Genomic DNA, 110079 nt, shown 5'->3' with positions numbered 1-110079 from the left:
GCCTCGCGCGCGCAGCGCTCCGCGAAGAGCGCAGAATGCGCCGAGCCGAGATGCAGCCTCCCCGTCGGGCTTGGGGCGAAGCGGGTGACCACGGTTGCGCCGTCCATCGTCTCAGGCTATCGCGCGGGGCACACGGAAGGGAGAGAGCCATGGCACCGATCGCGCTCGACGGCCCGCGGCACGCGCCGAAATCGGGCCGCGCAGCCAAGCAGCTCGTCGTGCTGCTGCACGGCCTCGGCTCGGACGGCGAGGACATCGACATGCTCGCGCCCCTTCTCGCCCCTGCCCTGCCGCATGCCGCCTTCGTCGCCCCCACCGCGCCCTTCTTCCCGAGGAACGCGCCCGACCAGAGGCAGTGGTTCGAGATCGGCGACATTCCCGTCTCGCAGCTCCACGCAGGCATCGAAGAGGCCGTCGCTGTTCTCGATGCCTTCGTCGATGCCGAGCGCGCACGGCTCAAGCTTCGCGCGCGCGACGTCGCCCTCGTCGGCTTCAGCCAGGGCGCGATGATGGCGCTCTGGAGCGGGCTCAGGCGCGACCCGGGGCCCGGGGCGATCGTCGCCTATTCCGGCGCGCTCGTCGGCGACACGCGCCTTCCGGCCGAGCTTCGCTGGAAGCCGCCGGTGCTGCTGGTACACGGCTCGGACGACCAGGTCATCCACCCAGGCTATTCCGACACCGCCCAGCGCGTGCTCAAGGACCTCTCCGTTCCGGTGCGCGCTCTGTTCCGGCGCGGGCTCGGCCATGCGCTCGATGCCGAATCCGTCGGCGCGGGTGCCGCCTTCCTCGCCGACTGGGCGGATGGCAAGGTGCCGGCCGCCGCACCGCATGCGACCACGGTGAACTGACGTCCCCTGTGCACAGACCGCCCGTGAAGCTTCGGTGATCGGCCACGCCGGTCGCTGGACTTCGCCACGCCTTCTGTGCATAACGCTCGCAGTCGAACGGCTGCGCCACATCATGTGGTAGCGCCCCGGGAGACGGGGCCAGGCATGTTGTGGGAGCAGCCCGTAAGGGGAGTGCTTCTTGCCTGATGGCGGAACCAGTCTCGCGCGTTCCCACTACCCGGCGCTCGTCCTGAACGCCGATTTCCGCCCGTTGTCCTACTTTCCGTTGTCGGTCTGGTCCTGGCAGGACGCGGTGAAGGCCGTGTTCATGGATCGCGTCTCCGTGCTGTCGGAGTATGAGACGCTGGTGCACTCGCCCTCGATGGCGATGCGCCTGCCTTCGGTGATCGCGCTGAAGGAGTATATCCCCGCCGCGCGGCGCCCGGCCTTCACGCGGTTCAACGTGTTCCTTCGCGACCGCTTCGAGTGCCAGTACTGCGGCGACGGCCACCCCACCCAGGACCTCACCTTCGACCATGTGATCCCGCGCTCGAAGGGCGGGCGCACGACGTGGGAGAACGTCGTCACCGCCTGTTCCTGCTGCAACCTGCGCAAGGGCTCGCGCCTGCCGCGCGAGTGCCAGATGTGGCCGATGAACCCGCCGCGCCAGCCGACGAGCTGGGAGCTGCAGGACAATGGCCGCGCCTTCCCGCCCAACTACCTGCACGAGAGCTGGCGGGACTATCTCTACTGGGATACCGAGCTGGAGAGCTGACGCTTCACGGCTTGCCGGACAGCACCGAGCCGGCGTCTGGCCTCAGCCGGGCGACAACCGGAACCGAGGCCGCCATCGCTGCGGAGACGACGAGGAAGCCGGTCGAGAAATCCGCAATCGCCGGCGTCGCGCGCCCGCCGAGATGCATCGAGGCCTCGAGCGTCGCTGCCGCGGCGACGACGCCGAGCGTGAGGCTCACCTGCTGCATCGTCGAGTAGAAGCCTGTCGCGTCCGCCATGCGGTGCTGGCGGATATCGGCGAAGGCGATCGTGTTGAAGGAGGTGAACTGCAGGCTTCGGAAGAAGCCGCCAGCGATCAGCACGCCATGCAGCATCCACCACGGCGTGTCGGGACGGAACAGGGCGCAGGCGGCGAGCGTCAGCGTGCTCACGATGCCGTTCCACAGGAGCAGCGTTCTGAACCCGAACCGTCTGAGCAGCGGCCCGGCGGCGGGCTTCATCGCGATCGCGCCGACGGAGGCGGAGAAGGTGACGAGCCCTGCCTCGGCCGCGCTCATCCCGAACCCGACCTGGAGCATCGTCGGCAGCAGGAACGGAACCGCGCCGACGCCGAGCCGGAACAGCGAGCCGGCCAGGACGGAGACGCCGAAGCTCGGCACACCGAGCAGCCTGAGGTCGAGCACGGGCCGGGGCATGCCGAGCGCGTGGCGCACATAGAGCACGCCCGCGCCGAGGCCGAAGGCGAGGATCGCGAGGCCGAGCTCGGGCCCGAAGATCGGCCGCGAGGCAAGCTCCGCCCCGAAGATCAGCCCGGTGAGCGCGAGCCCCGACAGGACGAGACCGGGCGCGTCGAGCGCACGCCGGCCTGATGGCTTGCCGCCCGGGATGAGCCGCGAGACGAGGACGATGCCGAGCAGCCCGACCGGGAGGTTTAGGAAGAACACCCAACGCCATGAGGCATGCGTGACGATCAGCCCCCCGAGAGGCGGGCCGATGATGGGCCCGATCAGCGCAGGCATGGTGAGCCAGGCCATGGCTGAGACGAGCTCGGATTTCGGCACCGAGCGCAGCAGCACGAGCCGCCCGACCGGCACCATCAGCGCACCGCCGATGCCCTGCACCACGCGCCCGAGAACGAGAACGGGCAGGCTCGGCGCGAGGCCCGACAGGGCGGAGCCAGCGCAGAACACGACGATCGCCGAGCGGAACACCTCGCGCGGGCCGAACCGGTCTGCGATCCAGCCCGAGGCGGGGATGAACACCGCGAGGCTGAGCATGTAGGCGGTGAGCGCGAGGGAGAGGCGAAGCACGTCCGACCCGAAGCTCGCCGCCATCGCGGGCAGCGCGGTGGCGATCACCGTGCTGTCGACGTTCTGCATGAAGAGCGCGCTCGCGACGACGAGGGCGGTCAGGCGCGGGCTTCGTTGCGGCGATGGGGCGACGTCTGGCACGCGCGCGATCATGCTGCGCCTGGCAGGGACGGCAAGGCGTCAACTGGGCAGGACTGCCCCTCGTTCCCGGCGCTCGCGTGGCAATGCCTTGCGGTTCCTACTTCGGAGCCAGGGGCCGCCCATTCGCGCCGGTCACGACAATCTTCTGGACCTGCGATCGCCTACTCCATATATTTGCCAATGTTCGAAGAATAAGAACGTTGCTCCCTGCCTCTCGGCCCCGACAGAACCAGACGAATGACCAAGGGCCCTGCGGAGCGGGAAGGACCGGAGGGACCCATGAGGCGATCAACAATCACTGCTGCTGCTTGCGCCCTGTCGCTGTTCGCGCTTGCCGGGTGCGGCAACACGACGGGCGACCGCGCGATAAGCGGCGGTGGGATCGGCGCGGGCGTAGGCGCGCTCGGAGGATGGGCGGTCGGCTCGCCGATCGAGGGCGCACTGATCGGCGGCGCAGTCGGCGCCGGCGCCGGCGCACTCACCGGGCCAGACCAGATTAACCTCGGCAAGCCGATCTGGCGCTAGCATCGGCCTGCGCGGTGAGCACAAGAAGAAACAAGGAGGAAGGAATGTTCCGCTCTCGTGATATTATGCCGATATTGGCCGCCGCATTCCTCGTGTCCGGGCTGGCGGCGTGCACCGAGACGACGCAGCAGGCATCGGCGCCGCGCCACGATGCAGCGACAAGCGGCCCGGAACTCGCCGGCGTCTGGTACCAGGTCTACTTCGATACCGGCAGCGCCGAGGTGAACGAACGCGGCAGGATGATCGCCCGCAACGTCGCCTACGTCACGACCAACAGCGCAGCGACACGCGTGACGGTGATCGGCAGGACCGACCGTATCGGCGCCGCGCCGTCGAACATGGCGCTCTCCGAGCGCCGCGCAACCGCCGTGCGCGATGCGCTGATCTCCGCCGGGGTGCCTGCTGCGCGGATCGATACGAGCTGGACGGGGGAGGTCAGGCAGGCGGCAAGCCAGGCCGACACCGATCCTGCGCACAGCCGCGTGGTGGATGTGACCGTCGTCAGGACGCCATAGGAGCGCAACCTCAACTCAGCCGAACGGCTTGCGAAGGAGATTGTCATGCGGGGGAAATCCTGGCTGGGCGCTGCGCTGGCGGTCGCGGTGCTGAGCGCGACGCTCGGCTGCGCCTCGACGCCAACCAGCCAGAGCACCGGCGAGTACATCGACGATTCGGCGATAACCACCAAGGTGAAGGCCGAACTGCTTGGCGACTCAGGGCTCAGTTCGTTCGATATCGGCGTGGAAACCCAGAACCGCGTCGTGCAGCTCAGCGGCTTCGTCGACAGCCAGGCCGTGAAGGCGCGTGCAGGGCAGATCGCCGCTGGTGTCGCGGGCGTACGGTCTGTCCGGAACGATCTGGTGGTGAAGTGAACACGCTCCTCTCTCGGAACGAGGCCAACCCAGGAGGCAGATCATGACCCCGGCACGAATCGCCGGCGCTCTCTGCGTGGTGGCGGGGATCGTCCTGCTCATCCTCGGCTATCGCGCATCGACCGCACCGCTCGAGCAGGTGTCGGAAGCGGTCACTGGCCGGTTCACGGACCGCACGACCTGGCTCTTCATCCTCGGCGGGGCTGGCGTTCTGGGCGGGCTGTTCCTGGCCCTGTTCGCCCAGCGGAAATGACAGCACTGCGGCGGTGGGCGTCGCTGCATCCGAGCCCGCCGGCGCGACGACGGAAGGCATAGGTGTCAGATGATCGGCACGATCCTCATCATCATCCTCATCCTGCTCGTTCTGGGCGCCATTCCGACATGGCCCCATAGCCGCGAGTGGGGCTACCTGCCGAGCGGGGGCCTCGGCCTCGTCCTGCTAATCGTGCTCGTGCTGCTTCTGATGGGACGGATCTGAAATGGGACGGGTCTGAATAGGACGATCTGACAGGGGCGACCCTGCAGTCATCGGCGTCCGCGCAATCGCCCAAGGGTGCGCGAAACCAGGTCGGATCGGCGGCGTTACATGTCCGGCGACCGCGATCGGCTCCGTGCTCGATGGTCGCCGCTCGTCGCATCCAGGCACGCCGCGTTTGGCGGGCCAGAACCACGAAGGTGCCCGATGCTCGGAACCATCCTGCTGATCATCCTCGTCCTGCTCGTCCTCGGCGCACTGCCGACCTGGCCGCACAGCCGCGCCTGGGGCTACGGGCCGAGCGGCGGCCTCGGCCTCGTGCTGATCGTCGTGCTGGTGCTGCTCCTGATGGGGCGAATCTAGCCCTAGACCCGCTCACTGAGGCGGATCGCGACCTTGCAGCCTGCCTTGATCAGCGTCGTCAGGATGCGATAGCCCGGCGCCTTCTCGGCCTCGTGCGCGAGCCCGATGTCACGGTGCTCGATCTCCTCGGCGCGGAACTTCTCGATCGTGTCGCGCAAAGGCTTCTCGTCCTCGCCGAGGGCGGAGGCCTGCTCGGCGTAGTGCTCGTCGATCACCTCCTCGATCGCGACCGTGCAGGCCATCGCCGCGCGCGAGCCCATCAGCGCGGTGCCGGCGCCAAGCACGAAGCCGGCGACGTGCCAGAACGGCAGGAGCGCCGTCGGCCGCACCCCGCGCTCGGCAACGAGATCGGAGAAGGTGTCGAGATGCACCTGCTCCTGGTCCTTCATGTGCTGCAGGATCGGCCCCTTGTCCGTGTGGCCGAGCACGGCGATCTGGCCGGCATAGATCCGCGCCGCGCCGTACTCGCCCGCATGGTCAACGCGGATCATCCGCGCGAGAAGCTGCTTGGGCGACAGGTCGCCCGGCGCGCGGGGAACGGCGGTCTCCGCCGGGGGCTCGGCAAAAGGGGCATCGAGAGCGGTCATGCGGTTCTCCTCGAACGCCTGAGGGAGATGATCAGGAACGCGGCCACGGCAAGGGCGAACACCGCATTCCACCCTGCCATGGACAGCCCAGCGACGACGATGGCGGGCTGATCGCAGCGGACGATCGGGGCGGCCTGGAGCCGCGCCATCAGCTCCTCCACCGTCGCAGCACCGCCGGAACTGCCCGCGCCGCAGCCGGGCAGAGGACTCGGCCAGAACCCCCACTCGACGCCGGCATGGAACGCCGCGAGCGTGGCATTGCCAAGGAACAGGGCGATCACGAGCAGCGCGAGCGGCACCGCGGCGCGGGGCATGACGAGCGCGAGCACGCCGGCCGCGATCGCTGCCCAATAGGGCCAGCGTTGCCAGAGGCAGAGCTCGCACGGCGCGAGCCCGCCCCAATGCTCCGAGGCGAGCGCGACGGCAAGCGCGGCCGCGGCCGCGAGGGCACCGGCGGCGGCGATGCGCCAGGCCGCCATCTCGGCGGCGGGGCGGGCAGGAACGATCATGGGCCGGACGCTAGCACGGGCCCGCCCTTGCTGGACGCGACGTTCCGCCGCTGGCACCATCCGAGCCCACAAGAACGGGGGAGGCACCGCGACGATGCGCCGTATCCTTGGCCGCGCGAACTCGATCAATGTCATGAAGGTCGTCTGGGCCTGCGAGGAGCTCGGGCTGGACTATGCGCGGGAGGATCTCGGCGGCCCCTTCGGCGGGCTCGATACGCCCGCCTACCGCGCGATGAACCCAAACGCGCTCGTTCCCGTGCTCGTCGAGCCGGATGGCTGGACACTCTGGGAAAGCAACGCGATCCTCCGCTATCTCGGCGCTACGTATGCCAAGGGCTCGGCCCTCTGGCCGGACGATGCCCGCGCCCGCGCCCTCGCCGACCAGTGGATGGACTGGCAGCAGACCGTCGCCAACGCCTCGCTCGGCCCCGCCTTCGTGCAGATGTACCGTACCGCGCCGGAGAAGCGCGACGAAGGCGTCATCCGCAAGAGCATCGCGCGCGCGGCCGAGACCTTCCGCGTGGCGGAGGCGCATCTCGCCGAGCAGCCCTACGCTGCGGGAGATGCGTTCACGCTCGGCGACATCCCGCTCGCCTGCCATGTCTACCGCTACCTGCACATGCCGATCGAGCGGCCGGACTTTCCCGCGCTCACCGCCTATCACGAGCGCATGCTCTCGCGCCCCTCCTACGCTCGGCTTGTCGCCGTGCCGATCACCTGAGGAGGACGTGCGATGACCACGTCGCGCCACCCCGTCGTCGTCAGCCATGACGACCCAGCATCGTTCACGACAGGGCTTCGCAGCTTCTTCGCCTATCGCGACCTCGGCATTCGCCATGTCACCGGCGGCAAGGTCGGCGCGCATGTCATCCGCGCGGTGCCGGGAGAGGGCCCGAAGCCGGCCTGGCACACGCACGACCTCACCTTCCAGATGGTCTATGTGCTGAAGGGCTGGGTGCGCTTCGAGTACGAGGGGGCCGGAGAGGTCCTGCTGAAGGCGGGCTCGTCCGTCTACCAGCCACCGGGGGTACGACACCGGGAGATCGCGCACAGCGACGATCTCGAGCTTCTCGAGATCACGCTGCCGGGCGAGTTCGAAACCGCACAGGCCGAAGAGCCGGGCAAGGGAGGAAAGCCATCACGATGAGACGGAGCATTCTCGCCGCCGCGCTCGCCGTCGCCGCAGGCGGCGCGTGGGCACAGGATTCGACGACGCGCACCATCACGATGATCGTGCCCTACCCTCCCGGCGGCAACACCGACCTGATGGCCCGCGCGCTTCAGCCGGAACTCTCCGCCGCCCTGGGCCAGACCATCGTCGTGCAGAACAAGGGCGGTGCCGCCGGCACGCTTGGCACGATCGAGCTCTCGCGGTCGCGGCCCGACGGGCTGACTATCGCGATGGTGCCGAACAACCCCGTCACCGCGCAGCCGCACATCCAGCGCCTGCCCTACGCGGCGGAGGGCCTGCGTTATCTCTGCCTCGTCTACGACAACCCGCAGGTGATCGTCCTCGGCCGCGATGCGCCGTTCAAGGATTTCGCGGGCATGGTGGCGCACGCGAAATCGGGCAACGAGGCGCTGATCTACGGCACGCCCGGCCAGGGCAGCACGCAGCACCTGCTGATCGCGGGGCTGCTCGCCAAGCTCGACGTGAACGGGCTGCACGTTCCCTTCACCGGTGCGGGGCCGATGGCACAGGCGGCGCTCGGCGGGCAGATCCAGGTCTTCGTCGAGAGCGCGACCATTCCCTCCTCGACCGGGCTTCCGGTGCTCGGCGTGTTCTCGCGCGAGCGCCTGTCCGCCTTCCCCGAGGCGCCGACGCTCGCCGAGCTCGGCCATCCGATGGAGGGCGCCTCGCATGGCGGGCTGGTGGCGCCCGCCGACACCCCTGACGCATTGGCCGAGCGCATCGAGAAGGCCTGCGAGACGGCGGTGAACAGCGCGAGCTTCCGCGCCGCGGCCGAGCGCCTTGCCGCAGTGCCCCGCTTCCTGCCCGGCGCGCAGTTCCGCGAGCGCTTCCTGGCGGAGAGCGCGCAGAACAAGGAGGTCATCGCCGCGCTCGGCCTGGGCCGGTAAGCGTGGGCTGGCACGCCGCCGCAGGCTTTGTATAGTCGCGCCGACCCGACCTGACGGTCCGGGGCCCCCGTGGCGGAATGGTAGACGCGGACGACTCAAAATCGTCTGCCCTCACGGGCATGCTGGTTCGAGTCCGGCCGGGGGCACCATCGCCGCATGCACATTCCCTGGAATGAGGACACGCCATGGCCGGAACCCGTGAAGGCGCGATCGCGCGCGCGCAGGCGAGCTTCGATGCGGGGCGCTTCCTCGAGCGGCTGAGAACGCTGGTCGCTGTGCCCACGGAGAGCCATCCGCTCGGGCGCAAGGCAGAGCTCCAGCACTATGCCCGCGACGTGCTTCCCGCGCTGATCAGCTCTCTCGGCTTCACCGCGCAGCTTCTCGAGAACCCGCTTCCCGAACATGGCCCGGTGATGCTGGCGACGCGGATCGAGGATCCCGCGCTTCCGACCATCCTTCTCTACGGCCATGGCGACGTGGTGCGCGGCATGCCCGAGCACTGGCGCAAAGGGCTCGACCCCTGGACCGTCACGGTGGAGGGAGACCGCATCTACGGCCGCGGCGTCGTCGACAACAAGGGCCAGCATCTCGCAGCGATCGAGGCGCTCGAAGCCGTGCTCGCAGAGCGCGGGCGCCTCGGCTTCAACGTGAAGCTCTTCGTCGAGACGGGCGAGGAGGCAGGCTCGCCCGGCCTCGCCGAGATCCTCGCGCGCGACAGGGCGCTGTGCGCGGCGGATGTCTTCATCGCCTTCGACGGGCTCAGGCAATCGACGAAGATGCCGGAGGTGACGCTTGGTACGCGCGGCAGCGTCGCGATCGACCTCGTCGTCGATCTCCGGGAGGGCGGGTTCCACTCGGGCCACTGGGGCGGGCTGCTCGCTGATCCTGGCGTGCTGCTGTCGCACGCCATCGCCTCCATCCTCTCGCAGGAGGGGCGCATCCTCGTTCCCGGCTGGACGCCCGCGCACATCCCGCCAGCCGTGCGCGAGGCCTGCGCGGCGATCGTGACGGAGGACCTCGACGGCGCGCCGGCGGCAGACCCGGGCTGGGGCGAGCCTGGCATGAGCAGGGCGGAGCGCATCTTCATGTGGACAAGCGTGATCGTGCTCGCAGCGATCACGGGCGAGCCCGCCTCGCCGGTGAATGCTGTCGCGGGCTCGGCGCGAGCACGGCTTCAGGTGCGCCACACGGTCGACGTCGCGGCCGACGGGCTGATCCCCGCTCTGCGGAAGCATCTCAATGCCCGGGGCCTCGCGATGGTGAAAGTCGTCCCGGGCGAGGAGCGGCACAGCTACCCCGCCTCGCGCACCGACCCGGAGCACCCGTGGGTTCGACGCACCGTGCGCTCGATGGAGCGCACCACCGGGCAGCGCGCCAACATCGTACCGAATATCGGCGCCTCAGGCCCGTCCGAACTGTTCAAGCAGGCGCTCGGCACCCCGGTGATGTGGATCCCGCTCTCCTATGGCGGGTGCAGCCAGCACGGGCCGAACGAGCATGGGCTCGGCTCGCTGTTCCGCGAGGGGCTCGGGCTGGCCGCGGGGATGTGGTGGGATTTCGGCGAGGAGCGCCTGTCGGGAGGCGCCTGTCGGGAGGCGCCTGACCGCTCAGACCATCCCGGCAAGCGCGACGAGGCCGACCGCGCAGGTAGCAGCACCGGCGAGCCGCGGCGCGAGCGCATCCGCCCGCCAGTGCGCCTTGCGCGCCACGAGCGCGGCGCCGACGGCGATCGCGGCCTGGACGAGCGCAAGCCCGACCAGATAGGCGCCGATGGCGCTCGCCTCCGCGCCGACCACCGCCTCGCCATAGGCGTGGCCGTGAAATGCTCCGGCAGCGACGAACGCCACACCCCACGCGGCCACCGGCAGCAGGCGGCGGCCGAACGCGAGCATGCCGCCGAGGCCGAGCACGCTGAGCGCGATGGCGAGCTCGACGAGCGGCAGGTCGAACCCGGCCACATGGAGAAGCACACCGCCGAACGAGCCGGCGACGAAAAGCGCAGGCAGCCAGAGCGGCAATCCGAACACCGCGGCCGCGAGCCCGGCGGCCACCACGAAGGCAAGATGATCGATGCCGATCACCGGATGGCCGAGCCCGGAGAGAAATCCCTCGCCGAATGTCGAGGGCATCGCGCCGCCCATCGGGTGATGCGCGAGCGCCGGCCCGGCGGCCAGAAGCGTCGCTGCGAAAGCACTCCACCTTGCCCGAAGCCGCATGCCGCCTGCACTCCTGCTCTTGCGCCGGCAACCTGCCCGCCCGGCGTTCCAGGCCCGATCATCGCGGCAATCGCGGCCGCGGCATAGGGGCTCAGGCGAGGAGGGCGTCGGCGCGACGGAAACAGCCAGCGAGGATGTCTCGGTCGATCGGCGCGCGCAGGTGGCGGATATGCGGCGCGGCAAGCGTGGGCGTGATGATGGCGTCGAGATCCGACTCGGAGGGCTCGGCCAGGCCGAGTGAGGCGAGCGTCACCGGAAGCCCAAGGCCGGATGCGAAGCGCGCAAGCTCCGCGCACTCGACCTCTGCCCTGCCCTCATGCACGAGCTGGACGATCGTTCCGTAGGCGACCATCTCGCCATGCATCGCGCCGGCAGTGGCGGCATGGGCGGTGAAGCCGCGTGTGAGAGCATGCGCGAGGCTCAAGCCGCCTGCCTCGAAGCCGAGGCCGGAGAGCAGCACGGCAGCCTCGACGACGTTCTCGAGCGCAACATTGGGCTGCCCCGTTCCTGCGGCCTCCATCGCTGCTGCCGCATCGCGCCGCAGAGTCGCGAGGCAGGCATCGGCGAGCGCGAGCGCGGCGATGGGGGGCGAGCCGCCGAAGAAGTTCATGCCGCCCGCATCGGCGCAGGCATGCGCCTCGAACGCCTTGCTCATCGCATCGCCGATGCCGGCGGCGAGAAGCCGCTTCGGCGCCGCGGCGATGATCGCGGTATCGACCAGGACGAGATCGGGGTTTGCGGGAAGCCTGCGCAGCTCGGCAATGCGATGGGCCTCGTCGTAGACGACGATCACCCGGCTCGTCGGCGCATCGTTCGAGGCGGCCGTCGGCATGATGGCGATGGGCAGGCCGAGGGCGAGCGAAACACCCTTTGCGGTATCGATCGCCTTGCCGCCGCCGATGCCGACGATGACGCCCGGCTTCGCCTTGGCTGCTTCAGCCGCGAGCCGCTCGATCTCCGCAGCCGTGATCTCGCCCGAGAAGCGCGCGAGCGTCGCGCCCGGCAGGGCGGCGGCGACGCGGTTTCCCATCCGTTCGAGCACAACGGGATCGACCACCGCGAAGGGCCGTTCGCCGATCGCGGCCAGCGCCTCCGCCGCACGGTCGAGCAGGCCGGGCCCCTGGAGATAGAGGCGCGGCGAACCGAAGGCGCGCATCGTCATCATGTCACCCCTTCATCGCCCCTGCGCTGAGCCCCTGGATGAAGTAGCGCGAGAGGAACATGAACATCAGGAAGAGCGGCGCCGCGATCAGGCTCGCACCGGCCATGATCTCGCCCCAGCGCATGTCGAAGGCGCCGATCATCGAGGCGATGCCGACGGGGAGCGTCTTCTGCGTGTCCGACGAGATCATCACCAGCGCATAGGCATAGTCGGTCCACGACAGCAGGAAGGCGAACACGGCGACGGTGACGATGCCCGGAAGCGAGAGCGGAAGCACGACGCGGAGGAAGCTGCCCAAGCGCGTGCAGCCATCGACCATCGCGGCCTCCTCGAGCTCGAACGGCATCGCCTTGAAGAACCCCCAGAGCAGCCACACGCCCAGCGGGAGCGTCAGCGTGCAGTGCGCGATGACAAGAGCAATCAGGCTGTCGGCGATGCCGAGCGTGACGAAGATGCCATAGAGCGGGATGGCCAGAAGCATCGGCGGGAACATGTAGGCGTAGAGCATCGTGCCGATGATCAGCGTCTTGCCCGGAACCCGGAAGCGCGTGACCGCGTAGGCGATCATCACCGACAGGACGATGGTGATGGCGACGACCGACGAGGCGACGATGAGCGAGTTGCGGAACTGCACCGGATAGTCGGTCACCTGCAGGAGCGTCTCGTAGCTCTCGAGCGAGAACGGACCGGGGATCATGCTCGGCCGGGTGAACAGGGCGTTCGGCGCCCGGAACGAGGAGACCACCATCCAGTAGATCGGAAAGAGCGACCAGGCGGCGATGACAAGGGCCGCGAACCCGATGCCGGCGCGGCCGAGCAGCCGTGTCGAGCGCACCCCGCTCATCGCTTCTCCTCCAGGGGGAAGAGGCGGAAGTAGAGCATCACGAGTGCAGTCAGGATCAGGAAGGAAAGCGTCGCCACGGCAGCGCCGCCACCGACGTCGAACTGGCTGAAGGCGCGCTTGTAGGCGAGGATCGGCAGGTGCTCCGTCGCCCCGAGCGGCCCGCCCTTGGTCAGCAGCCAGATGATGTCAAACTTGTTGAACATCCAGATGGCGCGCAGCAGCACGACGACGGTCAGCACGGGGCGGAGCTGCGGCAGCGTGATGTGCCAGAACCGTGCGAACGCGCCGGCACCATCCACGCGCGCGGCCTCGTAGAGCGAAAGCGGGATGCCCTGCAGCCCCGCGAGGACGCAGATCGTCACGAACGGCGTCCAAAGCCAGACGGAGGCAAGCACCACGGAGGCCATCGCCGTGTCGGGCCGCTCGAACCAGGGGATCGGCCCGAGGCCGAGCTCGGCGAGGAGCACGGTGACGATGCCGAAGGAACCATCGGTCATCCATTGGAAGGTGAGCGCGACGACAACGGTGGGCAGGAGATAGGGAAGCACGGCGAGGCCGCGCACCAGGCGCTGCCCGGGGAAGGCCTCGTTCAGCACCATCGCGAAGCCGAGGCCGAGCAGAACCTGCAGGACGATCGAGAGCCCGGAATAGATCAGCCCATTGCCGGCCGCGCGCCAGAACGCCTCCTCGCCAAGGACGCGTGCGTAGTTGGCGAGCCCGACGAAGCGCGGCGTCGAGATGAAGCTGTCAGCCTGCTGCAGCGACAGGACGATCGCGTGGCCGACGGGTACGAGGACGAACGCCACCGTCACGGCAAGGCCTGCCGCGAGGAAGGCCCAGATCACCCAGTCGTTGCGCGAGCGCATGTTGCCCCGGTCGCCTCGGGGGCGGGATCGCTCCCGCCCCCTTCCCGCGTCAGGTCGCGATGGCGCGGCGCATCGACTGCACCGCCTGCTCGACGCAGGCATCGGACGGCATGTTCCGAAGCACCTTGTTCTGGATCATCTCCGGAACCGACCAGGCCTCGAAGATCTTCGCGGGCCTGAGGTCGGGCGCCGGGCCATCGGTGTCGATCGAGCGGATGATGATGTTCGGATCCTCGAGGAAGCCCTGCATCACCTTCACCGCCTCGGCGTGCTTCTCGATGAGCGGGTGCGCACGCCAACGCGCGTCGTCGTACACGTCGAGCCGCGGCGGCTGCATGTGCAGCGGCGCGGAGTGCAGGAAGTTGATGTAGTGCGCATCGGAGAACCACTCGAGGAAGCGCACCGCCTCCTCCGCCATCGGTGTCTTGCCGACGACCCAGCCGTCATAGCCGTGATTCACCGCCGCGCGCGCGCCCGACGAGTCGGGATAGGGCATCATGCCGTACTTGTCGGCGAGCTGCGGAGCGCGCTGCTCCAGGAACTCGATCATCCGCCCGGCATAGGGCGCGTGCACGGCCTGCTCGGCGGCGAACTGCGCGAGGATATTGCCGAACGTCACCTGGGTCAGGCCTGGCGGCATCGTCTTGTAGAGCTCGCCGAAGAAGTCGAGCCAGGCGGCCGTCTTGCGGCGCATCTCGGGGGTGTCGAACACGAGGGTCCAGTTGTCGTCGAACAGCTTCACGTCCTCGGCCCACAGATGGCCGATGCTCATCCAGTTCGTCGCGTCGTTCGAGCCGATGGGCGTGGTGTAGCCGAAGCGGCGCGTCGCCCCCTCGGTCATCGTCTTGCGGCTGTTCTCGAGAAGCTGCGCCCACGTCTTCGGCGGCTCGAGCTTCAGCTGGTCGTAGATGTCCTTGCGGTAGAACAGCCAGCAGAGATTGTAGTCGTACATGTACCAGTACTGCTGCCCGTTGATCGGGAACAGGATGCGCTTGCCCCACTGGTGCTTGTTGACGAGCTCGGTGATCGGCGTGAGCTGCCCCTCGTTCGCGAGGGTCAGCACATGTGCGACGAAGATGAGCGTGCCGATGTCGTAGGGCCGGCCGCCGCGTATGGCCGAGACCATGCGCGTATACGCATCGCCGGGCGGGACGGTGTCGATCACCACCTTCACGCGGCGCTCGCGCTCGTACTGCGCGGCGGCCACGCGCAGCGCGCGCACGCTGTCGATGCCCGGCTCGGCGTTGAGGAAGCGAAGCTCGCGCACCTGCGCGTGCACCGCGGGCATCGGCAGCCCGGCATAGGCGGCGGCAGCCGTGCCGCCGGCGATGAGCGTGCGCCGGCCGACGCCCGGCCGTCGTGTTCCCTGTGTCATGCTCGCGTCTCCTCCGTTTCGTGTCATGGGACGGCAAGGCTCGCGCCCGTCTCGCCGTCGAAGAAGTGCAGGCGTCCCGGCATGGGCGCCAGCGCGATGGAATGTCCAACTGCAAGCGCGTCGTCGCGCGGCAGCAATGCCTTCAGCCCAATGCCGGCGGCATCGAGGCCGATCAGTGTCCTGTCGCCGAGCCGCTCGACCATGGCGATGTCGCCGCTGATGCGCGGCCCCGCGGCGTCGGCGATCGCAAGATGCTCGGGCCGGATGCCCAGGGTGATGCGGCTGCCCGGCCCGGGCAGGCGGAAGCCGCTCGCCGGCACAGGCAGCACCGCACCGCCGATGCGCACCACTGGCCCCGGCGCGATCTCGGTCTCGATCAGGTTCATCTCGGGCGAGCCGATGAAAGCAGCGACGAAGCGGTTCGCCGGCCGGTCATAGAGTGCGAGGGGCGGTCCGACCTGCTGGATGCGTCCGTCGCGCATCGCGCACACCCGGTCGCCCAGCGTCATCGCCTCCACCTGGTCATGCGTGACATACACCATGGAGGTGCCGACCTCGCGGTGAAGCTTGGCGATCTCCTCGCGCGTCTGCACGCGCATCCGCGCGTCAAGGTTCGACAGAGGCTCATCGAGAAGGAACGCCTCCGGCTCGCGCACGAGCGCGCGGCCGAGCGCGACGCGCTGCATCTGGCCGCCGGAGAGCTGCCGCGGCTTGCGCGCGAGCAGGCCCTCGATGCCGAGCATCGCCGCGGCACGGCGCACGCGCCGCTCCACCTCCGCCTTGTCGAACTTCCGCATGCGCAGGCCGAAGGCGAGGTTCTCGTACACCGATTTGTGGGGATAGAGCGCGTAGTTCTGGAACACCATCGCGACATTCCGGTCACGCGGTTCCAGTTTCGTCACGTCGCGCGCGCCGATGCGAATGCTTCCCTCGCTGCTCTCCTCGAGGCCGGCAATCATGCGCAGCGTCGTCGACTTGCCGCACCCAGATGGGCCGACGAGCACCATGAACTCGCCGTCGGCGATGTCGAGCGAGACGGCATCGACCACCGTGAGGTTGCCGAACCGCTTGCTGACCCGCTCGAGGGTGATCGAGGCCATGGTCAGCGCGCCGCCTCGACGAGCGCGTGGTTGATGGGCGCGAGCGCCGCCTGGGCCTGGCGGTAGAGCCTGAACCCCTTGTCGTAGGCTGCCACGGCCTCGGCGTCGGGCTGCTGCCGGGCGACGATCCGCACCGCCTGCTTCGCCGCCGTAACCGGATCGGGCCACACGCCGATGCCGACGCCGGCGAGGAGGGCCGCGCCGAAGCTTGCATCCGCCGTCGCGGGCAGTTCGATCGTGGCGTCGAGCACATCGGCGACGATCTGCCGCCAGGTTGCGCTTCGCGCGCCGCCGCCTGTGATCCGCGCTGTGGTGAAGTTCAAGCCCCTGCCCCGCAGAACCTCAGTGCAGTCGCGCAGTGAATAGGCGATGCCTTCGTAGAGCGCGCGCACGATCTCGCCGCGGCCATGGGCGAAGGACAGGCCGACGAAATCGGCCCTCAGCTTCGGGTCCCAGTAGGGCGAGCGTTCGCCGTTGAGGTAGGGGTGGAAGAGCAGGCCCTTGCTGCCGCGCGGCGCCTCGGTCGCGAGCGCATCGAGCGCGGCGAAGCTCTCGCCAGGGAACAGCGTGTCGCGCAGCCAGCGATGCGCCGAGGCGCAGGAATTCGTGGCCGTGATCACGTACCAGTGGTCGGGCACCACGTGGTAGTAGTTGATCAGTTCGCGGTCGACGCGCGGCTCGCGCGAAAGGACGCTCACCGTCGCCGCGGTGGCGAGCTTCACGCAGCCGAGACCCGTCTCGACCATTCCCGCGCCGAAGGTCTCGATCGCGGTATCGGAAGTGCCGCAGATCACCGGCGTTCCGGCGACGAGGCCCGTCACCTTCGCCGCAGCTTCCGTCACCGCGCCTGCGCGCGCCGTCGGCTCGACGATCGGTGGAAGCGTGCTCATGTCCCAGCCGATCAGGCCGCACAGCTCGGGGGACCATGTCTTGGTCGCGGCATCGACCATCAGCGCGCCGAGCGCATCGATCGTGTCGGTCTCGAACCCCCCGGTCAGCCGTGTGCGGAGCCAGTCCTTCGCGAGGTACATGCGCCTCACGCGTGCGAAGGCCTCCGGCTCCCGGCGGCGGAGCCAGAGCATCTGCGGCAGCGTCCAGGTCGGGTTGGCACGGTTGGCGCCGTGCTCGAGGATGCGCGCATCATGGCCGGCGCGAAGCTCGGCCGTCTCGACCGCACTCCTCTGGTCGTTCCAGAGGATGGCCGGGCGGATCACGCGGCCATCCGCGTCCTCGAGAACCTGGGTATGCGCGCCTGCGGAGAACGAGATCGCGAGGATCGCCCCGGCCTGCTCGCCCGATGCCGCGATCGCGCGCGGCACCGCATCGGTGAGCGCCGCCCACCAGCCTGCAGGGTCCTGCTCGCTCCAGCCAGGATGGGGCGAGAGCGTCGTCACCGCGGCGGAGGCTTCTCCGGCGACGGTGCCGTCGGTGCGGATGAGCGTCGCCTTCAGCGACCCTGCGCCGAGGTCGATGCCGAGGAGAAGCTCAGCCGGCATGGTCTGCTCCCGCCACGGCGGCAACGGCGGCGGGGATGTCGTAGCCATAGGGGCAGGCGGGCCGGCAGGCCTCGGCCATCGCCGTGTCGCCGAGCGCCGCGGAGACGGACGCGTCGGGCCTGACGCGCTTCTCGGCAAGCATCAGCGCGAGCGCAGAGAGCGCCGACGGCGTCGCGGCCTCGCGCTGCGCGCCGCTCTCGGGCCATGCGCTACGGCAGAGATTGGGGCACCATGCGCAGAAGCGAAGCGCGGCGATCGGTTCGGCCATCGCTCAGCCCTCCCCCATCACCCGCGCCGCACTGGCACGCGGGCGAAGCCCAAGCTTGCCCGGATTGAGGATGTTGCCAGGGTCGAGCGCGTCCTTAATCCGCTGCAGCATAGCAGCCCCGCCGGCGCCGAGCTCGGCCGCCATCCATGGCCCGCGCAGGAGCCCGGCCCCATGATGATGCGCGATCGAGCCACCCATCACGACCGTCAGCGTCTGCAGCAGGTCCCAGGCGCGGGCATGCAGGGCGAGGCCTTCCGCACGCGGCATCGGCGGCAGGCGTACGGTCATGTACTGGCAGGCCCCTTCCGGATAGGCGTGCGACCAGTGCGCGCCGAAATGCGCTGCCGGGCAGAGGTCGAGGATCGCCTCGCGCATCCTCGAATACATCTCGACCAGCGCGCTCCACGCGCCGGTCACTTCGCACGTGTCCATGAAGTGGCCGGAGGCCTGCCAGGGCGGCGAGTAGCTTTCGAAGCGATGCGCGAGCCAATGCCGGTACGGCGCATCGCCCTCCGCGCGCGCGCCCAGCGCCGCGGCGATCTCGCCCGCGAGGTCGCGCTCCAGCGCGGCAAGCCGCTCGATGCCGCTGAACACAAGGATGGCGAGCACGCGGCCCTTGCCGAAATCGGCAAGCTCCTTCACGCGCGGTACCGTTTCGGTCTCGTCATAGAGGCGGAACACCGAGGGGCGAAGCTCGGCTTGCAGGATGCGGCGCCCCGCCTCGAGCCCGGCGGCGATGTCGGGGAAGGACAGAACGAGCGGCAGCTCGGCCTCAGGGCGCTTCCAGATCCGGAGAGTCGCCTCGGTGATCACGCCGAGCGTGCCCTCGCAGCCAACGAACACGTCGCGCAACGAAGGCCCGGTCGAACGCCGCGCGGCGGGGCGGACCTCGACCTCCGTGCCATCGGCGAGGACCGCGCAGAGGCCCACCACCATGTCCTCGATCTTGCCGTAGCGCGTGCTGTTCTGCCCGGCGCCGCGGCAGGCGAGCCAGCCGCCGACGGTGGACATGTGCAGGCTCTGCGGCAGGTGGCCGCAGGTGAAGCCCTCGGCCTCGACCGCCGCCTCGAACCGCCCGCCATTCATGCCGGCCTCGACGGTGGCGAGCCCGTCCGTTGCGTTGATCGCGACGAGGCGGTTGAGACGCTTGAGATCGAGCGCGATCTCGCCGCCGAGCGGGATGGCCCCGCCGAGAACGCCCGACCCCGCGCCATAGGGGATGACGGGAACGTCGTTCGCGTTGGCCCAGGCCAGCACGCGCGCCACCTCCTCGCGCGAGCCGGGCCGCACGACGGCGCGCGGCAGGACACCCGGAACCAGGCCGTCGCGGAAGGCGAAGGTGGCGATCGGCGCACGGTCGCGCGACGCGGCGAGGCGGTCGGGGAAATCGGCGAGCACGTTCCCGGCGCCGACCATGCCGGCGAGCGCCGAGACGAGGGCCTGATCAGCGCCGGGCGCGGCCTGAGCCGCCAACATCGGCAACATCGCTTCCTCCAGGCGCTGTTTGCGCAATCGTTTGTTCTGTCGGGATGCTGGCGTGCCGGCCCGCGCTTGTCAACGCCCGCGTGCCGCACCGGTCGAGGCGCGGCGGACGAGGCCGCCCGGCGGCAGGAGCGTGGTCGCGTCGCTCACCTGCCCGCCCTCGATCATCGCGATCAGCGCCTCTGCCCCTGCCGCGCCCATCGCCTCGGCAGGCAGCGCGACGGTGGTGAGTTGCGGTTCGACGAGTTCCGCGACAGGTCCGTCATGCAGCGCCGCAACGGATACGTCGCCCGGCACCGCGAGCCCCGCCTGGCGAAGCGTGCGCAGCGCGCCCGCGGCAGAGACGAGGGTGGCCGCGAGCACTGCCGTCGGCGGAGTACGGACCCGCGCCAGCAACGCAGCCATTGCCGCCGCGCCGCCGGACGCTGTGTAGCCCGCATGCTCGACCAGCTCGGGATCGGGGCGAATGCCTTGCGCGCGCAGCGCGGCGCGCCAGCCCGCCAGACGAAGCCTGCCATTCCAGCCGCTCGCCCGCCCGGCAAGGTGCGCGATCCGCCTGTGCCCGAGGGAAACGAGATGGTCCACCGCCACGCGCATCGCGGCGATGTTGTCGAGTGCGACCGAGCATGCACCGGGCAGGACGCGGTTGAGCGCAACGAAGGGAACGCCCGCCCGCGCCAGCGCCTCGGCGAGCGGCGCATCCTCCTCGAGCGTTGCGGCAAGCAGCCCATCGACACGGTTGAGCTGTGCGAGGCGCGCATAGGCGTCCTTCGCGGGAAGGGCATCCTCGAGATGCGAGATCAGAAGCGCATAGCCGCGTGCAGCGGCCACCCGCTCGGCACCGGCGATCGCCGCGGCAAACACGGGGTTGTCGAGCTGCGGCACTGCCATGCCGAGCGTGTGCGTCCGCGCAGTGCGCAGCGCCCGCGCGACAGGGTTGGCGCGATAGCCGAGCGCATCGGCCGCGGCGAGGATGCGCGCCCGCGTCTCCTCCCGTACGCGCTGCCCTTCCTCGCCCCGCAGGACGCGGCTTGCGGTCGACACATCCACTGCCGCCCTTGCCGCGACGTCGGACAGCGTCGCGACAGCCACGCGCTGCGCGCGCCTCGTGGCGCGGCTCGGGGAGTGTGCGGTGGTCCTGCTCATCGTTTCGCGCCGGACGATGCCGTGTCTCCCCCCCGCCCGGCAAGCGGAGGGCGCGACGGGGCGGGATTGAGCATCGCGGCGGTTCGACGCAGGATGGCGCCGGCCGCGCCGAGCGCGGCCCAGGAAAAGGGGTGGGGAGAGACGACATGACTGATGGTATCCGGCAACGCTGGTCACCCAGCCGGCGTGCGGTTCTCGGCGCCGGCCTCGCACTCGGCACCGCCGGGCTTGCGATGCCCGCGATCGCGCAGGGCGCGCCCAAGGTGCGCGTCGGCGTTCCCACGCGCGCCTACTGGCCGACCATCATCACGCTGGCCACGATCCGCCAGAAGCTCTTCGAGAAGGAGGGCGCGAGCGCGGAGATGACGATCTACCGCAGCGGCGCGGAATGCTTCGAGGCGCTCGCTGCCGGCGCCGCAGACATCATCCTCGACCCGCCCGCCCTCGTCGCCGCAGGGCTCCGGCGCGGCGTCGCCTCCAAGATGGTGGCCGGCGCGCAGGATGCCTACTACGGCTGGCACCTGATGGTGCGGCAGGATTCGCCGATCAAGGAGGTGGCCGAGCTTGCCGGCAAGAAGGTCGGCATCACTGCTGCAGGCTCCGGCTCCGACCTGCTCGCACGCTGGACGGCGCAGGACCGGAAGATCGAGTTCACCCGTACCCCCGTCGGCGGCGGCGGCCTCGTGCCGAACCTGCGCTCGCGCAACCTCGACGCCGCTGTGATCTACTCGCCGCTGAGCTTCCAGCAGATGCGCGCGAACCAGGCGCGAAGCCTGATCGATTATGGGACCGCCATGCCGCGCCACTGCGTCGCGGGCTGGATCGTTCCCGACAAGATGATCGAGGAGCGGCCGCAGCTCGTGCAGGCGTCGGTGAACGCGCTCTACGGCGGTCTCGCCTGGCTTCGTGCCAACCGCGACGCGGCGATCGCGTTGATCGCGGAGAACAACGAGATCCCGAGCGAGATCGCGGCGATCGAGTACGACGAGACGATCCTGAAGCTGCAGACCGATGGCAGCCTCAGCCTCGAGGAGATCCGCATCGCGCTGCAGCTTTCCGAGCTCGGCGGGATGACCGATCTCGCCCCGGCCGAAGAGACCTTCGTCACCCGCTTCAAGCCGGTGCCGACCTCCGCCTGATGAACCACGCCGCCGTCCTCGCCGGACGGGCGGTGCTCGCGGCAGCGCTTCTCGGCATCTGGGAAGCGCTGCCGCGCCTGGGCATCGCCGACCCCGAACTGCTGCCGCCCTTCACGGTCGCCGCCGCGACCGCGCTGGAGATGTTCGCCCGCCCGAGCCTTCGGGCCGATCTCTGGGTGACGACGCTCGAGCTTCTCGCAGCCGTCGCGATCGCTCTACCTGCCGGAACGCTTCTCGGCCTGTTGCTGGCCGAGAGCGAGCGGCTCGCGCGCATCTTCGACCCGCTGATCTTCTTCCTCTTCTCCATTCCGAAATCGATCTTCCTGCCGATGTTCATCCTGACGATGGGCATCGGCTTCTGGCAGAAGGTCGCGTTCGGGGTGTTCTCGACGGTGTTCATCGTGCTGATGAGCGCGGCCGCCGCGGTGCGCTCCGTGCGGCCCGACCATGTGTTCGTCGCCCGCGCCTTCGGGGCGAGCCCGGTGCAGATCGCCTGGCGGGTGTACCTGCCGAGCATGCTGCCCATCCTGCTGGAAGGCCTGCGGCTCGCGGTCATCTTCGGCTTCACCGCCGTGCTGCTCGCCGAGATGTACGCCTCGCGCACGGGCATGGGCCATCAGATCGCGAGCTGGGGAGAGAACTTCATGATGGACCGGCTGTTCGCCGGCGTGCTCCTGCTCAGCGTGATCGCGATCGTGGTGAACGAGACGATCCGCGCCGTCGAGGCACGCTGCGGGCACTGGCGTCAATGAGCCAGACGCTTGCCCCCGATGCCGCCGCCGCCGCGGCCGATGCCGCGCCCATCGTGTCCGTCACCGGGCTCGGGCACGTCTACCCCTCGCGCGAGGGGCCGGTGCATGCGCTCGCCGACATCTCGCTCGAGGTCGGGCAGGGAAAGTTCGTCGTCATCGTCGGCCCGTCCGGCTGCGGCAAGTCGTCTCTCCTGATGATGCTCGCGGGGCTTCGCCACCAGAGCGAGGGCGCGATCCTCTGCGACGGCCGGCCGATGTCCGACCCCGACCCCGATCGCGTCGGCGTCGTGTTCCAGGAGGCGAACCTCTTCCCCTGGCTCACCGCGATCGAGAACGTCGCCTTCCCGCTCGCGCTCAGGAAGGTTCCGCGCGCCGAACGGCAGGCGCGCGCGGCGGCGATGCTCGAGCTCGTCGGGCTTGCCGATGCGCGCGGCCGCTATCCGCATGAGCTTTCGGGGGGAATGAAGCAGCGCGTCTCGATCGCCCGCGGCCTCGTGCAGAACCCCAAAGTGCTGCTGATGGACGAGCCCTTCGCGGCGCTCGACGAGCAGACGCGCATGGCGATGGGCGAGGAGCTCCTGCGCATCTGGTCGGAGACGGGCAAGACCGTGGTGTTCGTCACGCACAGCCTGACCGAGGCCGTCTATCTCGCGGACGAGGTTCTCGTGATGTCTGCACGGCCCGGCCGGATCATCGACCGGGTGGCCGTGCCGCTGCCGCGCCCGCGCACCTACGCGATGATGGCGAGCCCCGTGTTCGGCGCGCTGCGCGAGCGCATCTGGCAGCAGATCAGGGCCTCGGCGCGATGAGCCCACGCGCGATCCGTTGGACGATCATCGCCGGCGTGCTCGTTCTGTGGGAGGTGCTGCCGCGCGCCGGTCTCGTGCCGGTGCTGTTCCTGCCGCCGCTGACGACGACGCTCTCGGTCGCGGTGACGGAATGGCGGAGCTACGGCGCGGCGCTCGCGGTCACGCTATCGCAGGTGATGGTCGCGCTCCTCTTCGCCGTGGGCGGCGGCATCCTCGTCGGCGCCATCGTCGGCGGCGTCGCGCGGATGCGGCAGGTTCTGCTGCCCGTCTTCTCGAGCCTCTATGCCGTGCCGCTCGTCGTCCTCTACCCGGTGTTCACGGCCTGGTTCGGCATCGGGTCGGAGGCGAAGATCGCCTTCGCCTCCGTCTACGGCTTCTTCCCGACGATGCTGTCGACCGCCGCGGGCATCCAGACGATCGACCCCAACCTGATGCTGACCGCGCGCAGCATGGGGGCGACGCCGGTGCAGCGGCTGTTCCGGGTGATCCTTCCCGCAGCCATCCCCACCGTGCTCGCGGGCCTCCGCCTCGGCGGCGCGCTCGTGATCATCGGCGTCGTCGTCGCGGAGATGCTGATCTCGTCGGCCGGCATAGGCTACCTGATCACCTCCTCGCGCACGGTGCTGAACAGCCCCCATGTCTTCGCCGGCGTTCTCCTCGTGCTGCTCATCGCCATCGGCTTCGATCTGGCGATGCGCCTGCTCGAGAAGCGATGCGCGGCATGGAGCGGCGCCGGCCGTGCCCGCCCCGGCGCGTCGGATGTCCGCCCTGCTGAAGCCTGAGTGACCAGACAAGGACCGTACGATCCCATGACACGACCGCTTCCGATCCTGCCGACGACCGTCGTCGGCTCCTATCCGCAGCCGGCCTGGCTCGTCGACCAGGAGAAGCTCCGCGCCCGTGGCGTTCCGCGCATCCGCGCCCCCGAGATCTGGCGCGTCGCCGAGCCCTACCTCGCCGAGGCGCAGGACGACGCGACGCTGATCGCGATCCGCGACATGGAGCGCGCGGGCATCGACATCGTCACCGATGGCGAGATCCGGCGCGAAAGCTACTCGAACTACTTCGCTCTCTCGCTCGAGGGGGTCGACCGTGACACGCCAGGCGAGGTTATCGGCCGCACGGGGCTGCCGACGCCTGTGCCGCGCGTGACGGGACGGATCCGCCGCACGCGCGCCGTCGAGGTGCGCGACGTGGCCTTCGCCCGGGCGAACACCGACAGGCAGGTGAAGATCACCCTCCCCGGCCCCTTCACCATGACGCGCCAGGCCAAGAACGAGTTCTACGGCGACGATGCCGAGCTTGCGATGGACTTCGCCGCTGCGCTGAACGCGGAGATCCGCGAGCTCAAGGCAGCGGGGGCAGACGTCATCCAGCTCGACGAGCCGTGGATGCAGGCCTTCCCCGACGAGGCGCGCCGCCTGGCCATTCCCGCCATCAACCGCGCGCTCGAGGGCATCGAGGGCACGACGGTGGTGCATCTCTGCTTCGGCTACGCAGCGACGGTGAGCGACAAGCCGACGGGCTACTCGTTCCTGCCCGAGCTCTCCGCGGCCGCGGCGAAGCAGATCTCCATCGAGGCGGCGCAGCCGAAGCTCGACCTCGCCATCCTCCGCGAGCTCGAGGGCAAGACGGTGATGCTCGGCGTGCTCGACCTCGGCTCGGAGGAGGTCGAGACGGCAGAGACCGTGGCCGCGCGCATCCGCAAGGGGCTCGAGGTGCTGCCAGCGGAGCGGATCGTTCCGGCGCCGGATTGCGGCATGAAGTACCTGCCGCGCCAGCGTGCCTTCGGCAAGCTGCGCGCGCTCGCCGAAGGGGCCGCGATCGTCAGAAAGGAGCTCGGCGCCTAGGGCAGCGGCCGAGCTGCTCGATCCATTTCCGCTTTCGGAGCACGGCCTTCGGATCGCTTGATACCAATCGGTCGGATGGCCCGGGGGGCAGTCTCGCCACGGCTCCCCAGAAGGGATGCGACACGGGCGTGAGGTCGTCACACGGGCGCCCCGGTCACGCCTCCGCCTCGGCCAGCATGGCTGCGGTGGCCAGCCGGTTCCGCCCTCTCGCCTTCGCGGCATAGAGAGCGGCATCGGCGGCGGCGACCAGCGCGCGGCTCTCCATTCCCGGAACCGGGGTGCACGAGGCGACGCCGATGCTCGCCGTCACGATCCCTGGCAGATTGTCCTCGTGCAGGATGCGCCGCGCCTGCAACGCCTCGAGCACGCGCTCGGCCACCGCGGCGGCACCATCGGTCTCGGTGCCAGGCAGAAGCAGGGCGAACTCCTCGCCGCCGATGCGCGCAGCGAGGTCGCTGTCGCGGATGCCGATCGACGCCAGGACCTCCGCGACCTTGCACAGGCACTCGTCGCCGGCGGGGTGGCCGTAGCGGTCGTTGAACTTCTTGAAGTGGTCGATGTCGAGCAGGGCAAGGGCAACGCTCGTGCCGCGGCGCTGGGCGATCTCCCACCGGTCCTTCATTTCGGCGTCGAAGGCGCGGCGATTGGCGATCCCTGTCAATGCATCGCACGCGGCGAGGCGCGAGAGGTCACGGTTGGCGTGCTGCAGCGCCCTCTCGCGACTGTCGACCGCATCGAGCATGCCGGCCATTGCCTCCCTGAGGAGAGCGAACTCGGGCGGCAGCCGTTCGGTCGGCAGGCAGGCCGCGTCGCCTTTCTGTACGCGCCGCGCCGTCTCGGTCAGCAGCCGCATCGGGCGGAGGATACGATGGCGCGCGATCAGAAGCGCGAGGCCTAGCCCGGCGAACGAAGCCACCGCCGCCGAGGCGATCACCGCGTAGAAGCGGCCATCGGCGCGGCTTGTGACGGCATCGGAGCGCACTGTCACCGCATAGATCGTCTCTGCCTCGCCGGCGTGGGCGAAGCCGAAGATCCGCCTGAGCCCGTCATGCCCGACCATCTCGGCCGTGCCTTCCTGCGCCGCCACGACAGCCTGGTTCAGCGGATGCTCGAGGCCGTGCAGGCGGAGGCCATCCTCGGGAAAGTTGACGAGCGAATCGCCCGACGCGCTGAACACCTTCACGCGCAGCGCGTCCTGGACATCGCCGATCTTCTGGCTGCCCGAGAGCATCCGGGCGATGTAGGCAAGGTCGAGCGTCGCGCCGAGAACGGCGGGCGGGTTGTCGTCGATCGCGGCGGGTGGCGCGGGAAGGCGAAGCGCCATCGGAACCACGACCTGGCCGGATGCGCGGGAGGTGACGGGAGCGCCGACATGCAGCCTGGTGCCGCGCATCGCCCTGCGCACATAGTCGCGATCGCCCAGGTTGAGGCCGCGCCCCGGCCCCGCCTGGGTGCAGATGGCGTCGCCGTTCTGCCGAATCACGGCGAGGCCGGCCATGAAGGGGTGGGAATCGGCGATCTCGCGTACGCGCTCTGCGCAGCGCTGCTCGTCTATGGCCCAGTCGAGCGGCGAGGAGGCAAGCAGCGACAGCGTCTGGCCGATCGTCGCGATCGCCTCGCTCTGCACGGCGGTCGCGAACCGGGCAGCCTGGAGCAGCCTCGCTGCCGCCTCGTCCTTCTGCCCGCTGCGCCCGGTCTCGGCCACCTGCCACAGCAGGAGCGCAAGCGGAACGATGCCGATGAGCAGGACGAGCCCGAACACGAGGCCGAGGCGATCGAACGCACGGAAGGCGGCTCGTCCAAGCTTCTGAGGCGCGGTCATCTCTGCATGCCGATGCTGAAACCGGTGCACTCTGCATGCAATGGGATGAAGGGTCCGTTACCGGCCCCGATCGGGGCAGGGTCTACTCCATGTACCAGCCATGGCTGACGACGATCGACTGTCCCGTCAGCGCATGCGAGCCGAAGCCCGCGAAGAACAGCGCGCACTCGGCAACGTCGGTCACGGTCGTGAACTCGCCGGTCACCGTGTTCTTCAGCATCACCTTCTTCACGACATCCTCCTCCGAGAGGCCAAGCTCCTTCGCCTGTTCGGGGATCTGCTTCTCGACGAGGGGGGTGCGGACGAAGCCGGGACAGATGACGTTGCAGCGCACGCCGTGCGCCGCACCTTCCTTGGCCACGACGCGGGCGAGGCCGAGGAGCCCGTGCTTGGCCGTGACGTAGGGCGCCTTGAGGACGGAGGCCTCCTTCGAGTGCACCGAGCCCATGTAGATCACGCTGCCGCTCTTCTGCCGGTACATCTGCCGCAGCGCTGCGCGCGTCGTCAGGAACGCGCCGTCGAGATGGATCGCGAGCAGGCGCTTCCAGTCCGCGTAGGAGAACTCGACGATCGGGTTGACGATCTGGACGCCCGCGTTGCTGACGAGGATGTCGAGCCTGCCGAAGCGGGCGACCACCGCAGCGGTTCCGGCATCGACGGCCGCCTCGTCGGTCACGTCCATCGGGAGCGGCATGGTACGGCTGCCCGAGGGGTCGAGTGCGGCCGCCGTCGCCGTCGCCGCATCGGCGTTGATGTCCGCGATCGCCACCGAGGCGCCCTCGCGCAGGAACACGCGGGCGATCTCCCGGCCGATGCCGCTCGCGGCACCCGTGACGATCGCCACCTTTCCGTCCAGACGCATGCCTCTCTCCCTCCTCTGCCGCAGGCGTCATATCATCGGCCCGGGCGGCGCGTCGCGCATGGCTGCCCGCACGGGGCTGGACAGCAAGGCCACCCGACTACATTCTAACTCTCGAAGGTAAGCGCCGCGGCATTCGTGGTGCGTCAGGCAGAAACGGAAGGAGAACGCGCCATGAAGGCCGAGATCCGCGCCTTCTTCGATGAGGCGACCAACACCGTCTCCTACCTCGTGTGGGACCCGGCGACGATGCAGGGCGCGGTGATCGACCCCGTGCTCGACTGGGACAACCGCACCGGCGAGGCCGACACCCGCTCGGCCGACGCGCTACTCGACGCCGCGAGAAAGGAGGGGGTGACGATCACCTTCGTGCTCGAGACGCACGCCCATGCCGACCATCTCACCGCCGCGCCCTACATCAAGGCGCGCACCGGCGCGCCGATCGGCATCGGCGAGCACATCAAGGACGTGCAGAAGATCTTCCGCCCGGTATTCGACGCAGACGACGTCAAGCCCGATGGCGGGGATTTCGACAGGCTCTTCCGCGACGGCGAGCGGTTCCGCATCGGCTCGCTCGAGGTCGAGATCATGCACGTGCCCGGCCATACGCCGGCCGACATCGCCTACCGCGTCGGCGACGACGTGTTCGTCAGCGACACGCTGTTCATGCACGACTACGGCACCGCGCGGGCGGACTTCCCGGGCGGCGACGCGCGTGCCCTCTACCGCTCGATCCACCGCCTTCTGTCGCTGCCGCCCGAAACCCGGCTCTGGATGTGTCACGACTACAAGGCCCCGGGGCGCGACACCTATGCCTGGCAGAGCACGGTGGCCGAGCAGCGCGCGCACAACCCGCATGTGAAGGACGGCATCACGGAGGACCAGTTCGTCGCCGCCCGCGAGGCGCGCGATGCCAAGCTCGCCGCGCCGCTGCTGCTGCTGCCGTCGATCCAGGTCAACATCCGGGCGGGGCGGTTTCCTGAAGCCGAGAGCAACGGCGTGCGCTACCTCCGCATCCCCGTGAAGGCCCGCAACAGGTCATTGATGGCCGGAAGCCCGTGACGGCTTGAGCTTGATCATTGCCTGGGCGACGCCGTTCGGTTGTACACTTCCGCTCCACATCCGGAAGGGAGCTGCCCACGATGCGTTCCGCCCTCGTCGCGCTGGCTGCGGCCGCCTTGCTCGCAGCACCTGCCGCCGCGCAGCAGACGCGGCTCAGCGCCGACAACTTCGATGTCCGCACCACCGGCGATCTCGTCCGGCTCTGCGGCGTCCAGCCCTCCGAACCCGAGTATGCCGAGGCGATCGGCTGGTGCCACGGCTACGGACGCGGCGCGATCGACTACCACCGCGCCGCCACGCCCGCCGCAGCGCCGCCGCTGTTCTGCGCGCCGAACCCCGCACCGGCCTGGCCGGACGTGCTGCGCGCCTTCCTGACCTGGGGCAACGCCAACCCACAGCGCGCCGCGACACCGGCCGTCGAGGGCGTGTTCCGCTTCCTGATCGACACCTATCCCTGCCCGCGGCGCTGAGCGCGCGGACGCAACGGAGGACAGAATGACCAACGTCAGACGTCTCGGCCTCGCGGGGTTGCTTCTTGCCCTCGCCCTTCCGCTCGGCGCCTGCCAGGACACCGACCCGACGCTCCGCCGCACAGGCATCGGCGCCGCGGGCGGTGCCGCGGCAGGCGGGCTGATCGGTTCGCTTTCGGGCAATTTCGGCTGGGGCGCGCTGATCGGCGCCGGCGTCGGCGCCGCAGGCGGACTGCTCGTCGACTATCACGACCGGTCGAACCAGGCCGCGTACCAGCGCGGCGTGCAGTCGGGCCAGCAGCAGCAACAGCAGCCGCGCTAGCGACCCGCCGGCAGGGCACCCGAGCCGCCGATGGAGGCCATCGTCATCCGCCCCGCGGGGGTGGATGACATCCCCGCCATGGTGCGGCTTCTGGCCCAGCTCTTCGCCATCGAGGCCGACTTCACCATCGCGCCCGAGGTCCAGGCGCGAGGCCTCGCGACGCTGCTCGAGCGCGCCGACACGGTCGTGCTCGTCGCCACGGCCAGCGGCGCCGTGGTCGGCATGACGACGGTGCAGCTCACCGTCAGCACCGCACGCGGGGGTTACTCCGCCGGCATGGAGGACGTGGTGGTCGACGCTGCGCATCGCGGCCGGGGGATCGGGCGGCTGCTTCTCGAGGCGGCGGAGGCCTGGGCGCGCGAGCGCGGCGCGCTTCGCGTCGCCCTGCTCGCCGACGAGACGAACGCGCCCGCCCTCGACTTCTACGACCGCTTGGGCTTCACCCGCACGCGGCTCGTCTGGCTCGCGAAGACCTTGGGCTAGCGCGACTGGGCAAGATACGCAGCGACGGCCTCGATCTCGCCCTCGCCGCGCAGGCCCGCCCCGCCCATCCAGAGGCCGGGATACATCTCCTCGGTGTCGCGCAGGAAGCGCACGAGCCGCGCGCGGTCCCACACGTCGCCGCGCTGCCGCGCCTCGCGCAGCACGGGCGAGTAGTCGTAGCCGGGATCGCCGGCCACCTCGCGGCCGATCAACCCCGCAAGGCTCGGCCCCGCGCCCGAGGGTGCGCCGGCTGCCACGGAATGGCAGGACGCGCACCGCGCCTCGAACACGGCCGCCCCCTCCTCCGCACCCGCCGGCGCCGCCGCGAGGGCGGCGAGCACCGGCAGGAGGCGGCGCATCAGAGCCCGTACTCGATGCGCACGATCCTGTCGGTTCCACTCTCGCCGCCCCAGGCCTCGCCGGCCACCCCGTCCATCTGCCGCACGTTCGCGCCCGGCCTGTCGGAGGGGAAGGAGAGGAACGCCTCGGTCGTCGGGTCGAAGCGGACGATGGCGTTGGCCGGGAAGTCGGTCAGCCACACCTTGTCGGTCGGATCGACCCACACGGAATAGGCGCGCGGCCTCTCGCCAGGCAGCTTCCACACCTTCCACGACCCGTCGCGCGGGTCATGCATCGAGACATTGCCGCTGTTCCATTCGCTGATCCACAGCCGGCCGGTGCTGTCGGTCCACACCCGACGCGCGCCCTGGTTCGCCGTCGGCGGCTCGACGATCCGCACGCGTGCCGTGTCGAGGTCCTCGATCTGCGCCAAGTGGTTTCCGGCAAGCGAGACGTACCAGATTGTCCCCTGGGGCGTTTTGGTGATGCCGTAGGGGCCGCGGCCGCGCGGGGCCTCCCAGACATCCATCCTCTCGGTCGCCGGAACGAACCGGCCGATGACGCCGTTCTGCCCGGTGAACCAATAGGTGCCGCGATCGTCGAACACGCCGGTGTTGAGGTTGGTGTCGGGAAAGCGCCCGGGCAGGCGCCAGAGCGAGACGCGGTGGTCCTTCGGGTCGATGCGGGCGATCGCATTCTGCCCACCCTCCGTCACCCAGGCCGCGCCGTCCGGGCCGCGCACCACGCCGTGCGGCCGCGCGCCCTCGCCGAGCGAAACGACCTTGACCGACCCGTCGCGCGGGTCGAGCCGGTTCAGCGTGCCGTTGCGCTGGCCGCAGAACCAGAACGTTCCGTCCCCGGCGGCGGTGACGTCGCGCGAGCCGACGCGGCCCGACGGCGAGGACACATCGAAATGGGTGACCCGGTAGCCCGCCGGAACGGTCGTCGCCTCCGCGCGGCGGGGCCGGAGGAGGGCGGGGGCCGCGAAGGCGGCGGCCCCAAGGGCAAGGACGGATCGGCGCTGCACCATCGGACGCTCCTGCTTCCTCGTGCCGGCGGCAGGAAGCCGCCGGAAGCCCACGCTGAGCGGGATGTTGGCAGGCGAGGCTGGATAGGCAACGCCCAGGCGGTCACGCGTTGGTCAGAACCGCCCCGCCTCGACAGGCGCAGGCGGCCTCGGCATGGTCCGCCCGCCACGCCGGGAGAGAGCCGCATGACTGAGGCGACCGAAGCCGACCACGCCGCCGCTGCCGGCGAGACGCGCGAGGGCCTCCTCGGCATCCTGCTGATCTTCCTCCGCCTCGGGCTGACCTCCTTCGGCGGCCCCGTCGCCCATGTCGGCTATCTGCGCGAGGAGTTCGTCGCGCGCCGCCGGTGGATGACGGAGGCTTCCTACGCGGATCTCGTCGCTCTGGCCCAGTTCCTGCCGGGGCCGGCGAGCAGCCAGACGGGGTTTGCCATCGGCATCCTGCGCGGCGGGCTGCCTGGCGGGCTCGCCGCCTGGATCGGCTTCACCCTTCCCTCCGCCCTGGTGATGCTTGCCGCGGCCTATGGCGTCGATCTCGCCTCGGGCGGCACGGGGGCGGGCATTGTGCACGGGCTCAAGCTCGTCGCCGTCGCGGTGGTGGCGCAGGCCGTCTGGGGGATGGCGAACAGCCTCTGCCCCGATCGCACCCGCGCGACGATCGCGGTCGCCGCCACGCTGGCGCTCCTGGTGCTTCCCTCAGCCATCACCCAGGTTGCCGTCATCGTCGCGGGCGGCGTCGCCGGGGTGCTGCTCTGCCGCAACGGCCTCGCGCCGAATGAGGCGGAACTCGGCTTCCGCGTCGCGCCCCGCGCGGGCATCGCGGCACTTGCGGCCTTCGCCGTCCTGCTGGTCGGGCTGCCGCTCGCCGCCGCGTCAGGGCCCCATGCGATCGCGCTGGCCGAGGCGTGCTACCGCGCGGGTGCGCTCGTCTTCGGCGGCGGACATGTGGTGCTGCCGCTGCTCGAGCGCGCCTTCGTTCCGTCCGGCTGGCTCGACGCCTCCGCCTTCCTCGCTGGCTATGGCGTCGCCCAGGCCGTGCCTGGCCCACTCTTCACCTTCGCGGTCTTTCTCGGGGCCGCGCAGGCCTTTCCGCCGAACGGTATCGCGGGTGCCGCCGTGGCGCTGGTCGCGATGTTCCTGCCGGGGCTTCTGCTGATCTACGGCATGCTGCCGTTCTGGGACGGGTTCCGTCGCAGGCCCGCGGCCCAGGCGGTGCTGCGGGGCGTCAACGCAGCCGTCGTCGGTATCCTTCTCGCCGCGCTCTACAACCCGATCTGGACCTCGAGCGTCGGCGGCCCGATCGACTTCGCGATCGCGCTCGCGGCCTTCTTCGCCCTGGTGGGGTGGAAGGTACCGGTGTGGCTTGTCGTGGTGGTGACCGCGCTGGCAGGCGCGGTGGCCGTCGCGTGAGCCTCGCCCCGGCCCCTTTCGGAGCCGGGGCGAACCCAATCGTCAGGTGCGCAGGTCGGTGCGGTCGACCGGCAGGGTGCGCACGCGCTTGCCGGTGGCGGCGAAGATCGCGTTGACCATCGCCGGTGCCGCAGGCGGAAGTGGCGGCTCGCCAACGCCGCCGATGGTCTGGCCCGAGCGGATGATGTGCGTCTCGACAACAGGCGCCTCTGCGATCCGCATCGGCGTGTAGCTGTCGAAGTTGGTGTTCTCCGCACGGCCGTTCTTCATGACGATGCCTTCGTGCAGCGCCGCGGAAAGTCCCATCACCACGCCGCCCTCCGCCTGCTGCGCAATCGTCTCGGGGTTGACGAACTCGCCGCAGTCGATCGCGACGGTGACCTTGTGAACCCTCACCGCGCCATTGGTGACGGAAACCTCCGCCACCTCGGCGACGAGGCTGCCGTAGCTCTCGACATAGGCGATGCCGCGATGCCGCCCCGGAGCGAGCGGCGTGCCCCAGCCGCCCTTCTCGGCAGCGGTGTTCACCACGTTCAGCGCGCGCGCGTCATGCGCGAGCAGCTCGCGCCGAAGCGCAAGCGGGTCCTTGCCGGCTGCCTGGGCCACCTCGTCGAGGAAGCACTCCACGAAGTAGCCGCACTGCGTCGAGCCGACGGCGCGCCAGATCCACGGGATCGGCGGGCCATCGACGCGCACGTACTCGGTGCGGAAGGCGCCGAAGCGGTAGCGCGTGTCCGCGACCGACTGGACCGATGTCGGATCGAAATCGTTGCGGATCGTGTAGGGGCGGAGATCAGTTCCCGTGCCGGGGCCCGAGGCCTTGAAGTGGAAGCCGATCACCTTTCCGGAGGCATCGAGCGCGGCGCGCATGCGCGCGACCTGAGCGGGGCGGTAGTAGCCCTGGCCCAGATCGTCCTCGCGCGTCCAGATCAGCTTCACCGGACGGCCGACCGCCTTGGCCACGGCAGCGGCATGTTCGGCCGCCCCCCATCCATAGCGCCTGCCGAAGCCGCCGCCGGCCCAGGTCGTGTTCACCGTGATGCGCTCGCGCGGAACGCCGAGAACACGCGAGACGGCACCCTGCACGAAGTCCTGGTGCTGCGTGGGCAGCCAGAGCTCCACCGATCCGTCCGCATTGATGCGCGCGGTGCAGTTGTCGGTCTCCATGCAGGCATGGGCGAGATACGGCACCTCGTAGGTCGCCTCGACCACGCGCGCGGCGGAGGCGAACACGGCATCGATGTCGCCGTCGTTCTTGTTCACGTGGCCGGGGCGGCCGAGCCCCTCGCGCATGCGGGCGGAGAAGGTCTCGCTGTCCATGCCGTCATGCGGGGTGGGCTTGAAGCGGACGTTGATCGCCTTCGCCCCGCGCATGGCCGCCCAGGTGGAGTTCGCCACCACCGCGACGCCGGAGGGAAGCGGAACGACGTCGATGATGCCGGGGATGCTGGCGATCGACGCCTTGTCGAAGCTGTCTAGCTCGCCCCGGAACACCGGCGAGAGCTTCACCACCGCATAGACCATGTTGGGCAGCGTGACGTCGGAGCCGTACTTCGCCGCGCCGCGCACTTTCGGCGGAACGTCGAGCCGCTGCGTCGGCTGTCGGAGGAGCCGGTGTTCGCCCTCCGGCTTCAGCGTGGGGTTCTCGGGAACGGGCAGCGCCATCGCCGCCTCGACGAGCTCGCCGAAGCCGAGCGAGCGGTTCGACGCGGTATGGACGACGCGGCCCTCCGCCGTGCGGAGCTCGCCCGCAGGAACGCCGAGGCGCTGCGCCGCGGCTGCGACCAGCATCTCGCGCGCCTGTGCCGCCACCTTGCGGAACGGTGCATACCAGTAGCGGGTGCCGAGCGAGCCGCCGGAGTTCATCTCGTTGCCCTGGATGCGCCGGAAGTCCGGTCCGGGCTGGCCGACCTCGACGGTGATGCGATCGAGCGGCAGGCCGAGCTCCTCGGCGAAGATCATGGCGTGGCCGGTATGCGTGCCCTGGCCGGTCTCGGAGGTCGGCGAGAAGATCGTCGCGCGCCCGTCCGCGGCGATGCGGATATAGGCCTTCGGCGCGCCGATCCGCGCGGGCGGCTCGGCGGGCGCGAACAGCCCGTCATTCGGAAGCTGCTGCGCCGGCGCCTCGACAGGCAGCACCAGGGCGGCGGCGGCCGCGGCGGTCGCCTTCAGCGCGCCGCGGCGGGAGAGAGTCATCTCGTTCATCTCTCGGTTCTCCCTCAGCTCGTTGCCGCGCGCTTGATGGCGGTGCGGATGCGCTGGTACGTGCCGCAGCGGCAGAGATGGCCTTCCATCGCGGCATCGATGTCGGCATCCGACGGGTTCGGGTTCTTCGCGAGCAGCGCCGCGGCGGACATGATCTGCCCCGACTGGCAGTAGCCGCACTGCGGCACCTGGGCATCGACCCAGGCCTGCTGCACGGGGTGCTTGCCCTCCGGGTGCAGCCCCTCGATCGTCGTCACCTTCCGGCCCGCGACGGCGGAGAGCGGCGTGACGCAGGCGCGCACCGGCTCGCCGTCGACATGCACGGTGCAGGCGCCGCACTGCGCGATGCCGCAGCCGTATTTCGTTCCGGTCAGGTCAAGAAGGTCACGCAAAGCCCAAAGCAGCGGCATGTCCGGATCGGCATCCAGACGGCGCGACTGCCCGTTGATCGATACATCGACCATACGACGTCTCCCCTCGCTCTTGGCGGTTCTCGCTCCGGCCGAGACGATGGGGAGAGCGGGCCGTCCGGTCAAGCGCCTGGTCGCGCCGTTTCCGCGATGCGCAAGTGGTCACCCGCCGAGGAACGTCGCGACCGGCGGGAGAGACCGCGCCGGGTCCTCCTCGTGCGGGACATGGCCGAGGCCTGGCAGGCGAACGACCTGCGCTTCGGGCAGGAACCGAACGTAGTCGGCAGCGTGCGTGGCCGGGATCATCCGGTCCTGCTCGCCCCACAGCAGCAGCACCGGCGCGGTGATGCGCGGCAGCAGCCCGGCGGGGTCCTCGAGAACGGCCTGCGAGAGGCGAGCGAGCATGGCATCCCGCGCGCCGGGCGCGCGCATCAGGTCATGGTAGCGCGTCACCGTCGCCTCATCGAGGCGCGAGGGGTCGGCATAGGCGGCGGCGAGGTTGGGGCGCAGCAGCGCGCGCGGCAGGAAATGGCGCATCAGCCCAAGTAGCGGGCCGACCTTCGGCGCCTCGCCATAGGATTTGCCGGGAGAGGCGAAGCCGTCGGGCGCGACCAGAACGAGCGCGGTCACGCGCGCGGGGTGCCGTGCGGCGAAATGCCAGGCGACCCTGCCGCCCATCGAATGGCCGACGAGCGCTGCCTCCGCGACGCCGAGCCTGTCCATCAGCGCACCGAGCAGGGCGACGTCGCGCGCGAGCGAATAGTCGCCGTTCGGGTCGGGCGGCGAGAGGCCGAAGCCGGGCAGGTCGTAGCGGATCACGCGATGCGTCGCGGCGAGCGCCTCGGCCCAGGGCTCCCAGGTGTGAAGCGAGGCGCCGAAGCCGTGGAGCAGGATGACGGCCGGCGCATCCGCCCGCCCGCCCTCGCGCACATGCAGCCTCGTTCCGCCGACCTCGAGCATGTCGCCCGGCGCGGCGAGGTAGCGCGCCTCGAGCTCCGCCCGCCCGCGGTCCGGCGTCCAGGCCCAGGCGGCGAGCGCGGCAAGGACGACGACGAGTCCGATCAGGGCAAGGAGGGCCAAGCGCCGTCTCACGTCAGCGTCGGTGCGCGCTGCCCCGCACGGCGCCTCACCGCGGCACCGGGATCATCGCCGCGATCCGCGCCATCATGTCGTCGTAGAACGGGTTCCAGCTCATGCGCGCGAGATTGTCGAGGCTGACGATCAGGACGCCGACCTCGCCGCGCGCGCCGATCGTTCCGAGCTCAACACCATAGGCGGCAGGCGAGGCCGGGCTCGCACCATAGAGCGGGTCCCACTCCGGGAAGGGTAGCGCGACATGGGAAAGCGAGAAGACATGCCGCGGATAGGTTGCGCCAAGCGGCACGATGCGTTCCTCGGTCGCGCCCGATTCCGTCACGCGCGCGACCGTCTCGGTCGTCGCGTCGTCTGCGTTGGTGACGAGAACGAGCCGCCAGGGCCGTGGCGCATCCGGAACGAGTCGCGCGGCCACCGTGTCGAAGGTCGGGCGAAGCAGCGGGCCGAGCTTGGTCGCGCGATTGCGGTCGAACAGCACGAGCTCCGACCCGTTGGCAGGCAGGTTCGCGTAGAGGGCGGTGACGACGGCGCGCGTGGAGACGGTGAAATCCACCACCGACTGGAAGGTCAGCACGGGCGGCAGCCGCGCGATGCGCCCGTCGCGCGCATGCGCCCTGATCTGCGTCTGCAGCGCCTGCGTCAGCCTGTGCGACTGGCGGGCTCCGTTGACGGGGAAGGAGTTGTACTTGAACGGGTTGAACTCGGGGATGATCGAGAGCCAGGCGGCCTTGGCGAAGGCCGGGAAATAGGCCGGGATCGAGGCAAGGCCGGCGAAGCGCGCGAAGGCGGTGATGCCGACCATAGGCGAGACGAGGATGAGCCGGTCTGGCATCACCAGCCTGTCGTCCTCGACGGCATCGAGCGCATGCTTCAGCGCGAGCGCCCCGCCATTGGAGAAGCCGACGATGTGGATCGGCACGGCGGGGCCCGCACGGCGGCGCGCCTCGCGCATCGCAAGCCGTGTCGCCGCCGCCCAGTCCTCCCACACCGTGTCGGTGAGCGCGGCGGGAACGGTGCCGTGCGCGGGTACGCGCAAGCCCACCGCGACGAAGCCCTGGTCGCGATAGAGCGCGGCGACGTGGCGAAGGCTGTAGGGCGCATCCGTCAGCCCGTGCAGCAGCACCACCCCGCCGCGCGGCGCGCCCTCCGGCACGAGGACGTAGGAGCGGTTCCAGTCGTTCTCGAAATGGCGGGGGTTGATCGGGCCGTCCGCGAAATAGCGGTTGTCCGGCCTCCGCGCATGCTCGGGCAGCTTCTCGACCACCTCGCGGCGGATCTCGTCGAAGATCCGCCTCTCCTCGGCGAGGTAGCCCTCCCAGTCGAGCCGGTCGATCGCCTCCGCGCGCGGCTCGTCGGGGATGACGGTGTGCCAGAGCTCGAGCGGGGGGCCGCCCTGGCTGTCGACGGCGCGGACGACGATGAAGGCCGCAAGCGCGCCCGCCGCGAGCAGGCCGAGGCGCTTCAGCCAGCGAAGCGTGAAGCGCCTCACCGATGGCCGCCCGACAGGCGGCGGCTCAGCCGCCCGGCCCGCTGTCGCGGGCGGCCTGCGCGGACTTGTTCTGCTGCGAGACGCTGCCGACGCGCCCGCCGGTGATGATGCCGCGGCGCTTCTCGCGCGGCACCGCCGCCATGCCGCGATGCGCCGTGCGCCCGGGCTGCGGGTGATGCACGGGCTGCGCCTCGCGGCGGGCGAGCGCCTCGCGCATCGCGGCCTGCGCACGCTCGCGCTTGCGATCCCCCGCGATCTGCGCGAGGCGGGCATTCACCCGCTTGAGCCCGCGCGCGAAGACCTGCTTCTTCGCCTGCAGCCCTCGCTCCGAGGCGCTTTCGGTCGCCGTGCCGCGCGGCTCGGCCTTGCCGCGACGCACGCGGCGGCGGCCGCGGATGATGTCGCGCGCCCGGCCATGGCGTTCGCGCAGCCAGCGCGCAAGCGACACGAGGTCGTCGTGCGGCATCTCGTCGAGGGCGGGGTAATGGCTGTTCTGGACAGGTCCGAGCTCATCCTCGGCGAGCAGGCGGCGTTCGGTGGCGAAGGAAGCGCCCATGCGTCGTCGTTCCTCATTCGGTGCGGCTTGCCCGTGATCTTGCCGCGTATCCGGGGTTCCAGCATAGGGAGGATGTGCAACCCGGCGGCCGCTGCCGCATTGACGCTGGCGACCGTGGCGCGATGCGTGCGACGGGAGATGCTCGCGTGAATGTGAGCGGCCGCTCGGTTTTGACCGATGTCATGCCGTGTTTCCGCCAACTCATCCGCGATGATGATGCCGACGACCCGATTCGCGACCCGCTGGAGAGGAGACCCATGAAGCCCATTACCCCGCTGCTGCTCGCCGCCACGCTGCTTCTCGCCGCCTGCGGCAACACGACCGGAGACCGCGCACTCTCCGGCGCCGCGATCGGCACCGGCGCGGGCCTCGCCGTCGGCGCCGTGACGGGCGCGACGCTTCTGCAGGGCGCCGTGGTTGGCGGCGCGCTCGGCGCGGCGGCCGGCGCGCTCACTAACAGCGACCAGGTCAATCTCGGCAGGCCCGCCTGGCGCTGAGGGCTGCCTGGCGCTGAAGCCTTGGCATAGGACGCGATCCGGCGGGCGGCACCGCTAGGCGCCGCCCGCCCTTTCGTTTGAAGTTGCTGCTCAGGCCGCCTTTAGGCGCCCGAGGAAGGTCTCGACCTCCTGGCGCATCCGCGCAGAGGCGGACGAGACGTCCTGCGAGGTCTCCGCCACCACCGCGGCCTGACGGTCCGCGTCCGCACCGGCCTGCTGCACCACGCTCACCCTGTCCGAGACCTCCGCCGTGCCGGCGGCGGCCTGCTGGACGTTGCGCGCGATCTCCGCCGTCGCCGCACCCTGCTGCTCGACCGCGGCGGCGATCGCCGAGGCGATGCTGGCGATCTCGTCGATCACCTTGCCGATCGCGCCGATGGCCGTCACCGCCTCCGCCGTCGAGCCCTGGATCGCCTCGATCTGGCCGGCGATCTCCTCCGTCGCCTTGCCCGTCTGCGCGGCGAGGTTCTTCACCTCCGACGCCACCACCGCGAAGCCCTTGCCCGCCTCGCCTGCCCTCGCCGCCTCGATCGTTGCGTTGAGCGCAAGAAGGTTCGTCTGCCCCGCGATGTCGCTGATCAGGCGAACCACGTCGCCGATCCTGCGCGCGCCTTCCGCCAGCCCCTGCACGGTGTCATCCGTGCGACGGGCCTCGTCGACGGCACGGCCGGCGATGCGCGCGGCCTCCGACACCTGGCGGGTGATCTCGCTGATGCTGGCCGACAACTCCTCCGCCGCGGCAGCGACCGTCTGGACGTTCGAGGACGCGCTGCCCGCAGCACCGGCCATTGCCGTCGAGCCCGAGGCCGTGGCCTCCGCCACCGCCCGCATGCCCTGGACCGCTGCGCCGAGCGAGGAGGCGGCCTGCGTCAGCGCATCCATCACGCCGGAGGAGGCGTCGTCGAAGCGCGCGATCTCCGAGGCCATCACCTCGGCGCGGCGGGCCTTGGCCTCTGCCTCCTCGCGGGCCTTCTCCTGCATCGCCGCGCGCGCGACCAGCGCCTCGCGGAAGCTGTCGGCGGTGCGGGCGAGCGCGCCGATCTCGTCGGTGCGGGCAGCGCCCGGAACCACGGTGGTGGTGTCACCGGAGGCGAGGGCGGCAAGCGCATCGCTGACGCCCGCGAGCGGACGCACGATCGTCCGTCGCACCATCAGCACCGCGAGCAGCCCGATCAGGCTCAAAGCGGCGAGAACCGAACCGCCGAGCCAGAAAGCGGTACTGCGGAAGAGGCCTGCCACGGCGGCGGCAAGCACCTCCATCTCCTCGGCCGTCTGCTTCGCCGCCGCATCGATCGCGGCGTTGAAGGCAGCGCGGTTGCGGCGATTGTCGTCGTTGTTGCCGATGCGGTTCGCCTCGGCGATCGACACCTCCGTGCCGAGCCGCGCGAGTTCCGAGCGGAGGCGCACGAAGTCGGCCGCGCCGGCCTTCACCGGGGCGAATCCCGCTCGGCGATCCTCCGGCAGAAGCGATTCCCATTCCGTCACGTCGCGCTCGATCGCTGCGAGGAAGCGCCTGAGCCCGGCAGCGAAGGGCTTCGCCTTCTCGGTATTCTCGGACATGTAGATGCCGCGGCTGTCCATCACAGCGGCGTACACGAGCGCGTTCAGCCGCTCCGCCACCGCCGTGCGCTCGCCGGCGTTCTTCACCGCCATCAGCGTCCGGTCATAGGTGCGGAGCTCGACAAGCCCGATGCCGAAGGTGGCGACGGTGACGGCCGCCATCATGCCGATGGCGAGATAGATGCGGCCCGCGAGGCCGAGACGAATGGGTACGGCCATTGGATCGTCCTTCCTGAAGCGCTGTCGCTGCCAGGGATCGCAGACAGGGGTAACGAAAGCGGAAACGCTGGCGCGTGACCCGCGAATGGGTCCGGTTTATCCTTCCTTCATGAACATGCTCGCCCCCCGCACCCAGCGCCTTGCGGTCGAGGTCGTCTTCGACCTCGTCTGCCCCTGGTGCTGGATCGGGGTCAGGCGCCTGGCGCGCACCGTCGCCCGCCGGCCCGACCTGGTGGTCGACGTGTCCTACCGCCCCTTCCTGCTGAACCCCGACATGCCTGCGCGCGGCATGGCGCGGGCGGAGTACCTGCAGAGGAAGTTCGGCGGCGAGGAGCGCGCGCGCAGGCTGCATGCCGCGATCGCCGAGGTCGGCCAGACCGAGGGCCTCGCCTTCCGGTTCGACCGGATCACCCGCACGCCATCGACGGTCGAGGCGCACAGGCTCGTCCGCCTCGCCGCGGCAGAGGGCCGCGCGGCGGACCTCGTCGATGCCCTGTTCGCGGCGCATTTCTGCGAAGGCCGCGACATTGGCGACCGGGCGACGCTCGGCGCGATCTGGTCGGAGACGGGGCTTCGCGGCGAGCCCGCGATGCACGGGCCGGCAGGCTTCGGCACCGATGCGGTGCACGCGGACAACCTCCGCGCCCACCGCCTCGGCATCAACGGCGTGCCCTGCTTCGTGTTCGGCGAGCGCCACGCCATCGCCGGGGCACAGGAGCCCGAGGTGCTCGAGCGCATGCTCGACATCGCCGCGCTCGAGAGCGCAGGCGTCTAGCCCCCTTCGATCAGGCTGCCTTCGCCTTCTGGGCGAGGCCGGCGAGCGCGCCGAGCACCTCGCGGGCGAGCCGCACGCGCGTCGCGACGTCATCGAGGTCGCGCGTCACCACGAGCTTGTGGTCGGTGCGCAGCTTGGCCAGCCCCTTCTGGCCCTGGAGCCAGCCGACGAGCCCGACGGGGTCGCGAAACGCGTTGCCGCGGAACCCGACCACGAGCCCCTTCGGTCCCGCGTCGAGCTTCTCGACCCCCGCCTCGCGGCAGAGGCGCTTGATCGCCATGACGGAGAGGAGATTCTCGACCTCGGCCGGCAGCGGGCCGAACCGGTCGACCAGTTCCGCCGCAAGGGCCTCGCTCTCGGCATCGGAGGCGAGCGCACCGACGCGGCGGTAGAGGCCGAGGCGCACCGGCAAGTCGCGCACGTACTGCTCGGGGATCAGAACGGCCATGCCCAGATTGATCTGCGGCGTCCAGTCGCGGTCGGACGCGCCGCCGCGTCCCTCGCCCGCCTTGAGGTCGGCCACCGCCTCCTCGAGCATCTGCTGGTAGAGCTCGATGCCCACCTCGCGGATATGGCCCGACTGCTCGTCGCCAAGCAGGTTGCCCGCGCCGCGGATATCGAGATCGTGGCTCGCGAGCGTGAAGCCGGCGCCGAGGTTGTCGAGCGCCTGCATCACCTCGAGACGCTTCTGCGCCGTCGGCGTCAGCTTCCTGTCGGGGGTTAGGGTGAGATAGGCATAGCCGCGCAGCTTGCCGCGCCCCACCCGGCCGCGGAGCTGGTAGAGCTGGGCGAGGCCGAACATGTCGGCGCGGTGGATCACCATCGTGTTGACGGCGGGCATGTCGAGGCCACTCTCGATGATGTTGGTCGCGAGCAGAACGTCGTGCCGGCCGTCCTGGAACTCGGTCATCACCCGCTCGAGCTCGGTGGCCGAGAGCCGTCCATGCGCCTCGATCACCTTCAGCTCGGGCGCGAGCTCGGCGAGCCTCCCCCGCACGCGCGGCAGGTCCTCGATGCGGGGCACGACGTAGAAGGTCTGCCCGCCGCGGAAGCGCTCGCGCATCAGCGCCTCGCGCAGCACCACGGGGTCGAAGGGCAGGATGAAGGTGCGCACGGCGAGGCGGTCAATCGGCGGGGTTGCGATGATGCTCATCTCGCGCACGCCGGTGAGCGCCAGTTGCAGCGTGCGCGGAATAGGCGTCGCGGTCAGCGTCAGCACATGCACCTCGGCGCGAAGCTGCTTCAGTCGCTCCTTGTGGGCGACGCCGAAATGCTGCTCCTCGTCCACGATCACGAGGCCGAGGTCGCGGAACGTCACGCTCTTGGCGAGCAGCGCATGCGTGCCGACGACGAGGTTGATCGTGCCGTCGGCAAGCCCCTTCCTGACCTCGTTCGCCTCCTTCGCCGTCACCATCCGCGAGAGCTGGGCGATGCGCACCGGGAAGCCGCGGAAGCGCTCGGAGAAGACGCGGAAATGCTGGCGCCCGAGCAACGTCGTCGGCACCACCACGGCGACCTGCTGGCCCGACATCGCGGCGATGAAGGCCGCACGCAGCGCAACCTCGGTCTTGCCGAAGCCGACATCGCCGCAGACGAGCCGGTCCATCGGCCGGCCGGCGGCGAGGTCCTCGAGCACGTCGGCGATGGCGCGGGCCTGGTCGTCGGTCTCGGCGAAGGGGAACCGCGCGCAGAACTCGTCCCACAGGCCCTCGGGCGGCATCACAGGGGCAGCGCCCTTCAGGCGCCGCTCGGCCGCGACCTTGAGCAGCGCCGCCGCCATGTCGCGGATGCGCGTCTTCATCCGCGCCTTGCGGTTCTGCCAGGAGACGCCGCCGAGCTTGTCGAGCGCCACCCCCTCGCCCTCGCCGTAGCGCGACAGCACCTCGATGTTCTCGACCGGCACGAACAGCTTGTCGCCGCCGTCGTAGAGAAGCTTCAGGCAGTCATGCGCGGCACCGTTCACCGAGAGGGTGACGAGCCCGTCATAGCGGCCGATGCCATGGTCCATGTGCACGACGAGGTCGCCCTCCGCGAGCTCGGTCGCCTCGGCGATGAACTGGTCCGCCCGCTTCTTGCGCCGCGGCGGGCGGGAGATGCGCTCGCCGAGGATGTCCTGCTCGGCGATGACGGCGAGCTCGTCGGAGACGAAGCCGCGCTCGAGCCCGAGCACGGCGAGTGCGACCGTGCCGCGCGGCAGCGACTGCGCGGCCGCGACGTCCTCGACCGCCTCGGCACCGCCGAGCCCATGCTCTGCAAGGAGATGCTTCAGCCGCTCGCGCGAGCCCGTCGTCCAGGCCGCGACGATGACGCGGCGGCGTTCTCCCGCCAAAGCCTTGGCGTGCTCGGCGAGCGCGTCGAACACGTTCGCCCCGGAGGTGCGGACATCCGTGAACTGCCGCCCCGGCCGCGCGCCCGCCTCGAGCAACCCTGGCTCGCCGCTTTCGCCGCGCGCGAAGGGGGTGAAGCGCAGCACGGTGTGCGGCCCGAGCATCGCCTGCCACGACGCATCGTCGAGGTAGAGCATTCCCGGCGGCAGGGGATTGTAGGGAAGCTCCCCCTCCGAGAGCCGCCGCAGCTCCGGGTTCCGTCTCGCGGCGTAATGATCCTCGATCATCTCGAACCGCGCCTCGAGCACGCCATCGGCCTCGTGGTCGAACGAGATCCGCGCGCCGGGAACATAGTCGGCCAGCGTCGCGAGGCGGTCGTGGAACAGCGGCAGCCAGTGCTCCATGCCCTGGTGGCGGCGGCGGGCGGACACCGCCTCGTACAGCGGATCGTTCGCCGCGGCGCCGAAGAGCTCGCGATAGGCCGTGCGGAAGCGCGCGACGGAGGCCTCATCGAGCAGGATCTCGCTCACCGGCTTCAGCACCACCTCGTCGAGCGCGGTAGTCGAGCGCTGGCTGAACGGATCGAAGCCTCGGATCTCGTCGATCTCGTCGCCGAACAGGTCGATGCGCACCGGCTCGTCGCGGCCGGCGGGAAAGAGGTCGATCAGCCCGCCGCGGACGGCGTACTCGCCAGGCTCGATCACCGTGTTGGCGCGGCCATAGCCGTTCGCCTCGAGGAAGGCGATGATGCGGTCGAGCCCGATGCGGCTTCCCTTCCTCAGCGCAAGCACCGCCTCGGCGAAGGCCTCCGCCGGCGGCACGCGCTGGACGAGCGCATTGACGGTGGTGAGCAGGATGAAGGGCCGGGGGCCGGGCTCGATCAGCGTCGTCAGCGTGTCGAGGCGGCGGGCGGTGATCTCGGGGTTGGGCCCGACCCGGTCATAGGGCAGGCAGTCCCAGGCCGGGAACTGCAGCACGGGCACGCCGGGAGCGAAGAAGCCGAGCGCCTCGGCGAGCCGGGCCATCCGCGCATCGTCGCGGCAGACATGCGCGAGCGGGCCGTCATGCTCCTCGCGGGCGCGGGCGAGCAGGACCGCGTCGAATCCTTCCGGGCAGCCCGCGACGGTCAGTCGCGCGCCTGTCGCCACCCCGTCAGCCATGGGGCACCCCGCGCTGGGCGAGCGACCAGGCGACCATGCGGGAGAGAAGCGGGCTCGCCACCTCCTCCGGCACGGGGCGGCGGCCGGTCAGCCAGTCGAACAGGTCGACATCGGGGAGCTCGAGCACGGCCTCGAGCTCATCGAGTGCGGCCTCGTCCATCGCCGCGAGCTCGGACGCGACGAAGCCACCGACGAGAAGGTCGGTCTCATGCGTGCCGCGATGCCTCGCGCGGAACAGGAGGCGGCGGCGGCGAGCGTCCTGGGGGGTGCTGTCCATCTCGGGGCGGGTTCTGCCACAGCGGGGGCGCACGGCGGCTGCCCCCTTGTCGTGGCGTGATATATGGCCCCGGAGCGATCCTGTCAGCCCGTGAACCGTCCTTCCCTCCTCTTCCCCCTCTTCGCCGCCGCCGGCTCGCTGCCGGGGGTGGGGCCCAAGCGCGAGGCTTTGCTTGCCCGCGCGGCGGGCGGGGCGCGCGTGCTCGACCTCCTCTGGCATCTTCCCAGTGGCGTGATCGACCGCCGGGCAAGGCCGCGACTCGCCGAGGCAAGGCCAGGCACGGTGGTGACGGTGGAGGTCACGGTCGTCTCGCGCCGGGCGCCGCGCAGCCGTGCCGCGCCGTGGGTGATCGAGGTCGATGACGGCACGGGAAGCCTCGACATCCTGCTGTTCGGCCAGGGCGGGCACCGGGCCGAGCAGCTTCCCGAGGGCACGCGGCGGATCATCTCGGGCGAGCTGAAGCTCGACCGCTCACGCCTCGTCATGCCTCACCCCGATTTCATCCTCCCCCCCGAGCGGGAGGCCGAGCTGCCGCTGATCGAGCCGGTCTACGGGCTGACGGCGGGGCTCCGCGCCTGGGAGATGCGGCGGGCTGCGGAGGCCGCGCTCGCCCGCGCGCCCGACCTGCCCGAATGGGCCGATGCCGCGCTCGTCTCCCGCCAGCACTGGTCCACCTGGCAGGGCGCACTGATCGCGGCGCACGAGCCCGACGGGCCGGAGGCGATCGCCCCCTCCCACCCCGCGCGCACACGGCTCGCCTATGACGAGTTGCTCGCCCAGCAGGTGGCGCTCGCCCTCTCACGCCGCGCGCTTCGTGCCCAACCCGGCCGGGCGCTCGTGGGAGACGGGAGGCTCAGGGAGAAGGCGCTCGCCGCCTTCGGCCACCCGCCCACCCTTGCGCAATCGACAGCGCTCGCGGAGATCGACGCCGACCTCGCGGCGCCGAGGCGGATGCTCAGGCTGCTGCAGGGCGATGTCGGATCCGGCAAGACGCTGGTCGCGCTGATGGCGATGCTCCGCGCCGTCGAGGCAGGCGCCCAGGCCGCGCTGATGGCGCCGACGGAGATCCTCGCCCGCCAGCACCACGCCACCATCTCGCGCCTCTGCGAGGCGACCGGCGTGAAGGTCGCGCTGCTGACGGGCCGGGAGAAGGGCCGCGCGCGCGAGGCGGCGCTCGAAGGGCTCGCCTCCGGCGCCACGCCGATCGCCATCGGCACCCATGCCCTGTTCCAGGAGGGCGTGCGCTTCGCCGACCTCGCGCTCGCCGTCATCGACGAGCAGCACCGCTTCGGGGTGCACCAGCGCCTGATGCTCGCGGCCAAGGGCGAGGCGGTGGACGTGCTGGTGATGACCGCGACCCCCATCCCCCGCACCCTGCTGCTCACTGCCTGGGGCGACATGGAGGTGAGCAGGCTCGCCGGCCGCCCGCCCGGGCGCATCCCCGTGACGACCCTCGCCAAGCCGGCAGGCAAGCTCGAGGAGGTGGTGGACGCCATCGGGCGACGGCTGAAGGCGGGCGCGCGGGTCTACTGGATCTGCCCGCTCGTCTCCGAAAGCGAGGCGGCCGACCTTGCCGCGGCGGAGGCGCGCGCGCTCGACCTTGGCCGGCACTTCCCCGGCCGCGTGGCGCTTCTGCACGGGAAGATGAAGGGGCCGGAGAAGGACGCGGCGATGGCGGCCTTCGCGCGGGGCGAGAAATCGGTGCTGGTCGCCACCACGGTGGTCGAGGTCGGCGTCGACGTGCCGGAGGCCTCCGTCATCGTCATCGAGCGGGCCGAGCGTTTCGGCCTCGCCCAGCTTCACCAGCTTCGCGGCCGTGTCGGGCGTGGGCGGGAGGCCTCGTTCTGCCTGCTGGTCTACGACGAGGGGCTGACCGAGGTGGCGCGCCGCCGCATCGAAACGATGGTCGCGACCGAGGACGGGTTCCTGATCGCGGAGGAGGACCTGAAGCTGCGCGGCGGCGGCGAGGCGCTCGGCACGCGGCAATCGGGCCTGCCTTCGTTCCGCCTCGTCGAGCCCGCTCCGCACCAGCACCTTATCGGCATCGCGCGCGACGACGCGACGCTTCTTCTCGAGCGCGATCCCCAGCTCGTCGGCGCGCGTGGCCAGGCGGTGCGGCTGCTGCTTCACCTCTTCGAGGCAGAGGCGTCGATCCCCACCATTGCGTCGGGGTAGGGCGTCCGGCTGACGGGCAGGCCAGCCCGTGCTAGAGCGCGGCCCATGACGGTCACACGCTTCGCTCCCTCCCCCACCGGGTTCCTCCATATCGGCGGCGCCCGCACGGCGCTGTTCAACTGGCTGTTCGCCCGCGCGACGGAGGGCAGGTATCTCCTCCGCATCGAGGACACCGACACGACGCGCGAGGTTCCAGGCGCGGTCGAGCAGATCATCGAGAGCCTTGCCTGGCTCGGCATCCCGGCGGACGAGCCGCCCGTATCGCAGCGTGCCCGCGAGGCGCGGCATGCGGAGGTGGCCAGGGCCATGGTGGCGGCAGGCACCGCCTACTACGCCTACGAGACGCCGGAGGAGCTCCAGGCGATGCGCGAGCGCGCGACGGCAGAGGGCCGCCCACCGCGCTACGACGGCACCTGGCGCGACCGCGATCCGAAGGACGCTCCGCCCGGCGTGGCGGGCGCGATCCGCCTGAAGGCGCCGCGCGAGGGCGAGACGGTGGTCGACGATCTCGTGCAGGGCACCGTGCGCGTCGCGAATGCCGAGCTCGACGACATGATCATCCTGCGAAGCGACGGGCGCCCGACCTATCTCCACGCCGTGGTGGTGGACGACCACGACATGGGCGTGACCCACGTGATCCGCGGCGACGACCACCTGACGAACACCTTCCGGCAGGTGCAGGTGTACCGCGCGATGGGCTGGGAGACGCCGCGATTCGCCCACATCCCGCTGATCCACGGCGCGGACGGCGCGAAGCTCTCGAAGCGCCACGGGGCGGTGAGCGTTCTCGACTTCCGCGACCAGGGCTACCTGCCCGAGGCAGTGGCGAACTACCTGCTCCGCCTCGGCTGGGGCAAGGGCGACATCGAGGTGATCTCGATGGCCGAAGCCGCCGCGATCTTCGACCTCGCCGATATCGGCCGTGGCGCTGCGCGGTTCGACTATGACAAGCTCAAGCACCTGAACGGCGTGTGGATCCGCCGCGCGGACGATGCGAGGCTGACGAAGCTCGTCCTCGAACGCCTGGCCCGGCGCACCGAGGGTGCGGTCGGCGCCATCACGGCCGAGCGCGTCGCCCAGCTCATGCCCGCGATGAAGGAGCGCGCGCGCACGCTCGAGGAGCTGGCCGACGCCGCCTCGTTCCTGACGCGCACCGTTCCGCTTGCATTCGAGCCGAAGGCCGAGGCGCTCTTGACGCCGGAGGCGCGCATCGCGCTGCGCGGCCTCGCCGCCGCCTGGACGGGTCTCGCCTGGGATGCCGCCTCCCTGGAGGCCGCGACGCGGGTGCATGCGGAAGCGACGGGGGCGAAGCTCAAGGACCTCGCCATGCCGCTCCGCGCCGCGCTGACCGGCTCGACCGTGAGCCCCCCGGTGTTCGACGTCGCGGCCGCGCTCGGCGAGGCCGAGACGCGGTCGCGGATCGCTGCGGTGTCGGGCCAGGCCTGAGCCCGGCCCGGCTCAGGCCGGAACGGGCGCTCCTGCCGGTACGGCGACAGGCCTCAGCCCATCGCGGCCGTAGGCGGCAAGCAGGATGTCCACCATGCCGAACCCGCCCTTGTGCTTGCCGCCCTTGGGCTTCCACTCCTTCTCCCGCAGGATGGAGTGGTTGCTGCCTTCGATGACCCGGTGGAACGTCTCGGCGACGATCCGGCCGCCGATCGGGCCGAGCTTGCCGTTCCGCACCTCCGCCTCGCGCAGGATGTAGAACCAGAGCGGCGTCTCCGTCGTCGCCTCGCGCAGGAGATCGCCCGAGAGGTCGGTCAGGTCCACCCCCCCTGTCCCCTGGCCGAGGATCTGGTTGGAGGTTAGCATCGGCGTTGCGGCGCCGAGGTTCAGGAAGTGGTTCGCCACTTCCTGCGCGGTCGCGAGCCGCACCTGCCGGCCGCGCAGCAGGTTGCGGAAGGCGAGGTTGAAGAACAGCGGGTCGTCCGGCAGGTCGCCTCGCGCGCCGAAGGACCCGTGCGGCAGGTCCGCCAGCGGATCGGTCATCAGCGTGTCGATCCGATGCGCCATGTTCAGGAGCCCGCCGGGCGGCGGCGCGAGCGAGGCGTCGCCCGTGTCCTTGGCGAAGTCGAACAGCCGCGTGAAGTCGGCCACCCAGTTGCTCGGCAGGCGGTCAAAATCGCCGTCGATCGGATTGTTGATGTCGCTCGGCCGCGCATTCGGATCGGGCGGCGGCGGCGAGCCGGAGGCGAAGGGAGAGAGGTTGCCGCTGGTGCCCGAGAAGCGGAACAGGTTCTCGAGCGAGCCCGTCAGGAGCGGCCTGAGCGGTGCAGGAGCGGCCTGCGCGGCCTGGAGATTGAACACCGCGTTCCAGTCGTAGAAGGCGCGGATCATCGAGTGGCCGAGCCGGTAGGCCGCGACAGAGAACTCGATCGGCATCGTCGGCGGGTCCGACGGGTCGGCGCCCACCTCGAACACCTTGCGGCCATTCGTGAAGACGTCGTCGAGAACGGACTGCTCGACGATGCGGGGCAGGAAGTCGTGCACCACCATCCACTGGTAGTGCAGCACCGTCGCCTTTCGGACATCCTCGAAGCCGGCACCGGGCATCGCGTCGGCCATCGCGTTGTGGAAGCGCATGAAGGCGAGATGCACCTGCGCGACGGCGAGGTTCTCATCGTTGCGCCGGTCGGGAACGTCCGCCTGGCGGGTGGAGAGGGCGTCGGGGGCGCGGGCGCCGAGGCGAGGCAGGTCGAAGCCCGGCATGTCCTTGTCGGCCACCGGTGGCGGGCCCGACGCCTTGGTCGTGCCGAGCTTCAGGCGCACGCGGTCCGCTTCATAGAAATGCGCGCTGTCGGGATCGTCGGGTCCTCTGCCGTAGACGCTGTCGAGGTCGAGGGCGGGGCTTCGCTCCGACAGCGTGGGCAGGCCGGTCGGCGTGCCGCCCGTCAGCTTGCTCGGGTCCCGCGTCAGGTCGTGGTCGATGAACTGGCCGAGATAGGTGAAGCCGGCCGGTATCGCGCCATCGGGCTGCGTCTGCCGCGTCGTCATGCGCGGCGCGATGAGCCTCAGGAGTGCATCCTTCTCTGGTGGCGCGCCGCGCGTCACCATCTCGGAGAAGCGGAAGCCCCCCGCCTTCTCGGCATCCGTCACCTTGCGGGTCGTGTCGCCCCGGATCTCGTTGCGGTTGACCACGAGATAGACCGGCCTTGCATGGCGCTCGCCCATGGGCGTCCTCCGTTCGGTATTGTTTCGATGAAACAACACTACCCCGGATTGCGTGGCTTGGGTCGGGTGCTCGCGCGTGCGTGATCGCGCGCTGTGATCCAGCGCACTCGTTGCCACACGTGTACGAAGCGGTGCGCGAACCCTAGGCTGCCGTGCGGCGCCGCACCATGATCGTGCCGGTCCAGAGCATCACGACCTCGCCGGCCTGGTTCACCGCCTCGGTGCGCTGCTTGACGATGCCGCGATCCGGCTTCGACTGCGACGGGCGCGTCTCGAGCACGGTCACGCGCACCGAGAGCGTATCGCCCGGCCGCACGGGCTTGAGCCAACGAAGCTCGTCGAGGCCGGGGCTGCCGAGCCCGTGGCGGGAGACGGCAGTGTCGGCGAGCATGCGCATGGTCAGGCTCGCCGTGTGCCAGCCCGACGCGATCAGCCCGCCATAGGGTGTGGCCCTGCCGCCTTCCTCGCTGAGGTGGAAGCTCTGCGGGTCATAGTCGCGGGCGAAGGCGATGATCTCCTCGGCCGTGACGGTGCGTGACCCGAACGTCACGACATGGCCGACCGTGTAGTCCTCGAAGTAGCGCTCGCGCAGGTCCATCGCTTCAGTGTGCCGCTGCCACCCCGAGCGCGGCAAGGATGCGCGGCAAGGCGACCTCTGCCATGGCGTGGAGCTCCGCCGTGGTGCGGTTCTGCACCGGGTGCGCGACCACCACGGAGGCGCCGTCGAACCCGATGGCGCGGCACTGCGCCGCGAAGGGCTCGACGAAGGTCTCGGTGATCACGCTCACGCCCGGAATGCCGCGGCGGTCGAGGTCGTTCAGGTCATGCGTCGAGCATGAGGTGCAGGACCCGCAATCGGAGAGCGCGATCACCGCCGCACCGCAGGTGGTCGCGATCTCCTGCAGCGTCTCGACGGGCGCGGTGCGCGTGTTGGTCGGCTTACGGAAGCGGCGCGTCGCGATGCCGCGCTCGGCCAGCAGGGCCTCGAGGCGGTCGATGAACTCGTCGCCGCGCATCTTGCCGATGTCGAGCAGGGCGACCGTGACACCCAGAAGTGACGTGGGCGGCGGAACGCGCCGCCGAAGCGCGCCGGAGATCTCAGCCGTGGGGTCGCGCAGCGTCACGGTCATGCCTCGATCTCCCGCGTCACCGGCCGGCTCTCGGCGCGGAACCGCCCGCCTGTCCAGCCAGCGCAGATCGCCGAGTAGAGCCCCGCAGCCCCGCCGGCGCGGACCACGAGAAGCCCTTCCGGCCAGAACTTGTCGATCATCTCCGCCGCGCGGGCCGCTGGCATGCCTTCGCCCACGCCGCCGGCTCCGGCTACGACATCGCGCCCCGGCCGCCGAAGCGCCTCGCGCAGCGCCGCCTCCACCTCCGCCCGCCCCCAGCCCGCGTCGCGGAAGATCGCGTGGTGCTCCGGCGACAGGACGAGGATGGCGTTGAAGAACTCGCAGAGCTTCCAGTGCCCCACGGCAAGCAGCGAGAGCGCGAGCGAGCGCGCAAGCTCCTCCGCCGTTCGGCTCTTCCAGTCGATCACGCCCTGGATGCCCTCGCCCTGGAACAGCGTCACCGCACTTCGACCAGGTGCTACGCCGCGCGCCTGGGCGAGCGGCTGCCAGGTCGGATCGTCCTCGGCTTCCGCGAAGCAGAACCCCACCTTGTGCGGCCCGCCGAGCGTCGCCTGGTCGATCTGGCCGGGGATCGCGCCGCCGACATTGCGCACGATCAGGTTCAGCGCGCGGCCAATCGTTGCGTTTGCACGGTTACCGTGGCCGAGCGCGTTCGCCCCGCTGTTCATGCCGATGCGCCGTGCGATCGGCCCGTTGACCACGATCACCGGTGCGGAGAAGCAGGTGGAGCAGGTGAGCCCATGCAGCGTGAACACCGGGTCCAGCGCAGCCTCGAGCGCGGCGAGAAGCACCGGCATGTACTCGGGCCGGCAACCCGCCATGACGGCGTTGATCGCCACCTTCTCCACCGTGCACGGCGCGAGGTTGGGGGGGATCGTGCCGACGATCTCGTCCGGCCGCCGTTCAGTCCCGCCGAGCATGCGGAGGATTCGCGCATCGGTCGGCGGCACGACGGGAAGCCCGTCGCTCCAGCCACGGTCGTAGCAGGCCTCAGCGTCGTCGTCGTAGTCGCCGAGCGTCACGCCGCGCGAGGCGAGAACCGGGGGGCCGAACGTCGCGGCGAGGGCCTCGTGCACGAAGGGCTCGCGCGTCTTCGAGCCGCAGCCCGGCTGGACGAGGCGAAGCTCGGCGCCGAGCCCGGACTCGCCGGTCAGCGCCTCCCAGGCGGCACGGTTCCACCCCTCGACGCGCTTCCCGTCCTCGGACATCAGCGTCGGCACCGTCTCGATCCCCGCGCGGAATGAGTGTTCGAGCGCGGTGTCGTCGCGCGGATCGAGGGCTGCATAGAAGCCGGGATCGTCCTGGACATGCAGGGTCAGCGCGTGGCCGCGCGCGCGCAGCTCGGCCAGCACGGGGACGACGGCCTGGCACGTTTCGCAGTCGCGCTTGAGGAAGGCGGTGTAGCTGGGCATGCCTGATATGCTAGTATATCAGTATGGATGACGTCCAGCCCTCGGCACAGGGCCCGATGAAGGCGAGCCTCGCCGGAGCGATCCGCGAGCTCATCGCCTCCGGCACGCTCCGTCTCGGCGCGCGCATTTCCGACAAGGCGCTCGCGGGCGAGCTCGGCGTCAGCCGCACGCCGGTGCGCGAGGCAATCCTCGCGCTCGCCTCCGAAGGGCTCGTCACCATCCGACCGCAATCGGGAACCTTCGTGTTCCGGCCCGAGCCGGGGGAAATCGCCGCTCTCTGCGCCTTCCGCGGGGTGCTCGAGACCGGCGCGATCCGGCTCGCGCCAGACCCCGGGGCGCTCGCCGCGCGGCTCGCCGGGCTGTGCGACGGCGCGGCGCAGTCCCTCGAGGCGGGCGATCTCGAGGCCTGCGAAGAGAGAGACACGGCGTTCCACGCAGCGATCGTCTCGGCGGCGGCGAACCCCCATCTCGCGCAGGCGCACCGGGCGATCGCAGACAAGGTGCGGGCGCTTCGCCACACCCTTCCCGCCACGCGGCCCCGCGTGGCATCCGCCATCGCGGGCCACCGCGCGATCGCCGCCGCCCTCTCCGCGGGGAGGCCCGAGGAGGCTGCCGCGCTGCTCGCCGCCCATGTCGAAGGCGTGGCGCGGCTTCTCGGCGCGCGCCCGAACGTGAGCGGCCCCGGACGCCCCCGGCCCGGCCTCGCGCCTTGACCTGCGGGGTGGCGCATGGTCAACCGCCCCGCGTCCATCCGGCGCACCGATCGTCCCTGGCTTGATCGGACGCGTCGCCGTTTCTACATCGCGGCCGGTTTCGCTGCGTCACGGGGGAGAGCTGAGCCGCATGGCGGCGATGATCGAGGTCGACGGCCTGACCAAGCGATTCGGGCCCGTTGTTGCGGTCGACAACGTGTCGATGACCGTCGCGCGCGGCGAGGTGCTCGGCTTCCTCGGGCCGAACGGCGCGGGCAAGTCCACCACCATGAAGATGATCTCGGGGTTCCTAACCCCCACGTCCGGTACCGCGCGCCTCTGCGGCCATGACGTGCTCGACGAGCCGCTCGCCGTGAAGCGCCGCCTCGGCTACCTGCCAGAGGGCGCGCCAACCTACCCGGACATGACCGTCCTCGCCTTCCTCGACTGGGTGGCGTCCGTGCGCGGCTTCTCCGGTGCGGAAAAGCACGCGCGGGTCGAGCGTGCGATGCGGGCGACCAGCCTTGGCGATGTCGTCTACTACCCGATCGAGGCGCTCTCGAAGGGCTTCAAGCGCCGCGTCGGCCTCGCCCAGGCTCTCCTGCACGACCCCGAGGTGCTCGTTCTCGACGAGCCGACCGACGGGCTCGACCCAAACCAGAAGCACGAGGTGCGCGGGCTCATCACCGCGATGGCGGCAGAGAAGGCGATCGTGATCTCCACGCACATCCTCGAGGAGGTCGAGGCGATCTGCACCCGCGCGGTGGTGATCGCGCGCGGCCGCCTGGTGGCCGATGCCGCGCCGGGCGCGCTCGCCGCGCGCTCGCGCTGGCACAACGCCGTCACCGTCCGCGTCCTGCCGGAGCAGCGCGTCGCCGCAATCGCCGCGCTCGCGCAACTGCCGGACGTCCACTCAGTCGAGGCGGAGGAGGCGCCGAGCGATGGCCTGCTCGCGATCTCCGCGCTGCCGGCCTCCGGCGTGCCGCTCGAAGGTGCCGTGCGCACCGCTCTCTCCAACGCCGGCATCGCGCCGCGGGACCTGCGCATCGAGCGCGGACGCCTCGACGAGGTGTTCCGCGACATCACCACGGGCCGCCCTGCCCATCCAGAGACGAGCCAGGCAGCCTGACCATGAAGGTTCTTCTCGCGATCACGCGGCGCGAGCTCGCCGCCTACTTCGCCACCCCGGTGGCCTATGTCTTCATCGTCATCTTCCTGGTGATGCTCGGCGCGCTGACCTTCTCGGTCGGCTCCTTCTTCGAGCGCGGCCAGGCCGATCTCGCGCCCTTCTTCACCTTCCATCCCTGGCTGTACCTGCTTCTGATCCCCGCCATCACCATGCGGCTGTGGGCCGAGGAGCGGCGGACGGGAACCATCGAGCTGCTTCTGACGCTGCCGGTCGCGATGTGGCAGGCGGTGCTCGGCAAGTTCCTCGCGGCCTGGGCCTTCACGGCGATCGCGCTCGCGCTGACCTTCCCCTTCGTCGTCATCGTCAACATGCTCGGCACGCCCGACAACGGCGTGATCCTCGCGGGCTATGCCGGGTCGCTGCTGATCGCTGGCTGCTATCTCGCGGTCGGCGCCGCCGTCTCGGCGCTGACCAAGAACCAGGTGATCGCCTTCGTTCTGGCGACGGCAGCCTGCTTCGTCTTCACCGTCTTCGGCAGCCCCGTCGTTGCGGGGTTCGTGGCCGATGCGGTGCCCTCGGGCGTGCTCGAGGCGGCGCGGCGCATCAGCCTGATCGGCCGCTACGACAGCATCACCCGCGGCGTCATCGCCGTGCGCGACCTCGTGTTCTTCGTGACCTTCATCGGCTTCTGGCTCTACGCCAACGCGGTGATCGTCGAGCTCAAGAAGGTCGGCTGAGATGAGCGCGAGGAAGCCCCCTGCCCGCCGGCTGCTCGGCGCGTTCGGCCTGATCGCCGCGCTCGTTCTCGCCGTCGCCGTGAACGTCCTGGCCGACCGGTTCCTCGGCCGCTTCCGCATCGACCTGACGGAGCAGCGCCTCTACACGCTGTCGGACGGCACGATCTCCGTCCTGCGCGGGCTCGAGGAGCCGATCACGCTTCGCCTCTACTACTCGGAAAGGCTCGGTCGCGAGATCCCGGTCTATGCGAGCTTCGCCACCCGCGTGCGCGAGTTCCTCGCCGAGTACGCGGCCATCGCAGACGGCAGGATCCGCCTTGAGTTCTACGAGCCCGAGCCCTTCTCCGAGGTGGAGGACCGCGCGCTCGCCTACGGGCTGCAGGGCGTGCCGGTCGACCAGTCGGGGGAGCAGGTGTATTTCGGGCTCGCCGGCTCGAACCTGCTCGACGACGAGAGGACGATCCCGTTCTTCCAGCCCGAGCGCGAGCGCTTCCTCGAGGCAGATCTCACCCGCCTCGTCTACGAGCTCTCCAACCCGCGCCGGCCCGTCGTCGGGGTCATGACCGGGCTGCCGGTGAACGGCGAGATGCGCGGCATGGGCGGCCGCCCCACCCCGCCCTGGGTGGTGATGACGCAGATGCGTCAGTTCCTCCAGGTGAAGGAGGTGCCGCTCGACGTCGCCGAGGTCGATGCCGAGATCGGCGTGCTGATGGTCGCACATCCGCAGAATCTCAGCGAGCGCGCGCAGTACGCGATCGACCAGTTCGTGATGCGCGGCGGGCGGCTGATGCTGCTCGTCGATCCGCATTCCGAGGCGCAGGCCTTCCGCCCCGACCCGCGCGGACGGCCGCAGACCGACACGGCGTCGGACCTCAAGCGCCTGCTCGAGGCCTGGGGCATCTCCTACGACAAGGACCAGGTGGCCGGCGACCTGCGCGGCGCATTCCGCGTGCGCGCCGGCCCGCAGGACCGCGTGCAGGCGGTCGACTACGTGGCCTGGTTCGCGGCCTCCGGCCCCGGCCAGATCGCGCGCGGCGACGTGGTGACGGGAGAGCTGAACCAGATCGCCTTCGGCTCGACGGGTTTCCTCGCCCCCCGCGAGGGGGCTGCGATCAGCTTCGAGCCGCTCGTGACCACCAGCACCGAAGCCGCCCCGCTGCCCGCCGAGAAGGTGCGGGCGGACCCGAACCCGTCCGCCATCCTCGCGGAGTTCCGCCCGGGCGGCCGGGCGCTGACGCTGGCTGCCCGGGTGCGCGGCCAGCTCCCCTCCGCCTTCCCCGACGGCCCCCCCGCGCCGGCGGAGGGAGAGGAAGCGCCTGCGCGGACGCGGCCGCATCTCGCGCGGAGCGAGGGCAACGCCAACCTCGTCATCGTCGCCGACACCGACATTCTCGAGGATCGGTTCTGGGTTCGGGTGCAGGACTTCTTCGGCCAGCAGGTGGCGCAGCCGACCGCCGACAACGGCGCCTTCGTCATCAACACGCTCGACAACCTCGCAGGCTCCGACGCCCTGATCGGGCTGCGCAGCCGCGGCGAGAGCCAACGGCCCTTCGAGCTCGTCGACGGCATGCGCCGCCGCGCCGAAGCCGAGTACCGCACCCGCGAGCAGGCGCTGCAGACCAAGCTGCAGGAGACCGAGCGCAAGCTGCGCGAGCTTCGCCAGGGCGGGGCGACGCCGGCCGAGCGCGGCCGCGCCGAGGTCGTGCTGACGGCCGAGCAGCGCGCGGCCATCGAGGAGGCGCGGCGCGACATCGTCGAGACGAGGCAGGAGCTTCGCGCGGTGCAGCGCGACCTTCGCCGCGAGATCGAGGGGCTCGAACGCGTCGTGAAGCTCGCGGCGATCGTCGCGGTTCCGGTCGTCGTCGCGATCGTCGCGGTGCTTCTCGGCATCTGGCGCATCCGCCGCCGCGCCCGCCGCGCGGAGGAGCCGCACGCGGTGCGGGCATGACGGCGCGTGACGTGACGCGCGACGGAGGGAGGCGATGACCCGTCGGGGGATCCTGCTGCTCGGCATCGGCGCGGTGGCTGCCGCGGGTGCGGCCACGTTGGTCCTGACAACGGGCGAGCGGACGCGCACAGAGGCGGTGATCATCGGCCAGCCCGTGTTTCCCGGCATCGCCCAGAGGCTCGCCAATGCGCGGTCGATCGAGATCCGCCGCCATGACGGAACGCTCTCGCTCGCAGAGAAGGACGGCACTTGGGGGCTTGCCGACCGCGGCGGCTTCCCGGTTCGGCCCGAGCGTGTGCGGGAGCTGTTCGCGGGCCTCGCCGAGCTTCGCCTGGTCGAGGAGCGCACGGGCAACCCAGAGCTCTTCTCGCGCCTCGGCCTCGAGGACGTCAGCGTCGCGGGCGGAACGAGCCAGCTGCTGACGGTGAAGGACGGCCAGGGCCAGGCGATCGCCGAGGCGATCCTCGGCCGAAGGCGCATCCGCACCGCGGGCAACCTGCCCGAGGCGATCTACATCCGGCGCCCGGGCGAGAACCGGAGCTTCCTTGCCGAAGGGAGCCTGCGCGCCGATACAGACCCCCTGCTCTGGGTCGAGCGGGAGATCCTCGACATCCGCCGCCAGCGCGTCGCGACGGCGACGACGGCGCGTGCCGGCGCCGAGCCCCTTCGCGTCGAACGCCGCAGCCCCGATCTCGAGCAGGCGGAGATGGCGGGTGCACCGGAAGGCTTCCGCGCCGACCAGGCGAAGATCGACGACCTGCCGCGGGCGCTCGAATACCTCACTTTCAACGATGTCCGTCCGGCCGCATCTGTCGCCTCCGCCACGGCGCTGGGAGAGGCGCGCTTCACGACGTTCGACGGCATCACCGTTACCTTCCGCATCGTCGAGGCGGAGGAGAAGCGCTGGGCGCTGATCGCCGCCACCTGGTCCGAGCCAAGCCAGCGGCCCGACAACGCGCCGGCTGAGATCAAGCCAGCCGAGGAAGCCAGGGCGGAGGCCGAAGCACTCGCCGCACGCCACGCGCCGTGGGCCTACAACCTCGTGGACTGGAAGACCGACATCCTGCTGCTCCGGCCCGAGGACGTCGCGGCCGCGGCACCGCAGGACCCGTCCTGAGCGGCGCGTGTCCGGCCGCGAGTATCCGAGCCATCCGCGCATCGGCGTCGGCGTCGTCCTGTTCCGCGAGAATGCGGTCCTGCTGATCCGCCGCGGCACGCCGCCGCGGCTCGGCGAATGGTCGCTCCCCGGCGGGGGGCAGGAACTCGGCGAGACGGTGGAGGAAACCGCACGCCGGGAGATCCTCGAGGAGACCGGGCTCGCGATCGACGGCGCGCTCACCTTCGTCGAGGTGGTCGATGCCATCGTGCGCGACGAGGCGGGGCGTGTGCGCTTCCACTACACGCTGATCGACTTCGCCGGCCTCGCGCCCGACGGCGTCGCGGTCGCGGGCGGGGACTGCGCCGCGCTTGCCTGGGTGCCGCTCGCCACCCTCGATGAGCTCCCGCTCTGGGACCGGACGCGGGCGGTGATCGGCAAGGCCGCGTCGCTTCTCGGCCAGCGATCCCTGTAGCCTAGCGGCCTTCGCGCGCTGCCTAGCACGCGCCTTGCATGGCGCGCAGGACACGGCACCTGGATTTCACCGGCAATGGACGGCGGCATCCGAAACAGAATCAGAAGCGTCGCGCAGGAAAGCGAACAGCATCGGGCCGCACGGGCGGCGATGTTCTCGTCGGAACTGCTGCGGCGCATCGACGCGATCGCCCGCGCGGTCGAGGCAGCCCAGCTCCCCGACGCCGCGCAGGAAGCCAATGCGCTCGCCACCGGCGCGCTTGCCTTCGGCCTGTCAGCCCTTGGGGAGGACGCAACGCGTGTCGAGCGGATCGCCCGGCAGGGTGACCGGCTTGCCGTGCAGCAGGCATTTTGCGTTCTGCAATGCGGTGTGCATGAGGCGCTCGCCGAATTGCGAGCGCGCGCCTAGCCGAAAGAACGAGCGAACGGCTCAGCCCACCTGCGCGGGCTCGGTCTCCCAGGCGAGCCGCTTTCGATAGATCGTCGAGGGCGAGACGCCGAGGGCGGCCGCGGCCTGGGCGATGTTGCCGCCGCAGGCCTCGATCGCTGCCTCGATGGCCTCGCGCTCGATCTCCGCAAGTGGCCGGATGCCGCGCCCCGCCGAGGTGAGCGGTGCCGGCTTGCGCGCCGCGAGCGTCTCGGCCGGCGGGGCTGCCGCGAGAACCCGCCCGGGCAGCATCGCCGCGGTCAGCACCGGGCCGTCGTTCAGCACGACGGCCGTGCGGATCGCGTTCTCAAGCTCGCGCACGTTGCCTGGCCACGCATGGGCCAGCAGCGCTGCCTCAGCATCTGGCGACAAGCCCTTGAATCCTTTTCTTTCCTCTGCCGCGAAGCGTTCGAGAAATCGGTCGGCCAGCAACACGATGTCCTCGCCCCGCTCGCGCAGCGGCGGCAGTTCGATCGGGATCACGTGCAGCCGGTAGTAGAGATCCTCGCGGAACCGCCCGGCCTTCACCTCGGCAAGAGGGTCGCGGTTCGTGGCGCAGACGAAGCGCACGTCGCCCTGCTCGAGACGCGTCGAGCCGACGCGCTGGTAGGCGCCTGTCTGGATGAACCGCAGCAGCTTGCCCTGCAGCGCGAGGTCCATCTCGCAGATCTCGTCGAGGAAGAGGGTGCCGCCCTGCGCCTGGGCGGCCGCGCCGGCGCGGTCTGCTACCGCGCCGGTGAAGGCGCCGCGCACATGGCCGAACACCTCGCTCTCGATCAGCTCGCGGGGAATGGCGGCGCAATTAATGGCGACGAACGGCCCCTCCCGCCGGGGCGACACCGCATGCACCGCTTCGGCCGCGAGCTCCTTGCCTGTGCCCGATTCGCCGGTGATGAACACCGTCGCCCGGCTGGCCGCCGCGTTGTCGATAATCCGGTAGACCGCCTGCATCGCCGGGGCGGCGCCGATGAAGCCGCAATAGGAGGTGCGGTCGACGGCCTCCTTCAGCGTCGCGACCTCGCGGGCGAGCCTCGCCCGGTCGAGCGCGTTGCGCAGGGTGACGACCAGGCGCTCCTGCGGGAAGGGCTTGACCAGGAAGTCGGCCGCGCCGGCCTGCATCGCCGCCACCGCCGTGGCGACGGAGCCGTTGGCGGTGATGACGATCACAGGGGGCGGCGCGGCCCGGCCGCGGATTTCGCGGAGCAGGTCGAGCCCGTCTGCGTCGGGCAGGCGGAGGTCGAGCAGGACGGCATCGGCGCCGGACCGCTCGAGCGCGGAGCGGGCATCGGCCGCCGTCGCCGCATGGTCGAGCGACCAGGGTGCGTCGCGGAGGTAGGAGCGGTAGAGCTCTGCCAGCGCGCGCGTGTCCTCGACGAGCAGGACCCTCGCGCCGGCAGAAGCCGGCGCCGTCATGCCGCCCTCGCGCGCGGCCGAAGCCAGAGCAACAGGAGGCCGAGGGCCGCGAGTACCGGCCAGGCTGGCTGCTCGAGCAGAGGCTGGACCAGGTCGTCCCAGAGCCACGGCGCCACGTGGCGCTGGATACCGGCCTGCGTCATGTTCAGGCTCGGCGGATCGATCTCGAACCACAGCTGGCCGAGGGGGATGAAGGCATGGGCGCCGCTGGCGAGCGCCATCGCCTCGCGAGCCGCCGGCCAGACCGCAGCGATCAGCAACACCACGCCGAGCAGCCCGAGCAAAAGCCGAAAAAACAGTCTCATATCGACGTTATCTTACGTTACTTTCCAGCATTCACGCGAACAGGCGCTCGCGCTCAAGGCCACGATAGAGGTCGGCCACCTGCTCGCCATAGCCGTTCCAGATCATCGTCGGACGGCGCTCGCCCGTTCCGAGCATCCGCTCGGACGCCTGGCTCCAGCGCGGGTGCGGCACCTCGGGGTTCACGTTCGCCCAGAACCCGTACTCGGAGGGCTGCAGCTTCTCCCAGTATCCCACGGGGCGCTCCGCGACGAAGCTGATCCGCGTGATCGATTTGGGCTGCTTGAAGCCGTATTTCCAGGGAGTTATCGGGCGGATTGGCGAGCCCATCTGCGGCGGCAGGGGCTTGCCGTAGACGCCTGTCGCCAGGAAGGCGAGCTCGTTGCCGCATTCCTCGATGGTGAAGCTGTCGGTGTAGGGCCAGGGGTACCAGGTCTGCCGGAAGCCGGGCGCGATGGCGGGGTTCTGGAAGGTCTGGAACACCACGTACTTCGCGCCCGCCTGCGGCTCGGCCCAGCGGATGAGCGAGGCGAGCGGGAAGCCCGTCCAGGGTACGGCCATGGCCCAGGCCTCGACGCAGCGGAAGCGGTAGAGCCGCTCCTCGAGCGGGAACAGCTTGATCAGCGTGTCGATGTCCACCGTGCGCGGGTTGGGCACCAGCCCGTCGATCGTCACCGTCCAGGGCCGCGTCTCCAGGCGCTGCGCTGCCTGCCAGATGCCCTTGTGGCTGCCGAACTCGTAGAAGTTGTTGTAGGTCACGGCCTCGCGCGGCTCGGTCAGAGGCCGGTCGAGGGCGAAGCGGTCGTTCCGCGCGGCGGGGTAGAGCGGCTTGGTCGGGTCGTTGCCAGCCTGCGCGTCCCACCACCCCATCGGGTCGCGTCCCTGGGCGAAGGCGGCATAGCCGCCTGCCGCGGCGGCAATGCCGAGCCCGGCTGCGCCGCCGAGAATGGCGCGCCGGGACGGATTGGCCCGCCTCGCCTCACCGTGGGCGAGGACAGCCTGCTCGGGCGTCGCGTCGCTTTCGGGCAGGCGCCAGGACGGGCGGCGGTGGACGGGCATGGCTGGGCTCCTTCGTGAGGCTGTTCAGGTGTGTATGGAAGCCGGCCCCGAAAAGGTTAGCTCACAGTCGCGTCACGGGGCCGGCTTCTCCTCCGGCGGCTTCCCATCCGCCGGGGCGTCGCCCTCACTGCCGGCGGGCGGCGACGCCGTGGTGGGCTGGATCGGCAGCCAGCGATAGCCCTTCACGCGCAGGCAGAAGGCCGTCAGCTCGTACGCCCGCTGGGAGATCGCGAGGCCAGGCGATGCCCATCCCATGCCCCAGCCGGGCGCAACGTAGCCCCGGCGCCAGCCCCAGGGGTAGGCGACCCCGCCCCAGCCGTAGAGCATCACGCTCCTTTGGGCCTCTCGGTCAGCCTCGATGCGGCATTCGGTCATCTCCTCGGCGGAGGCGAGGGCGCCGGTCTCGGGGTTCTGCCAGGCATGCGGCACGGTTGCGCAGCCGGCGGCAAGGAGGGCGAGCATGAGGGCGGTTTTGCGCATGCCAGGATGATGGGCATGGCACCGTGTCGGCGCGAGGGCGATCCGCAGCAGGCCTGGCGTCGCGGCAGCCTGACGCCGCGACGCTGCCGCCTCAGGGTCCGGTTCTTCGCTTCAGGACGAGGTCCGCCGCCACGTAGAGGGCGATGGCCGCGCCGATCACGCTGATCGCGACGGTCGGGTCGGGGGAGAGGCCGAAATGGCGGGCGACGCCGGGCCACCCGTCCCAGAGCATCTTCAGCGAGACGTAGACGATGAGGATGAGCCCGGCCCAGCCGATCCAGCGGTGCTTGTCGAGAAGCCGCGCGATGTAGCTCGCCGCCACGCCCATCAGGACGACACTGAGCGCGAGCCCGAAGGCCATGATGTAGGGGTGGTCGCGCGATGCGGCGGCAACGGCAAGGACGTTGTCGAGGCTCATCGACACGTCGGCGATGGTGATCTGCCACATTGCCGCGGCGAAGGTCTTCGGTTTGGCGTCGAAGCCTTCCGCGGCATGCTCGCTGCTGGCCGCGTGGGCGCCGCGGAGCTCGCCAAACATCTTGTAGCAGACCCAGACGAGCAGCAGCCCGCCGGCGAAGACGAGCTCGGCGATGTCGAGGATGATGACGGTGATCAGCGCGAAGAAGATGCGCAGGATCGCCGCGGCGGCGATGCCGAGGATGATCGCGCGGCGGCGCTGTTCGGGCGGAAGGCCCGCCGCGGCCATGCCAACGACGACGGCGTTGTCTCCAGCGAGCGCGATGTCGATCAGGACCACCTGGGCGAGCGCCCAGAGCTGCGACGTGGAGAAAGCCAGTTCCATGGAAGCGCGCCTGTTGCCGCGAAAAGACCGGCGCCATACGCGGCGAGCGGCCGGTTCTTGTCAACCCTCGGAACTCGGCGCAGAGAAGCGGCGACATCACGAGGCCAGAGGACGAGGACCTGGATGATCCCACGCTACAGCCGCCCTGCCATGGCCGCGATCTGGTCGCCGGCGAACCGCTACCGCATCTGGTTCGAAATCGAGGCGCTTGTCGCGGAGCGCCAGGGCCAGATGGGGCAGATCCCGGCCGAGGCGGCGCGCGTCATCCGCGAGAAGGGCGCGCCGCGGATCGCGGCGATCTCGGAGGATGACATCGCGCGCATCGATGCGATCGAGGCAGAGGTGCGGCACGACGTGATCGCGTTCCTGACCTGGCTCGGCGAGGGGATCGGGCCGGAGGCGCGGTTCATGCACCAGGGGCTGACGAGCTCGGACGTGCTCGACACCACGCTCGCGGTGCAATTCACCGAGGCGCTCGACCTGATCGACCGGGGGCTGGCGCGCCTTCTCGAGGCGCTGAAGGCGCGCGCGCTCGAGCATCGCCACTCCGTCACGATCGGGCGAAGCCACGGCATCCACGCCGAGCCGACCTCATTCGGGCTGAAGCTCGCTGGCCACTGGGCCGAGTTCGCGCGCAATCGCGAGCGGCTTCGCCAGGCACGGCGGGAGATCGCGACCTGCGCGATCTCCGGTGCCGTCGGCACCTTCGCGCATGTCGACCCGTCCATCGAGGCCTTCGTCGCCGCCCGGCTCGGCCTTGCCGTCGAGCCGGTGTCGACGCAGGTGATCCCGCGCGACCGGCACGCGATGGTCTTTGCCGTTCTCGCCGTCATCGCCTCGTCGATCGAGCGGCTGGCCGTCGAGGTGCGGCACCTGCAGCGGTCGGAGGTGCGCGAGGCGGAGGAGTTCTTCCATCCCGGGCAGAAGGGCAGCTCGGCGATGCCGCACAAGCGCAACCCGGTGCTGTCGGAGAACCTGACGGGGCTCGCCCGCCTCGTCCGCGGCATGGTCGTGCCGGCGCTCGAGAACGTCGCGCTCTGGCACGAGCGGGACATCTCCCACTCATCGGTCGAGCGGGTGATCGCCCCGGATGCGACGATCGCGCTCGACTTCGCCCTGCAGCGGCTCGCGGGGATGATGGAGAAGCTCGTGATCTACCCGGAGCGCATGGCGGCGAATGTCGAGGCGCTCGGCGGGGTCGTGCATTCGGGTGAGGTGCTTCTCGCGCTCACCCAGGCGGGGATGACGCGCGAATCGGCCTATGCCGCCGTGCAGCGCAACGCGATGGCGACCTGGACCAGGCTCGGCACGGCGGAGGGGCGGAGCTTCCGCGAGAACCTGCTCGCCGACACGGAGGTCACGGCGCATCTCGACCCGGCTGCGATCGACCGGGCAATGGATCCGATGCTGCACCTCAGGCATGTCGACGCGGTGCTCGCCCGCGTCTTCGGCGACGCCGAGCCCCGGCCCGGCGATGTCGACGGAGGGTGACGCGCTTGGCGTGAGGCGCTCGGGGTGACGCGTCCGGCGGATCGCCGTGGCTCGTCACCCGGCAGGACCGTCTCTCAGCTCGAGCTGCCCTCGGCCGCCACCTGCTGCCGCGCCGTGACCAGCGCCTTGGCGTACTCCTCCTGCAACTCGGCCGTCGTCGCCGCGATGCCCGCGGCCGCGAGGTCGGAGGCGACCTTCTCGATCACGTCGTCATGGCCTGGCTTGCTGAAGTCGGCCGCCACCACCGTCTTGGCATAGGCCTCGGCATCGGCGCCGGACTTGCCGAGCCTGGAAGCAGCCCAGAGGCCGAACAGCCGGTTGCGCCGGGCCTGGGCGCGGAACTCCTGCTCCTGGTCGAGCTTGTACTTCGCCTCGAACCCCTTCTCACGGTCGGCGAAGGCATCGGTGCTCATCGTCATCTCCCCCACAAACACGGGCTTGGCGTGCTCGGCCCGGGTGTAGCAGAAGCACACGCCATGTGCACCGTGGTGATCAGCCACCGCCCCGATGCGGCCTGGCCCATCGCGATCGCGGCGAATCGCGACGAGATGCTCGACCGGCCGTGGGACCCTCCTGCCGCGCACTGGCCCGACCGGCCAGGCGTGGTCGGCGGCCGCGACAGGCTCGCGGGTGGAACCTGGATGGCGATGCGCGGCGGCACGGTCGCGGCCGTGCTGAACCGCCCGGGCTCGCTCGGGCCGGCGGAGGGCTTCCGCTCCCGCGGCGAGCTGCCGCTTCTGGCGCTCGGCCACGGCACGGCCGCGCGCGCCGCGGAGGCCATGGCGTCCCTGCCTGCGCGGGCCTGGCGGCCGTTCAACCTCGTGGTGGCGGACCGCGCCGGCGCCTGGCTGATCATCGGTGATGGCGACGGGACCCTCGCGGCCGCCCGGCTCGGCGAAGGGGTGAGCATGGTGACGTCCATAGGGTTGGACGAGGCCGGCACGCCCCGCGCGCGCCGCCACCTGCCGCGATTCCGCGCCCTTCCCCACCCGGCCCCCTCCACCGCCGACGCCTGGGCGGAGGCGCTTGGCGCGACCGATGCCGAGGCGGGGGCAGGACGGCGCGGCGGGCTGACCATCCCGCCGGACCTCGGCTACGGAACCGTCGCCGCGAGCCTCGTCTTCCTGCCGAGGGATGACACCCCGGCGGTCTGGCTGTTCGCCGCCGGCCCTGCCGGGGCGGCGCCGTTCCGGCCCGTGCCCCTTGCGCAGGAGGCGCGTTCGGCGCGAGCCTGACCCGATGACAAGGATCGCGCGGCGCGTTCTCGTTTTCTCTTTGCTCCTTGCCGGTGGCGCCCGCGCGCAGCCGCCCGACCGCGGCCCGGGGCAAGGCCAGGGCCAGGGACAAGGCCAGGGCCAGGGACGGAACTCCGGCCAGCGCCCGCCTTCCCAGGCACCAGCAGGCGCGGCGGAGCTCTCCCTCGTCTTCACGGCCACAGAGCAGGCGCGCATCACCGCCTGGCTGACCGCCAATGCCGGGGCGCTCCAGCCCTTGCCGCCGGGGATCGCGCGCAACCTTGCCCGCGGCAAGCCGCTGCCGCCAGGCATCGCGCGCCGCGCCGCGCCCCAGGGGCTGCTGTCGCAGCTCCTCCCGAGGCCTGGATACGAGGTTCTCGTGGTCGGCACCGCGGTCGTGCTTGCCCAATCGGGCAGCCTTCTCGTTCAGGACCTCGTGCGCGGCAGATAGCCGAGGACGACTGGACCACGCCCGGCGCGGGGCGGCCCTGCCGCAGCGCGGCGATGGCAGGGCTCCTGCCCCGTGCTATACCCCCGACCCTACGGGGACCCCGCGCTGACGGGGGAAGGAGTGTGTTTGCGATGGCCCGCCGAAGGCAGCTCTACGAAGGCAAGGCGAAGATCCTGTTCGAGGGGCCGGAACCCGGCACGCTCGTCCAGTACTTCAAGGACGACGCGACCGCCTTCAACGCCCAGAAGAAGGGTGTCATCACCGGCAAGGGCGTCCTGAACAACCGCATCAGCGAGTTCATCATGATGCGGCTCGCCGAGATCGGTGTGCCGACGCATTTCGTCCGCCGGTTGAACATGCGCGAGCAGCTGATCCGCGAGGTCGAGATCATCCCGCTCGAGGTCGTCGTGCGGAACGTCGCCGCAGGCTCGATGTCCACCCGCCTCGGCATCCCGGAAGGCACCGCCCTGCCGCGCTCGATCATCGAGTATTACTACAAGAACGACCAGCTCGGTGACCCCATGGTGGCCGAGGAGCACATCACCGCCTTCGGCTGGGCGTCGGTGCAGGACCTCGACGACATCATGGCGCTCGCGCTCAGGGTGAACGATTTCCTCACCGGCCTCTTTCTCGGCGTCGGCATCCGGCTCATCGACTTCAAGCTGGAGTTCGGCCGGCTCTGGGAGAACGAGGAGATGCGCATCGTGCTGGCCGACGAGATCTCGCCCGATTCGTGCCGGCTGTGGGACACCAAGACGAACGAGAAGCTGGACAAGGACCGGTTCCGGCGCGACCTCGGCAAGGTCGAGGAGGCCTACCAGGAGGTCGCCCGCCGTCTCGGCATCCTTCCCGAGGCCGGCACGCGCGACATGAAGGGCCCGGAGACCATGCAGTGAGCGGAACGCTCAAGGCCCGTGTGACAGTGATGCCCAAGTCCGGCGTGCTCGACCCCGAGGGCAAGGCGATCGCGCATGCGCTCGGCACGCTCGGCTTCGCCGGCGTCGAGGACGTGCGCGCGGGCAAGGTGATCGAGCTCGCGCTGGCCGAGACCGACCCCGCCAAGGCGAAGGCCGCCGCGGAGGAGATGGCGCGCAAGCTTCTGGCCAACAGCGTGATCGAGAGCTTCCGCGTCGAGATCGTCTGAGGCCCCGTCGATGGTGAAGGCCTCACTCCTCGTCTTCGTGGTGCTGACGGTGATCATCGCCTGGGCGCTGAAGCGGAGGCAGACGGCGCCGTCGCCGGCAGGGTTCGTCGCCAAGAAGCGGGCGGCCGTGCGGCTCTGGTTCGACGCCGCCGCCATCGCCGTCGTGGTTACGCTGGTGACGCTGATGGGCATGCACTGGCTAAGGCTTGGCACCTGGTGGAGCGGGTAGGATGGGCGCGCTGAAGGCAGGCATCGTCGTATTTCCGGGAACGAACCGCGAGCGCGACATGGCGATCGCGCTCGAGCGCGCCACGGGCCGCCGCCCCGCGATGCTCTGGCACCGCGACGCCGAACTCCCCGCCGGGCTCGACCTCGTGGTTCTGCCGGGCGGGTTCAGCCATGGCGACTACCTCCGCACCGGGGCGATGGCGGCGCATTCGCCGATCATGCGCGCCGTCGCTGCCCATGCGGGGCGCGGGGGCTTGACCCTCGGCGTGTGCAACGGGTTCCAGATCCTCTGCGAGGCGGGCCTGCTTCCGGGCGCGCTCCTGCGCAACGCCACGCTGCGCTTCCTTTCGATGGACTGCCTGATGCGCGTCGAGCGCACCGACACGGCCTTCACCGCGCATTACCAGCGCGGCCAGATCATCCGCGCGCCGATGGCGCATGGCGACGGCAACTACGTCGCTGACGAGGCGGTACTCGATCGGCTCGAGGGCGAGGGCCTGGTGGCGTTCCGCTACGTCAACGACAAGGGCGAGGCGGAGCCCGCGGCGGCGCTGAACGGGGCGGCGCGCTACATCGCTGGCATCTTCTCGGAAAACCGCCGCATCCTGGGCCTGATGCCCCACCCCGAGGACTTGGTGGACCCGCTGATGGGCGGCACCGACGGGCTGCCTCTGTTCGAGAGCCTGGCTTCGGCTGCCTAGCTCACCGTGTCGCCGATCACCTTCCAGGGATAGTCCGGCTCCACGTAGTCCTCCGCCTTCTGCCGCTTCGGCAGGACCACCTTCTCCCGCTTCGGCGACTTGTAGGGAATGTGGTTCAGGAGGTGGCGGATGATGTTCAGCCGTGCACGCCTCTTGTCGTCCGAATGCGCCACGTACCAGGGCGCCCAGGAACTGTCGCTCGCTGCGAACATCTCGTCGCGCGCGCGCGAGTACTCGTACCAGCGGCTGTAGCTCTTCAGGTCCATCGGCGAAAGCTTCCAGGTCTTGCGCCCGTCATTGATGCGCGCTTCGAGCCGCCGCGTCTGCTCCTCCATGCTCACCTCGAGCCAGTACTTCAGCAGGATGACGCCGCTGTCGACCACCGCCTTCTCGACCGCAGGCACCATCGCCAGGAACCTGGCCACCTGCTCATCGGTCGCGAATCCCATGACACGCTCGACGCCGGCGCGGTTGTACCAGGAGCGGTCGAAGATCACGATCTCACCCGCTGCCGGCAGATGCGGGATGTAGCGCTGCACGTACATCTGTGATTTCTCGCGCTCCGTCGGCGCGGGCAGCGCGACGACGCGGAACACGCGCGGGCTGACGCGCTCGGTGATCGCCTTGATGGTGCCGCCCTTGCCCGCCCCGTCACGCCCCTCGAAGACGACGCAGATCTTCGCGCCCGTCGCCTTGGTCCATTCCTGCAGCTTCACGAGCTCGACGTGCAGCTCGCGCAGCGCGGCCTCGTAGGCCTTGCGCGAAAGCGTGCCGTCGGGCTTGAAGCGCTCGTCGCGCGCGGGCGACTCCGCCGACGCGGCGGCCTCGCCGCCGCCGTTCCTGGCCTTGTCCTTTTCCTTCCGATGCTTCTTTGCCATGCGTCCTGCTCCCCTCAGTCGTCGCCGGTCACGCCATGATCGTGCTCGGCTACTCCATGAACCATGACCTGGATCAAGAACGTGTCCTGCAGGCAGGCAATGCCCCCCGTGCGCGCCCCTGCAGACGACAGAAGATTCGTCCTGACACCGTACCGAGGCGTATGATACGACTTCGCTTCATTCCTCCAGGACTGGGCCACAATCGCGTCGTCATGAGAAGAGCAGGATGATCGGTCGGTTGGTGTCCGGGCTGGTCGTGCTGCTCGTCGCAGGCTGCGCTCAGCCCGGTGGCACGCCTGCGGTGCAGCCGACCAAAATCGCTCTGCCCGCGACCGTCGGGCCGGATGACCTGGGACTGGATGCGCCGGTCGTTCCCCTGGCCACGCCGATCATCGCGGGGACGACACTGATCAACGCGAAGATGCGATTCTGCGACGAATTCTCCTTCGAGGGGTGGTTGCACGCCCGTCAGCTTCTGATAATGGAGCGGAACTGCGGCGATCTCTCGTACGCGATGGTCGATGCCCAATGGCAGCGGATTACGGCGACTGTGACGGAAGGTCCATATCGCGGAGCCATGCTGTCAGCCGAATGGACCGGTTCGGGTGCCATCCGGAACCGCCGCTTCCAGGATCCTCTGGTTTTGCCGACAACATCGGATGAGCAAGGCGCGCTCAGGGGGTTCGAAGGCCGGCTTTCGAGTGTTCTGGACCGGACACGCGGGCTGCTGGCGCAGGGCGAAACGATGACGGAGAATTTTGCCCTGCGAGGTGTAGCAGGGACCGGCCAGATAATCGTTCCCGTGCAATGCAGGGTCGAGGGCATGTCGAAGATCGGCCCGAACGACGTCGTCGTCTGGAGATGCGCGGCCGACTTGACTGTAAACCGCCAACGCAATGAGTCGGGCCAACGAGCGCTCAACGTGCGCCAAAGCGCTACGTCTTGGACCGCAAGTGACCTCAGGAGCGGCGTGACGCGTCGCGCGGTTACGCTCGTCGAGGGGCAGGGAGCCATCTCACTGGCGACGGGCAGGCATGACCTGCCCGTCACGATCCGTGGGCTCAGCCGCTTCCGGGCCGACTGAACCTCCTGCCCGCTTGACGCGGCGCGCTGCCCGTGGCCCCTCACGCGGGAAGACACGGAGAGCGCCCGAGTGACCACCGACACCCTGCCCCACGAGACCCTGGCCCGCCCGCGCGCCGCCGAGCTCGCCGCCGAATTCGGCCTGAAGCCCGACGAATTCGAGCGCGTGCTCGCCATCCTCGGGCGGGAGCCGAGCCTCACCGAGCTCGGCATCTTCTCGGTCATGTGGTCGGAGCACTGCTCCTACAAATCCTCCCGCGTCTGGCTGCGCGAGCTGCCCACCAAGGCGCCCTGGGTGATCCACGGGCCGGGAGAGAACGCGGGCGTGATCGCGATCGGCGATGGGCTCGCAGCTATCTTCAAGATGGAGAGCCACAACCACCCCTCCTTCATCGAGCCCTACCAGGGTGCGGCGACCGGCGTGGGTGGCATCCTGCGCGACGTGTTCACCATGGGAGCGCGGCCGGTCGCCAACCTCAACGCGCTCCGCTTCGGCAGCCCGGAGAACGCGCGCACCCGGCGCATCCTCGATGGCGTGGTGCGCGGCATCGGCGGCTACGGCAACTGCGTCGGCGTGCCCACCGTGGGCGGCGAGGTGAACTTCCACCCGGCCTATGACGGCAACCCGCTCGTCAACGCCATGACCGTCGGCATCGCCCCGGCCGATCGGATCTTCCTCTCGGCCGCGGCAGGCGTCGGCAACCCCGTCGTCTATGTCGGGTCGAAGACGGGTCGCGACGGCATCCATGGCGCGACCATGGCGTCAGCCGAGTTCGCCGCCGACGAGGGGGACGAGAAGCGCCCCACCGTGCAGGTGGGTGACCCCTTCACCGAGAAGCTGCTGATCGAGGCCTGCCTCGAGCTGATGGCGACGGACGCGATCGTCGCGATCCAGGACATGGGCGCGGCCGGCCTCACCTCCTCCTCCGTCGAGATGGCCGGCAAGGGCGGCGTCGGCATCGTTCTCGACCTCGACCACGTGCCCCAGCGCGAGACCGGGATGACCGCCTACGAGATGATGCTCTCGGAAAGCCAGGAGAGGATGCTGATGATCCTCCGCCCCGGCGCCGAGGAGCAGGCGCGCGCGATCTTCGAGAAATGGGAGCTCGACTTCGCCGTGGTCGGGCACCTGACCGACACGGGGATGATCGAGGTGCGCCACAAGGGGAGGACGGAGGCGATCATCCCGCTTGCCCCGCTGTCCGACCAGGCTCCCCTCTACCGTCGCCCGACCGAGGAGACGCCGAGACAGTCCCTGCTCGATGCCGCGACCGTGCCCGACCCGGTGGGGCTCGGGGCGGCGCTCGAGACACTCATCGCCTCGCCCGACCTCGCCTCCCGCGCGTGGATCTGGGACCAGTACGACAGCACCGTTGGCGGGCAGACGGTGAAGCGCCCGGGCGGGGCGGATGCCGCGGTGGTGAAGCTCGAGGGGCTCAGGCGCGCGCTCGCCATCACGACGGACTGCACACCACGCTACTGTGTCGCCGACCCGGAGCAGGGTGGCGCGCAGGCGGTGGCAGAGGCCTGGCGGAACATCACGGCGGTGGGCGCGCGGCCCCTCGCCATCACCGACAACATGAACTTCGGCAACCCCGAGCGGCCGCGCATCATGGGGCAGTTCGCCGGATGCGTGCGCGGCATGGCCGAGGCCTGCCGCGCGCTCGACTTCCCGGTCGTCTCCGGAAACGTCAGCCTCTACAACGAGACGGACGGCCGCGCGATCCTGCCCACGCCCGCGATCGGCGGCGTCGGCGTCCTCGAGGATGCCGCGCAGGCCGTCGGCCTTGCGCTGGCGCCAGGTCTCGATCTCGTGCTCGTGGGAGAGACGCGCGGGCATCTCGGCCAGTCCCTCTGGCTGCGCGAGATCGCCGGCCGCGAGGAGGGTGCGCCGCCGCCGGTGGACCTCCAGGCCGAACGCCGGAACGGCGATTTCGTCCGCGCCGCGATCCTCTCTGGCGCCGTCACCGCCTGCCATGACGTCTCCGATGGCGGGCTGCTCGTCGCGGTGGCCGAGATGGCGATGGCCTCAGGCACCGGCGCGGTGCTGCTTGCCTCGCCCGAGCGTGTGCCGGCGCATGGCTGGTGGTTCGGCGAGGATCAGGCGCGCTACGTCGTGGCCGTCGCCGATGGCGCGGCCTTCCTCGCCCGCGCGGCCGCAGCGGGGGTTCCCGCCAGGCATCTCGGCCGTACGGGGGGGCAGGAATTGACCTTGGCCGGCGTGTTCTCCATATCCGTCGAGAGGCTCCGCGCGGCGAACGCCGCCTGGCTGCCCGGACTGATGAAGGCGTGAGACAGGAGCAGCCGGAACCCCAATGGCAATGTCGGCTGGCGAGATCGAGGCGCTGATCCGGGCCTCCCTGCCCGACGCGCAGGTGACGATCGAGGACCTGCGCGGGGACGGCGACCACTATGCCGCGACAGTGGTTTCCGCCGCGTTCAAGGGAAAGTCGCGCGTCCAGCAGCACCAGATGGTCTATGCCGCGCTGCAGGGGCGCATGGGCGGGGCGCTGCACGCGCTTGCGCTGCAGACCTCGCCGCCGCAAGACTGAACCAAGCGCCCCCGCGCCAACACCCACGTGAAGGACCAAGCGATGTCCAACCCCGTGTTCGAGCGAATCCAGGCCGACATCACCGAGAACCCGGTGGTGCTGTACATGAAGGGCACCGCGATGTTCCCGCAGTGCGGCTTCTCCGCCCGCGTCGTGCAGATCCTCATGCACATGGGCGTGAAGTTCAAAGGCGTGAACGTGCTGGAGGACCCCGGCATCCGCGACGGCATCAAGCAGTTCACCAATTGGCCGACGATCCCCCAGCTCTACGTGAAGGGCGAGTTCGTCGGCGGCTGCGACATCGTCACCGAGATGTTCCAGTCGGGCGAGCTCGAGACGCTGCTCACCGAGAAGGGCGTCGAGGTGAAGCCGGCCGTCAGCTGAAGGCGGCACGCTTGAGCGCTGCAACGGGGGCGCCCCCGCAAGGGGGCGCCCCTTTCGTTTCGGTGGTGATCCCCGCCTACAACGTCGCGCCCTTCATCGGCGACGCGCTTGCCTCGCTCGCCGCGCAGACGATGGGAGAGTGGGAAGCGATCGTCGTCGATGACGGCTCGCGCGACGGCACGGCGGATGCGGTCGCCGCGTTCGGCGACGCGCGTGTGCGGCTCGTGGCGCAGGAGAATGCGGGCGTCTCGGCCGCGCGGAACCGCGGCATGGAGGAAGCGCGCGGCGAGGCGCTCTGCTTCCTCGACGCCGATGACTGGCTCGCCCCCGAGGCGCTCGCCCGGATGCGCGCGGCGCTCGGCGAAGGCGACGTCGCCGCCTACGGCGCCTATGCCTTCGTCCCGGAGGACGCGCATCCGGGTGCGACCCCGCTCTGGGTCAAGGACGGGCCGTTTCCTTCGGGCGACATCGTCGAGCCGCTCCTGGTGATGAACCTGTTCCACAATGGCGGGCACATGCTGATCCGCGCCGAGGCGGCGCGACGCGCGGGCGGGTTCCTGCCCGGCGTGCGCTTCGGCGAGGACTGGGAGTACTGGCTTCGGCTCGCCACCCTCGGCCGCTTCGCGACCGTTCCCGGTGCGGAACCGCTGCTCTATGTGCGGCAGCGTTCCTCCGGCGCCTATCTCCGGATGGCGACCGACCCCGCGAGCTTTGAGCCGGCGATGGACGCGATCTTCGCCAACCCCACGCTCGTCGCACGCTTCGGGCCCGAGCGCCTGGCAGCGATCCGCCGCCGCACGGAAGCGGAGAATGCCTGGATCGTCGGGCGCGAGCTCGTCCGCCACGGCAAGGGCGCGCAGGGCCGCCGCTGGATGCGCGCCTCGCTCGCGGCGGCGCCGAGCCTGAAGCGCGCAGCGGTCCTTGCCGCCGCGTACCTCCAGCCTCTGCTTCCGCGGGCGTTCGTGCCGCAGCTCGGGCGCTACGGGCGGTAGAGATCCGCCCGCGTCGGCGGCAGGCCGCTCGGCCCGCGCGCGCGCTTCGTCGCCACCGTCTGGAAGATCAGCGCCGTGCCGCGCGTGAAGGCGAGCGACACGCCGGCGAGGTAGAGAAGCCAGAGCCGCACCCGCGCCTCGCCGACCTCCGCCACCGCCTCCTCGCGACGCGCGGCGAGCCGTTCGGTCCAGAGACGCGTTGTTCGCGCATAGTGCTCGCGCCAGCCCTCGACGTCGTGCACCTCGAATCCAGCCCGTTCCAGCGAGGCAACGGTGTTGCCGATATGGTCGAGCTCGCCTCCCGGGAACACATAGTCGACGATCGCCTGGTACTCGGGGTTCTTGCGGCGGAACAGCCGCTCGCTCCGCTTCGCGGGCCGCGTGATCGCATGGTGCAGGTAGACGCCCCGCGGGCGCAGCAGCGCGCGCACGCCGGCGAAATAGGCCGGCGCATTGGCGAGCCCCACATGCTCGAACATGCCGATCGACGAGATCTTGTCGAAGCCCTCGGCTCGGTCTGGAAGCAGCGCGCGCCAGTCCTTGAGTTCGACCGTCACGCGGTCCTCGAGGCCCATCGCCGCGATGCGCGCGCGCGCCCCCTCGAACTGCTTCTCCGACAGCGTCACCCCATGCGCGCGCACGCCATGCTTCGCCGCGGCGTGGCAGACGAGCCCACCCCAGCCGCAGCCGATGTCGAGAAGCCGCTCGCCCGGCGCGAGGCGAAGCTTGCGGCAGATCATCTCGAGCTTCGCTTCCTGGGCCTCCTCGAGCGATGCCTCCCAGCTCGGGAAATAGGCGCAGGAATATTGCATCCTCGGATCGAGGAAGAGGCCGTAGAAGGCGTTCGAGAGGTCGTAGTGGAAGCGCACGAGCGCCGCGTCGTCGCGTCCCTTCCCGGCATGCTGGCCCTTAGCGCCGCGATAGGCGTGGCTGCGCGCCGCGTCGCCGCGGAGCGTCAGGAAGGGAAGCGCGAGCGACAGGAGCCGCGCCTTCGGCAGCCGCTTCCACAGCCCCTTCGTGCGTGCCGTTCCGCGACGGTCGGCGATGTCGAGAAGCGTTCCGCCGACGACATCGAGATCGCCCGACGCGACGAGCTCCACAACCGTGCGGATGCGCGGGCGGCGCAGGAGGCGCGCGATGGCCAGCGGCGAGTTCAGCGCGATCGCCACGCTGCCATCCGCCTCCGGCCCGAGCGGAAGCATCTCGCCGTTCCAGAGCCTGAGCGAAAGAGCGCTCGGCGCATGCTCTGCCGCGAGCCGCGCGAGGCCGCGGGCTGCCTTGAGAAGGTGGGCGTCGCTCACCACGGCGCCCCGAAACACAACGCGCCGAGCAGGTTCCCCCGCCCGGCGCGCCGAGACATCGTCGTGTCGCCCCGCGTCAGCGCGAGTAGAACTCGACCACCTGGTTCGGCTCCATCTGCACCGGGTAGGGCACATCGGAGAGCTTCGGGGCGCGCAGGTAGCGGCCCTTCATCGCGCGGTGATCGACCTCGAGATACTCGGGAACGTCGCGCTCGGTCGTCTGCGAGGCGTCGAGCACGGCGGCGAGTTGCTTCGACTTCTCCTTCACCTCGATGACGTCACCGTCCTTCACGAGGTAGCTCGAGATGTTCACACGCTTGCCGTTCACCTGGATGTGGCCGTGGTTCACGAACTGCCGGGCGGCGAAGGGGGTGATGGCGAACTTCAGGCGGTACACCACCGTGTCGAGCCGGCGCTCGAGCAGCTCGATCAGGTTCTCGGAGGTGTCGCCCTTGCGGCGCACGGCCTCCTCGTAATAGCGGCGGAACTGCCGCTCGCCGATGTTGCCGTAGTAGCCCTTGAGCCGCTGCTTCGCCATGAGCTGCGTGCCGAAATCGGTCGGCTTCTTGCGGCGCTGGCCATGCTGGCCGGGGCCGTAGTCGCGCTTGTTGATCGGCGACTTCGGCCGGCCCCACAGGTTCATGCCGAGGCGGCGGTTGATCTTGTACTTGCTTTCGGCGCGCTTGGTCATGCGCGACCCCTTTCGTCGTCTCTTCTGTGGCGCTGCCCGTCGCAGCCCCTTCTGTCCCGGTAGGCCCCATGCCAAACGGCAAAGGGCGGGCGCGGGCCACCAAGGGCCCGTCCACGTTCCCGGGAGTGCGGCGGGGTATGGCAGCGGCCCCCCCTCTTGTCAAATCGGAGGCTTGTCAAATCCGGGCCGCCTGCCGGACCGCCCCCTTGCCTGGCGCCGCGGCGCGGCCTAATGCCCCGGCATGATCACGCGAAGCGACATCCTCGTCCTCGGCCTTACCGCCGGGGTCATCGGCTCGGTCACGGGCGGGATGATGCTCGGCATCGGCATGGGGCTCGTCATCCAGGGCGCCCATGTCGGCTGGCTGCTCATCCTGCCGGGCGCGCCGCTCGGCGGCGTCATCGGCTACCTGCTCGCGAAACGCCTCGCCCGGCAGCTTCCGGAGCGCTGAGGCGCAAGTCATCCCAGGGCGCGGGGCAGGGCCAGCACCACGTCGGGCATCAGCGCGAGCGCAAGCAGCACGCACGCCATCGCCCCAAGCAGCGCCGGCAGGTGCCGGAAGCTCTCGCGCATCGGGATCCCCGCCACGCGGCAGGCGGCCATCAGGTCGATCCCGAGCGGCGGCGTGTTCGCCCCGATGGCGAGGTTCAGCGCAAGCAGGAGCCCGAAATGCACCGGGTCGATGCCGTAGCGCGGCAGCGTTGAGGACAGGATCGGCGCGAGAAGCAGGATGACCGCGATCGTCTCCATGAACGTGCCGAGCACGAGAAGCAGCGCCATGGCGAGAAGGATCACCACCGTCGGGTCGCGCGTCAGGCCGAGCAGCCAGGCCGTCACCACCTGTGGCGCCCCCATCGCGCCGAGCACCCAGCCGAACAACGAGGCGGTGGCGATCACGTAGAGGATCACGCCCGAGGTTTCCGCCGCGCGGCGAAGCTCGGCCCAGAGCAGCGCCGGCGTCAACGCGCGGGTGGCGATCACTCCCACCACGAGCGCATAGAGGCAGGCGACGGCGCCGGCCTCCGTCGCGGTGAAGATGCCGCCGCGGATGCCGCCGACGATGATCGCCGGCGCGCCGAGCGCAAGCAGCCCGACCCAGGCCCCCTCCTCCTCGACGAGCCCCTCGGCCTCCGCCGTGCCGCCCCAGCCCTCGCGGCGCGCCTTCCAGACGGAGACGGCCATCAGCGCCAGCCCCGCGAGCACGCCAGGCACGAGGCCGGCGGTGAAGAGCTGCCCGATCGACGTGCCGGTCGCGACGCCATAGACGATCATGACGATCGAGGGCGGGATGATCGTTCCGAGCGAGCCGGCGCAGCCGAGAAGCGCTGCCGAGAAGCCCGGCGGATACCCGGACCGTCGCATCGCCGGCAGAACGAGCGAGCCGATCGCCACCACGTCGGCAACGCCCGACCCCGACAGCGCGCCGAACAGCATGCAGGCGACGACCGCGACGGCGGCGAGCGCCCCTCGCCTCTGCCCGACGAGGGACAGCGCGAGCGCGACGATGCGCCCCGTGAGCCCCGCCGCCCCCATCAGCCCGCCCGCGAGGACGAAGAGCGGGATGGCAAGAAGCGGGAAGCTGTCGAGGCCGGCAACCATCTGCTGCGCGACGACGGGAAGCGGCGCGATGTCGTGAACGAGGATCGCCGCCATCGCCGCGATGCCGAGCGCGGAGGCGACCGGGATGTCGAACACGAGTGCCGCGGCGAAGGTGCCGAACAGCGTCGCGAGCGCGCCGCCCATCACCGGAACCGGTCGATCAGCCGTGCCGCCGCGCCGAACGCGATCAGCCCCAGCCCCGCAGCGCCGGCCCAGTAGAACGACGAGGCGGGCAGTCCGAGCGCCGTGGTCGTGCCGCTTCCGGCGATGCCGATGAACGTCACCGTCGCCCACACCGAGAGGCAGGCGAAGACGATGACGGCGATGTCTGCGAAGGCGGCGCCGAGGCGCGCTGCCCTGCCCTCGCCAAGGATAAGCGGCATCAGCCCTGCGGAGAGATGGCCGCCCCGCGCCTCCGCCCCGCCCGCGCCGAGGAAAGCCGCCCAGACGAGTAGCAGCCGCGGCAGCTCCTCCGCCCAGACGGGCGTGCGGCCGAACCCGTAGCGCGCTGCCACTGTCCACAGCACGGCCGCGGTGAAGAGGGCGGTGAGGAGGGCGGCAAGTCCGATCGCGGCCGAACCGATCGCGGCCGCGAGCCGCGCCATGTCAGTTCCGGTAGCGCTCGAGCAGCGCCATCAGCTCCGGCCCATAGATGCGGCCGAACTCGTCCCACACCGGCTTCACAGCGGCCATGAACGGCGCCTGGTCGACCTCCGTCACGGTCATGCCCTTGGCCTTCAGCTGCTCGATCGCCGCCGTGTCCGCCGCCTGGCTGTCGGCACGCTGCTTGGCGCCCCAGGTGGCGGCGGCCGAACGCAGCACGGCCTGGTCCTCGGCCGTCAGCCGCTGGAAGGCCGTGCGGGAGATCGCGAGCGCGGCCGGGCCATAGACATGGCCGGTCAGGGCGAGCTGCTTCTGCACCTCGAAGAACGAGGCCGACCAGATGATCGAGAGGGGGTTCTCCTGCGCGTCGAACACGCCCTGCTGGAGCGCCGAGTAGAGCTCCCCGAAGGCGAGCGGCGCAGGCTCCGCGCCGAGCGCCTTGAACGTTTCGAGGCGCATGCGGTCGGGCGTCACGCGGATCTTGAGGCCGCGCAGGTCCGCCGGCGTGCGCACCACCCTATCGCGCGTCGTCACGTGCCTCAGCCCCGTCTCCCACCACCCGAGGATGACGATGTTCTTCGCCTCCATCAGCTTGGCGAGCGCGGCGCCGAGCTCGCCGTCATAGGCGCGGTAGGCGTGCTGGCGCGACGGCCAGGTGTAGGGCAGCTCGACGATGCCCATCTTGGGCTCCACCGTCTGGAACGAGCCCGCACCGATCAGGCCCATCTGCACCGAGCCGAGCTGTAGCCCCTCGATCACGCGCGTCTCGGCGCCGAGCTGGCCGCCGGGGAAGACCTGGATCTTCACCCGCCCGGCCGTCCTCTGCTCCACCTCCTGGGCGAAGCCTGCGGCGTTGACGTGCCAGGAATGGCTCTCGGCAAGCACATGGCCAAGGCGGAGCGGCGCCTGGGCGAGGGCCGGCGTGATGGATGGCGCGACGCCTGCCGCGCCGAGCACGGCAACGGCGAAGAGCGAGCGGCGAATGGACATGGTTCGGTCCCCCCGGAAGCGTGTCGAGCGAGAGACTAGGCCGGCACGCCCTGCCCGGCCAGAGCCTCAGCTCGCGGTGATGCCCGCGGTGCGGATCAGCTCCGCCTTGTACGCGTAGTCGGCGGCGATGAAGGCGGCGAACTCGGCCGGCGTTCCGGCATGCACGGTGTAGCCGTTCGGCGCGAGATGCCGCTCGGCCACGGCGGGGGCCTGCATGGCTGCTCCAATATCGGCCGCGATGCGCGTGCGCAGCGCCTCTGGCGTGCCGGCGGGTGCGAGCATGCCGAACCACGTGCGCGGGTCAATCTGCGCGAAGCCCGCTTCGGCGAGCGTCGGCACCTCGGGAAGCTGCGGCAGGCGCGACGGCCGGCCGACGGCGAGCGCACGCAACGTTCCGGCGGCGAGATGCTCGCGCGAGGAGGCGACGCCGGCGAGCGTCATCTGCACCTCGCCAGCGATGGTGGCGAGCACGGCAGGCGTCAGCCCGCGATAGGGAACCTGCACGAGCTCGATGCCGGTCGCGGCCATCAGCGCGCCGAAAAGCAGATGCGGCTGGCTCGCCGTGCCGTAGCTGCCGAAATTGAGCACGCCCGGCCGCGCCTTCGCCGCGGCAACGAGCCCCGCCATGTCGCGTGCATCCACGGACGGGTGGACGAGAACCATCTGGTGCACGTCGACCAGATGCGTCACGGGCGCGAGGTCCTTCAGCGGGTCGTGCGGCAGCCCGCGGATCACATGCGGGTTGGAGGTGATGGAGTTGTCCGCCGTGAGCAGGAGCGTGTGCCCGTCCGGCGCGGCCTTGGCGACGATGTCGGTTCCCGGAACGGTCGATCCGCCGGGCCGGTTGTCGATCACCACCGCCTGTCCCCAGCGCGGCGAAAGCTCGACCGCCAGCGCGCGGCCGAGCGCGTCGAGCCCGCCGCCGGGCGGGAACGGCACGACGATGCGCACCTGCCTGTCGGGCCAACTGGCCTGCGCGCGCACCGCGAGCGCGGGTGCGGCGAGCGCGGAAGCAAGGGCGAAGCGGCGTGTCAGCATCGTCGTCTCCGTCACAGTCCGAGATGGTCGGATACGAGGCGCAGCGTCATAGCCGGCGCCTCGAGCTCGGGAAGGTGGCCGATGCCGGCGGGGTTCACCACGCGGGCATGCGTGCCGATCGCGGCGGCGATCGCATCGCCGATGGCGGGCGGGTTCACGCCGTCCTTCTCGCCGGTGAGAACAAGCGTCGGCGCGGCGATTCGCGCGGCGGCGTCTGCGACGATGTCCACCGCGTCCGTCGCGCGCGCGGCCTGCATCAGCCCGTGCGGGTTGGTTGCCGAGAGCATCGTCTGCACGAGGTCCTGCACGACCGTTCCCGTTCCGGGGGCGACGAGGGCCTGCCAGCGCGTCCGCCCGAGCGCCACGCCGCCCTCGGCCACGCTTGCCGCTCGGCGCGCGAGCATCTCGCCCCGCTCGGCATCGCTTTTCCAGCGCTGGCCGCGCGAGGCGCCGATCAGCACGAGCTTCGCCACGCGCGCCGGGTGCCGCGCGGCGAGCATCGCCGCCGTCATCGCCCCGAAGCTCGAGCCCACCACATGCACAGTCCCCTCGATGCCGCGCGCATCGAGGAAGGCAGCCGCGGCATCGGCATAGTCCTCCGCCCGCGGCGCGTCGGCGGAGAACGGATCCGAGAGGAAATAGCCAGGCGCGTTGGGTGCAACGATGCGCGCATGCCGCGAGAGGCCGGCGAACAGGAAGCGGAAGCACACGCTCGAGGCGCCGATGCCGTGCAGGCAGAGCACCACCGGTCCCGCCTCGCCCGCCTCCATGTAGGACGCACGCGGGCCGGAGAGGCCGAGCCGCGCGGCATCGAGCTCGGCGAAGCGGAGATCGGGAAGCGGGAGAATGGACGTGCCGTCAGGATGCGTGCGCATCGGGATCCTTCTCGTCGAGCATCGCCTCGAGCATGTCGGGCTCCACGCGGCCGCGGATGCGGCGGCCGCGCGCGAGCTCGGTGACGATTCCGTGCAGCGTCCGCAGCTCCTGCTCCGTCACCTCGCCGCGCTGGAAGAGGGCGCGGATGTTGCGGATCATGCCGGGCCGCTTCTGCTGGTTGCGCAGGAAGCCGCAGGCATCGAGCTCCGAGACGAGGTGGCGGAAGAAGTTCTCGAGCTCGTCCTTCGACGCGACGCGCGTCTCGTTCGTCACGAGCCGCGCGGGCGGTGTGGGGTCGCCGGAGGTCCACCACTCATACGCCATCACCATCACGGCCTGGGCGAGGTTCATCGAGTTGAAGGCCGGGTTGAGCGGGATCTGCACGAGCGTGTCGGCATGCGCGAGATCGTCGGCCAGAAGCCCCGCGCGCTCAGGCCCAAACAGGATGCCGGTGCGCAGGCCCCGCGCGGCGGCGTCGCGCAGCGCCGAGGCGGCGCCGCGTGCCGTCATAGTCTCGACGATGACGTGGCGCGGGCGCGGGCAGGTTGCGAAGACGCGCTCGCGGTCGGCCACCGCATCGGCGAGCGTCTCGTGCAGCGTCGCGGCCTCGAGGATGCGATCCGCGCCCGAGGCCATGCGCCAGGCCTTCTCCAGCGGCCAGCCATCGCGCGGCGCGACGAGGCGCAGATGGAACAGCCCGCCATTGGCCATGGCACGCGCTGCGGCGCCGATGTTCTCGGCAAGCTGCGGGCGAACGAGGATGACGGCGGGCGTATTCTCGCCCACCGGCCCGATCTCCGCCCCGCCCTCTCGACCCGTCATGGGCCGAGGGGGTTAGGGCGGTATCAGCGGGAGGTCAACCGCCGAGGCGGCGGAGCATCTCGCGCATCTGGGCGATCTCGGCCTCCTGGGCCTTGACGATCTCCTCGGCGAGCTTCCTCACCTCCGGATCGCGGCCGTAGCGGAGAACGATGCGTGCCATGTCGATCGCGCCCTGGTGGTGCGGGATCATCCCGGCGATGAAGTCGCGATCGGCGTCGCCGCTGTAGGGGATGTCCATGTCGCGGTGCATCTTCTCGTTGGCCTCGCGATAGGCGCGGGTGGAGGCAGGCTCCTGCGCAGCAACCGGCGCAGCCGCATGGCCATGATGCCCGTGGCCGGCCTGGGCGAGGGTCATCCGGTGAGCGGGTCCGTGATCGGCCGAGGCAGCGCCTGCGGCAAGTACGAAGGCAGCGGCGAGTGCGGTGCGAGCGAGACTCATGCTGGGTCTTCTCCCTTTCATCCAGCGAGATGCGACAGTCCCTTGGCCAGCGAGTAGACGCCGGCGAGGGCGATGACGACGACGGAGATCCAGGGCAGCTTGCGAGCGAAGCCGCTGTCCCCGCCGATGCGCGAGAGCCCGAACGCGGCAGCGAGGCCGACGCCGACGAGCACGGCGGCGAGGCCGAGGCTGAACGCCGCGACGGTGAGGATGCCGATGGCCGCCGCGCCGGCCTGCATCGACAGGATCAGCACGGGCACCGCGGCCGGGCACGGCACGAGCCCGCCGGAGAAGCCGACGGCGATCACCTGGCGCGTCGTCGCGACCTGGCCGTCCTGCCAGACGACACGATGCGAATGCCCGTGGTGATGGTCGTGGTGATGGTCGTGGTGGTGGTCGTTGTGGTGGTCGTGGTGGTGGTCGTGGTCGTCGTGATCGTGGTGGTGCTCGCCGCCACGGCGCAGGCGCGAGCCCATCCAGGCCGCGACCGCGAGCACGGCGAGGCCGCCAGCCGCCTGCAGCCACGGGATCGCGCGTTCGGCGATCAGCATGTCGCCGAGCCAGATGCCGAGAAGGGCGAGCAGCCAGACGATCAGGGAGTGCGCGACGGCGGCGGAGAGGCCGAGCAGCGTCGCCTGCCCCGCCGTGCCGCGGGAGGCGACGATGAAGCCCGCCATCATCGTCTTGGCATGGCCCGGCTCGAGCGCGTGCAGCGCACCGAGCGCGAAGGCGACCGGAAGATAGGCGAGCGCCGCGCCCTGGCCCTGGGCAAGAAGCGCGGCGAAATCCATCGCGTCGGCCTTACAGGTACTTCGCGATCTCGCGAAACTCCGCGAGCGCGGCCTCGGCCTTGCCTTCCTCGACGGCACGGTCGAGGCAATGGTCGATATGGTCCTGGATCAGCGTGCGCTTGGCCGCGGTGATCGCCTTCTCGACGGCGGAGAGCTGCTGCGCGAGATCGAGGCAGGCTCGCCCGTCCTCGATCATCCCGATCACCGAGCGGAGATGGCCCTCGACGCGGCGGAGCCGCTTGACGACCTGGTCGTGCGAGGCATGGCGGATGCCCTTCGACATTCCGTCACCCTATCCCCCCGGAGGGGATATGTCGAGCCTCAGCCGCCTGCCGCGCCCTCGCGCATCAGGAGATAGGTGATGGCATCGCCGAGCGCGCCGAACGAGGCCTCGATGACGTTGCCCGAGACGCCCACGGTCGACCAGCGCGCGCCGGTGGCGTCCTCGCTCTCGATCATCACGCGGGTGACCGCCGCCGTCGCCTGGTCGGGCGCGAGGATGCGCACCTTGTAGTCGACGAGGCGGAGTGCCGCGACCTCGGGGTAGTGCGGCAGGAGCGCCTTCCTCAGCGCCGCGTCGAGCGCGTTCACCGGGCCGTTGCCCTCGGCGACGGTCAGGACGCGCTCGCCGCGCACGACGATCTTCAGCGTCGCCTCCGAGAGCGGCTCCTCCCCCTCGCCGCGCCGCTCGACCAGCGTTCGGAACGATTCGAGGTGGAAATACTCTGGCACGGTGCCGAGGACCTTGCGCGCGAGCAGCTCGAACGACGCCTCCGCCCCGTCATAGGCATAGCCCTGGAACTCGCGCGCCTTCACCTCGTCGAGGATGCGCTTGATCCGCCTGTCATCGGGGTCGATGTCGATGCCGACATCGCGCAGGCGGGAGAGGATGTTCGACCGCCCCGCCTGGTCCGACACGACGATGTGGCGGCGGTTGCCGACGCGGTCGGGCGAGATGTGCTCGTAGGTCGCCGGGTCGCGCTCGACCGCGCTGACATGCAGGCCGCCCTTGTGGGCGAAGGCGCTCTCGCCGACGAAGGCCGCCCCCCGTGCGGGCGCGCGGTTCAGCCTCTCGTCGAGCATGCGCGAGAGCTTGGTCAGCCCCCGAAGCCCGTCCTCGGTGATACCCGTCTCGTAGCCCATCTTCAGCATCAGGTTCGGGATGATGCTGATGAGGTTGGCGTTGCCGCAGCGTTCGCCGATGCCGTTGATCGTCCCCTGCACCTGGCGCACGCCGGCCCGCACGGCGGCAAGCGTGTTGGCCACGCCATTCTCGGTGTCGTTGTGGCCGTGGAAGCCGAGATGCTCGCCGGGGATGTGGCGTGCGACCTCGGCGACGATCGCCTCCACCTCGTCTGGCAGCGTTCCGCCATTAGTGTCGCACAGCACGATCCAGCGCGCCCCTGCCTCGTGCGCGGTGTTGATGGCCTTCAGCGCGTAGTCGCGATTGCGCTTGTAGCCGTCGAAGAAGTGCTCGGCGTCGAACATCGCCGTCTCGGCCCGCCGCGCCGCCTCGGCGACGCTGTCGGCGATCATCGCGAGGTTCTCCTCGAGCGACACGCCGAGCGCGATCTCCGCGTGATAGTCCCACGTCTTGCCGACCAGCGTGACGATCGGCGTGTTCGCTGCGAAGATCGCGGCGAGGCCCGGGTCGTTCGAGGCGCTTCGGCCGGCGCGCCGCGTCATGCCGAAGGCCGACAGCTTCGCGCGCTTCATCGCAGGCGGTGCGGCGAAGAACGCATCGTCGATCGGGTTCGCGCCGGGCCACCCGCCCTCCACCGTATCGACACCGAAGGCATCGAGGGCGCGGGCGATCGCCTGCTTGTCGGCAACGCCCCAATCGATGCCCTGCATCTGCTGCCCGTCGCGCAGCGTGCAGTCGTAGAGGTGGATCCGCGCCCCACTCACGACGCGCGCCTCCAGGTCGTGCCGTCCCTGGTGTCCTCGAGCACGATGCCTTTCGCGAGAAGCTCGGCGCGGATACGGTCGGCTTGCGCGAAGTCGCGCGCGCGGCGTGCGGCGAGGCGGGCCTCGATCGCCGCCTCGATCTCGGCCGCATCGCCGCCCGCGCCCTGCCGCCATGTTCTCGGATCGCTGCCGAGCATGCCGAGCACCGAGGCGGCGCGGCGAAGCGCTGTGACCGCCTCGCCCGGGATGAGATCACGCTTCCGGTCCATCCGCGCGAGCACGGCAGTCGCCGAACCGCCCGCGGCATCGATGTTGGCGAGGGTGCGGAGGTCGTGCAGGCGCGAGAGGGCGAGCGGCGTGTTCAGGTCATCGAGCAACGGCGCGAGCGCCCAGTCCACCAGCTCGGCTGCATCCTCGGTGTCCCGCTCGGGATTGCCGGCGGTAGCGAACAGCGGCGTATAGAAATCATCGAGCTCGGCCTTCGCCTCCGCAAGCCGCTCGCGCGAATAGTCGAGCGGCATGCGGTAATGCGTCTTGAGCAGGAGCAGCCGGAACGCCGCGCCAGCCCACGGCCCCTCGGCAAGGATGTCGGAGACGGTGAGGAAATTGCCCAAGGATTTCGACATCTTCTCGCCCGCCACGAGAAGCATGCCGTTGTGCATCCAGAGGCGCGCGAAGCCGCTTCCCGGGAAGGCGCAGAGCGACTGCGCGACCTCGTTCTCGTGGTGGGGAAAGATCAGGTCGAGCCCGCCGCCATGGATGTCGAAATCCGCGCCGAGCTCCTTCCAGCTCATCGCCGAGCACTCGATGTGCCAGCCGGGGCGGCCGCGCCCCCAGGGGCTCGGCCAGCCTGGCTGGTCGTCGGAGGACGGCTTCCACAGGACGAAATCCGACGGCGCCTTCTTGTACGGCGCGACCTCGACACGCGCGCCGGCCTCCATCTCCTCGACGGAACGATTCGACAGCGCACCGTATTTCGGGAAACTCGGCACGTCGAACAGCACGTGCCCGTCGGCCGCGTAGGCGTGGCCGTTGGCGATCAGCCGTTCGATCAGCGCGATCATCTCGGCGATCGTCTCGGTCGCGCGCGGCTCGATGTCGGGCGGCAGGGCACCGAGGGCCGCCATGTCCTCGTGGAACCAGCGCGTCGTCCGCTCGGTCACCGCCTCGATCGTTTCCCCGCCTTCGCGCGCGGCGTTGATGATCTTGTCCTCCACGTCCGTGATGTTCCGGACATAGGTCACGCGCGGATAGAGGCGGCGGAGAAGCCGCACCAGGACGTCGAACACCACGACCGGCCGCGCATTGCCGAGATGGGCGCGGTCATACACGGTCGGGCCGCACACGTAGAGGCGCACGTGATCGGGGTCGAGGGGCTGGAAGCGTTCCTTCCGCCGCGTGCCGGAGTTGTAGAGGGTGAGCTCGGTCATCGTTCCGTCCGGTGGGCCTTGGCCCGTATGGGTCACACGCGCGGTCTGGTCAAACCTTTGGTCTGATCAGATGGGGCAACGACACCGGATGGTCACGACACGCCTCCAGCGGCCTGGGTGAGCCTCAGATATGCCCGATCCCGGCCCATCAGGGGAAGGATATCCTTCAGTTCCGGCCCGTGCTCCTCGCCCGTCAGCGCAAGCCGCAGCGGGCGGAACAGGGCCTTGCCCTTCCGGCCGGTAGCCTCGGCGAGCGCCCCTGTCCAGGCCTTGAACGTGGCGCCGTCATAGGTGCCGGCGGGCAGTTGCGCTGCCGCCTCGGCGAGGAAGGCGCGCTCTCCCTCCTCCTCGATCGGCGGCGGCACGATCGCGCCGGCCACCACGTCCCACCAGTGGCGGGCTTCCGAGAGCATGTCGAGATTGCCGCGGATGGCGTGCCAGAACGTCTCCGTCGCGCCTTCGGGAAGCCGGGCGCGCACGGCCTCGAAGGGAAGCGCGTGCAGCACGCGGCGGTTCAGCGCGAGAAGCTGGGCGGGGTCGAACCGCGCCGCGCTCCGGCTGAAGGCGGCGAAGTCGAAACCGGCGACCAGCTCATCCCAGCCCGCGGGCGCGATGTCGGACGAGGTGCCGAGCCGGGCGAGATAGGCGAGCAGCGCGGCGGGCTCGATGCCGTCCCCCCTGAGCGCGCGGAGCGAGAGCGAGCCGATGCGCTTGGAGAGCGGCTCGCCATCGGCGCCGACGAGAAGCGGCAGGTGGGCGAAGCGCATCGCGTCGGGGTTGGTGCCGAGGGAGGCGATGATGTCGCGCTGCACGCCCGTGTTGGTGACGTGATCCTCGCCGCGGATCACGTGGGTGATGCCGTGGTCGATGTCGTCGACCACCGAGGCGAAGGTGTAGAGGGGCGTGCCGTCGGCGCGGATCAGCACGGGGTCCGACACCGCGCCGAGCTTCACCGCGCGTTGGCCGAGAACGAGATCGTCCCACTCGGCATGCCCGTCGGAGAGGCGGAACCGCCAGTGCGGCGGGCGGCTGGACGCGAGCGCCCTTGCGCGCTGCTCCTCGGTGAGCGCGAGGGCGGCACGGTCATAGATCGGCGCGAGGCCACGCTTCAGCCTCTGCTGCCGCTTGAAGGAAAGCTCCTCCTCGGTCTCCCAGCACGGGTAGAGGCGACCGGAGGCCTTCAGCGCCTCGGCGGCCATGGCGTAGCGGGCGAGCCGGTCGCGCTGGTGCAGCGGGCCTTCCTGCCAGGCGAGACCGAGCCAGCGGAGATCCTCCGCGATCGCCGCCTCGTATTCCGGGCGGCAGCGGGCCGTGTCGGTGTCGTCGAGGCGGAGGATGAACACCCCGCCGTGCCGCGCGGCGAACAGCGCGTTGGCCGCGGCGGCGCGGGCATTGCCGACGTGGAGATAGCCGGTGGGAGACGGCGCGAAGCGGACACGGGGGGTCATTCGCCCTCTCCGGGCTCGCCGCCCTCACCGTCCTCGTCGTCGTCCTCCTCGCCGTCGTCACGGCGCGGGTCGAGGCTGCGCCAGTCGCGCTCCTCGTCATCCGGGGCAACGGGATGGGCGGCGAAATGCGACAGCTCGGACGCGCTCTTCCAGCCCGCCTCGGCAGCATCGGCCACCTCTGCATCCTCGCCGAAGGCATGCCAGTCGGCAGCGACCTCCTCCGGCGTCGCGCCGGGAACGCGGCAGCGCTCGAGGCTGTCGCGGACGTAGCGGCGGGCGAAGGCGTTGGCGTGCATCAGCGAGGAGAAGCCCGGCACGTCCTCCACCGCCTCTGGCGCGGACGGATCATCGGCGGAGAGGTCGCGGATGCGCACCACCCAGCCGCCTTCGGGAGCGAAGATGCCGCCGATCACGACACGAGCCCCGTGAAGCCGTTGGTGATCGGGTAGCGCCGGTCGCGCCCGAAGGCGCGGCGGGTGATCTTCACCCCGGGCGGGGCCTGGCGGCGCTTGTACTCGGCGCGGTCGAGCATCCGCCACACGCGCAGCACCGTGGCACGGTCATGCCCGCGCGCGACCAGCGCCTCGACGCCCTCTTCGTCCTCGACGAGCCCTTCCAGGATCGAATCGAGCACGTCATAGGGCGGCAGCGTGTCCTGGTCGGTCTGGTTGGGCTTGAGCTCCGCCGAGGGCGGCTTGGTGATGATGCGCTCGGGCATCACCATGCCGCCGGGGCCGCGGCCATCGACGGGCCGGTGGCCGTTGCGCCAGCGCGACAGGGCGAACACGGTCGTCTTGTACACGTCCTTCAGGACCGAGAAGCCGCCGCACATGTCGCCATAGAGCGTGGCGTAGCCGACCGACATCTCGGACTTGTTCCCCGTCGTCAGCAGCATGTCGCCGAACTTGTTCGACATCGCCATCAGGATCAGCCCGCGCGCGCGCGACTGGATGTTCTCCTCGGTGATGTCGGGCGCGCGATTGGCGAAGACGGGCGCGAGCGCCTGGTGGAACGCCTCCATCGCGCCGGTGATCGGCACGGTGTCGTAGCGGATGCCGAGAAGCCGCGCCGCGTCGGCCGCGTCGTCGAGGCTCTCCTGGCTCGTGTAGGGCGAGGGAAGCATCACCGCCCTCACCCGATCCGCGCCGAGCGCATCGACCGCGACGGCGGCGGTGAGCGCTGAATCGATCCCCCCGGAGAGGCCGAGCACCACGCCGGGGAACCGGTTCTTGTTCACGTAGTCGGCGAGGCCGAGCATCATCGCGCGGTAGATGCTCTCCTCCCGCGTCTCCTCGGGCGGAAGCGGGTGCGGGGCGCAGACGAGATGGCTGCGGCTCCGCTTCCATTCGGTGACGGCAACGGCCTCGGAGAAGGAGGGCATGCGCAAGGCGGGCGCGCGATCGGCGTTCAGGATGAAGCTCGCGCCTTCGAACACGAGCTCGTCCTGCCCGCACACCTGGTTCAGGAACACGAAGGGAAGCCCCGTCTCGACGACGCGGGAGACGGCGAGGCTTTCGCGCACATGCTGCTTGCCCGCCTCGTAGGGGCTGCCGTTGATGGACAGGAGGATTTCTGCCCCCGTCTCGGTGAGCGTTTCGGAGACGGAGGGAAACCACCAGTCCTCGCAGATCATCAGCCCGAGGCGAAAGCCGCGGAACACCACGGGGCCGGGAGCCGGGCCAGGAACGAAATGGCGCTTGTCGTCGAACACGCCGTAGTTCGGCAGCTCGTGCTTGGCCCGCGCCGTGGCGATGCGGCCGCCCTCGAGAAGGAAGGCGGCGTTGTAGAGCCGCCCCTCCGTCAGCCAGGGGCCGCCGACGATCAGGCCCGGCCCGCCGTCGGCGGTGTCGGCGGCGAGCGCCTCGATCCTCTCGCGGCAGGCGTCGAGGAAGGCGCGCTTGAGGATCAGGTCCTCCGGCGGATAGCCGGCAATCGAGAGCTCGGGCGTGACGACGAGGTCCGCCCCCTTCGCTGCCGCCTCTGCCCGGGCGGCGCGGATGCGGGCTGCGTTCCTCTCCACCTCGCCTTCGTGCGGGTTGAGCTGCGCAAGGGCGATCCGGAGGGTCTCTGTCATGGCCGGAAGCTAGGTTCGGGGGGCAGGTGCGTCAACGCGGAGCGGCGGCGGGCCTGATCCGCGCCAGACCCCGTAGATCATGCCGCCCGACACGACGGCGACGCCCAGCATACCGGCGGGCCCGAGCGCCTCGCCGAGGATCGGCCAGGCGGCGACGGCGGCCAGCGCGGGCACGACGGCGGTGAAAAAGGCGAGCCGCGTCGGCCCGAGCGCCACCAGCGCACGCGTGTAGAGAAGCGAGGCGAGGACCATGGCGAGGGCGCCCTGGTAGAAGCCCTGGAAGGCGATCTCGCCCCAGCTCGCCTCCGGGAGCCGCGACGGCAGGGCAAGCAGCCAGACCGGCAGGTAGAGCGGCCCGCAGACGACGCCGACAGCCACGGTCGCCTGGATCGCGGTGATGCCCCAGCGGCGCACGAGAAGGGTGAACACGGCCCAGGACGTGGTGCCTGCGAGGAACAGGAGATCACCCCGCCAGGCCCCGGGGTGGTCCAGGAAATCGCCGCCCGCGAGAAGCACGATGCCGGCGAGCACGATGCCGAGCGAGAGCGCCTTCTCGGGCCCCACCCGCTCGCCGAGCCAGAGCCGCGCGACGAGCGCGGTGGCGAAGGGAAGCGCGCCAGGCAGGAGCACCGCCCCGTGCGAGGCAGGCGCCATCGTGAAGGCGACATAGGCGCAGAGCGGGAAGCCGAGCCCGGCGAAGGCGCCGAGCGCGAGCACGCGGTAGCCCGGGATGGCGCCGAGCGCGCCGCCCGCGGCGAAGGGCGCGAGCACGGCGAAGGCGACGGCGTGGCGAAGCGCGGCGAGATCCCACGGCGTCAGCACCCCCGTCGCGCCGGCGCGGCTGACGAGGATGAAGCCCGACCAGATGACCAGGACGAGGGAGGCGCAGGCAAAGCCGATGCGCTGCTCGCGCCCGTCGCTGGCGGCCACTCAGCGCGCCTCGCGCTTCAGCAGGAACTCGCGCCCGACCTTGACCCTCGGCACGCCGTCATAGGCGACGATGTCTGCCGTCGCGTAGGTCTCCGACCAGACCTCGGGCAGGTACGAGCCTGTGCCGACGACATCGAGCGGGGCAAGGCATTCGGCCATGATCCGGCACTTCGCCACCGAGAAACCCGAGGAGCCGACGATGCGCGCGCCGCCGAACCCCGCCTCGTCGAGTGCCTCGCGCATCCGCCACACCGCGGCGGCGGAGACGCCTGTGCCGACGAGCCAGCGCAGTTCCTCCTCCGAGCGGTAGCGGCGGATCGCCTCCGGCGCGTGCCGCTCGAGCACGGCGTAGGAGGCGGCCGGGTCGAGCGTCTCGAGGAAGCGGCCGCCATGGGTGTCGAGGCGGAAGGAGAGCCTTCCGGCCGCCGCCATATCGGGGAAGCGGCGGCAGACGGCGAGCGCGTCGGTGATCTCGGCGCCGAAATAGTCGACGAGCACGGTGAGCGGCTCGTCGGGGAAGGTCTCGACGAACATCTCTGCGGCGCCGAGCGTCGAGCCGGCATAGCCGATCAGGGCATGCGGCATCGTGCCGAGGCCACGGTCGCGGCCGAAGAACCGCGCCGTTGCGTGCGTGGCGTTGCCGATGAACCCCTTTGCCCCCCGCGCCTGCGCCGCGCGCGACCCGACCGAGGCGGCGTAGGCCATCAGCTCCGCCATCTCGGTCCCCGCGCAGTGCCGCGCATCCATCGCGAGGAAGGACACGCCGGGCAGGGCGAGGCACATTTCGCGCGCGTTCCAGGCAGCGACGCAGGGTGCGCCGAGCTTCTGCAGCAGGATCGTCTCGAGCTCGGCGAGCTGCGCGAAGCTGCCTGTGAGGTAGAGCAGCGGCTCGCCTGCGCCGACCTCGTCGCCCTCGGCGTAGAGCTCCTCAATGCGCACCTGCTCGCCGCGCACCGCGCGAAGCCAGTCGAGCGCGAGCCGTGCTGCCATCAGCACGGGGCGGCGGAGGAACACCGCGTAGGTGACGGTCGCGTCGCCGAAGCGTTCGACGATCGCGCGGGTGCGGCTGAAATAGACGTCGGTGCGCGCCGCGATCTCGCCGCCACGCGGCGCGGCACCGTCCGCCATGGGCTATTGCGCGGCGACCCGGCGACGATCCGCCGGCACGCGACGCTCCTTCAGCTCGGCAGCGATGAGGAAGGCGAGCTCGAGGCTCTGCTCCGCGTTCAGGCGCGGGTCGCAGAAGGTGTGGTAGCGCGACGAGAGCGAGGCCTCGGTGATGGCGCGCGAGCCGCCGAGGCACTCCGTCACGTCCTGGCCCGTCATTTCGACATGCACGCCGCCGGCCCATGTGCCCTCGGCCTGGTGCACGTCGAAGAACTGCCGCACCTCGGAGAGGATCGCGTCGAAGCTCCGCGTCTTGTAGTCGTTGGAGGCCTTCACCGTGTTGCCGTGCATCGGGTCGGTCAGCCACACGACCTTGCGGCCCTCGCGCTTGATGGCGCGGACGAGGCCGGGAAGCTTCGCCTCCACCTTGTCGGCGCCCATGCGCGCGATCAGCGTCAGCCGCCCGGCCTCGTTGCCGGGGTTCAGCGCGTCGCAGAGGCGGAGCAGGTCGTCGGCCTCGAGCGAGGGGCCGCATTTGAGGCCGAGCGGGTTCTTCACCCCGCGCAGGAACTCGACATGCGCGCCATCGGCCTGGCGCGTGCGGTCGCCGATCCAGAGCAGGTGGGCTGAGCAGGCGTACCAGTCGCCCGAGGTGCTGTCGACGCGCGTGAGCGCCTGCTCGTAGGGCAGAAGCAGCGCCTCATGGCTGATGTAGAAATCCGTCTCGCGGATCTGCGGCGTCGTCTCGCTCGTCATGCCGCAGGCGGCCATGAAGGCGAGCGTCTCGTCGAGGCGCGAGGCGAGGTCCTGGTAGCGCGCGGCCGCCGGGCTTCGCTCGACGAAGCCGAGGTTCCAGCGATGCACCTCGTGCAGGTCGGCGTAGCCGCCCTGGGCGAAGGCGCGAAGCAGGTTCAGCGTCGAGGCGGAGTGGAAGTAGCCCTGCTCCATCCGCTTCGGGTCGGGGATCCGCGCCTCGGCGGTGAATTCCGGCCCGTTGACGATGTCGCCACGGTAGGAGGGCAGCGTCACCCCGCCGACCGTCTCGTTGTCCGAGGAACGCGGCTTGGCGAACTGGCCCGCCATGCGGCCCATCTTCACCACCGGCACGGCCCCGCCATAGGTCAGCACCACGGCCATCTGCAGCAGCACGCGGAACGTGTCGCGGATGGTGTTGGCCGACATGTCGGAGAAGGCCTCGGCGCAATCACCGCCCTGGAGCACGAAGGCGTGCCCCTCGGCGGCGGCGGCAAGGGCCGCCTTCAGCCGGCGTGCCTCGCCTGCAAACACCAGCGGGGGAAATCGCCCGACCCGCTCCTCGACAGCGGCAAGGGCGGCGGCATCCGGATAGGCCGGAAGCTGCTTCACCGGCTTGCCCCTCCAGGAATCGGGGGTCCAGGGCGCGGTCATGGCGTGTGTTCCTCGAGTATCGTGGTTGCAGTGCAGCGCAAGTTATGCACAACCGGCGGCGCAGCGCTACTCCGCCGCCTTGGCGACAGAGCGGGGCCGCGCGGTGCGCATCGTGACGAACTCCTCCGCGGCGGAGGGGTGGATGCCGATCGTCCGGTCGAAATCCTGCTTGGTCGCGCCCATCACCACGGCGACCGCGAAGCCCTGCAGGATCTCGCCCGCATCCTCGCCGAGCATGTGCACGCCAAGCACGCGCTGCGACGCGCGGTCGACCACCAGCTTCATCAGCGTGCGGCGCTCGCGGCCGGTGATGGTATGCCTCAGCGGCTTGAAGCGACTCATATAGACATCGATCTCGCCACGCGCGGCGGCCTCGTCCTCCGTCAGACCCACCGTGCCGATGGGCGGGGCGGTGAACACGGCGGTCGGGATGTTCTCGAGGCTGATGGTGCGCGGGTTGTTGCCGAACAGCGTGTCTGCAAGCGCATGCCCCTGGCCTGTGGCGACGGGGGTGAGGTTCGCCTGGTCCGTCACGTCGCCGAGCGCGTAGATGTGCGGCACCGACGTCCGCCCGCCCTCGTCGACGAGCACGGCGCCGTTGTCGCGCAGCGCAACGCCCGCGGCCTCAAGCCCGAGACCTTCGGTGGCGGGCCGGCGGCCGATCGCTGCGAACACCGCATCGGCCTCGATCATCGCGTTATCGGTCAGGTGGACGAGGTAGCCTTCGCCCGCCTGTTCCACCTTTGTCACGTCGGTGTCGAAGCGGAGCTGGATGCCCGCGGCGCGCATCTCGCCGGCGAGTGCCTCGCGGATGTCGGGGTCGAAGCCGCGCAGGAACAGCCTGCCGCGATAGATCTGCGTCGTCTCGACGCCGAGGCCCGCGAGGATGCCTGCGAACTCGCATGCAATGTAGCCGCCGCCGATGACCACGGCGCTCTTCGGCTTCCTCTGCATGGAGAACAGTGCATCACTGATCAGACAGTGTTCCGCACCCGGAAAGGTCGGGTGGACGGCTTCGCCGCCCGCCGCGATCACGATGTGCTTCGCGGAGACGCGCTCGCCCGCGACCTCGACCGTGTGGGCGTCGATGAGCTTCGCGGAGGCATCGAAGATGCGCGCGCCGGCGCCGTCGAGCAGCTTGCGGTAGATGCCCGATAGCCGCTCCGTCTCGGCCGTGACCGCCTTCTGCAGCCCGCCCCAGTCATGGCCGCGCACGTCGATGTCCCAGCCGAAGCCTCGCGCATCCTCGGCCCAGGCGCCGTATTCGGCGGCCTGGACCATCAGCTTCTTCGGCACGCAGCCGACATTGACGCAGGTGCCGCCCCAGAAGCGCCGTTCCGCGACGGCAACCTTCGCGCCGTGGCCTGCCGAAATGCGGCCGCACCGGACCCCGGCGGAGCCACCGCCGATCACGAACAGATCGAAATCCATGAAGCTCCTCCAGGGCGCGGACCGTCAGGCGTGGCAGGTCAGGTCCCGATTCCTCCCAGGGCGATGTACTTCACCTCGAGATACTCCTCGAGGCCGTACTTCGAGCCCTCGCGACCGAGCCCGCTCTCCTTGAAGCCACCGAAGGGGGCAACCTCGGTAGAGATGATGCCCTCGTTCGCGCCGATGATGCCGTACTCGAGCGCCTCGGAGACGCGGAACACGCGGCCGACATCGCGGGTGTAGAAATAGGCCGCGAGGCCGAAGGGCGTGTCGTTGGCGAGCTCCACCGCCTCCTCCTCCGTGCGGAACCGGAACAGGGGTGCGACGGGCCCGAACGTCTCCTCGGAGAAGATCTTCGCCTCGCGCGGCACGTCGGCCAGCACCGTCGGCTGGAAGAAGTTGCCGCCGCGCTCGTGCCGCTTGCCGCCCGTCACGACCGTAGCGCCTTTCTGCAGCGCGTCGCCGATATGCTCCTCGACCTTCGCGACCGCATCGGCGTTGATCAGCGGGCCCTGGCCCACGCCGGGTTCCGTCCCGGGGCCGACCTTCATCGCAGAGGCGGCCTCCGCGAGCTTCTTCGAGAAGGCGTCGAAGATGCCGTCCTGCACCAGGATGCGGTTCGCGCAGACGCAGGTCTGGCCGGTGTTGCGGAACTTCGAGGCCATGGCGCCGGCGACTGCGGCATCGAGGTCGGCGTCGTCGAACACGATGAAGGGCGCGTTGCCGCCGAGCTCCATGGAGACCTTCTTCACGGTCTTCGCGCACTGCTCGAGCAGGATCTTGCCGACCTCCGTCGAGCCCGTGAAGGAGAGCTTCCGCACGGTCGGGTTCTCGGTGAGCTCAGCACCCGTCTCGGCGGAAGGCCCGGTGATGATGTTCATCACACCCGCCGGAAGCCCGGCACGCTCGGCCAGCACGCCGATGGCGAGCGCCGTGAACGGCGTCTGAGAGGCGGGGCGGACGATGCCGGTGCAGCCCACCGCGAGGCCCGGGCCCATCTTCCGCGTGATCATCGCCGCGGGGAAGTTCCAGGGCGTGATCGCCGCGAACACGCCGACGGGCTCCTTCATCACGAGGATGCGCCGGCCCTTGGCGTTGTGCGGGATCATGTCGCCGTAGGCGCGCTTGCCCTCCTCGGCGAACCATTCGATGAACGAGGCGGCGTAGACGACCTCGCCCTTGGCCTCGGCGAGCGGCTTGCCCTGCTCGGTCGTCATGATGAGCGCAAGGTCGTCTGCGTTGGCGAGCATCAGGTCGTAGAGCTTGCGCAGGATCGCGCTCCGCTCCTTGGCCAGCATCGCGCGCCAGGCGGGATAGGCAGCTGCGGCCGCCTCGATCGCTCGGCGGGTCTCGGCGCGGCCGAAGGCGGGCACCTCGCCGATCACCTCGCCGGTGGCGGGGTTGCGCACGGGGACGGTCTTGCCGTTGTCGGCACCGATCCACTTGCCGCCGACGAGGCAGGCCTGGCGGAACAGCGAGGGGTCCTTCAGCGGCAGGGGCGCGGCCGGGTTCAGCATGGGGTGGTCCTCCCGTTTCTCGGTGCTGGGGGGGACCATACACCCGTGATCGCGGGTGGTCGAACCGCTGGGGCTGCGGGCGTCGGCCGGGCGCCAGGTCAACTCCCCGAGACCGCGGGCTCTCGCCGATCCATTCGAGGCAGGCAAGGCCAGCGGGCGCTGTGCTGCCGTGGCCGGGGGCACCAGGCGGAGCCAAAGTGCCGTCGGAGCATCTGGTCCGATTGGAAATTGCTGGTGTTGACCAAGCGCAATGATCGGGGCGCCGTCCGGCTGCAGAGTGCTGTCTGCCATATCAGGTGCCAGCAAAGCGATGCATTCGCGACCGACTGTTCCCGTGTCTCCAGCGTTTCGCGATGAGGTCAAACGCGCAGAGCGCCTTGAGCGTCGCTATAGGCGGCGGCTCGGCATCGCGCTTTTTGCCGCTGGCGGCTTGGCTGGGTACCCGGTCTTGGCCCTCGTCGCCTGGCTGTTTGTGCCAACAGGAGGCAAGCCAAGCGCTTCGACCAGCCCCCTCGGAGGAATGATCATCTACGGTCTATTGGCAACCATCGCGTTAGTTGTCTGTGGAATACATGGAAAGCGTTCCGACCCAATCGGAGCGTCCACAACACCCCTTACAGTCGCGGTAGTTTTGGGATCGCTCTTCTTGGGGACCCAAGTGCTTTTCGGGCTGATGGCCGTCGCTGGGGACCCAGTGGGGTTCTGGCATTGGGCAGCGCCGCCGATTATGCAGCATCTCGATTCTATCGCAGTGATAGTAGCCGTTCCGGGGTGCATGTTGATCGCGAGCCTCGCGGCCCTGGCAATGGGTCGAAGGCGGATTGCATGGGCCATGCTCCTTCTGGCGCTGGGCATGACGCTGACCATCGCCAACGTCTTTCCGTTTGGCTACTTCATGCGGTTTGCGCGCTAGGTCCCATGGCCCTCAGAAATGTTGAGGGCATGCGCACGCCGAACGCGCAGTTGTGCGTTGCAGGTTCCGGGCGGACGCCGCCTAGCGCGGACCCAGCCTCTCAGTCGTGCGCGCGGGCCAGAGAGAGGCGGTTGAGGTGGGCGAACAGGAACGCGAGCGCCTCGTCGACCGTCGCCTCCCAGACGCGCATCGTGTGCCCGCCATCGACGAGGGCCTTCACCCAGTCGCAACAGGCCTGCACGGTCCTGACCCCGGCGAGCGCGGCCGACTGGACACCTCGAATAACCTGCCGGCTGGATGCTCCTGAGGCCGTTGAGGGCGGCCGCGGCAGCAGGAGGCTCAGACAGGCTCTGATCGATCAGCTTGGAAACCCATACATGTTCCAATAGATGTGACCAAACGTGGCGACAGGGAGGTCGTCACTCCACACACGCACCGTGACGATGCTGCCAGGATCAAGACGTTGCGCGTCCAGACGGGTCTCGATTCGTTGCATGGCGCCGATCTCTCCAAGCTCCAGCTTGCCGAGGAGCGTCGCCGGCGGAGAGAGACGATCTTTTTGGATGAGAGGCTCACCCAAGAATACTTCGCAGACGACATCTGTTGCTGCACTGATACTATTGTTGAACAATTCGATGATAATATCAGTGCTTCCCTGATTGTTCTGGCTGAACGAAATCGATCTCGAACGTGATTGAGCGCGAGCGTCTTGGGAGTCTGGTGAAACTCGTATCAGCCGAATGTCGGGATCACCAAACATTCGCCTTTTCTCATCAATCCGACTGTCCAACCGCCAGTTATCGCCAGTCAGGATAACATCCCACGCCACCATCAAACATCCCAACGTGGCATGATTATAAATGTAAGGAACAATCTTGAAACTATAGATATCATCTATCACCGACCCAGAAGTAATTGATAGGCTGAAGTGCTCATTCCTGGTTATATGGGTCGTTTCGACTCGATGGTCCAGATAGGTTTCCGTATGGGTGAGGTTCAGCCCGAACGATGCAGGAAGGAAGTCGAACAGCTCAGTCTGGATGGCAATGCTCGCACTGTTGGAGACTGAATTGAAAAGAGAGAAGTTCTTTCCGATTGTATCATTGTTCATTTTGCTGGCATCAAAAGTTTCTATTGTCCCGCCTTTCTCGTGTACGACCGAGATTCCACCACTTTCCTTGAACAGCTGGTTCTTCGCATCAAATCCCATTTTTTTCTTGTTGTTTGGCAAGAACTCGCAGTAAGACAGCAGCATACCGACTTCGGAGTTGGGCCGATAGCCATATTCCGGCAGGAAGCAGGGAACCAAACTCAGCCTCGGCGAACTGTCCCTTGGAAAGACCACAAGCACGTCAACGCTGACCGCGTCTTTCTCGGATGATCGCAGCACCGGATATCGCCAAACATCAAATCCTATCTCATGGACCATCATCCAGTCATGCTTGCTGCTATGCAATTGAAAATGAACGCTTTGTGTAACGGTCGTGTCCTTCAGGTCATCAAGACCATTGCTGTGAGAGTCATGGATCGCCTGTGACAGGCTGAAACCGCCCAATGAGGCGCTGAAATGCGTGTCATCCGACACCGTCCACATCTTGGAGGTGGATACGCTGTAGCCGGTGGTCTGATCCGAGGCCGTGTTGAAGCTGACGGTCGGCAGGTCGTCGCTGATCGCGGCGTCGAACGGCGGGGCCTGGATGATCGCCAGGATCTGTCTGGTGCTCTCCACCTGGGTGAGGGTGGGCGCCCCGAGGACCACGCTCTTCCCGGTCAGATCGGTCGGAAACGCGAAAAAGCGCAGGCTGCGGCTCCGGTTCGAATAGCCCGGATCCGAGGTGACGTCCCAATCGATTGTCGCCAGAGTTTGGCAGCCTTGGGCGAGGACCGGGACCCCGCCCGGGAGCACGATGTTGTAGGACCTGTTGTCCTTGGGCGGGGGCAGCTCGCATTCCGGGAAGCAGCCCGTGACAGGGTTGACTGGCACGAACCCCGACACGATCGGGATTGAATGCGACGCCGATTCGCGGGAATCGCGTGCCGCGCTGATGATCTGGACCGCCTTGTAATCGCCGAACACGCCAGCGGCGAGATAGAGGTAGCACTCGCCCCATCTGCCGCTTCCATGGGGTGCTTCCGGTGCGGTCGCGGCGACCACGGTCCGGCTCACGCAGGTGAGAGCGAAGGGCGAGCCCTTCGATTCGTCCAAGCTGAACGACATCAGCGCAACCGTGCTCTCCATCTTGCCGAAGAACGCCGGATAACCGACCACGAGCTGTTCGACCCCGGCCTGCTTGAGGTCGGCCGCCACCACCCTGAAGATCGGCGCTCCGGGGATCGCGAATCCGAACCCGACATCTGGATTGGCCCCGGCCAGCACGGCGATCCTGCCGTCGGCCCCGCAACCAACCACCGCGACCTGGCACGACCACGTGGCAGGCTGCTTGCCACCATGAACAACGACATACGGATTTACGCCATTCGCCCAGGCCAGGACGAGTTGCTGGTCCGCGACGCCTTTTCGCAGCCGCGCCACGGTGGCCGATACCTGCGCTCGTGCAGGCGGCCGTATGATCCTATGGTCTGGGCTTTCATGGTGCCATCGACCCTTGAAAACCGTCCCATGAGGGTCAACCGGGCCCGGCACCCCCCCCAATGTCAGCGTCGTGACCTGCTTCGGCTCCAGTTTCTCGTTGATCTTTGCCTGAGCATCGGGCGACAGGTCAGTCCAGGCGACCGCGTGGACTTTCAGGGAATGCGCGCGGAACGGGTTTTTCAGGTTCTCGTCGACCTCCTCCACCGTCGCCACCAGGAGGATCGACGCATCGCCGCTGCGAATCACCTCCGCTGCCACCGGCGAGCCGCACACCTGGTCGGGAAGCTTGACGAGGCTGATCTTCGCGCCAGCGTCCAAGTCCCAGAACTGCACGCCGAAGCCAGCGCCTGCGGCGACCAGAAGGGCCAATGAGCGCTTGTCCTTGGCGAGCGGGTCGTAGCCGATGGTCAGCACGGCGTCGCCGCTCATGTACCATGGCGTTGCCCGCCCCACGGTGTCTCCCGGTCGCTCCGGGACCGCCCCGGGGCCGGAGCTCGCACCTATGCTGAAAATCCTGACGAAGTCGGGGGGCACCAACCGCAAGTTGGTCGTCGTCAGCCCGGCAGCATCGTCATGGGCGATGACGTCCAGATCATCCTGCCTGACGATCACCACCTCCTGCTTGCCGGTTGCGAGGTTGGAGACCGCACGGACGGCTTGAATTCCGACGATCGGGGCAAGATCGACGGACTCGCTGGCCTTGGCGACGACATGCTCCCCGGACCCGGTGAAGGTCACTCTCTGGAGCACCGCGCGGTCTTGGCCCTTCGGCGCGCAAATCAGAGTGGTGTCGTGGATCGGATACAGGACCTGGCCAAGCTGCAGAGGTTCGGGCTTCACGGAGTGCCTCGTGATTCTGGCCGGGGTTTCACCGGACACGCGTTGCATTCAGGGTGGCAAGCAGCGCCGTCGACATCCGCAGACGCGGCTGTCGCGCGCATCGGCGCCAAAGCCATGGCAACCTCGGCGGAGCGCCTACACCCTCGCGAGCGCCCGCGGTCGACGCACCCGGGATGGACGCACCCGGGATCGACCCATGCGCCGGCAAGGGCTCCTCCTCCCGGGACGGTTCAAGCCTTTCACACGACCTCGAAGGGACGGAGGCAATAGTGAGCGTCGCCGTTCCCGTCGACCAAGCTGATCCTGTGGGTCCCCGCCGGCAACCCGTTGGGCACCCTGAACTGGATCTTTTTCTCGCTCTTCGTCGTGATATTGGCTGATCTGGTTCCAACTCGCAATGTGTTCCCAGCATCAAGATTGTCGCCATTGATGGTCACCAAATCACCCGAAGATGCGCGGCTGGGCGTAAGAGTCCTAAAGGAAATGACTACTGCGTTTTGCTTCTGATTGACTGTAAATTCCTGGCTTCCTTCGGCGGTGATGTATCCCGTGGGCACGGTGTGATCGCCGTCTTTCTTTCGCCCGCCCCTGATGGTTACGGTGAATGTACCACTTTTCGCGTCCTGGCCGATCCCGACGATGATCGTTCCTGCCTGCGGATCGACGCCGTCGACCATCAAAAGATGCCCCCCAAGATATACTTTTGTATTACTGTCATCTGCATAGTCAGGCATGCCCTCCATTGTCAGCGTCACAAGCTTGCCCGGCGTTGACTCAGTTGGATTGATGGCCGTTATTTCCATTGGGGTTTCCTTTCTCCCGTTTGACGATTGCGGTACTTCAGGCACTTGACGTGACGAGGGACTGACGCTGACAGGCGCCCGATCGATTGAACCCAATCGATCGGAACGTGCTCCAGCGCCCAGTGGGCGAGCGACAGCCAGATCAGTCGGCGCCCGAGCCACCTCGAATTCGGGCCTCGGGGAACACGACCCCGACTCGGCGCCAAAACTATACGACGGAGCGTGATTCGAAAGGAGAATGTTCCGGGTTGCGTTGTCGATCGGCACGCCGAGCCTGACCGAAGACCAGCGTCGGCCAGTCAGCCGGGACGGCGCGCACGTTTCGGTTTGACGTTCGAATTGGTCCCGGAGGCCGGCCACCCATGCTCCCGGGCGAAAGGCGATCCTTCGTCCGCGGCCGAGCCTCAGTCGTGGCGCTGGGCGAGCTGCTGGCGGGCGAGGTGGGCGAACAGGAAGGCGAGCGCCTCGTCGACGGTCGCCTCCCAGACGCGCATCGTGTGCCCGCCATCGACGACGCGGAACTCGATCTCGTCCGGCTGGTGCTCTGCCATCGTCTTGGACAGAAGCGCCGCCTCGAAGGCCGTCTCGAGGCGGTCATGGTCGCCGGCGGCGACGAACAACGGCACGCGAAGCGGCTGCGCCGCATAGGCGGGCAGGAGGGAGGGCCAGCACTCGGCCTTCCAGGCCTGCAGGCTGAAGCTGCCGTCGGGCCCGGCGAAGGCCCGGGCGCGGCGCGCGGCAGAGATGGGCGGCGGCACGTCGTGGTAGATGGCAGGCGCCCAAAGCGCCGCAGCCCCGAACAGGCCGGGGTGGCGCATGGCGATCCGCAGCGCGCCGAACGCACCGGCGGAATAGCCAGCGATCGCCCGCCCCTCCCGCGTGGTCATCACCGGGTACTTGGAGGCGACATCGGCCATCAGGTCACCGACAACCGCACTTTCCGCCGGGATGCCGGGACGATCGACCCACCAGGAATCGCGGCTTCCCGGCATCACGGCGATGAACCGCGGCAGGCGCCCGGCGAGGTAGCCATGCTCGGCCGCACGCCAGAGGCGGATCTGCCCCGCCCAGAACTGTTCGTCGGTGTTGGCGCCGTGCAGAAGCACGAGAAGCGGATAGGGGCCCTTCGCGCGGTCGTAGCCGGCCGGCAGGAACACGTTGTAGGGCAGCGCGCGCGCAGGGTCGGCCGAGGCGATCCGGTCAGGGAGCACGCGCCAATCGGTCGCGCGGGCCTTGCCGGCCGCAACGAGCCCCGCCCCCGCGAGAGCTCCACCGAGCAGCACACGCCGCGCGATCACGCTCGAAATATCCCCAGTCCGATCAGGCACGTCACGTTGCGATCGTCACTCCACCGTCACGCTCTTGGCGAGGTTGCGCGGCTGGTCCACGTCGGTCCCCTTCAGAACGGCCACATGATAAGCCAGCAATTGTGCCGGAATTGCGTAAAGAATCGGCGCAACGAAGGGATGCACGGACGGCAGGGCGATCGTGTGCGCGCACAGGCTCGCGAGCCGCTCGCAGCCGGCCTTGTCGGAGACGAGGATCACCCGCCCGCCGCGAGCATGAACCTCCTGCACGTTGGATGCGGTCTTCTCGAAGAGCGGTCCGGCGGGGGCCATGACGACCACCGGCACCGCCTCGTCGATCAGCGCGATCGGCCCGTGCTTCATCTCGCCCGCCGGGTAGCCTTCGGCGTGGATGTAGCTGATTTCCTTGAGCTTCAGCGCACCTTCCATGGCGATGGTCCAGGCCGTGCCGCGCCCCAGGTAGAGCACGTCCCGCGCCTCGGCGACTTCCTCCGCGACGCCGCGTACGATGTTGTCCGCCTCGAGCACCTCTGCCGCCATGGCAGGCACCTCGATCAGGGCGGAGGTGAGCTCCGCCTCCTGGCCCGGGGCGAGGGTACCGCGAGCCCGCCCCGCGGCGATCACAAGGCAGGCGAGCGCGGCGAGCTGGGTGGTGAAGGCCTTGGTCGAGGCGACGCCGATCTCCGGCCCGGCAAGCGTGTGCAGAACCCCGTTGCTCTCGCGCTCCATCGCACTCTCGCGCGCGTTCACCACCGAGAGGATCCGCTGGTTCTGCGTCTTCGCCCAGCGCAGCGCCGAGAGCGTGTCGATCGTCTCGCCCGACTGGGAGATGAAGAGCGCCATGGCGCCGGGGTCGAGCACAGGCTCGCGGTAGCGGAACTCGGAGGCGATCTCGGAGACGGCGGGAAGCCGAGCGACCTGCTCGAACCAGTCGCGCGCCACCTGGCCGGCATAGAGCGAGGTGCCGCAGGCGACGATGGAGACGCGGGGCACCTTGCCGAGGTCGAGGCCGAGCTCGGGAAGCGTGACGGCCCGCGTCGACGGGTCGATGTAGCTCTTCAGCGTATCCCCGATGACGGCCGGCTGCTCATGGATCTCCTTCTCCATGAAGTGCCGGTAGTTGCCCTTGCCGACCATGGCGCCAGAGACCGCCGTGCGGCGGATCACCCGCTCCACCTCGCGGTCATCGGCGTCGAACACCGTCGCGCCCTCGCCGGTGACGACCGCCCAGTCCCCCTCTTCGAGATATGCGATGCGCTCGGTCAGTGGCGCGAGCGCGAGGGCATCGGAGCCGACGAACATCTCCCCGTCGCCGTAGCCGATGGCGAGAGGCGAGCCGCGGCGTGCGGCCATGATCAGGTCATGCCGCCCGGCCACCAGAACGGCGAGCGCGAAGGCGCCGTGGATCCGCTTCAGCGTCGCCGCCATCGCCTCCTCGGGCGAGGCGCCGGAGGCCAGGTCGCGGTCGAGCAGGCGCGCGACCGTCTCGGTATCGGTCTCGCTCTCGAACTCGGAGCCGGACGCGACGAGCTCGGCCTTCAGCGCGGCGTGGTTCTCGATGATCCCGTTGTGCACAACGGCCACCCGCCCGGTCGCGATCGGGTGGGCGTTGACCTCGGAGGGTCGGCCATGCGTGGCCCACCGCGTGTGGCCGATGCCGGTCGTGCCCGGAAGCGGACGCTGGTCGATCAGCGCGGCGAGGCGGGCGATCTTGCCCTCCGCGCGGCGACGCTCGATGTGCCCATTCACCAGGGTTGCGATGCCGGCACTATCGTAGCCGCGGTACTCGAGCCGCTTCAGCGCATCGAGCAGAAGGGGTGCCGCCACCCCGCGCCCGACGATGCCGACAATGCCGCACATGCCTAACCCTCCTTGGCTGTCTTGCCGGCCAGTTTCCTGGCCTTGGCCGCCTCGCGGAAATCCCGCGCCCGGCCTGGCCTCTCCTCCTGCCGCGCACGGCCGAAGGCGAGAGCGTCGGACCCCACATCCGACGTGATGGTGGACCCTGCCGCGACGATCGCTCCGGCGCCGATGCTGACAGGCGCGACGAGCGCGGCGTTGGAGCCGATGAAGGCACCCGCGCCGATCACTGTCCGGTACTTGCCGTATCCATCATAGTTGCAGGTGATGGTTCCCGCGCCGATGTTCGCGCCGGGCCCGATCTCGGAATCGCCGAGATAGGATAGGTGGTTCGCCTTCGCACCGGGCCCGAGAACCGTGTTCTTGAGCTCGACGAAGTTGCCGACATGTGCCCCCTCGCCCACGGCGGCGCCGGGGCGCAGCCGCGCATAGGGGCCGATGGTCGCACCTGCCGCGACCGTTGCCTCCTCGAGATGGCTGAAGCTGTGGATGACCGCCCCTTCGGCGACGCGGACACCCGGGCCGAACACGACATGCGGGTGCACCGTGACATCGGGTGCGAGCACCGTGTCGGCGGCGAGGAACACCGTCTCGGGCGCGATCAGGGTCGCGCCGGCCTCCATCGCCGCAGCCCGCAGCCGCTTCTGCAGGGCGGCCTCTGCGGCGGCCAGCTCAGCGCGGGAGTTGATGCCGAGCACCTCGTCCGCCGGCGCCTCTGCCACCGCCACCCGCACGCCCTCGGCGCGGGCAAGCGCGACGATGTCCGTCAGGTAGTACTCGCCCTTGGCGTTGTCGTTGCCGACCGCGCGAAGCCAGCGAAGCATGTCGGGGGCAGGGGCGCAGAAAAGCCCCGCATTGCAGAGCGTGACCGCCCTCTCCTCAGCGCTCGCATCCCGCCATTCGACGATGCGTGCGACCGAGCCGTCCGCCTCGAGCACCACGCGGCCGTACTGCGCCGGGTCGTCCGGGGTGAACCCGAGCAGGGCGAGCCCCGCTCCTGCCTCGCGCCGCCGCGCCACCATGGTGGACAAGGTGCCGGAGGAGACGAGCGGCACGTCGCCATAGAGGATGATCGCCTCGCCATCCGTCGAGGCGAGCGCATCGGCAGCCATCAGCGCCGCATGGGCGGTTCCCAGGCGCTCGGCCTGCACGACCACCGCGTGCGGGGCGGCCGCCTTGCGCATCGGGTCGAACCCGAGCTCCGGCCCGGCGACCACGACAATGCGCCCGAACCCGGCTGCCTCGCAGGCATCGAGAAGGAGGCGGACCATCGGCCTGCCGCCGAGCCGGTGGAGGGGCTTCGGCACCTTGCTCTTGAGGCGGGTGCCAAGGCCTGCGGCGAGGATGATGGCGGTGGAGGACGACACGGTTCCGTTACCTCAGGACGCGGTTCTGCCCTTCCACGACGGCCCCTGTCAAAGCGCCCCGCGGTCACTCATTGTGTCGGGCAGCAATCTTCTGGAAGCAATCCTTGGCCAGCAACGTGGAGAAACGGTCAACGTGGACGGACGGTCAATGACACATGTCACACCCAACCGGCGGGCCGTGTGCCTCGACCTCGACGGCACGCTGATCGACAGCGCACCCGACCTCGCCTCGGCGCTGAACCGCCGCCTCGTCGCCGCCGGCCTGGCCCCGCACCCGGTCTCCGCGGTCAAGCGGATGATCGGCGACGGCGCGCGCATGCTGCTGACGCGGGGGTTCACCGCCGCCGGCCGGCCGCTCGACGAGGCGGGGCTGGCGCGCGAGCTCGAGGCGTTCATCGAGGACTACGAGCGCAACGCCCTGGTCGAGACCCGCCCCTTCCCCGGCGTGACCGAAACGCTCGATGCGCTGCGTGACGCCGGGTTCACGCTCGCGGTGGTCACGAACAAGCCGGAGAACGCCACCCACATCGTCCTCGATGCCCTCGGCATCGACGGGTACTTCGCCACCGTCGCGGGTGGCGACAGCTTCCCCGTCCGCAAGCCGCACCCCGGCCATCTCCTCGGCGCGCTCGAACGGATCGGCATCGGGCCGGACGCCGCGGTGATGGTGGGCGACCATCGCAACGACCTGCTTGCCGCGCGCGACGCGGGGGTCGCCTCGATCTACGCACGCTTCGGCTATGGCGAGGAGGACCATCGCGCCTTCGGCGCGGCAGGGGCCATCGCCTCCTTCACGGAGCTTCCGGGCGCCGTCGAGGCCGCCTTCGCCACCCCCGCCGCGACGTGATCGCCCCGGAGGCTTGAGCATGGCGGCAACTCGGCGCATCTGACGGCGATGCAGGAGACGACCGCCGCATGACGCCGACCGTCCGGGTGCAGACCGAGGCTTTCGACATCGCCGCCGAGACGGCGGCGCTCGCCGGCGGGCGCACCGATGTCGGCGGCATCGCGAGCTTCGTCGGCATCACCCGCGCCGATGACAGGCTTGCGCGGATGGTGCTCGAGCACTACCCGGGCATGACGGAGCGGGCGATCGCCGCGATCGCGCGCGACGCCGCAGCGCGCTGGCCGTTGACCGGCTGCACGGTGATCCACCGAGTCGGTCCCCTGACCCCCGGGGAACCGATCGTGCTCGTGCTCGCCGCCTCGGCACACCGCACCGCCGCGCTCGAGGCCTGCGCCTTCCTGATCGACTGGCTGAAGACCAAGGCGCCGTTCTGGAAGCGCGAGGAGTTCGCCTCGGGCGACAGCCGCTGGGTCGAGGCGCGGGCGAGCGACGACGCGGCTGCAGCGCGCTGGACGGCCGGATCTTGATCCCGCCCCGCCTGGTGGCCGCGGCGGCGATCGTCGCCGGGGCGCCGTTCCTCGTGTGGCCAGCCTTCGTCAACGGCTACCCGCTCCTCTTCAGCGACACGGGCGCCTTCCTCGCGCAGACCCTCGTTCCGCTGATGATCTGGGACAAGCCGTGGGTGTACGGGCCGCTCCTGCACCTGTTCCACTGGCGGCTGACCCTCTGGCTTCCGGTCGCGGCGCAGGCGCTTCTGCTTTCCCACCTCCTCTGGCTCACAGGCCGCGTGGTGTGGGGGCGGCGGCCGTTCGCGCATGTCGGCCTTTGCGCCGCAGCCGGGCTGCTGACCACCGCGCCCTACACGATCGGGCTGCTGATGCCGGACGTGTTCACCCCCGCTCTGGTGCTCTGCCTGTTCCTGCTCGGCTTCGGCGCCGACAGGCTCGGCCGCGGCGAGATGGTGTGGGCCTTCCTCGTCGCCACGCTCGGCATCGCCGCCCATCTCTCGCACCTGCCGGTCGCGGCCGCGCTCGTCGTCCTTGGCCTGCTGCTTCGGCGCACTCTGCGGCCGGTTGTACGCATGGCATCGCCTCTCGTCGCGGCCCTCCTCGTGCTCCTTGGGACGAACCTCGTGGGCCACGGCACGCTGTCGCTCTCCCCGCACGGCTCGACCTTCCTGCTCGCGAGGCTGCAGGACGACGGGCCAGCGGCGCGGACCATCGCCGCGCTATGCCCCGAGCGAGGCTGGTATCTCTGCGACTTCGTCGACCGCATGCCGATGGACAGCGACCTGTTCCTCTGGGAGCGCGACAGCCCGATGAACCGCGACACTGCGGGCAACGACCTGTTCCTTGGCGGGGTGCTGCTCTCGGCGGAGGCACGCGAGATCGTCTCCGAGACGATCCGGCGCGAGCCCGTCGCCGTCGCGCGCGCGATGATCGTCAACGCCTTGCGCCAACTTACGATCATGCGGGCGGGCGACACGCTTGGCTGGGACCATGTCGATGTCGCCGTGGGCACGCGTATCCGCCAGTACTTTCCCGAAGGTGAGGTCGCGCGCTTCGAGGCGTCGGGCCAGGCGCAGGGAACGCTGCTCGCCTCGCTCTCGCCGCTGCTTCCCTGGCATCCGTTGATCGTCGCGCTGTCCGTGCCGCTCGCTCTGTTCGGCGCCTGGCGGGCGCAGCGGCGCGGGCATGTCCGGTCCGTCGCGCTTGTGCTCATCGTGCTCGGCGGCGCGGCGGCCAATGCCTTCGCCTCCGGAGCCCTCTCCAAGCCGCATCACCGCTACCAGGCCCGCGTTGCTTGGCTCATCCCGGTCGCGGCGACGATGGTGTTCTTTCCGGCTCCCTCGCGCAGGCGGGTCGAGGAGCCTGCCGCGACGACCAGGGTGGCGGCCTGAGGCGAGCCGAAGTTCGCTACTGACGGAGCGTCTGGCGCGTCGGAAGCGGAAGGCGCCCGGGCGACGCCCGCGTCATGTGCACGTACACGGTGCCCCAGTTGCTTTCCGCCTCGATGCGGACCGGGATCATCGGCAGGCCGGGTCCGGGGCTCGCGAACCACGCCGTTCCGCCGCGCGGCTTCGAGGCCTCCTCGCGGTTCTGCTCCTTCCAGAAGCCGGCGATCTGCCTGCCCTCGAACCGGCAGCGCAGGGCCGGCCCTGCGAAGCTTCCCCAGCGATGGGCGGGCAGCGTCTCCATCCCTTCCGTCACCGCCTTGAAGTCGCTCCTGCGCCGGCCGTCGAACACCTCGGCCGAGCCGTCGCACCGG

General features: G+C 69.9%; 113 protein-coding genes, 1 tRNA gene and 1 pseudogene (2 of these 115 only partly in view). 50 read left to right on the top strand and 65 right to left on the bottom strand.

Features of this window, described 5'->3' with window-relative positions:
* On the bottom strand, positions 1-107 hold the beginning of the coding sequence (gluQRS, locus tag FIF60_RS04260; RefSeq protein WP_144184159.1) for a tRNA glutamyl-Q(34) synthetase GluQRS. 757 nt of this gene lie to the left of the window's left edge; only the first 107 of its 864 coding nucleotides appear in the window; the start codon lies at positions 105-107; its stop codon lies beyond the left edge, outside the window.
* 42 nt (positions 108-149) lie between these two features.
* Between gluQRS and FIF60_RS04255 the strand changes: the two genes are divergently transcribed.
* Together FIF60_RS04255 and FIF60_RS04250 are read left to right on the top strand one after the other, a co-directional pair.
* Positions 150-848 (top strand): alpha/beta hydrolase, encoded by a 699-nt coding sequence (locus FIF60_RS04255; protein WP_144184157.1) that lies wholly within the window; start codon positions 150-152, stop codon positions 846-848.
* A 178-nt stretch (positions 849-1026) separates the two neighbouring features.
* Positions 1027-1602 (top strand): HNH endonuclease, encoded by a 576-nt coding sequence (locus FIF60_RS04250; protein WP_144184155.1) that lies wholly within the window; start codon positions 1027-1029, stop codon positions 1600-1602.
* 4 nt (positions 1603-1606) lie between these two features.
* On the opposite strand, the gene FIF60_RS04245 is transcribed toward FIF60_RS04250, so the two are convergent.
* Complete coding sequence (locus tag FIF60_RS04245; RefSeq protein WP_239451481.1) at positions 1607-3013, bottom strand: MDR family MFS transporter; 1407 nt, start codon at positions 3011-3013, stop codon at positions 1607-1609.
* A gap of 279 nt (positions 3014-3292) precedes the next feature.
* Here FIF60_RS04245 and FIF60_RS04240 point away from each other — a divergent pair, with 279 nt between their 5' ends.
* The 6 genes from FIF60_RS04240 to FIF60_RS04215 all read left to right on the top strand — a co-directional run bounded on the left by FIF60_RS04240 (position 3293) and on the right by FIF60_RS04215 (position 5248).
* Positions 3293-3538, top strand: coding sequence for a YMGG-like glycine zipper-containing protein (locus tag FIF60_RS04240; RefSeq protein WP_144184151.1), 246 nt, complete (start codon positions 3293-3295; stop codon positions 3536-3538).
* A 44-nt stretch (positions 3539-3582) separates the two neighbouring features.
* Positions 3583-4053: an OmpA family protein gene (locus FIF60_RS04235; protein WP_144184149.1), complete on the top strand. Its 471-nt coding sequence runs from the start codon at positions 3583-3585 to the stop codon at positions 4051-4053.
* A gap of 45 nt (positions 4054-4098) precedes the next feature.
* On the top strand, positions 4099-4410 hold the full coding sequence (locus tag FIF60_RS04230; RefSeq protein WP_144184147.1) for a BON domain-containing protein: 312 nt from the start codon (positions 4099-4101) through the stop codon (positions 4408-4410).
* A 43-nt stretch (positions 4411-4453) separates the two neighbouring features.
* The gene (locus tag FIF60_RS04225; RefSeq protein ID WP_144184145.1) at positions 4454-4663 is read left to right on the top strand and encodes a DUF3185 family protein; all 210 of its coding nucleotides are present in this window, start codon (positions 4454-4456) and stop codon (positions 4661-4663) included.
* A gap of 69 nt (positions 4664-4732) precedes the next feature.
* Positions 4733-4888: a DUF3309 family protein gene (locus tag FIF60_RS04220; protein WP_144184143.1), complete on the top strand. Its 156-nt coding sequence runs from the start codon at positions 4733-4735 to the stop codon at positions 4886-4888.
* 204 nt (positions 4889-5092) lie between these two features.
* Entirely contained in the window at positions 5093-5248 is a 156-nt protein-coding gene (locus FIF60_RS04215; RefSeq protein WP_144184141.1) for a DUF3309 family protein, read from the top strand.
* Between the two features lie 2 nt (positions 5249-5250).
* Here the strand turns inward: FIF60_RS04215 and FIF60_RS04210 are convergent, their stop codons facing one another.
* On the bottom strand, positions 5251-5835 hold the full coding sequence (locus FIF60_RS04210) for a demethoxyubiquinone hydroxylase family protein (RefSeq protein WP_144184139.1): 585 nt from the start codon (positions 5833-5835) through the stop codon (positions 5251-5253).
* Entirely contained in the window at positions 5832-6344 is a 513-nt protein-coding gene (locus tag FIF60_RS04205) for a disulfide bond formation protein B (protein WP_239451480.1), read from the bottom strand. Before FIF60_RS04205 ends, FIF60_RS04210 begins: the two co-directional genes overlap by 4 nt.
* A 94-nt stretch (positions 6345-6438) precedes the next feature.
* Here FIF60_RS04205 and FIF60_RS04200 point away from each other — a divergent pair, with 94 nt between their 5' ends.
* The 5 genes and pseudogenes from FIF60_RS04200 to FIF60_RS22365 form a co-directional block, all read left to right on the top strand.
* On the top strand, positions 6439-7065 hold the full coding sequence (locus tag FIF60_RS04200) for a glutathione S-transferase family protein (RefSeq protein ID WP_144184137.1): 627 nt from the start codon (positions 6439-6441) through the stop codon (positions 7063-7065).
* Between the two features lie 12 nt (positions 7066-7077).
* Entirely contained in the window at positions 7078-7491 is a 414-nt protein-coding gene (locus FIF60_RS04195) for a cupin domain-containing protein (protein ID WP_144184135.1), read from the top strand.
* Positions 7488-8423 carry a tripartite tricarboxylate transporter substrate binding protein gene (locus FIF60_RS04190; protein ID WP_144184133.1) on the top strand — a complete coding sequence of 312 codons (936 nt, stop codon included), beginning with the start codon at positions 7488-7490 and terminating at the stop codon, positions 8421-8423. The genes FIF60_RS04195 and FIF60_RS04190 overlap by 4 nt, the downstream gene beginning before the upstream one ends.
* Positions 8424-8486: 63 nt before the next feature.
* A tRNA-Leu gene (locus tag FIF60_RS04185) sits at positions 8487-8572 on the top strand.
* A gap of 36 nt (positions 8573-8608) precedes the next feature.
* Positions 8609-9982: pseudogene (locus tag FIF60_RS22365) on the top strand (M20/M25/M40 family metallo-hydrolase); the annotation flags it as partial.
* 48 nt (positions 9983-10030) lie between these two features.
* Here FIF60_RS22365 and FIF60_RS22360 read toward each other — a convergent pair.
* From FIF60_RS22360 to FIF60_RS04130, 10 genes are all read right to left on the bottom strand, one after another.
* On the bottom strand, positions 10031-10552 hold the full coding sequence (locus FIF60_RS22360; RefSeq protein ID WP_408869787.1) for a HupE/UreJ family protein: 522 nt from the start codon (positions 10550-10552) through the stop codon (positions 10031-10033).
* 178 nt (positions 10553-10730) lie between these two features.
* Positions 10731-11804: a glycerol dehydrogenase gene (locus FIF60_RS04170; RefSeq protein WP_144184131.1), complete on the bottom strand. Its 1074-nt coding sequence runs from the start codon at positions 11802-11804 to the stop codon at positions 10731-10733.
* A 1-nt stretch (position 11805) separates the two neighbouring features.
* Positions 11806-12645 (bottom strand): carbohydrate ABC transporter permease, encoded by an 840-nt coding sequence (locus tag FIF60_RS04165; protein WP_144184129.1) that lies wholly within the window; start codon positions 12643-12645, stop codon positions 11806-11808.
* Positions 12642-13511 (bottom strand): carbohydrate ABC transporter permease, encoded by an 870-nt coding sequence (locus FIF60_RS04160; RefSeq protein ID WP_144184127.1) that lies wholly within the window; start codon positions 13509-13511, stop codon positions 12642-12644. The genes FIF60_RS04165 and FIF60_RS04160 overlap by 4 nt, the downstream gene beginning before the upstream one ends.
* A 49-nt stretch (positions 13512-13560) precedes the next feature.
* Entirely contained in the window at positions 13561-14886 is a 1326-nt protein-coding gene (locus FIF60_RS04155; RefSeq protein WP_144184125.1) for an ABC transporter substrate-binding protein, read from the bottom strand.
* Between the two features lie 23 nt (positions 14887-14909).
* Positions 14910-15986, bottom strand: a complete 1077-nt coding sequence (locus FIF60_RS04150; RefSeq protein ID WP_144184123.1) for an ABC transporter ATP-binding protein — start codon at positions 15984-15986, stop codon at positions 14910-14912.
* 2 nt (positions 15987-15988) lie between these two features.
* Positions 15989-17482, bottom strand: coding sequence for a xylulokinase (gene xylB / locus FIF60_RS04145; RefSeq protein ID WP_144184121.1), 1494 nt, complete (start codon positions 17480-17482; stop codon positions 15989-15991).
* Positions 17472-17750, bottom strand: coding sequence for a hypothetical protein (locus tag FIF60_RS04140; protein ID WP_144184119.1), 279 nt, complete (start codon positions 17748-17750; stop codon positions 17472-17474). The genes xylB and FIF60_RS04140 overlap by 11 nt, the downstream gene beginning before the upstream one ends.
* 3 nt (positions 17751-17753) lie before the next feature.
* On the bottom strand, positions 17754-19235 hold the full coding sequence (locus FIF60_RS04135; RefSeq protein WP_144184117.1) for an FAD-binding oxidoreductase: 1482 nt from the start codon (positions 19233-19235) through the stop codon (positions 17754-17756).
* A gap of 69 nt (positions 19236-19304) precedes the next feature.
* Positions 19305-20324 carry a LacI family DNA-binding transcriptional regulator gene (locus FIF60_RS04130; protein WP_204251101.1) on the bottom strand — a complete coding sequence of 340 codons (1020 nt, stop codon included), beginning with the start codon at positions 20322-20324 and terminating at the stop codon, positions 19305-19307.
* A 200-nt stretch (positions 20325-20524) separates the two neighbouring features.
* On the opposite strand from FIF60_RS04130, the gene FIF60_RS04125 reads away from it, so the two are divergent.
* Genes FIF60_RS04125 through FIF60_RS04105 form a run of 5 tightly spaced genes read left to right on the top strand, consistent with a single transcriptional unit; the run spans position 20525 to position 24928 of the window.
* Complete coding sequence (locus FIF60_RS04125; protein ID WP_144184113.1) at positions 20525-21517, top strand: ABC transporter substrate-binding protein; 993 nt, start codon at positions 20525-20527, stop codon at positions 21515-21517.
* Positions 21517-22269, top strand: coding sequence for an ABC transporter permease (locus FIF60_RS04120; protein WP_144184111.1), 753 nt, complete (start codon positions 21517-21519; stop codon positions 22267-22269). The genes FIF60_RS04125 and FIF60_RS04120 overlap by 1 nt, the downstream gene beginning before the upstream one ends.
* Positions 22266-23078 (top strand): ABC transporter ATP-binding protein, encoded by an 813-nt coding sequence (locus tag FIF60_RS04115; protein WP_144184109.1) that lies wholly within the window; start codon positions 22266-22268, stop codon positions 23076-23078. The genes FIF60_RS04120 and FIF60_RS04115 overlap by 4 nt, the downstream gene beginning before the upstream one ends.
* Positions 23075-23860: an ABC transporter permease gene (locus tag FIF60_RS04110; RefSeq protein WP_144184108.1), complete on the top strand. Its 786-nt coding sequence runs from the start codon at positions 23075-23077 to the stop codon at positions 23858-23860. The genes FIF60_RS04115 and FIF60_RS04110 overlap by 4 nt, the downstream gene beginning before the upstream one ends.
* Before the next feature lie 27 nt (positions 23861-23887).
* The gene (locus tag FIF60_RS04105; protein ID WP_144184106.1) at positions 23888-24928 is read left to right on the top strand and encodes a 5-methyltetrahydropteroyltriglutamate--homocysteine methyltransferase; all 1041 of its coding nucleotides are present in this window, start codon (positions 23888-23890) and stop codon (positions 24926-24928) included.
* A gap of 154 nt (positions 24929-25082) precedes the next feature.
* On the opposite strand, the gene FIF60_RS04100 is transcribed toward FIF60_RS04105, so the two are convergent.
* Both FIF60_RS04100 and FIF60_RS04095 read right to left on the bottom strand, forming a co-directional pair.
* The gene (locus tag FIF60_RS04100; protein ID WP_144184104.1) at positions 25083-26750 is read right to left on the bottom strand and encodes a sensor domain-containing diguanylate cyclase; all 1668 of its coding nucleotides are present in this window, start codon (positions 26748-26750) and stop codon (positions 25083-25085) included.
* An 82-nt stretch (positions 26751-26832) separates the two neighbouring features.
* Complete coding sequence (locus FIF60_RS04095; RefSeq protein WP_144184102.1) at positions 26833-27612, bottom strand: 3-hydroxybutyrate dehydrogenase; 780 nt, start codon at positions 27610-27612, stop codon at positions 26833-26835.
* A gap of 171 nt (positions 27613-27783) precedes the next feature.
* Between FIF60_RS04095 and FIF60_RS04090 the strand changes: the two genes are divergently transcribed.
* The 4 genes from FIF60_RS04090 (at position 27784) to FIF60_RS04075 (ending at position 29946) form a co-directional block, all read left to right on the top strand.
* A complete protein-coding gene (locus FIF60_RS04090; RefSeq protein WP_144184100.1) occupies positions 27784-28671 on the top strand; it encodes an MBL fold metallo-hydrolase in 888 nt (295 codons plus the stop codon).
* Positions 28672-28751: 80 nt separating this feature from the next.
* Complete coding sequence (locus FIF60_RS04085) at positions 28752-29141, top strand: Rap1a/Tai family immunity protein (RefSeq protein WP_144184098.1); 390 nt, start codon at positions 28752-28754, stop codon at positions 29139-29141.
* A gap of 25 nt (positions 29142-29166) precedes the next feature.
* Complete coding sequence (locus FIF60_RS04080; protein ID WP_144184096.1) at positions 29167-29463, top strand: YMGG-like glycine zipper-containing protein; 297 nt, start codon at positions 29167-29169, stop codon at positions 29461-29463.
* Between the two features lie 30 nt (positions 29464-29493).
* The gene (locus FIF60_RS04075) at positions 29494-29946 is read left to right on the top strand and encodes a GNAT family N-acetyltransferase (protein ID WP_144184094.1); all 453 of its coding nucleotides are present in this window, start codon (positions 29494-29496) and stop codon (positions 29944-29946) included.
* On the opposite strand, the gene FIF60_RS04070 is transcribed toward FIF60_RS04075, so the two are convergent.
* Positions 29943-30305, bottom strand: a complete 363-nt coding sequence (locus FIF60_RS04070) for a c-type cytochrome (RefSeq protein ID WP_144184092.1) — start codon at positions 30303-30305, stop codon at positions 29943-29945. The genes FIF60_RS04075 and FIF60_RS04070 overlap by 4 nt on opposite strands.
* On the bottom strand, positions 30305-31315 hold the full coding sequence (locus FIF60_RS04065) for a Vgb family protein (RefSeq protein WP_144184090.1): 1011 nt from the start codon (positions 31313-31315) through the stop codon (positions 30305-30307). The genes FIF60_RS04070 and FIF60_RS04065 overlap by 1 nt, the downstream gene beginning before the upstream one ends.
* Positions 31316-31498: 183 nt before the next feature.
* On the opposite strand from FIF60_RS04065, the gene chrA reads away from it, so the two are divergent.
* Entirely contained in the window at positions 31499-32722 is a 1224-nt protein-coding gene (gene chrA / locus FIF60_RS04060) for a chromate efflux transporter (protein ID WP_144184088.1), read from the top strand.
* Positions 32723-32764: 42 nt separating this feature from the next.
* Here chrA and FIF60_RS04055 read toward each other — a convergent pair whose 3' ends face one another.
* From FIF60_RS04055 to FIF60_RS04035, 5 genes are all read right to left on the bottom strand, one after another.
* A complete protein-coding gene (locus tag FIF60_RS04055; protein WP_144184086.1) occupies positions 32765-34927 on the bottom strand; it encodes a xanthine dehydrogenase family protein molybdopterin-binding subunit in 2163 nt (720 codons plus the stop codon).
* A 14-nt stretch (positions 34928-34941) separates the two neighbouring features.
* Entirely contained in the window at positions 34942-35391 is a 450-nt protein-coding gene (locus FIF60_RS04050; protein WP_144184084.1) for a (2Fe-2S)-binding protein, read from the bottom strand.
* Between the two features lie 108 nt (positions 35392-35499).
* A complete protein-coding gene (locus FIF60_RS04045; protein WP_239451479.1) occupies positions 35500-36417 on the bottom strand; it encodes an alpha/beta fold hydrolase in 918 nt (305 codons plus the stop codon).
* A 46-nt stretch (positions 36418-36463) separates the two neighbouring features.
* The gene (locus FIF60_RS04040; RefSeq protein ID WP_144184080.1) at positions 36464-37921 is read right to left on the bottom strand and encodes an alpha/beta hydrolase; all 1458 of its coding nucleotides are present in this window, start codon (positions 37919-37921) and stop codon (positions 36464-36466) included.
* A 25-nt stretch (positions 37922-37946) separates the two neighbouring features.
* Positions 37947-38477 (bottom strand): hypothetical protein, encoded by a 531-nt coding sequence (locus FIF60_RS04035; protein ID WP_144184078.1) that lies wholly within the window; start codon positions 38475-38477, stop codon positions 37947-37949.
* 257 nt (positions 38478-38734) lie between these two features.
* Between FIF60_RS04035 and FIF60_RS04030 the strand changes: the two genes are divergently transcribed.
* Positions 38735-38974, top strand: coding sequence for a hypothetical protein (locus tag FIF60_RS04030; protein ID WP_144184076.1), 240 nt, complete (start codon positions 38735-38737; stop codon positions 38972-38974).
* 90 nt (positions 38975-39064) lie between these two features.
* Here FIF60_RS04030 and FIF60_RS22245 read toward each other — a convergent pair whose 3' ends face one another.
* Positions 39065-40753 (bottom strand): methyl-accepting chemotaxis protein, encoded by a 1689-nt coding sequence (locus FIF60_RS22245; RefSeq protein WP_144184075.1) that lies wholly within the window; start codon positions 40751-40753, stop codon positions 39065-39067.
* 109 nt (positions 40754-40862) lie between these two features.
* Here FIF60_RS22245 and FIF60_RS04020 point away from each other — a divergent pair, with 109 nt between their 5' ends.
* On the top strand, positions 40863-41528 hold the full coding sequence (locus FIF60_RS04020; protein WP_204251100.1) for a DsbA family oxidoreductase: 666 nt from the start codon (positions 40863-40865) through the stop codon (positions 41526-41528).
* Positions 41529-41538: 10 nt separating this feature from the next.
* On the opposite strand, the gene mfd is transcribed toward FIF60_RS04020, so the two are convergent.
* Together mfd and FIF60_RS04010 are read right to left on the bottom strand one after the other, a co-directional pair.
* Positions 41539-45015 carry a transcription-repair coupling factor gene (gene mfd, locus FIF60_RS04015; RefSeq protein WP_144184073.1) on the bottom strand — a complete coding sequence of 1159 codons (3477 nt, stop codon included), beginning with the start codon at positions 45013-45015 and terminating at the stop codon, positions 41539-41541.
* Positions 45008-45292 carry an FAD assembly factor SdhE gene (locus tag FIF60_RS04010; protein WP_144184071.1) on the bottom strand — a complete coding sequence of 95 codons (285 nt, stop codon included), beginning with the start codon at positions 45290-45292 and terminating at the stop codon, positions 45008-45010. The genes mfd and FIF60_RS04010 overlap by 8 nt, the downstream gene beginning before the upstream one ends.
* 90 nt (positions 45293-45382) lie before the next feature.
* On the opposite strand from FIF60_RS04010, the gene recG reads away from it, so the two are divergent.
* Both recG and gltX (FIF60_RS04000) read left to right on the top strand, forming a co-directional pair.
* On the top strand, positions 45383-47467 hold the full coding sequence (recG, locus tag FIF60_RS04005; protein ID WP_239451478.1) for an ATP-dependent DNA helicase RecG: 2085 nt from the start codon (positions 45383-45385) through the stop codon (positions 47465-47467).
* 45 nt (positions 47468-47512) lie between these two features.
* On the top strand, positions 47513-48913 hold the full coding sequence (gene gltX, locus FIF60_RS04000) for a glutamate--tRNA ligase (RefSeq protein ID WP_144184067.1): 1401 nt from the start codon (positions 47513-47515) through the stop codon (positions 48911-48913).
* Positions 48914-48925: 12 nt separating this feature from the next.
* Here gltX (FIF60_RS04000) and FIF60_RS03995 read toward each other — a convergent pair whose 3' ends face one another.
* From FIF60_RS03995 to FIF60_RS03975, 4 genes are all read right to left on the bottom strand, one after another.
* Complete coding sequence (locus FIF60_RS03995; protein WP_144184065.1) at positions 48926-50638, bottom strand: peroxidase family protein; 1713 nt, start codon at positions 50636-50638, stop codon at positions 48926-48928.
* A 142-nt stretch (positions 50639-50780) separates the two neighbouring features.
* Complete coding sequence (locus tag FIF60_RS03990) at positions 50781-51236, bottom strand: MaoC family dehydratase (protein WP_144184063.1); 456 nt, start codon at positions 51234-51236, stop codon at positions 50781-50783.
* A 4-nt stretch (positions 51237-51240) separates the two neighbouring features.
* A complete protein-coding gene (locus FIF60_RS21895; RefSeq protein WP_204251099.1) occupies positions 51241-51768 on the bottom strand; it encodes a UGSC family (seleno)protein in 528 nt (175 codons plus the stop codon).
* Positions 51765-53180, bottom strand: a complete 1416-nt coding sequence (locus FIF60_RS03975) for a thioredoxin (protein ID WP_144184061.1) — start codon at positions 53178-53180, stop codon at positions 51765-51767. Before FIF60_RS03975 ends, FIF60_RS21895 begins: the two co-directional genes overlap by 4 nt.
* A gap of 23 nt (positions 53181-53203) precedes the next feature.
* Between FIF60_RS03975 and FIF60_RS03970 the strand changes: the two genes are divergently transcribed.
* From FIF60_RS03970 to FIF60_RS03940, 7 genes are all read left to right on the top strand, one after another.
* A complete protein-coding gene (locus FIF60_RS03970) occupies positions 53204-53893 on the top strand; it encodes a GntR family transcriptional regulator (RefSeq protein WP_144184059.1) in 690 nt (229 codons plus the stop codon).
* A 130-nt stretch (positions 53894-54023) separates the two neighbouring features.
* Positions 54024-55001, top strand: coding sequence for an ABC transporter ATP-binding protein (locus FIF60_RS03965; RefSeq protein WP_204251098.1), 978 nt, complete (start codon positions 54024-54026; stop codon positions 54999-55001).
* 2 nt (positions 55002-55003) lie between these two features.
* Positions 55004-55738 (top strand): ABC transporter permease subunit, encoded by a 735-nt coding sequence (locus FIF60_RS03960; RefSeq protein WP_144184057.1) that lies wholly within the window; start codon positions 55004-55006, stop codon positions 55736-55738.
* A gap of 1 nt (position 55739) precedes the next feature.
* Complete coding sequence (locus tag FIF60_RS03955; protein ID WP_144184055.1) at positions 55740-57686, top strand: GldG family protein; 1947 nt, start codon at positions 55740-55742, stop codon at positions 57684-57686.
* 34 nt (positions 57687-57720) lie between these two features.
* Entirely contained in the window at positions 57721-58803 is a 1083-nt protein-coding gene (locus tag FIF60_RS03950) for a DUF4340 domain-containing protein (protein ID WP_144184053.1), read from the top strand.
* Between the two features lie 7 nt (positions 58804-58810).
* Complete coding sequence (locus FIF60_RS03945) at positions 58811-59257, top strand: NUDIX hydrolase (RefSeq protein ID WP_144184051.1); 447 nt, start codon at positions 58811-58813, stop codon at positions 59255-59257.
* A 75-nt stretch (positions 59258-59332) separates the two neighbouring features.
* Positions 59333-59665, top strand: coding sequence for an Hpt domain-containing protein (locus FIF60_RS03940; RefSeq protein WP_144184049.1), 333 nt, complete (start codon positions 59333-59335; stop codon positions 59663-59665).
* Between the two features lie 21 nt (positions 59666-59686).
* Here the strand turns inward: FIF60_RS03940 and FIF60_RS03935 are convergent, their stop codons facing one another.
* The 5 genes from FIF60_RS03935 to FIF60_RS03915 all read right to left on the bottom strand — a co-directional run bounded on the left by FIF60_RS03935 (position 59687) and on the right by FIF60_RS03915 (position 63740).
* Positions 59687-61096, bottom strand: coding sequence for a sigma-54-dependent transcriptional regulator (locus FIF60_RS03935; protein ID WP_144184047.1), 1410 nt, complete (start codon positions 61094-61096; stop codon positions 59687-59689).
* A complete protein-coding gene (locus tag FIF60_RS03930) occupies positions 61093-61401 on the bottom strand; it encodes a hypothetical protein (RefSeq protein ID WP_144184045.1) in 309 nt (102 codons plus the stop codon). The genes FIF60_RS03935 and FIF60_RS03930 overlap by 4 nt, the downstream gene beginning before the upstream one ends.
* 31 nt (positions 61402-61432) lie before the next feature.
* Positions 61433-62458: a protein-methionine-sulfoxide reductase catalytic subunit MsrP gene (gene msrP / locus FIF60_RS03925; protein ID WP_144184043.1), complete on the bottom strand. Its 1026-nt coding sequence runs from the start codon at positions 62456-62458 to the stop codon at positions 61433-61435.
* Positions 62459-62530: 72 nt separating this feature from the next.
* Positions 62531-62938, bottom strand: a complete 408-nt coding sequence (locus tag FIF60_RS03920) for a hypothetical protein (protein WP_144184041.1) — start codon at positions 62936-62938, stop codon at positions 62531-62533.
* Positions 62939-63029: 91 nt separating this feature from the next.
* Positions 63030-63740, bottom strand: coding sequence for a YjbE family putative metal transport protein (locus tag FIF60_RS03915; RefSeq protein ID WP_144184040.1), 711 nt, complete (start codon positions 63738-63740; stop codon positions 63030-63032).
* Positions 63741-63863: 123 nt separating this feature from the next.
* Here FIF60_RS03915 and purB point away from each other — a divergent pair, with 123 nt between their 5' ends.
* Complete coding sequence (gene purB / locus FIF60_RS03910; RefSeq protein ID WP_144184038.1) at positions 63864-65231, top strand: adenylosuccinate lyase; 1368 nt, start codon at positions 63864-63866, stop codon at positions 65229-65231.
* 74 nt (positions 65232-65305) lie between these two features.
* Here the strand turns inward: purB and FIF60_RS03905 are convergent, their stop codons facing one another.
* Positions 65306-65644: a DUF1476 domain-containing protein gene (locus tag FIF60_RS03905; RefSeq protein ID WP_144184036.1), complete on the bottom strand. Its 339-nt coding sequence runs from the start codon at positions 65642-65644 to the stop codon at positions 65306-65308.
* Between the two features lie 63 nt (positions 65645-65707).
* Here FIF60_RS03905 and FIF60_RS03900 point away from each other — a divergent pair, with 63 nt between their 5' ends.
* The 6 genes from FIF60_RS03900 to purQ all read left to right on the top strand — a co-directional run bounded on the left by FIF60_RS03900 (position 65708) and on the right by purQ (position 68990).
* Positions 65708-66466: an NRDE family protein gene (locus FIF60_RS03900; RefSeq protein ID WP_144184034.1), complete on the top strand. Its 759-nt coding sequence runs from the start codon at positions 65708-65710 to the stop codon at positions 66464-66466.
* A gap of 4 nt (positions 66467-66470) precedes the next feature.
* Positions 66471-66917: an anti-virulence regulator CigR family protein gene (locus tag FIF60_RS03895; RefSeq protein ID WP_144184031.1), complete on the top strand. Its 447-nt coding sequence runs from the start codon at positions 66471-66473 to the stop codon at positions 66915-66917.
* Positions 66918-67048: 131 nt separating this feature from the next.
* Positions 67049-67813 (top strand): phosphoribosylaminoimidazolesuccinocarboxamide synthase, encoded by a 765-nt coding sequence (purC, locus tag FIF60_RS03890; protein WP_144184029.1) that lies wholly within the window; start codon positions 67049-67051, stop codon positions 67811-67813.
* Positions 67810-68061 (top strand): phosphoribosylformylglycinamidine synthase subunit PurS, encoded by a 252-nt coding sequence (purS, locus tag FIF60_RS03885; protein ID WP_275426709.1) that lies wholly within the window; start codon positions 67810-67812, stop codon positions 68059-68061. The genes purC and purS overlap by 4 nt, the downstream gene beginning before the upstream one ends.
* 10 nt (positions 68062-68071) lie before the next feature.
* On the top strand, positions 68072-68290 hold the full coding sequence (locus FIF60_RS03880; protein WP_144184027.1) for a hypothetical protein: 219 nt from the start codon (positions 68072-68074) through the stop codon (positions 68288-68290).
* Positions 68291-68300: 10 nt separating this feature from the next.
* Positions 68301-68990, top strand: a complete 690-nt coding sequence (gene purQ / locus FIF60_RS03875; RefSeq protein WP_144184230.1) for a phosphoribosylformylglycinamidine synthase subunit PurQ — start codon at positions 68301-68303, stop codon at positions 68988-68990.
* Here purQ and ppk2 read toward each other — a convergent pair.
* Complete coding sequence (gene ppk2 / locus FIF60_RS03870) at positions 68987-69868, bottom strand: polyphosphate kinase 2 (protein WP_144184025.1); 882 nt, start codon at positions 69866-69868, stop codon at positions 68987-68989. The two genes, purQ and ppk2, sit on opposite strands and share 4 nt — an antisense overlap.
* Before the next feature lie 226 nt (positions 69869-70094).
* Here ppk2 and FIF60_RS03865 point away from each other — a divergent pair, with 226 nt between their 5' ends.
* The 5 genes from FIF60_RS03865 to FIF60_RS03845 all read left to right on the top strand — a co-directional run bounded on the left by FIF60_RS03865 (position 70095) and on the right by FIF60_RS03845 (position 74879).
* Positions 70095-70952, top strand: coding sequence for a hypothetical protein (locus FIF60_RS03865; protein ID WP_144184023.1), 858 nt, complete (start codon positions 70095-70097; stop codon positions 70950-70952).
* 99 nt (positions 70953-71051) lie between these two features.
* On the top strand, positions 71052-73244 hold the full coding sequence (gene purL / locus FIF60_RS03860) for a phosphoribosylformylglycinamidine synthase subunit PurL (RefSeq protein WP_144184228.1): 2193 nt from the start codon (positions 71052-71054) through the stop codon (positions 73242-73244).
* 22 nt (positions 73245-73266) lie between these two features.
* Positions 73267-73503: a BolA family protein gene (locus tag FIF60_RS03855; protein WP_129255844.1), complete on the top strand. Its 237-nt coding sequence runs from the start codon at positions 73267-73269 to the stop codon at positions 73501-73503.
* Between the two features lie 42 nt (positions 73504-73545).
* The gene (gene grxD / locus FIF60_RS03850) at positions 73546-73887 is read left to right on the top strand and encodes a Grx4 family monothiol glutaredoxin (protein WP_144184021.1); all 342 of its coding nucleotides are present in this window, start codon (positions 73546-73548) and stop codon (positions 73885-73887) included.
* Positions 73888-73898: 11 nt separating this feature from the next.
* A complete protein-coding gene (locus tag FIF60_RS03845) occupies positions 73899-74879 on the top strand; it encodes a glycosyltransferase family 2 protein (RefSeq protein WP_158639055.1) in 981 nt (326 codons plus the stop codon).
* Here FIF60_RS03845 and FIF60_RS03840 read toward each other — a convergent pair.
* Both FIF60_RS03840 and rpsD read right to left on the bottom strand, forming a co-directional pair.
* Positions 74867-76180 (bottom strand): SAM-dependent methyltransferase, encoded by a 1314-nt coding sequence (locus FIF60_RS03840; RefSeq protein WP_204251097.1) that lies wholly within the window; start codon positions 76178-76180, stop codon positions 74867-74869. The two genes, FIF60_RS03845 and FIF60_RS03840, sit on opposite strands and share 13 nt — an antisense overlap.
* Before the next feature lie 76 nt (positions 76181-76256).
* A complete protein-coding gene (gene rpsD / locus FIF60_RS03835) occupies positions 76257-76871 on the bottom strand; it encodes a 30S ribosomal protein S4 (protein WP_144184015.1) in 615 nt (204 codons plus the stop codon).
* Between the two features lie 241 nt (positions 76872-77112).
* Here rpsD and FIF60_RS03830 point away from each other — a divergent pair, with 241 nt between their 5' ends.
* Entirely contained in the window at positions 77113-77322 is a 210-nt protein-coding gene (locus FIF60_RS03830; protein WP_144184013.1) for a hypothetical protein, read from the top strand.
* Between the two features lie 8 nt (positions 77323-77330).
* Here the strand turns inward: FIF60_RS03830 and FIF60_RS03825 are convergent, their stop codons facing one another.
* The 25 genes from FIF60_RS03825 to glmU form a co-directional block, all read right to left on the bottom strand.
* Positions 77331-78614: a TRAP transporter large permease gene (locus tag FIF60_RS03825; RefSeq protein ID WP_144184011.1), complete on the bottom strand. Its 1284-nt coding sequence runs from the start codon at positions 78612-78614 to the stop codon at positions 77331-77333.
* A complete protein-coding gene (locus FIF60_RS03820) occupies positions 78614-79075 on the bottom strand; it encodes a TRAP transporter small permease (protein WP_144184009.1) in 462 nt (153 codons plus the stop codon). Before FIF60_RS03820 ends, FIF60_RS03825 begins: the two co-directional genes overlap by 1 nt.
* Before the next feature lies 1 nt (position 79076).
* Positions 79077-80063, bottom strand: coding sequence for a TRAP transporter substrate-binding protein (locus FIF60_RS03815; protein ID WP_144184007.1), 987 nt, complete (start codon positions 80061-80063; stop codon positions 79077-79079).
* A gap of 66 nt (positions 80064-80129) precedes the next feature.
* On the bottom strand, positions 80130-81101 hold the full coding sequence (locus FIF60_RS03810) for a Bug family tripartite tricarboxylate transporter substrate binding protein (RefSeq protein ID WP_144184005.1): 972 nt from the start codon (positions 81099-81101) through the stop codon (positions 80130-80132).
* An 11-nt stretch (positions 81102-81112) separates the two neighbouring features.
* A complete protein-coding gene (locus tag FIF60_RS03805; RefSeq protein WP_144184003.1) occupies positions 81113-81976 on the bottom strand; it encodes an alpha/beta fold hydrolase in 864 nt (287 codons plus the stop codon).
* A complete protein-coding gene (locus FIF60_RS03800) occupies positions 81960-82799 on the bottom strand; it encodes an RNA methyltransferase (protein ID WP_144184001.1) in 840 nt (279 codons plus the stop codon). The genes FIF60_RS03805 and FIF60_RS03800 overlap by 17 nt, the downstream gene beginning before the upstream one ends.
* Positions 82800-82833: 34 nt before the next feature.
* Positions 82834-83238 carry a CopM family metallochaperone gene (gene copM / locus FIF60_RS03795; RefSeq protein WP_144183999.1) on the bottom strand — a complete coding sequence of 135 codons (405 nt, stop codon included), beginning with the start codon at positions 83236-83238 and terminating at the stop codon, positions 82834-82836.
* 17 nt (positions 83239-83255) lie between these two features.
* On the bottom strand, positions 83256-84029 hold the full coding sequence (locus FIF60_RS03790; protein WP_144183997.1) for a HoxN/HupN/NixA family nickel/cobalt transporter: 774 nt from the start codon (positions 84027-84029) through the stop codon (positions 83256-83258).
* Between the two features lie 10 nt (positions 84030-84039).
* A complete protein-coding gene (locus FIF60_RS03785; protein ID WP_144183995.1) occupies positions 84040-84312 on the bottom strand; it encodes a metal-sensing transcriptional repressor in 273 nt (90 codons plus the stop codon).
* A 38-nt stretch (positions 84313-84350) separates the two neighbouring features.
* Positions 84351-85937, bottom strand: coding sequence for a citramalate synthase (gene cimA, locus FIF60_RS03780; protein WP_144183993.1), 1587 nt, complete (start codon positions 85935-85937; stop codon positions 84351-84353).
* Positions 85934-87367, bottom strand: a complete 1434-nt coding sequence (gene cysS / locus FIF60_RS03775) for a cysteine--tRNA ligase (RefSeq protein WP_144183991.1) — start codon at positions 87365-87367, stop codon at positions 85934-85936. Before cysS ends, cimA begins: the two co-directional genes overlap by 4 nt.
* Before the next feature lie 92 nt (positions 87368-87459).
* On the bottom strand, positions 87460-88815 hold the full coding sequence (gene gltX / locus FIF60_RS03770; RefSeq protein WP_144183989.1) for a glutamate--tRNA ligase: 1356 nt from the start codon (positions 88813-88815) through the stop codon (positions 87460-87462).
* Positions 88812-89228, bottom strand: a complete 417-nt coding sequence (locus FIF60_RS03765; RefSeq protein ID WP_144183987.1) for a hypothetical protein — start codon at positions 89226-89228, stop codon at positions 88812-88814. Before FIF60_RS03765 ends, gltX (FIF60_RS03770) begins: the two co-directional genes overlap by 4 nt.
* Positions 89225-90889, bottom strand: coding sequence for an NAD+ synthase (locus FIF60_RS03760; protein ID WP_144183986.1), 1665 nt, complete (start codon positions 90887-90889; stop codon positions 89225-89227). Before FIF60_RS03760 ends, FIF60_RS03765 begins: the two co-directional genes overlap by 4 nt.
* Positions 90890-90898: 9 nt before the next feature.
* A complete protein-coding gene (locus FIF60_RS03755; protein WP_144183984.1) occupies positions 90899-91819 on the bottom strand; it encodes a DMT family transporter in 921 nt (306 codons plus the stop codon).
* Positions 91820-92947, bottom strand: coding sequence for a beta/alpha barrel domain-containing protein (locus tag FIF60_RS03750; RefSeq protein ID WP_144183982.1), 1128 nt, complete (start codon positions 92945-92947; stop codon positions 91820-91822).
* A gap of 3 nt (positions 92948-92950) precedes the next feature.
* Positions 92951-94333 (bottom strand): class II 3-deoxy-7-phosphoheptulonate synthase, encoded by a 1383-nt coding sequence (locus FIF60_RS03745; protein WP_144183980.1) that lies wholly within the window; start codon positions 94331-94333, stop codon positions 92951-92953.
* Positions 94334-94399: 66 nt separating this feature from the next.
* Positions 94400-95764, bottom strand: a complete 1365-nt coding sequence (gorA, locus tag FIF60_RS03740) for a glutathione-disulfide reductase (protein WP_144183978.1) — start codon at positions 95762-95764, stop codon at positions 94400-94402.
* 38 nt (positions 95765-95802) lie between these two features.
* The gene (locus FIF60_RS03735; protein ID WP_144183976.1) at positions 95803-97281 is read right to left on the bottom strand and encodes an NAD-dependent succinate-semialdehyde dehydrogenase; all 1479 of its coding nucleotides are present in this window, start codon (positions 97279-97281) and stop codon (positions 95803-95805) included.
* 1013 nt (positions 97282-98294) lie between these two features.
* Positions 98295-98435 carry a hypothetical protein gene (locus FIF60_RS21485; RefSeq protein ID WP_158639054.1) on the bottom strand — a complete coding sequence of 47 codons (141 nt, stop codon included), beginning with the start codon at positions 98433-98435 and terminating at the stop codon, positions 98295-98297.
* A 117-nt stretch (positions 98436-98552) separates the two neighbouring features.
* Positions 98553-101627 carry a hypothetical protein gene (locus FIF60_RS03730; RefSeq protein ID WP_144183974.1) on the bottom strand — a complete coding sequence of 1025 codons (3075 nt, stop codon included), beginning with the start codon at positions 101625-101627 and terminating at the stop codon, positions 98553-98555.
* 239 nt (positions 101628-101866) lie between these two features.
* On the bottom strand, positions 101867-102430 hold the full coding sequence (locus FIF60_RS03725) for an IPT/TIG domain-containing protein (protein WP_144183972.1): 564 nt from the start codon (positions 102428-102430) through the stop codon (positions 101867-101869).
* A gap of 404 nt (positions 102431-102834) precedes the next feature.
* The gene (locus FIF60_RS03720; protein ID WP_158639053.1) at positions 102835-103728 is read right to left on the bottom strand and encodes an alpha/beta hydrolase; all 894 of its coding nucleotides are present in this window, start codon (positions 103726-103728) and stop codon (positions 102835-102837) included.
* A gap of 45 nt (positions 103729-103773) precedes the next feature.
* Positions 103774-105597, bottom strand: a complete 1824-nt coding sequence (gene glmS, locus FIF60_RS03715) for a glutamine--fructose-6-phosphate transaminase (isomerizing) (RefSeq protein ID WP_144183968.1) — start codon at positions 105595-105597, stop codon at positions 103774-103776.
* A 2-nt stretch (positions 105598-105599) separates the two neighbouring features.
* Positions 105600-106964 carry a bifunctional UDP-N-acetylglucosamine diphosphorylase/glucosamine-1-phosphate N-acetyltransferase GlmU gene (glmU, locus tag FIF60_RS03710; protein WP_144183966.1) on the bottom strand — a complete coding sequence of 455 codons (1365 nt, stop codon included), beginning with the start codon at positions 106962-106964 and terminating at the stop codon, positions 105600-105602.
* A gap of 148 nt (positions 106965-107112) precedes the next feature.
* Between glmU and gph the strand changes: the two genes are divergently transcribed.
* The 3 genes from gph to FIF60_RS03695 all read left to right on the top strand — a co-directional run bounded on the left by gph (position 107113) and on the right by FIF60_RS03695 (position 109711).
* The gene (gene gph, locus FIF60_RS03705; RefSeq protein WP_144183964.1) at positions 107113-107811 is read left to right on the top strand and encodes a phosphoglycolate phosphatase; all 699 of its coding nucleotides are present in this window, start codon (positions 107113-107115) and stop codon (positions 107809-107811) included.
* 68 nt (positions 107812-107879) lie between these two features.
* Positions 107880-108338, top strand: a complete 459-nt coding sequence (locus FIF60_RS03700) for a molybdenum cofactor biosynthesis protein MoaE (RefSeq protein ID WP_144183962.1) — start codon at positions 107880-107882, stop codon at positions 108336-108338.
* A complete protein-coding gene (locus tag FIF60_RS03695) occupies positions 108335-109711 on the top strand; it encodes a hypothetical protein (protein WP_204251096.1) in 1377 nt (458 codons plus the stop codon). Before FIF60_RS03700 ends, FIF60_RS03695 begins: the two co-directional genes overlap by 4 nt.
* Before the next feature lie 16 nt (positions 109712-109727).
* Here the strand turns inward: FIF60_RS03695 and FIF60_RS03690 are convergent, their stop codons facing one another.
* Positions 109728-110079: the 3' portion of a DUF3108 domain-containing protein gene (locus tag FIF60_RS03690; protein ID WP_144183960.1), read on the bottom strand. Its footprint extends 482 nt past the window's final position; 352 of the gene's 834 nt are visible here — the last part of the coding sequence; its start codon lies beyond the right edge, outside the window — the gene reads right to left on this strand; its stop codon occupies positions 109728-109730.

Source organism: Elioraea rosea (assembly GCF_007644105.1).
Classification (GTDB): Bacteria; Pseudomonadota; Alphaproteobacteria; order Acetobacterales; family Acetobacteraceae; genus Elioraea_A; species Elioraea_A rosea.
This window is presented reverse-complemented; position numbering and strand designations above follow the sequence as displayed.

What these genes read in the sequence shown, in the direction of transcription:
- FIF60_RS04255 (WP_144184157.1), top strand. Translation starts at nt 150, where the DNA reads ATGGCACCGATCGCGCTCGACGGCCCGCGGCACGCGCCGAAATCGGGC.
- FIF60_RS04240 (WP_144184151.1), top strand. Translation starts at nt 3,293, where the DNA reads ATGAGGCGATCAACAATCACTGCTGCTGCTTGCGCCCTGTCGCTGTTC.
- FIF60_RS04235 (WP_144184149.1), top strand. Translation starts at nt 3,583, where the DNA reads ATGTTCCGCTCTCGTGATATTATGCCGATATTGGCCGCCGCATTCCTC.
- FIF60_RS04230 (WP_144184147.1), top strand. Translation starts at nt 4,099, where the DNA reads ATGCGGGGGAAATCCTGGCTGGGCGCTGCGCTGGCGGTCGCGGTGCTG.
- FIF60_RS04225 (WP_144184145.1), top strand. Translation starts at nt 4,454, where the DNA reads ATGACCCCGGCACGAATCGCCGGCGCTCTCTGCGTGGTGGCGGGGATC.
- FIF60_RS04220 (WP_144184143.1), top strand. Translation starts at nt 4,733, where the DNA reads ATGATCGGCACGATCCTCATCATCATCCTCATCCTGCTCGTTCTGGGC.
- FIF60_RS04215 (WP_144184141.1), top strand. Translation starts at nt 5,093, where the DNA reads ATGCTCGGAACCATCCTGCTGATCATCCTCGTCCTGCTCGTCCTCGGC.
- FIF60_RS04210 (WP_144184139.1), bottom strand. Translation starts at nt 5,835, where the DNA reads ATGACCGCTCTCGATGCCCCTTTTGCCGAGCCCCCGGCGGAGACCGCC.
- FIF60_RS04205 (WP_239451480.1), bottom strand. Translation starts at nt 6,344, where the DNA reads ATGATCGTTCCTGCCCGCCCCGCCGCCGAGATGGCGGCCTGGCGCATC.
- FIF60_RS04200 (WP_144184137.1), top strand. Translation starts at nt 6,439, where the DNA reads ATGCGCCGTATCCTTGGCCGCGCGAACTCGATCAATGTCATGAAGGTC.
- FIF60_RS04195 (WP_144184135.1), top strand. Translation starts at nt 7,078, where the DNA reads ATGACCACGTCGCGCCACCCCGTCGTCGTCAGCCATGACGACCCAGCA.
- FIF60_RS04190 (WP_144184133.1), top strand. Translation starts at nt 7,488, where the DNA reads ATGAGACGGAGCATTCTCGCCGCCGCGCTCGCCGTCGCCGCAGGCGGC.
- FIF60_RS22360 (WP_408869787.1), bottom strand. Translation starts at nt 10,552, where the DNA reads ATGCCCTCGACATTCGGCGAGGGATTTCTCTCCGGGCTCGGCCATCCG.
- FIF60_RS04170 (WP_144184131.1), bottom strand. Translation starts at nt 11,804, where the DNA reads ATGATGACGATGCGCGCCTTCGGTTCGCCGCGCCTCTATCTCCAGGGG.
- FIF60_RS04165 (WP_144184129.1), bottom strand. Translation starts at nt 12,645, where the DNA reads ATGAGCGGGGTGCGCTCGACACGGCTGCTCGGCCGCGCCGGCATCGGG.
- FIF60_RS04160 (WP_144184127.1), bottom strand. Translation starts at nt 13,511, where the DNA reads ATGCGCTCGCGCAACGACTGGGTGATCTGGGCCTTCCTCGCGGCAGGC.
- FIF60_RS04155 (WP_144184125.1), bottom strand. Translation starts at nt 14,886, where the DNA reads ATGACACAGGGAACACGACGGCCGGGCGTCGGCCGGCGCACGCTCATC.
- FIF60_RS04150 (WP_144184123.1), bottom strand. Translation starts at nt 15,986, where the DNA reads ATGGCCTCGATCACCCTCGAGCGGGTCAGCAAGCGGTTCGGCAACCTC.
- xylB (WP_144184121.1), bottom strand. Translation starts at nt 17,482, where the DNA reads ATGCCGGCTGAGCTTCTCCTCGGCATCGACCTCGGCGCAGGGTCGCTG.
- FIF60_RS04140 (WP_144184119.1), bottom strand. Translation starts at nt 17,750, where the DNA reads ATGGCCGAACCGATCGCCGCGCTTCGCTTCTGCGCATGGTGCCCCAAT.
- FIF60_RS04135 (WP_144184117.1), bottom strand. Translation starts at nt 19,235, where the DNA reads ATGTTGCCGATGTTGGCGGCTCAGGCCGCGCCCGGCGCTGATCAGGCC.
- FIF60_RS04125 (WP_144184113.1), top strand. Translation starts at nt 20,525, where the DNA reads ATGACTGATGGTATCCGGCAACGCTGGTCACCCAGCCGGCGTGCGGTT.
- FIF60_RS04120 (WP_144184111.1), top strand. Translation starts at nt 21,517, where the DNA reads ATGAACCACGCCGCCGTCCTCGCCGGACGGGCGGTGCTCGCGGCAGCG.
- FIF60_RS04115 (WP_144184109.1), top strand. Translation starts at nt 22,266, where the DNA reads ATGAGCCAGACGCTTGCCCCCGATGCCGCCGCCGCCGCGGCCGATGCC.
- FIF60_RS04110 (WP_144184108.1), top strand. Translation starts at nt 23,075, where the DNA reads ATGAGCCCACGCGCGATCCGTTGGACGATCATCGCCGGCGTGCTCGTT.
- FIF60_RS04105 (WP_144184106.1), top strand. Translation starts at nt 23,888, where the DNA reads ATGACACGACCGCTTCCGATCCTGCCGACGACCGTCGTCGGCTCCTAT.
- FIF60_RS04100 (WP_144184104.1), bottom strand. Translation starts at nt 26,750, where the DNA reads ATGACCGCGCCTCAGAAGCTTGGACGAGCCGCCTTCCGTGCGTTCGAT.
- FIF60_RS04095 (WP_144184102.1), bottom strand. Translation starts at nt 27,612, where the DNA reads ATGCGTCTGGACGGAAAGGTGGCGATCGTCACGGGTGCCGCGAGCGGC.
- FIF60_RS04090 (WP_144184100.1), top strand. Translation starts at nt 27,784, where the DNA reads ATGAAGGCCGAGATCCGCGCCTTCTTCGATGAGGCGACCAACACCGTC.
- FIF60_RS04085 (WP_144184098.1), top strand. Translation starts at nt 28,752, where the DNA reads ATGCGTTCCGCCCTCGTCGCGCTGGCTGCGGCCGCCTTGCTCGCAGCA.
- FIF60_RS04080 (WP_144184096.1), top strand. Translation starts at nt 29,167, where the DNA reads ATGACCAACGTCAGACGTCTCGGCCTCGCGGGGTTGCTTCTTGCCCTC.
- FIF60_RS04075 (WP_144184094.1), top strand. Translation starts at nt 29,494, where the DNA reads ATGGAGGCCATCGTCATCCGCCCCGCGGGGGTGGATGACATCCCCGCC.
- FIF60_RS04070 (WP_144184092.1), bottom strand. Translation starts at nt 30,305, where the DNA reads ATGCGCCGCCTCCTGCCGGTGCTCGCCGCCCTCGCGGCGGCGCCGGCG.
- FIF60_RS04065 (WP_144184090.1), bottom strand. Translation starts at nt 31,315, where the DNA reads ATGGTGCAGCGCCGATCCGTCCTTGCCCTTGGGGCCGCCGCCTTCGCG.
- chrA (WP_144184088.1), top strand. Translation starts at nt 31,499, where the DNA reads ATGACTGAGGCGACCGAAGCCGACCACGCCGCCGCTGCCGGCGAGACG.
- FIF60_RS04055 (WP_144184086.1), bottom strand. Translation starts at nt 34,927, where the DNA reads ATGAACGAGATGACTCTCTCCCGCCGCGGCGCGCTGAAGGCGACCGCC.
- FIF60_RS04050 (WP_144184084.1), bottom strand. Translation starts at nt 35,391, where the DNA reads ATGGTCGATGTATCGATCAACGGGCAGTCGCGCCGTCTGGATGCCGAT.
- FIF60_RS04035 (WP_144184078.1), bottom strand. Translation starts at nt 38,477, where the DNA reads ATGGGCGCTTCCTTCGCCACCGAACGCCGCCTGCTCGCCGAGGATGAG.
- FIF60_RS04030 (WP_144184076.1), top strand. Translation starts at nt 38,735, where the DNA reads ATGAAGCCCATTACCCCGCTGCTGCTCGCCGCCACGCTGCTTCTCGCC.
- FIF60_RS22245 (WP_144184075.1), bottom strand. Translation starts at nt 40,753, where the DNA reads ATGGCCGTACCCATTCGTCTCGGCCTCGCGGGCCGCATCTATCTCGCC.
- FIF60_RS04020 (WP_204251100.1), top strand. Translation starts at nt 40,863, where the DNA reads ATGAACATGCTCGCCCCCCGCACCCAGCGCCTTGCGGTCGAGGTCGTC.
- mfd (WP_144184073.1), bottom strand. Translation starts at nt 45,015, where the DNA reads ATGGCTGACGGGGTGGCGACAGGCGCGCGACTGACCGTCGCGGGCTGC.
- FIF60_RS04010 (WP_144184071.1), bottom strand. Translation starts at nt 45,292, where the DNA reads ATGGACAGCACCCCCCAGGACGCTCGCCGCCGCCGCCTCCTGTTCCGC.
- gltX (WP_144184067.1), top strand. Translation starts at nt 47,513, where the DNA reads ATGACGGTCACACGCTTCGCTCCCTCCCCCACCGGGTTCCTCCATATC.
- FIF60_RS03995 (WP_144184065.1), bottom strand. Translation starts at nt 50,638, where the DNA reads ATGGGCGAGCGCCATGCAAGGCCGGTCTATCTCGTGGTCAACCGCAAC.
- FIF60_RS03990 (WP_144184063.1), bottom strand. Translation starts at nt 51,236, where the DNA reads ATGGACCTGCGCGAGCGCTACTTCGAGGACTACACGGTCGGCCATGTC.
- FIF60_RS21895 (WP_204251099.1), bottom strand. Translation starts at nt 51,768, where the DNA reads ATGACCGTGACGCTGCGCGACCCCACGGCTGAGATCTCCGGCGCGCTT.
- FIF60_RS03975 (WP_144184061.1), bottom strand. Translation starts at nt 53,180, where the DNA reads ATGCCCAGCTACACCGCCTTCCTCAAGCGCGACTGCGAAACGTGCCAG.
- FIF60_RS03970 (WP_144184059.1), top strand. Translation starts at nt 53,204, where the DNA reads ATGGATGACGTCCAGCCCTCGGCACAGGGCCCGATGAAGGCGAGCCTC.
- FIF60_RS03965 (WP_204251098.1), top strand. Translation starts at nt 54,024, where the DNA reads ATGGCGGCGATGATCGAGGTCGACGGCCTGACCAAGCGATTCGGGCCC.
- FIF60_RS03960 (WP_144184057.1), top strand. Translation starts at nt 55,004, where the DNA reads ATGAAGGTTCTTCTCGCGATCACGCGGCGCGAGCTCGCCGCCTACTTC.
- FIF60_RS03955 (WP_144184055.1), top strand. Translation starts at nt 55,740, where the DNA reads ATGAGCGCGAGGAAGCCCCCTGCCCGCCGGCTGCTCGGCGCGTTCGGC.
- FIF60_RS03950 (WP_144184053.1), top strand. Translation starts at nt 57,721, where the DNA reads ATGACCCGTCGGGGGATCCTGCTGCTCGGCATCGGCGCGGTGGCTGCC.
- FIF60_RS03940 (WP_144184049.1), top strand. Translation starts at nt 59,333, where the DNA reads ATGGACGGCGGCATCCGAAACAGAATCAGAAGCGTCGCGCAGGAAAGC.
- FIF60_RS03935 (WP_144184047.1), bottom strand. Translation starts at nt 61,096, where the DNA reads ATGACGGCGCCGGCTTCTGCCGGCGCGAGGGTCCTGCTCGTCGAGGAC.
- FIF60_RS03930 (WP_144184045.1), bottom strand. Translation starts at nt 61,401, where the DNA reads ATGAGACTGTTTTTTCGGCTTTTGCTCGGGCTGCTCGGCGTGGTGTTG.
- msrP (WP_144184043.1), bottom strand. Translation starts at nt 62,458, where the DNA reads ATGCCCGTCCACCGCCGCCCGTCCTGGCGCCTGCCCGAAAGCGACGCG.
- FIF60_RS03920 (WP_144184041.1), bottom strand. Translation starts at nt 62,938, where the DNA reads ATGCGCAAAACCGCCCTCATGCTCGCCCTCCTTGCCGCCGGCTGCGCA.
- FIF60_RS03915 (WP_144184040.1), bottom strand. Translation starts at nt 63,740, where the DNA reads ATGGAACTGGCTTTCTCCACGTCGCAGCTCTGGGCGCTCGCCCAGGTG.
- purB (WP_144184038.1), top strand. Translation starts at nt 63,864, where the DNA reads ATGATCCCACGCTACAGCCGCCCTGCCATGGCCGCGATCTGGTCGCCG.
- FIF60_RS03905 (WP_144184036.1), bottom strand. Translation starts at nt 65,644, where the DNA reads ATGAGCACCGATGCCTTCGCCGACCGTGAGAAGGGGTTCGAGGCGAAG.
- FIF60_RS03900 (WP_144184034.1), top strand. Translation starts at nt 65,708, where the DNA reads ATGTGCACCGTGGTGATCAGCCACCGCCCCGATGCGGCCTGGCCCATC.
- FIF60_RS03895 (WP_144184031.1), top strand. Translation starts at nt 66,471, where the DNA reads ATGACAAGGATCGCGCGGCGCGTTCTCGTTTTCTCTTTGCTCCTTGCC.
- purC (WP_144184029.1), top strand. Translation starts at nt 67,049, where the DNA reads ATGGCCCGCCGAAGGCAGCTCTACGAAGGCAAGGCGAAGATCCTGTTC.
- FIF60_RS03880 (WP_144184027.1), top strand. Translation starts at nt 68,072, where the DNA reads ATGGTGAAGGCCTCACTCCTCGTCTTCGTGGTGCTGACGGTGATCATC.
- ppk2 (WP_144184025.1), bottom strand. Translation starts at nt 69,868, where the DNA reads ATGGCAAAGAAGCATCGGAAGGAAAAGGACAAGGCCAGGAACGGCGGC.
- FIF60_RS03865 (WP_144184023.1), top strand. Translation starts at nt 70,095, where the DNA reads ATGATCGGTCGGTTGGTGTCCGGGCTGGTCGTGCTGCTCGTCGCAGGC.
- FIF60_RS03855 (WP_129255844.1), top strand. Translation starts at nt 73,267, where the DNA reads ATGGCAATGTCGGCTGGCGAGATCGAGGCGCTGATCCGGGCCTCCCTG.
- grxD (WP_144184021.1), top strand. Translation starts at nt 73,546, where the DNA reads ATGTCCAACCCCGTGTTCGAGCGAATCCAGGCCGACATCACCGAGAAC.
- rpsD (WP_144184015.1), bottom strand. Translation starts at nt 76,871, where the DNA reads ATGACCAAGCGCGCCGAAAGCAAGTACAAGATCAACCGCCGCCTCGGC.
- FIF60_RS03830 (WP_144184013.1), top strand. Translation starts at nt 77,113, where the DNA reads ATGATCACGCGAAGCGACATCCTCGTCCTCGGCCTTACCGCCGGGGTC.
- FIF60_RS03825 (WP_144184011.1), bottom strand. Translation starts at nt 78,614, where the DNA reads ATGGGCGGCGCGCTCGCGACGCTGTTCGGCACCTTCGCCGCGGCACTC.
- FIF60_RS03820 (WP_144184009.1), bottom strand. Translation starts at nt 79,075, where the DNA reads ATGGCGCGGCTCGCGGCCGCGATCGGTTCGGCCGCGATCGGACTTGCC.
- FIF60_RS03815 (WP_144184007.1), bottom strand. Translation starts at nt 80,063, where the DNA reads ATGTCCATTCGCCGCTCGCTCTTCGCCGTTGCCGTGCTCGGCGCGGCA.
- FIF60_RS03810 (WP_144184005.1), bottom strand. Translation starts at nt 81,101, where the DNA reads ATGCTGACACGCCGCTTCGCCCTTGCTTCCGCGCTCGCCGCACCCGCG.
- FIF60_RS03805 (WP_144184003.1), bottom strand. Translation starts at nt 81,976, where the DNA reads ATGCGCACGCATCCTGACGGCACGTCCATTCTCCCGCTTCCCGATCTC.
- FIF60_RS03800 (WP_144184001.1), bottom strand. Translation starts at nt 82,799, where the DNA reads ATGACGGGTCGAGAGGGCGGGGCGGAGATCGGGCCGGTGGGCGAGAAT.
- copM (WP_144183999.1), bottom strand. Translation starts at nt 83,238, where the DNA reads ATGAGTCTCGCTCGCACCGCACTCGCCGCTGCCTTCGTACTTGCCGCA.
- FIF60_RS03790 (WP_144183997.1), bottom strand. Translation starts at nt 84,029, where the DNA reads ATGGATTTCGCCGCGCTTCTTGCCCAGGGCCAGGGCGCGGCGCTCGCC.
- FIF60_RS03785 (WP_144183995.1), bottom strand. Translation starts at nt 84,312, where the DNA reads ATGTCGAAGGGCATCCGCCATGCCTCGCACGACCAGGTCGTCAAGCGG.
- cysS (WP_144183991.1), bottom strand. Translation starts at nt 87,367, where the DNA reads ATGACCGAGCTCACCCTCTACAACTCCGGCACGCGGCGGAAGGAACGC.
- gltX (WP_144183989.1), bottom strand. Translation starts at nt 88,815, where the DNA reads ATGACCCCCCGTGTCCGCTTCGCGCCGTCTCCCACCGGCTATCTCCAC.
- FIF60_RS03760 (WP_144183986.1), bottom strand. Translation starts at nt 90,889, where the DNA reads ATGACAGAGACCCTCCGGATCGCCCTTGCGCAGCTCAACCCGCACGAA.
- FIF60_RS03750 (WP_144183982.1), bottom strand. Translation starts at nt 92,947, where the DNA reads ATGGCGGACGGTGCCGCGCCGCGTGGCGGCGAGATCGCGGCGCGCACC.
- FIF60_RS03745 (WP_144183980.1), bottom strand. Translation starts at nt 94,333, where the DNA reads ATGACCGCGCCCTGGACCCCCGATTCCTGGAGGGGCAAGCCGGTGAAG.
- gorA (WP_144183978.1), bottom strand. Translation starts at nt 95,764, where the DNA reads ATGGATTTCGATCTGTTCGTGATCGGCGGTGGCTCCGCCGGGGTCCGG.
- FIF60_RS03735 (WP_144183976.1), bottom strand. Translation starts at nt 97,281, where the DNA reads ATGCTGAACCCGGCCGCGCCCCTGCCGCTGAAGGACCCCTCGCTGTTC.
- FIF60_RS03725 (WP_144183972.1), bottom strand. Translation starts at nt 102,430, where the DNA reads ATGGAAATAACGGCCATCAATCCAACTGAGTCAACGCCGGGCAAGCTT.
- glmS (WP_144183968.1), bottom strand. Translation starts at nt 105,597, where the DNA reads ATGTGCGGCATTGTCGGCATCGTCGGGCGCGGGGTGGCGGCACCCCTT.
- gph (WP_144183964.1), top strand. Translation starts at nt 107,113, where the DNA reads ATGACACATGTCACACCCAACCGGCGGGCCGTGTGCCTCGACCTCGAC.
- FIF60_RS03700 (WP_144183962.1), top strand. Translation starts at nt 107,880, where the DNA reads ATGACGCCGACCGTCCGGGTGCAGACCGAGGCTTTCGACATCGCCGCC.